Below are 115343 nucleotides of genomic sequence, written 5' to 3'. Positions count from 1 at the left end.
AATATAGCCTTGTTGACAGTTGGCAAAGAAGCTTTGAAAAATGCTGACTGGACAGACTATGCTAACTATTGTTTTGACAGAGAAAAAGGATTACGAAAAGAAGCATTCAAGCACCTTGACAAATTCCTTAAATCAACAGAAGCCTGGACTCTTGACAAGAAAATTGACTTTGTGAAATTTCTGTTTCCGTTTTTTGAGAATGTTCAGGATGCAGACTACGGACCTTTTCCTCAACCACTAAGTGATAAACTTGTAAAACCTACTTTGACAACTTGGTGCGACAAGGAGCAAATTGACAATAATCCATTTCGTTGGTTTGGTAAATATTATCGAAGTGAAGAACATTTATTCAAAGCATTAGAAATTAATCCAGCGGACGATTTAGCAAGACAGACAATATTGAGTTGGTGGACTTATAACATTTATTATTCGGTTCATCATTTACCAGAAGGCTACATTGGTGAACCACTTGACGACATCAAGCTTGGAGAGAAGATAAAGGAAGAAATACAAAAATTAACGAGACCTGAACTAAGAGAGCATTGGACGAAAGAACTTGAGGAAGATTTAGAACTTGTTAGAAACTATATTGACTGGAAAGCTTCTGGACATCCTGACTTTGAAAGGTGGGGACAGGAAAATAAAAAACAAACAGGTTATGGACTGACAAGAACATACTACTATGAAAAATAGAAGAAGCACTGGCTATAACAGCACCTACCCAAAAGTGGCGGTTCAGTGGTTAAATCAAGCTTTGTGCTTCTATCAAAGTTTGTGCTTGGTTGACAGTGAAGTGCTCCGAAATCGCCACCTTCGGGTAGCTGCGAAACGTTAGCAATTATTATTCATGAGTTTAACCATTGTACTTATAACCTCAATTGCATTAGTCTTTCAATACTTTGTTGACTTTCTTAAGATCAAAGAAAAGAAATATAAAAAATTATTAGGCTTAAGTATATTGATATTGGGTTTGATAGGCATTTGGATATCTTTCAAAATTCAAAACGATGAACTGACGAAAACCGATGAGTCAAACAGATTAGAAAAGGCCAATCTTGAAAAACGTTTTAACAAAATTGATAGTACAAATGTGGTTTTAAGAACAGAATTAAATCTTAGAAATCAGGATCTTACCAATATTAGTAAGCAAAACGATTCTTTGCGCAGCCGGATCGATGAACTGCTTGGTAAACAGCAAGAATTTCTTGTCGTTTCTCAAAAGTCTTATGAAGAGGTTTCAAAAAGTCGTACGGCTTTAGAAAATATGGGATTAAAGGAAATATCAAGAGGGATTTCAGCTGTTGACAGAATTAAAATTACAAATGTTCTTAGTAAATATCCAAATCAAAAAATTACTCTTTCTTATCCCATGGGCGATCAAGAAGCATTTCAATTTGCCGATCAACTATTTGATGTGTTAAATAGTGCGGGATGGATAGTTAAAGGTCCTCACCCAACAATATCAGATAGACCATTTAAAGGAATGAAAATTTGGGTGAAAGAAAAAAATAATTTCCCTAATGGTGTTTATGGAATCTTCAAATCTTTAAAGATCCTAAATTTAGAAGCGAAAGGATATCCAAGACCCCAATTGAGTGTTGACGAAATAGAACTCGTTATAGGCCAAAAAAAATAACAATTGCTAACAACGGTAACCGTGGCACAAGCCCCTGAACAGCCGAAAAGAAACCTGTTTTAAGCCCTTTTCATTGTCCCATTCCTATGGGACATCATATTTTGAGCGTGTGAATAATTAATTTCCCAAAATTGACTTCTCGCTTATTGAATTCCGGTCTTGATCTCTTGTTCTGTCTTCTTGGAATAAATCCGCATCACCTTCTGCATGTCCTCCCCTATTTTCTCCTGTAATACCCTAGCATAGATTTGGGTAGTTGAGAGTTTACTATGTCCCAACATTTTTGATACCGTTTCAATTGGAACACCATTTGACAGTGTAACGGTTGTCGCAAATGTATGTCGGGCCATGTGAAAGGATACGTTCTTGTATATCCCGCAAGCCTTTGCTATTTCCTTTAAATAGGCATTGGTTTTTTGGTTGCTATATACGGGCAGCAGGCCATTATCCTCAATTGGTGCCCCTTCATATTTCTTCATGATCTCCACGGCTCTGGGAAGCATAGGGATCTTTACAGGCTCATTGGTCTTTATCCGTTTGGTATATATCCAATAGTTACGGTCAATTCCTTTGCTGATATTGTCCTTGGTGAGAAGCTTGATGTCCATAAAGGTAAGTCCCGTATAGCAACTAAAAAGAAAGACATCCTTTACCCTCTCCCTACCTATGCTCGTGAAAGTGGTATCGTCGATAAGATCAATCTCCCTTTGTGTAAGATAGTTTCGGTCAAATTTGTTGAAACGCAGTTTAAAGTTTCGAAACGGGTCTTTGTCCAGCCATTCCAACCTGACCCCCAATCGGACAACCTTCATCAAACGTTCCAAGTGCTTCATCGTGCCATTGTTGGTACAGGTCTTCCTGTTCTTCTTTGGTTTGAAAGTCCTGATATAGTTTTCGAAATCTAAAATGAACTTGTGCTTCAGATCCCTGAGCGGCACATCACTTGTTTTGAGTTTGGTAATTATATAGTTCTTCAAATATTTCTCGGTGGAGTAATAATTCTTCATGGTCCCTGGCTTCAGGGTGTTGACCATGTTTGTATTGTGATATTCGAAAAGTTCCAAAAGGGTATGGTTCACTTCATCCTCCCCGACATACCTCGCCTTGATCAATTTTGCCGTTATCAATGCCCTTTCCATGTGCAACTCCCTATGAACATTGAGAATTTCTCCATAAACGGTATCGAGATATGCATTCAAATCTTCCATGGTTCTGCTGATTGGGAACGCTTTTCCACGTATTTTGTCCCAATTGCACACCGGAATGTCCCGTTTGATACTGATTTCTGCACGCTCCTTTTTGACCGTTATACGAACATATATATCGTATATGTTCGGGTCATTGCGCTTTTTCCTGACGAAGAAATTGATTCCTAAAGTACTGTCTGTCCGCATGTTGTAATCATTTTAATTGAACAATTGTCATTGGTCGGACTGCCCTTTAACCTCAATTGTTCATACCTAAAATTACAACAATCAGTGTACCAGTGTGCACACCTTATTGCACACCAAAAACATGGTTTTAAATGATATCAGATGGATTCATAAAAAATGAAAAGCACTGATAATCATACAATTAACAGTGCTTTATTTCTGCCTATATGGCGGTTCGTCGGGATGACTGCATTTAATCCAATTCATTTGGAAGACTTGTTTAGATCAACCGTTGCACCTATCAAATTGGCATTAAAAACCAGCTATATACACATAAACCATTATTTAAAAGTTAAAGCAACCAAGCGCGAAGTACCTTCTTCAGTAAGATTGGCCCGAAGCTTCTCTCCTTTGTCCAAATGAAATTTCGGGAAGACATAGAACAATCGGGACTTCTGTCCATGCATAATGCTTGTGGGCACATTATGCCTGTAGCGGGGCTGCAGTTCCAATTCCTGATAGGAACTCCTCCTCCCCCTTTTACCACTGACCTTGAAAAGCTCTAGATCCCCAAAATCAAATCGGACACCGGAATGGTTGTCGATCTCAAATTGGACATACACTTCATTGTCCATGTAGACCATATTGGTCACGGCCAATGAGAGGCCCTGCTCTTTCTTAACGGAGTGCTTTCGTTCGGGCAGTTGCAAGAGTGATTCACAAGAGGCCTGAAACCTGCGATCACTGATTGTAGGAACCTCCGAGGAATCCGCAACCAAAGTCTGGGCAACCCTTTCCTGCTGAACATCTTCCCCTACCCCTTGGTCTTCGCTCCCGATCCGTTCCTCCAACCCAATAAATCGATTCGGATACGAAATTTCCCTAGCATAGCGGACCAAATAGGAATAGACACTTCCGTCCTCCGTGATTACCAGTAGATTGCTATCCTTACCGGGAACGGCCTTTAACAGACCCAAGGTCTGTCCTTTTTCCCGATTATAGGTAAAGGCAAAATTGTCGTTGCCCACGATGCCCTGTTTGATTTTGGAGGGAAAGAACAGGGCCATGTTCATATGTTCGTTGGCATAAATGGTGTCCAAGGTTGTACTATTGGCGGCTTGGGATGCGACAGCAAGAAGCATCCACAAGATGAAGATTGTATTTTTCATGATGATATGGTTTTAGAAGCCCCGGTTCGAACGAGGTATCAAGGTTTTATTTTTAAAAGGATTTTATAGTTTTTGTTTACGGTGGCCCTGACCTGACGGTTGGACCGTTTAAAGATGTTTTTCAGGCCCTTGACCTGGGGCACTCCCGGAACATTGATGTCGTCCACCACATCATCGACCACTTCCCTGGACAGTTCGGCCCTAAAGGAGTTCTTGATATAGAGACCTTCCCTTCCATCCCGATAGTCATAGGCCCTCAAGCTTACGGGAATATGCTCAATATTCCCGATATCCAGCACCATCCTATTGGGCCGAAAGCCCACGATGCCGAAAAGGATGGTATGCGCTGGCACGACCTTACCGTCAACGACCAACTCTTCCAGAAGTCGGAATTCCAATCGGTCGTTGGCCCTGACCGTCTGTGTTCGATGTACCATGGCCAAAATGACCATCTCATTCCGATCATCTTCATCGGATTGGGGATTGGAAGCAAAGAACAATTGCTGTTCCAAGGCCATTTCGGGTAAGGTAGGTGTTGTGCTTTCATTTTGTTCAGATCCATGCTCCAGCTCTTTTGGTTTCTTAGGAACATGGACCTTCGCCTTATTTTCCACAAGGGATTTCCGGTACGACCCTTGTGTATAATCGATACGCCCCAGCCGGTAGATGCTGTCCACCATTTTTGCCTTTTCCGCATCGATCAGGTCTGGGTCAAATACGCTTGTGGTATCCAAGTACTTCTCATCATACATACTTGGGGCATCGGTGGTCTTCACTTCCTTGAGATCATCGAGGGCCTCCAGTTTGGAGGCATATTCCTTTTGGGTCGTTTCCAGGGCAGGCACCAAGGGTTGTTCCAGTTGTGCCCCTGCATCACCCCCATCGGTCAGGAAGAGCATGGCATACACTACCATAAATACCAGGACCAACAAAATGACGATCCCAAAAACGATTTTCTTTTTATCCAGTTTCATAATAATGGTCTTTATAGGTCATTGACCTTTTTCAATTGATTTTCAAAATAGGCCGTGATCAACAGTCCATGGGGATTCTTGGGAAAATGCCGGTCCACGCTGATGAGCTGGCCAGAGGTCTGTAGTTCGTAGGTATCGGTCACCGAACCCCTGTCAATTTCAAAAACCACCCGGGACCTGAAGGAGAAGGCACCTGCCTCCCCAAAAAGATCGGTTTCCACGGACAGTACCTTTTGGACCAAGGAGTATTGCAGGAGCCGGTTATAGACCCCATCGGCCTTTTTTTGGCGGTAGACATTGTCCACCGAACTGTCCCCCAACCATAGGGCCTTTTCCAAATGCTTTTGATAGTTGCTGGCATCGATACCATAAAAGTACTTGTGGAACTGCTCGATATGGGCCAGGGCCTCCACTTCCCGATTTTCCTGTTGAAGCGTCCATTTCAATGGAATGATGGATCCATCCGTTCCAATGGCAAAGTTTCCCGTCCTCGTTTCCCTGTACATTTGATAGGCCACCAAAACGGAACCCAGCGTACAGAGGGTCGATGCAATGACCACGATCAGGACCACAAAACGATTGGTCCGAAGTATTGCAGTGATATTTTTATACATTGTTTTCATATTATTTTAGGTTTGATCCGGTACTAGGCACCGAAGAGTTTGAGTGAAAAGCTGGTCGCCCTTCGGTACAGTTTGAATTTCAAAAAGACGATAAACCCGATGGTGCCCAGTTCCACCAAAGGCGCAAACACGGAGCTTCCATAGTCCGTCCCGAAGAGGTTCACCCAAAAATTGTCGGTCAGTTCCCCATAGAGCGCATTGATAAAGATGTTCACCAGAAAAAAGGCGGGCACCAGCATATAGACGGCCACATAGAGCTTAAAAAAGCTGTAGGCCAAGGTTCTGAACTTCTCAAAAACGGCCAAGCTGATGACCAAGGGAAAAAAGGCCCGCATGATCCCCAATAGAAAAAAGCGTTCCGCCAAAAAGAGCGGATAGATGAACAGATCGAGCAGCCAGAGAAATACACTGATGATAAAGGCCAAGAGCCGCATCCCGAACAAGGGGCTGACCAGGGCCTCATAGAGCAGTGCCATCCCCTTTCGTGCAGCGTCCATGATCCCGGCATCCTCTTCAATGGAAATCTCCTGCAACTGCAAGGGCAACAGATCGGGTGCCGTGCTGCGGTATTGGGTCTCAATACCCACCAGGATGGTGTCAAAGGCATCCAACACCTGATCGGAAAACAACACCAACAGCACTACGGCAAAATTCTTTGCCAGTTCCGTTGGGGTCAGTCCCCAGGTATGTCCATCGCGAGATGCAATCCCCTCATGGTACTTTTTGATGATATTGATCAAAAAGAACAGCAGGGCCAGGGCCTTCATGCCCGTGATGGTGTACTGTGAAAAATCACTTCCGGTGATGGTGTCGTACACCGCATCCACATACTCCAATCCGATACTTAACGCTACGCCGACCATCATCAATAGGTTGTTGTACGGGTATTGATGGCCTGCTGCATTTCCCGAAAGGAAATAATGTCCCGGTATCGTTTGGCCTTTTGCTGGATCTCCCCGACCATTTCCTTCGATCGGACTTCCTTTTCCTTGAGGACGGCGATCCGCTCCGCATCGGTCATCTTCAAAAAATCACTGGAGAGTATGTCCTCCACAAATTCGAGGTCTTCCAAGGAATGCTCGATGATGGCATTGAAGGATTCCGAGATACGTTCCACCTCCTCTGGTCGGATATGGGGGGAGTCCAGGATGTCCCGCAGATCGTTCCGGACCATATCAAAAAGGCGCCCATTGTTCCGTGTCAGTTCACGGACGGCCTTCAATTGTTTGATGACATCGTTGACCTTTTCGATACGCTCTTTCTGTTCCCGTAAAAATTCCACGGTCTTTAAGAGTTCAGAGGTCTGTTTGGCCGATTCGATGATCTGTTTGCCCAATGTGATAAAGTTGGTATTGTCATATACCGGCATCCCCTGGGCCGTGGCACGCCCGGGCAGGGAAATGACCATTGACAGGGCTATACCCAAGGTCAAGGCTTTTTTTCGAATGGACATTTGGTTCGTTGTTTTCATATCGATTTCTTTTTGAGATTAATAAACTTTTTGATGGCTTGCTCCATATCGCCCATTTTTTCATACAGGGCCATAATGGTTTGATTGTCCCGGCCCTCGGTCAGATAGGCCGCATATACTTCCGGGGGGACCTCCAAACGGAAGATGTTGCTCTCCTTTCCGATCTTGATAAAAATTTCAGTGTATTTGCGTTGTCCCGAAAGATTGTTCCTGATGGATTTCAATTGGATCAGGTCATGTGCGGATAGCTGAAGTCTTTCCTTTAGGGCGGCATAACCCTTTTCATTGCGGAGGCTATAGATAACCTGGGTGTTCTCCAGGATACTGGCCGAGGTCGAGTTATGGGGCAGTTGGTTGATGGACTGTAAAATGATGCCAATGGCCCCTTCCTGTTTCCGGATGGCCTGATAATAAAATTCCACGCTTTCCAGCACATTGTCGAACTTGAGCTGTTTGGCAAACTCATCAAAGAGGATTATGCCCCGCTCCTCCCTGTTCCTCCAAACGGTCCGTTGAATGGCCGTTTTGATGAGCTTGAGCATCACGGAGAGGATCTCCTTATTGTCCTTCACTTCATCAAGTTCGAACACGATCAACCGTTTGTCTTCCAATCGATAGGACCGATCTTCACTGGCCCCAAAAAGAAAGCTGTAGAGTCCGTCCCCCACATATTCCGAAAGGATGTGCAGGAATCCCTTGACATCGAAGTATTCGGGATGGATCTGCAATCGGGACAGCAGTTCCTTTTGCTGTTTGCCGACAAATTGGTAAAAACTGTCCAACGTATGCGGGCAAACCTTGCTTTCCCTATAATAGGCCAGCAATATTTTCTTCAAGGCCACCGAGCTTTCCTTTTGGGGCTTGGTGCCCACCCCCATCAGCTCGAAGAGGAACAGGGAAAGATCTTCCAAGCGTTCCGGGGTCACGTCCTCGCTATTGGATATGTAAAAGGGATTGATACCAAGGCTCTTGCCGTTTTCATAGCGTAGCACGGTGCACTGCTCGGGATAGAGGCTTGCAAACTTGGTATAGGAACCGCCCAGATCGATAATGACCAGCCGCACGCCTTGCTCAAAATACTGCCTCAAAATATTATTGGCCAAGAAGGACTTCCCTTCCCCGGTCGGGGCAAAAATGGCAAAGTTCCTAGCCTTGATGCGCTTTTTCCCTTCGTCCCAGACATCCTTCAATACTGGAATGTTGAACTCCCGGTCATTGAACACGATCCCCGTGCTGTCCGTGCTGTAATTGGTGGTATGGATCCAAAGACAAAGCGCGTGCTTGAGATCGGTCACATAGAGATCCTCATTGGAGAAATTGGGGGCAAAACAAGGGAAACTGTTCAGGATATAGTTTTTGCGTTCCTTGCCACACGGGTAATAGGGCACCATATCCAGTTCCTTCAGTTCGGCCCTGATCTGTGCGTTGGTACGTTCCAATTGCTCCCCATCCCGGTTCCAATGGATGATATTGAGGTGTCCACGCACGATCCGTGCTTGATCATCCTTGTTGATCTGGTTGAGGATATGCTCGATTTTTTTGAGGACCACCTTGTTCTGTGTCCCAAAATTGGAACTCTTTTTCAGTTCCTCCACCTTTTTCTCCAGCTGCCTTCTCCAGTGCTGCCTATCATCCAGATAGACAATCTGGTTGATGATATGGTTTTCCTTGAGGGAAAGGCCAAGACCGTCGATGAATCCCTGGTGGAAGGTAAAATCATCCGAGGTAAAACGTTCATTGACCTTACTGGTCTGTACGCTGTCCCCAAAACAGGACTCGCTATTGATGGCCAGCACATCAAAGTGATGGTTGCCGATGGCCACTTTGGGGCCGTCCAGAACGATATCGGTATCACAATCCGGATTATGGCCATTGAGCTGGTTTTGGGTCAAGGCCAAAATTTCACTGTCCACCATAGGCTCCAAGCGAATTTTCTGTCCATTGTTGAGATAATTCACCGCATCGCTGACCGCATCCAAAAACTGTTTCACCCTATGATCCAACTCCCTGGGCAATGCCTTGGGCACACTTTTAAAGGGATTGACATATTTGGGATGGTTGAAACCCGTCCGCCTGGGACAGGTAAAGAACAGATAGCTCTGGTGCTCCATATATTCCCTTCCCTTGAAATGATCATGGGTCGCTTTGGAGAGAAAGGTGTCCTTGCGCAGCTGGTCCGAAGTGAAAGAGGATTTCAGGTATATGTCCTGTTTATGGACCACGGTCCCGACAGGAAGGGACTTAAAGGCCTGGGACCAATTGCCGTGCAACCCTTCAAAATCGGTTTCGGAAAGCGAATGGATCTCGGGGAGCAAAACCTTATAGCAGGCCAGTACATTACCATTATTGGCAAAGATGATATGGTCCCGTATGTCCACAATGGGATGGTGGGAGGCGATGTTAATCTTCGACATGGTTCAATAGGTTATCGGGTTTATTGCTGATACAACTGGGAAAGACCTTGCTGAAGTCCAATAAGTGCTTGTTGGAAGCTATCCGGGTCAGCCCTGCATACCAACAGCAGTTCCAGAGCATGGCCAAGATGATGGCCAAAAGACTGAAGGAAAAGATGATGATCAGCAGGGATCCCAGGATGGAGAGCATCATTAGGGCAAACAGGGATATGGGAAGCCCCCATATCCTTGCGCCTTTACGGATGTCCTTATAGATTTTGTACGTTCTCATAGGAATTACTCACTTTTGGCTTAAAAAATCAGACCACGATTCCGATGAGATAGGTGAAGATGCCGACCACGGCCCCTGCGATGAGCACGAACACCAATACGCGTGTGATGCCTTTTTTGAGGTCTGCGTTCTCTCCAAAAAAATGGCCTGCATTGAACAGGAAGCCGACCAAAAAGATGACCCCTAGGAGCAGGGGAAAGATGGTTCGGATGGTATCGGAGATGTCATTGACCGAATCTTCGATGCCCCCGATCTGTGCAAAAGCGGGAATGCCCATAAGGAGCATCGCCCAGATACTTAAGAATGTTTTTTTCATGATGTCAGTTTTTGTGGCCAAAAGGGCCTATTGATGAATAAACTTTTTCGAAAAGTATCGGGAACTCACAGAAAGGGTTCTAAATCACTAAAAATTAACGGACAGCAGCGTTAAATTTTAAGGAATCCCAAGGGATTTGAGGAAAGCGTTACAGATTGCACAAAACATCTTAAGATCGAAACGGCTATGGAACAGCAAAAAATTTTCCTCTTGTGTGCCCTGTTTGCCCTCTTCCTGAAGGCATGGGGACAAGGGGACACCGAACAAAAAATGGTGATTATTGTGGATCCCGGGCATGGCGGGATCGATCCAGGTGCCATTGGGATCAATGGTCTCAGCGAAAAAGAGCTGACCCTGAATTTGGCCGAGGCCATTTTACGGTACAATAAGACCGTATTGGACAATCCTTATGATATGTATCTTACGCGATATTCAGACACCCTGATATCCTTGGGCCATCGCACCCGACTGGCCAAAGCCCTGAAACCGGACCTTTTTATTTCCCTGCACTGCAACCATGCCGATAATCCCAAGGCTTCGGGACTTGAAATCTACCTATACAACAGGCCGATTCCCCAAAGCCATATCACCATGGCCAAGGCCATGGAAACCTACCTACAACAGCAGCTGGGCTATCGCAGCCGTGGGCTAAAGCGGGCCAACTTTCAAGTATTGCGCGACAATCGAGAGGTATGCCCCGCCCTACTGTTGGAACTGGGCTTTTTGTCCCATACGGACGAGTCACGGCACTTGGAACGGAAGGAAAGCATCAATGCATTGGGATTGGCGATCTTAATGGGAATCAAAAAAATACTGGAATGAAAAAGTTATTTGCAAGCCTGTTCAGGGTACTCAAAAAAATAACGGTCGAGGTAGCTAGGGAACTGTGGGATGTTTTTAAACATCGTCCCAAAGTTTAAAAAGCATCTGTTTTTTTATGTAATTTTCCCCCATTAACATCACAAAGGCAAAGTGTCAATTCATCAACCGTATTTGAAATGTTATACCTAACACCGACAAAAAAAGGAATAGGGGCCGAAATTTGGGGCACTTATGAAGATTTGGATGCTTTATATGAGGTGATCGGCACGTTCTGGAACCATGAGCAATACCAAAATGCAAAGGGATTTGAGAACAGGGACAAGCTCATCAGCGGGTTGTCCTACGAGATAAGGAAGGCTAAGGAGGGCAGCAGGGACCAAAGGGAGACCAGCCATTTTTCCCCGGAAAGGGCCACCCATTATGGCACCAAGATATCTTGGGTCCACTTGCTGTTTTCCCTATCGGCCATCAAGTACAACATGCAATTTTATCCTACCGACAAGTTAGCTATTTCCATGCTGCTACAACTCGAGTTTTGGATGGAGCGTGCCATAAACGAGTTTGATGAGATCGGGGCCAAGAATTTGGTGGGCTATATCGAGAATGGCCTCGACGGTGCCAATGCGTTCAGCTATCAGTACATGCGGAGTATCCATATAGATTATGTACAGCTTGGCGGAGGGAAAAGGGCCTTTGGAAAACTTCCAGAGCTTCTCAAGCGCGGTGTTTTCTTTACCGAAGAATACAGGGAATATCGTGATTTTCTGGAAAAGGAGGCCAAACGGCTACAATGTAACATATCGGACTTGGAGATGGATGACGACCATATCGATTACGAACATTTACAATGGTAAGAACATAGACCGATCATATAGGGATTTGACACCAGAGCAGCGGGTGTTCACTGGCGGCATCCCGTTCACTTTTGATGCTTCCGAGCATTTCCCATTGCGGGCGTTCCTTGAACCACATCCCTTTTCTGACCAAACCGCATTTTTCAAGCCCGTTAAAAAGACCATCGGACAACATGAGGTAATCCCGTTGTTTGGTGTTCACCCCCATTTTATAGGCCCCTAAGCTAAAGTAGCCCGCATCCTTACCCTTGTCCAGATTTCCCATAAAGCTGGGATGTCGCGTAATGTCGGTAAGCCCACTGTCCTTGATCAAGGGGGAAATGGCACTGCCATAGGCCGGGGCATTAAGGGTGCCCATGAGTATCGTTCCCATATCGGTACATTCCCCTTGGGCCAGCATTTCTGCAATATGTTTGGATTGTACCCATTGGCGTTCTGTAAACGCTTCCCCGTCAGCTTGACGATCTGGAAAATGGGTACAAAGAACGGTAAAGGTCCTGCCAGAAGCCGTCCTGAGCCTATACTCCTGTAAATCCGTATCAAATATGGGCCTTTCCGAAGCATCAAGTTCATTGGCCCTGGTTCGTATCGAAACCAAATCAATCCCTGCTTTGGCCAAGAGCCCCATACCGCGTCCGAAAGGGTCATTAGTTTCCATAAAGACAACTTCCCGATAGGGAGCGGTAGCTGCGGAACCCAGAAAATGTCGGTTGAATTCCACTAGGGAGGCACGGCTCTCTACCTCCGATACCACCAAGATATCCGGGTCCATCGCTTGAATGACCTTGGCCTTGTTCCCAATGGCCCGCTCATCGATGGGCAAAGAATCCACTTTGGCCCAACCCTCCCAATCGGTCAGATGGCTTGCCCTAGGTTTATCCTTTTCCAGCCCTCTTGAGACCAATAATTGGCCCATGGCATTTCGTAGGGTGTAATGGCTTGAAAAACCTTGGTCATCAAATCCCAGAAAATGGGAAAGTATGCGCATGCGGTCAAAGTCTTGCTGCGAACGTTGGCCTTGAAGCAATAGCCGCTCAAATTCCGTTATCCAACGGGCCCTGTTTTCCGCACGGAACCGATGGACCAGATCAATGGGACGATGAAAGATGTTCTGTAGGTTGTAAAAGGCAATTTTCATGATCGGTCGTTTAACATAAAGTTTTTGTTGTCCGTCAAAATCCGATGGATCTCCTCCTCATCATAATAGATGACCCCTCCAAGCTTTGTATAGGGTATGGTCCCATTGATGCGCAGGTTCCGGAGGGTCCCTGAGCTGATCTCCAATTTCCCCATGACACTGTTGGACTTGATCCATCGATCCAGGGTGATACGGTTATGTTGTAACAGGATGTCCTTGATCTCTTCCAGAAGGGATGCCTTGAACCCTTCCAGATCCTCTTGCGTTACGATATGTGCTGGCATAACTTTGGGTTTTTGTTAGACCCCAAATATGAAATAAGGGCAACAATTGAATTCACAAGTTGTGCCCAACTTGGGTCAAACTTTAACATAAATACCCCCTTTATCCGATATTTTGTACGATTTATAGTTACACCATTGTAGTAATTCAACTATATTTTATATTTAAAACCCTAGTTCCCTACCCTTTAGATGTACAGTACCTATGTTCATTTGTCCCACAAGGTCCATGACGAGGGAGATTGAGGGTACGTTTACCATAGGTCCAATATGAAAGAGATGTGGTTTGGAATACTATTGACAATATTGCCCTTGATCCCTGTATCCCTGATATCGAAGCGGGCTGGGTCTTTGCCAGCACATTGCAGGGAAAGAACGGATCGTTCGGGCATTAAACGGATAAATGACAGTTTTGCCCCATACAGGGCCACCTGTTACCCGCTGCTCCCATGGAGACCTGTAACACCGCACCCAGGGCACGACATGGGAACCAAGGCTAATCCCAAGCCCCTTCCCGCCAATCCCTATGCCACCCCGTCCAGATTTCAAAATAAAGCATTGCGCATTGCCATCCCCGTAAAAGCAAACATTCAGGAAAGGCATTTCAAACGTCCGAATGTACCATTGGATAGGGTCAGGCCACTTAATGTAACCTATACTTCGGTACAGTTCCATCAGCTGATGGAATCGGATACGGTTTCGGGCGGAGCTGCGGCGCTTAGCGATACGGAAGCCCTCACAGCTGAAATTTTGGCACGGGAAGATACCATCAAGGCTCAATTGGTCCTGGCCACCTTACTGGTAGCTTTATTGGCATTCTTCTATGTCAAATACCGAAAGATGCAAAGCAGACTGAACATCGTGCTTCAGGAAGGTGTGGAACCCACAATAAGCCAAGTACCCAATGCAAATATCATCCCCATGGACATAGCACCGGAAGTCGTGCAACGGATCCTTTTAGCATTGGACCAATGGGAAAGCCAAAAAGGATATCTCGATCAGGGAACCAGCTTAATTACTTTGGCCGAAATCCTTGGGACCAACACCAGCTACCTCTCGAAGATCATCAACGTTTATAAGGGACAAACATTCTCACAATACCTGAGGGATCTTCGAATCACCCATGCCATCAACCAAATTAAGGAACAGCCCGAGCTTTTAAAGACCCGCTCCACGATCCAACTGGCGGAACAATTTGGTTTCAATTCGGTCGATGTCTTTTCAAGGGCCATGAAATCCAAGATCGGGCTTACCCCTGGTCTGTTCTTTCGGAAAGTTCGCCAAAAACATCGCTAACAACAATGAAGTTGATTGGACACCCCTTCCACTAAGCTTTTCCATGCACAAAACACCTTATACGTTCCCTTTGTCCATATGGGCCTTAAGGGTGTAGGCCATCCCATCAAGGAAGCGGGTCCTATCCTTCTTCCGGGCACAGATTTCGGTATAGGTGCGGTAACAATCGCCAAGCTCACAATGGAACGCCGATGATAAAGTTTGGGCAATTTCCTTGACCTCGGCCTTTCCCCCATTGATGGCCCCGGTATGGTGGAGGGCATAGACCAATTCCGTCAGGGCCGCCTTGGTGGAGGACCATTGGAGCCTTGGGCGGAACGTCCCAGAACCCTGTGTATTCCGTTTGTCCCTAAGATAGCCAATGGCCCTCCGATAGGCGCGCAATTGTCCCAAGAGCATATCATGGGAGGTCGTAAAGATGGGGTCCATGGCGATATGGTGGGCATACGCCGGTTTGAGGGAATCCTTTTTCTTTCGGGTAAAATACTGCGGATCCCAATGGGTATGTCCCAATTGTATATACTTCCAGAACTGTGCATGCCCCGATAAAAAGGTAGACCATAGCTTCCATTTTGTCTTGATCCATTGCCTTCGGGCCTTTTTACCGCATACAGGGATTTTAAGCTCCAAATCCAGGAGTTCCGAATAGTAGATCAGATGCACCAAGGGCACTTGTTTGGTGTGCTTAAAAAAATGGATTTCCTCCGCCTCGTCCACAAATCCCTTGTGCACCACATGATCTCTGAGCTCCCAGAGCCGGGAGCGACATAAGTCAGTGATTTTTTTGGCGGCCTCAATGACGTTGGGCACTTGGGCCTCGATTTCCTGTATCTCGGTCTCAAGGGCCGAAGATGTCAACGAATGGTTCATATCCAAAAAATTTATGTACATCGGCAGGCAAGTGTCACGGATTTGGATATTGGGACAATCGATCGGGAACCCATCCAATATGGCCCATAATGCCTAGGCTACAAAAAATAAGTGACGGCACTTTATAAAAGCAGGCATTTTAAGCAACTGTCCGATTCCAACAAAAACATCCCCTGGTCAAGCGAAACCAAAGGTCAGCGGTACCCTAAAACACGGCAACAGCAAGGGAAGCATTTTATAAATCGTCGGGACATACCCCCAAAAAAAACAATCCTTACCTACCCCCTGCCCTGCCCTAAATACCCCCTTGTCCGACAAAGACCTTGGAAAAAAACCGCAAATAGACGGATTTTGACATCCGATTCCCGAATTATGCCATTTTCTATATCTCTGCTGTGCTATACTTTCGAAAAGACATTTTCCTGTGATGGGATGTTCCAGATTATTCAAAAAACAGGTCTCCAGAAAATAGTGATAATGATGAAACGATTGCCCCACTACAAGACAAATACTATTACTGTCATAGCCACACTTTATATTTTTTTATGGGTCTATGCAGCAAGTAGCAAGCTATGGGACTTTCATCAGTTTACGATTCAATTGGGCCAGTCTCCAGTGCTTACCGCCTACGCCAACGAGGTGGCTTGGGGAATTCCTATAGCGGAATACCTTCTTGCCATAATATTGGTGTTCCACGGATCCCGATTATGGGGGTTCTATGGCAGTTTTGCGTTGATGGTGATGTTCACCACCTATATTGTATTGGTCCTGAATTTTAGTGATTATATCCCTTGTTCCTGTGGAGGGGTACTGGAAGATATGGGTTGGACGGAACATATCGTGTTTAACATGTTCTTTGTGGCCTTGGCGGTCATCGCCATTATCGTTTTGGAATCTTCTGCCCCAATCCAAAAATCGAAAACCCTAAAACCATCTCCATGAGCACCAAACGTATCCTTGTCAAACTAATGGGGACGGCCTGCCTAAGTTTAGGGGCGGTAATGACCTTGTTCCTTTTTTCGGAGCAACAGGTTCACCGAAACAATGCCTTTACCCGTCGGTATCCGCCCCATCCCGTGGTCAAACAATATCATCTGGATCTTGGCCATAATTCCTATTATGTGGCCGGATGGGACGACAATGTTCTTTATCTCGGCAATAGGACAGCACCCTGGCACCTGTTACGGATACATCTGGGTACCCAAGATACTACCCATATCCGTATGGAACCGAGGAACAAGAATCTTAGGTACCGTTCCTTGGAAACCAGAGTACTCCCGCCCTACTTCTATGTCATGGACGGTACCATACCCTTTATCCTGCGGGGGCGGACCGGACCATGGATTGCAGAAGCTTGGATGGAAGGGACTGCCTTTTTCAACAGGGCCGTACCCATCGACAGCACTACCGTTTTCATCCGAACGATCAGTTCCCATACACAGCGATCCACCCTGGGCCTTATCCTAAAATCGGACCATTTCCAAGTCCGTTTGGACACCAGCCTTCTGGAAATTCAACTCGATGGTATCTTTGATGTGGATGGAATGCTGCTCAAAAGTGGGGACGGGCCATACTTGGGCTACCTGTATTATTACCGAAATGAATTCATGGTCTTCGATCCCAAACTGAAAAAAACCAACCGACAACGGACCATTGATACCGTTCAACGCTCCCAAATCAGGGTTGCGGAGCCCAACCGTCAAAACCAGGTCCAAATGCAGGCCCCTCCACTGATCATCAATAGATCTGGGTCCATGGATGGGAACGTTTTTTTGGTACAGTCGGACCGGTTGGGGCGTAATGAAAGCAGATCTATGTTGGAACAGGCCTCCATCATTGATGTGTACAATCACAAAAAGGGCACGTACGAGTTCAGTTTTTACCTATACCATATGGAGCACAAGAAGGTCAGGGAGTTTGCAATCCATGGAACACATGTAATTGCCCTTATCGGTGACCACTTATCCGTATACCGTACTGGGGAATCTTACTTTGACCAAACCACCAACACCAAAAAAACTACAGGCCTGTAGCTGGGGGAAGATCGAAAACCCATCAATAGAGTAGATCATCATTTTAATTTCTATGTATTATGAAAACAAAAGCAATTAAATTTATCATGCCGGCCTTGGCCATCGTTTTTGCCATTGCCGCTAGCGCCTTTACGGCCGCTCCAAATGAAACGGCCGAACAATCCATGATTACCCAAGGGTATGTTCAAATCGACCCACAGGAACCCTGTGAAGAGGTGAACGACTTGGATTGTTCCCTAACCGGGGCCTATTTGTGTACCTCTGGCGGAAACCAGGTGTACCGTTTTGAGAACGGTACTTCCTGTAGTGTTCAACTGAGGAAAACAACGCCCAATTAATCCTTAAAAAAAGGGGCCTTGATCGAGGCTCCTTTATTTTTAGTACCCCTCGCTTGGGACAAATCCATCCATCAATTGCAGACACAGCAACAGATGGGCCTTGACCTCGGCATTTTCATTTGTCCTTAACCCTTCATTGAGCCGCTCCCTGACCTGATAGATTTCAGAAAGCAGCACACTCTTGGCCCAATCACTGTACATATTGGCATCAATCCTAGGAATGGCAAAGCGGTAGACTTTTTCATGGGAGATCCATTTCCCGGATTGCACGATATAGGCCCGTTGCAGTTCCTGTTGTTGCCTATCGATTAACTTCACATTCGAGAAAAGGCCGGCACCCAAAAGGGACATCATTTTTTTTGTTATTCCCTTATGGGATTCCAAACGTTCCATAAATTCCAGTCGTTTCAACCGACGGCCATCCAGAAGATCGTTCAACAACTTGATTTGATACTCCAAAAATCGATCTCCATTGGTGGAATATTGAATCTTGGCCAAAAACAGCGGATCGGACAACCATGCTTGTTGGGCAAAGGCATGTTGCAGCAAGAACTGCATCGCTTCCTCTTGTTTTGCCATTGGAATGGGATAGTAAACCCCACCTTCTTGGGAGCCTATTTTATATTGGATGGAATACCCGCCTATCATGGATACGAGCTGGTGCATGTAATGGTACCACAATTCCAAGGACTTGTCATACAGTCGTGCCAACAGGGCATTGTCCCGCTGATCTTCGTTCAAACTGGGCAACAGATCCATGACCCGTTTCATATTTTTAAGGCTCAAGCGAACACTTTCCACGGGGTCATCGTTCCCCACCACCTCATTAACTGTGCCCGGTCCCAAAACTTCCATGACATTGTTGTTATATCGCAACCAAGGAACAGTGTCCTGTTTGCTGACCATGGCGTCGAGATAGGGCAATTCGTCCTCCGGAGATAGGGCCTCCGGGAAGGATCGGTATCCCCAATTGATTTGGAATTCATCCATGGGGCCCACCCGTTGGATCAATAGTGAAGGTGGTATCCCATCTTCCGGTTGCACTACGGTATTGTGCCTGCAATAATTCATAACACTGGGGGTATGTCCCATGGTCTCCAACCAGGACCGATTGCGCATCTTTTCCAAAGGATAGCCAAACTCCCCGAAATTGGCATCCTTTAAACCCAAGATATGCCCCATTTCATGAGCGGTAACGTATTGTATCAATGCCCCGTTCAGCTCATCGGATAAAGGATATTCCCGTGCCCTGCTATCTATGGGGGCACAACGGAGCAAATAATCCTCGGACAAGCCGGGCATCAACGTGGACAAAAGGATATCCCCTTTGAGGATTTCCCCACTGCGCTGGTCAATGATGATGGCCACGGAAGAACCGCCTGTAACTGTATCCCCATCTCTCACCTTGGAATGCCTGTTCCATCGGATCATGGAGTAGTTGATACTGTTTCCGATACGCCCATCCAATTCCTCGGGCAGTTCCCGAACCTCGATAGCATTGGAGAACCCGGCCTTTTCAAAGGCCTTGGACCATTCCAGCACTCCAGCCCTGAGATAGGGTTTCCATTTGTCGGGCGTTTCGGGATCTAGATGCAATACAATGGGCTCGACAGCTTCACCCAACCTTTTGGATTTCTTCCTTTTTTCCAAGCGCCAACGGGTAATACTGCCTTTTTCTGTAAGCAGTTGTTCTCCCAATAGAAGGTCCTTGTTTTCATAAAAATAGGCCATGCGGTGATCATATAGTCTAGGGGACATGGGCTTTGGCAATCGATAAAAGCTAAAATCCGCTTCCATCGTCCGACTGGCGTTCCTATAGGCTACGGTCCTTTGGGTGCGTACTATGGTCTCGTTGTCCAAATAGACCACCTCTTCAATATAGGACAGGTCGGACAGTACACTTTCGGGCGGCCCGGGATGCCATGGGATTTGAGACCGTAAAAACAAGTCGGTCGCATCGATATGAAGGGTCGCGCCATCGCCACGGTCCTTAAGTATGGGAAAACGTCCAATAACCCGTGAGGTAATGGCCCGGCTCCCGAACAAGGGGAGTTCAACATCCAACACGGACTTGACCCTGGGTATGGTCAAAAGTACATAGTCTTTCTGCCTTGTCCATAGCACTTGATGGTCCCCGGTACCATGACGGACAAACAGCATTGGTGCGCCAAGGGCCTCGGGGTCCAGGCCAAGGATCAGGCGTTCGTCCTCTAATGTTGCCGATACCCCTGAAAAAACCTGCCCCCAGAGGGGACAGGCGACTAACCAAACAATGCATGAAAACAAAAATTGACATTTCATGTGCTTTGCTAAAGGGGTATGGGATATGTCAATAACCTTCATTTTGTGGCTGTAGTTTAGGGTTCAACAAGAGTTCTGACTCGGGGATGGGCAGTAAGCGATCGGTACTTTCCCAACCAGATTTGAAAGCCCCCAGCACCGCATTGGCCCTAACGGTCCGTTTCAGATCAAAAAAACGGTGTCCCTGTTCCAAGAACAGCTCCACCCGTCGTTCCGTGAGCACGGCATCCAAAAGAGAAGCCTGATCCATTATGGATAATGGATCGAGATTGGCCCGAGCGCGAAGGGCATTGATATTGGCCAAGGCCTGTGTTGGATTTCCCAAACGGGCATGCGACTCTGCCCTGATCAGATAGAGTTCTGCCAAGCGAAACTGCACGGAACACTCCCGAGTGACCGCTGTCGGGGCAAATTCCTTGTACTTTTTGTTAAAGTACCAAACTTCTTCCCCTTCGGAAACGGATCCTACCCAGGCTGTGCTTCGGGCATCCCCTTCCTCAAAGCTATCCAACAGCCTTTGGGATAGGGCTGAATTCGGGGGCGGTCCCGATACGATGATATAGGTAAACCCTTCATTGGTGTTGTCCCCCGACAGGTTGGGGCCCAATTGCCATAGGGTCTCTGGACTTTCCTTCAAGAACACCCCGTTAAGATCCGGGGAAAGGGCAAAACCGCCATTGGCGATGACATAGGTGGCTTCGTCCAGTGCCTTTTCCCAATCTTCCATATAGAGGTGGACACGGGACAACAGGGCCGCTGCCGTCCAATGGTCCGGACGTAGTCGTTCCACACCACCATTGGAGAGAGGCAACAAGGCTTTGGCGGTATTCAGGTCTTCCAGAATGTTTTGATAGACCCTATCAGTATCCGTTCGGGATACCTCATTATTGGTATCATAGTCCGTGGTATTGACATAGGGCACCGGCCCAAAGAGATTGACCAAATGGAAGTGTAAAAAGCTCCTGATGAAATGGGCCTCTCCCAAAAAGCGGTCCTTTTCCATTTCCGACAAACCAGTGGAAGATTCGACACCTTCAAGTATACGGTTGGCCGCATAGATGATGTTATAACTGGAGTTCCAAAGGTTCCTAACGGTATTATCGCTGGGCAGCACACTGTTTTGTGCCACATTGTCCACATCGGGAAGGTTGAGACTATAGAGATCCAGTTCATCGGTATAATGTCCCATCATGTACCCCAGTCCATTGGATGTCCCCGCCACTAGTGAATTTTCCCGTAGTTCTGCATAGATATGTGCCAGGGCGGCATCCACGGTGGCGGCATCCTCAAATACCACGGTACCCGTCAATTGGTCGATCGGTGGGTCCACCTCCAAAAAGTCTTCGCAGGACAAAAGCGCGGTAAGCAGTAGTAAGCTACCGAAGAGGTGACCAAGGTTATAGGATTGTATATTTCGTATTTTCATAATATCCGTTTAAAAGGTTAATTTGGTTCCAAGGCTGACCATCCGCAATGGCGGTACGGCTTGATTGCTACGTGTTTCGGGATCTAAGCCCTCAAAGCGCGTGATCGTAAAGAGGTTCTGCCCCCTGAGGAACAGTTCACAGCCGAACCCGTTAAATTCCTCATCAGTCAATCGGTAAGAAAAGGAAAGGGTCCGCAAACGGAGGAAGGAGGCATCCGAGATGGAGGCATCGCTTCGCCCGTAGTGCCTAAAGGCTTGGGTGGTTTGTGCTGTGCCGGTGGAAAAACGCTGTACGGGGACCACATCCCCTTCTTCCTGCCATCGTTGCAGTACCGATTTGGGCTGATTGCCCAACCGGCCCACCAGTACCCCTCCAGATGCCCAAAAATTATACCCCTCCTGTTTGGAGAACTGCAGCAACAGGTCCATCGAAAACTTGCCTATGTTCAGGTTGCTGGTCAACCCTCCGTAATATGAAGGATCGAGTTCCCTTACCAATTGGCGATCATCCGAGCTCGCTATGGCGCCATCGCCATTAAAGTCCTCAAATTCATAGAGACCGGTCTGTGGATTTATCCCGTTCCATTGGTAGACCTTGGCAATATTCAAAGGCTTGCCGACCACGTACTGATTGACATAGGTGGACCCCTCCAAATTGGGAAATTCCAATAATTCGTTTTTGGGAACGGTCAGGTTCACCCCCAGGGTCCAACGGAGTCTTTCCTTACGGATCACATTGGCGAACAGTTCCAGTTCCCAGCCCCGGTTTTCGACCGTTGCGCCCAAATTGGCATTGACCGATGAAAATCCAGTAGTGGCCGGAAGGGGAATACCCACCAACTGATTGGTGGACCGGTTGCGGTAATAGTTTGTGTTGAGCATGATCCGATCCCGAAAGAAACCCAGCTCCAGGGCAAGTTCCAGTTTTTTATTTTCCTCCCAGCTAAAATCGGGATTGAACAATCGGGTGGGATACAGCCCAATGGTATTTTGGTATTGTTGGGCCCCAAAGGAATAGGTATCGAGGTATTGGTATTCCCCGATTTGATCGTTACCAGAGGTCCCATAACTGCCGCGCAGTTTCCCATGGCTCATAAAGGGCAACCCTTCCTTTACAAAGCCTTCATCCCCAAAGAGCCATGCCCCACCGATCGCCGCAAAATTCGCATATCGCTTATCCGGTCCAAACCGACTGGAACCGTCCCTTCTTCCGGTCAGGTTCAAGAAATAACGCCCATGCAGCGATAGGTTGATCCGTCCATAGAGGGCCTGATAGCGATATTGCTCTGTAATATCGGCAACTGGAAACAGGCTGGAGGCCGCGGAGAGGTTCTCGATAAGGCTATTGTTGGTGAAGCCAAAGGCGAACTGGGAACGCCTTCTCGTCTCTTGGTTTTGAAAGGTCAGTCCTCCCAATGCGGCTAGTCTCAGCCATCCAAATTCCTGTTCGTACTGCAATTGTGGCTCGATGATCCAAGAGCTGCGCTCCCCGGTATTGTGCACGGCATAGGAAGACTCGGGCCCGATGCCAAAGGCAGGATCAAAAATGGTCGAGGGAACGGTGTTCAGTTCACGCAAATGGTTTTCAGTATACCCCAGATTGGTGGTCAGGCTGAGCCTGTCCCATAGCTTATAGATCAATCGGGCATTGCTAATCAGGGTCGTACCCTTCGAACCATATGTACCGTTGAGGGCCGCCAAAGGGTTCGTCCATGTGGAACCCTCCCAGTTGAGCTCCCCATCTTCTGTGTATAGTTCGGGGGCATTGGGCGCCAATTGTAAGGCCCGCAGCACCAATAGGCCATCCCCGGGTAGGTCATTGGTATTGGAGGTAAAGCTGGTGGAAAACTGTACCGAGAAGCGATTGTCCTTGGTCCTATGGCCAAGATTGCTCAAGACCGACACCTTGTCATTGCTAAAATTCCCAGGGAACACACTGCTCTGGAAAAAATAATTGCCACTGATCAGAAACTGGGTCAACTCGTTGCCCCCGGATACGGAACCACGGATATCCGTCAGATAGGAGGTACGCCCAAAAAGGGTTTCCTGCCAATCCGTATTTCTGTTGGGATTCCAAGTCCCGTTGACATCATAGGCACTGAACGGAATAGGGTCTATCCCGTCATTGGCATAGGCCTCTTTGCGCATCATCAAATATTCGGAGGTATTCAACATATCCACTTTCCGGGTCACCGATCCCAGTCCCGTCTGAACGTTGAGCTCGACCCGGATATCCCCTGACCTCCCTTTCTTGGTTGTTATCAGCACCACCCCATTGGCCCCACGGGAACCGTAAATGGCCGTGGCATCGGCATCCTTCAAGATCTCGATGCTCTCGATATCGGAGGGATTGATATTGTTCAAGGGGCTGATGGCGCCCCCTGGCAAGGGAAGGGAAGCCTGCTCCTCCCCCAGACTGCCCGAAGCAAAGGGAACCCCGTCTATGACATAGAGCGGTTCATTGGTCCCGGGTCGGATACTGTTCCGACCCCGTATCTGAATATTGAAGTTGGAACCCGGCAATCCCGAGAACTGATTGATCTCGACACCGGCTACCCTGCCCTGTAATGCGGCCAAAGGATTGGACAAGGGTTGTTTTTCGATGTCCACGGAAGTCACCTTTTCGATACTGCCCGTGCGTTCCTTCTCGGAAACGGTATAATAGCCCGCATTGAGCACGATCTCGCCCAAAACCGTTACATCCTCTTCCAAGGAAACAAAGACCTCTTCCCTACCCGCAATGGGCACGGAAAGGCTCTTGAAACCCACCATGGAAAAGATCAGGACATCGGAAGGACCGGCAGCAATGGAAAAGGAACCGTCCATATCGGACATGGTCCCGATATTCTTGGATTCCACCACAAGGTTCACCCCGGCCAGGGGATTCCCAGACGTATCGGTCACGGTGCCGGAAACGGTGGCCTGTGGTGGTTCCAAGAAAGTGCCCGCTTGCAGACTAAATGAAAAAAGGGGCATTAGAAAGACATATAGGAGCACAGGCAGGATTCCCCTGCGCATGCATATTATTGAATGTTGCATAAATTGAGTTCTTTTAATTAAAGCGTTAGTTGTTCTATACACTGCCCCATAAGTCACGGAAAAGCCGTAACTTCCAACAAGGACATCAAGGTTCGGACAAAGGCCATCCTGCCCAAAGAGCAAAAGCTCTCGGAAATAGGATTCCTAAACCAAAAAACATGGTTTCGTGATTGGGCCGGCTGCCCTCAAAGTGTACGTGAATTGTGGGACTAAAGGATATCGTGAACCGGAATAGTGTTACGTGTTCCCACAATCAAAAACCAAAAAAGGTTATACGGGATTCTTCGGCTTTTTACTGAACAGGATATCGAACACCGAATGTGATGTGCCAAAAACAGGACAATAACAAGGTGTAAACCCTACAAAAAAAAGTTGCCATAAGTTTCCCATAACCCAAATGGTTGGGCGATGCTCCGAAAGGACTAAAGAAACCAAACGCTAAGAAAAAGTTGGGCGTGGAAACTCAACTTAACGGACGGAGGCACTGGTAAATGCCCTGCAAACGATAAGTGAGCCCACGCCCGGGTCGTGAGCCAATCTACTTATCATCTCGTTCGCATAAAAAATTACCAGTTTTCCATCCGAGAATCAAAGCGATTGCTTCAAATATGTTCTAAAAGAAGAATCGCAAATTTAAATAACTGAATGCAATATAGTAAAAATATCTCAATTTCGGTCGAACGACCGAGATATTGTATTTCTCATCCTTTTCCTTTGTCTTGATGTCAAATATTAATGCTGAAATATGTAGCTATATAACCAAGGAGTGGTTGCTCCCTTGGATTAATGAGGGAAAATCCCAGAGTTCTTTTGCTGCTAAACATAATATTGATGAAAGTACTGTAAGGAAAATAAAAGGTAGGAAAGAATATAGAATACCGGTAGAAACCTTACATAAAATCTGTGAAGCTAGAGACCTAAAGCTTAGTGATTTTTTTAATTTGGTTAGACTTTGAAATTGAAAAATTAAGGGTAATACTTTTCCTTAAAATCTCTGTTTTTAATTTCCTTACAGAATTCCACATTCTATAGTTTTAGAAAATTCTTACATTTCATTCAATCCCCGAAAAGATTTATTGAATATTAAAAAAACTCTGCTGAACAATAAAACACAAAACTTGGGCCTAGCCAACCTTTTTGGTGGCATATACCCTGCATAGTTCAGTATATAAACAAGTTGTGCGTAATTTTGAAAAAAATATTGCGCTGAAATTCAACAACTTATAACATAAATATAAGAATTTAGACTTTTTAAAGTTGGGAACAAGTCGAAAAACCAACACAAATTTGAAGTAGGCAAAAAACTAAATTAACTAAAAAATGAATTTAAAATTTACAAAAAAAGCTGCATCGGTTTTAACATTATTAATTGTTTTGACATCTTGTTCTTCCAATAAAAAGGAAATAGAAGGCAAATGGTGGTATGAAATTTCAAGTTATGGAGATGAGATAATTATGTTTACATCTGATGGAAAAGCAAAAAATATGAACGATGATAAATTATTAGATTATACAATCGAAAAAAATATGATTTATCTTGACGGGGACACATTAATAATTTCAAAAGTAAGTGAGAAAAATTTAACTCTTTCAAAGGGCAAGAAAACAATTGACTTTAGACTTGCAAATAAAAAAGATTACCTAATAGGCGATTGGGAAGGTTCATATGAAAACGAAAAATTTGAGATTGACTTGAAGAAGGATAATGATTATAAAAGTAGAATGCAAGGAAAAAGAAATAGTGGAAAATACATAATTAATGACAATACGCTAAAAGTGGACAATGAAGAATTTAATTATGAACTATCAGAGGATTTCAACAACTTAACTTTGACATCCACGAAAAACAAAGTTTTTAAAATTGAATTATATCGTAATTTATAAAATATAAATGGGCTTAAAAATATCCTTTGATAATAAGCAAAGAGACTTTTCTAGAATTAAGTTTATAATTGTTGGAGATAATCCTGGTTACGAAGAGTACCAAAAAGGACGATTTTTTGTAGGTCCATCTGGGAGTATTTTAAGAAACCATTTCACAAAACACCAATTTGTAGATGACTTTGACGAGGAATGTATTGTTATAAATAAAACATTTCTAAGTACAAAAAGCACCAAAGAACTAAGAGAGATTAAAAGAAAAATCGGAGAAAAAAACTTCAACAACATTTTGTTATACACTTCTTATGAAGTCGCAAATTATTCTAATAATTTAAAAATTCCTATTATCATTATTGGGAAAAGCGAACTTAAGAATGGTGGTTTATTCAATGTTTTTTGGAAAAATCTCAATAAAATTAGTGAGTTTAAAGGTAATATTTACGTTTTCAAACATACATCAAATGGTAATTTTTCTAAAGACTGGAAACAATTTGAAAGAGAATCTAATTTGCAAGGAATAGATTTACTTAAATTTATCGGAAAAAATAATTTAAAGACACTATCCCAATAAAAAGCTGGCTCAACAACTGTAACCGTTCCTCCTTCGGCGGACAGTTGCACAAGTACTTGAACAGCGGGAACTATGCATTGCATTAAAACACTTAAACCGGACAAAGTCAGCTTATTTGTTGGTATATGCAGAATCAAGTTCCGTATATAAATATGGTGTGGGCGGGTTTGACCCAAACCGCTTAATTTTATTAACGACCTAGAAAATTTGGTTATGAAAAAAAAGATTGGAATATTTTTTATGGCTTTAGCTTTTATAACTCTTATCCCATTAGTAATTGGACTTTTTCAAACGGATATTGATAAAGAAAATATTATGGGGAACTTAATTGCTTTTTTTATGTTTCTAACAATTGGAGTAATTCTATTTCTGGCCGTTCTTTCAGATAAGAAGTATGATGTTAAGATGCAAAAAAAGTATGAGCTTGAACGAAAAAGAAAATCGGAGGAGGAAAGAAATATTAAAATATCTCAAGAGAAAGCAGAAAAAGAAAGATTTGTTGAATTAACAAATAAGGTTAGTGAGACCCTTAACTCTTATGCAAAAAAAGAAGGTGACGAGATTTTGTTAAATGACTTTAAGGACTTCGATATTTTGCTGAAGAAAAACCAAGATGTAATTATTGAAATAAAAAGGGAATATATTCAAGACTTCATTAAGATCTCAAATTATTTGAAAGCAAAAAAGGACAATATTAAGTTGGTTTTCAATTCAATCAACAATTCAAAAAGCATTCAAGAAGTAATAGAACTTGACAGACTTTTAAAAAATAAAATTTATACATACAATATTGTACTATTCCATTCCATAAATATGATAACATCGCTCGTAAAAAACGACATGATTATATTTTATGAGATTTACGAAAAGTTTGATGGATTAGATATTTTTAACTCAAATTGGGAAAAAAATATTTCAGAAAAACTCGATTTAATCGGAGATAAACTTGATGACATAAGTAATGAAATTGGGGATTTAAATTATATGTCCGAAAATTTACTGGAAAGTCTAGGCAAGGAAGTTACCGCGCAACTGGAGAGCATTGACTCATCCATTAAATTTAATAATCTCCTCACTGGAATTCAAGCATATAAATTGAACAACAACACAAAGAAATTAATAAGATGAGCCAACTATTCAAATGTATTGCTGAACAATATGCTAACAAGCAATTAGATGAAACTTTAAAAGTTTCAGACGTTAGAGAATGTTTGGGTAAAAGTAAACCTTTTTTAGCCAAACATTCTTTAGACCCAAATAAAAAAAGAAAAAAGTTTATGGGAAACCATATTTCGTAAGAGTGCGGAGAGGAGAATACAAAATAAACCCTGAATTTAAACCTGCCCACAAGAACTAAGCGTTCGTATAGTTGGTATGGCCCAGCATTGTAATCTGCCAACGCAACTCACCATATCTGCGTGGTGTTGTGCCTCATTAAGATAAGGCCAGCGCACAAGCAAAGTGTTCTCCGTACACATAGCTTTTTTTACAAACGCTCAGAGAAAAGATAAATCTGTATGAATAAACAAGAAAACCAAATCATATTAAAAACCATTACCGAGTTGTTGGGGCTACATTTTTATATACCCGATTACCAACGTGGGTACAGATGGACTAACCACAATGTAAGCCAATTGCTCAATGATATTTGGGAGTATAGGCATGACCCAGCAAAGGTTAATACATTCTACTGCTTGCAACCCATAGTGGTAAGAAAAAAAACGTGGCTATCAGAAAGTGGAGACACCATTGATGGCTATGAGTTAATTGACGGTCAGCAGAGATTAACCACCATTCATAGAATCCTGACCTACCTGAGAATAGAACACTTACGAATAGATAAATTCAGTGATGAATACCAAGAGGACATCTACACAATAGAATATCAAACACGACCCGAAACACGACAGTTTTTAAATCAAACAGAAGGCAATCTCACCAAACCCGATTTGTATTACCTAAGCAAGGCTTATGATACAATTAAAGATTGGTTTGAAAATAGTGGCAAGATTGAAGGGCGTTCCGATAAAAACAACTTTTTAGATACCCTGCTACCAAGTGTAAAGAAAGATGAAGCTGGCAACACCATAATGCCAGAGTGGAGTACGCAAATTATTTGGTACGAAATTAACGGCAATACACAAAAAAGCGAGGAGCTATTTACCCGTCTTAACAGAGGTAAAATACCGCTGAATAGTGCAGAACTTATTAAGGCAAAGTTTGTAAATCAAGAAAGCTTTAAAGAGTTTGGTGCGCAAGAAAAGGTAAAAAGGCGTACCCAACTTATACAGCTATGGGATGAGATTGAAAACCACCTCAACAACCCAAAATTCTGGGCATTCATATCCAATAAAAAGATGGATAGCTATTCTTCCAAAATAGAGTACTTGTTCGATATAAATACCCAAAAAAAAGATAATAGCAAAGACAGCCTGTATAGCTTCATTCACTTCTTTGATGAAAAGGAGAATGCAGATTCCCTTTGGGAAAAGTGGTTGAGTATAGAAGAGATTTATCGTTCACTAAGTTACTGGCACACCCATAAAAACTATTACCACAAGGTAGGTTACCTCATTGCCATTGGCACTAATATTATGGACATTATTCAACTCAAAAAAGAGAATAACAAAGACCTTTTTGAGAAAGAGATAAACCTATTAATAGCAGAGAGTATTCCAAACGATTGGGACGATTTAAGCTATGATAACCGTAACGACCACAAAAAGCTGATAGAAATTCTGTTACTGGTGAATACGGAGCTTACGAGAAAAAATAATAATAACAACGATTTCTTCCCATTTGAAATATACAAGAACATCAACAAGAGCTTAGAGCATATTCACGCTCAAAATATCATCGGCATTAATGAGAACAAGAGAGAGCAATGGTTCTCTTGGTTAGATATGCACCTCAATGTACTTCTATCAATAACTACGAATTCCAAAAAGGCTAATGAAATAATTGAGAAAGCAAACGCCATTGATAGGGAAAAATATACCTATGCTCAGTTTCAGGATTTAAGTGCTTCCATTATTGAAATCCTTCCAAAAGATGATGAAGATGAAAACCTTTATCTGCACAACATTAAAAACTTGGCTCTTTTAGGGTTAACAGAAAATATCTCATTGAGTAATTCCATTTTCGAAATAAAGCGAAGGAAAATCATAGAGATGGATAAGCAAGGAGCATTTATTCCTATTGCTACCAAAAGAGTGTTTTTAAACTACTATCAAAAGGAGTCTTATTCTCGATCATCTATCTGGTCTAAAATAGAAAGAGAGAATCACTTAGAAGAAATTAGCGAGTGCTTAAACCATTATTTAAACAAAACACCAGTGCTCAATGAAGCTTAAATTTACAGACATACTTGCCGATAAAGTTGAAATACCTATCATTCAACGAGATTTTGCACAAGGCAGAACAGATAAAAACACCAGTAAAATCAGGAGAGATTTCCTAGACGTCATCTTTGATACGATTTTAAAAAACAAAGAAGAAGTTATCCATAAAAACTTAGAGTTAGACTTTATCTATGGGAACAAAACACAAGGCGAAAATCCAATTTTCTCACCTATCGATGGACAACAAAGGCTTACGGTATTATGGTTGCTTTATTGGTTCGTAGCATCAAAAGAAAATATTCCCACAGACCAAAAAGAATCACTTCAAAACTTTGTTTACGAAACAAGGCACAGCACCACCATATTTTGCAAAAAGCTCATAGGCTTTAATCCTCGTTTCACAGGTGGAACTATTTCAGAGGAAATAAAAAACCAGTCTTGGTACTTTGAAACTTGGGATTTTGACCCAAGCATCCGAGCAATGCTTGTCGTTTTAGACGATATAGAATTTCGCTATATCGATTATGATTTAGAAGATACTTGGCAAGTTTTAAAAGACGACAATTGCCCTTTTGAAATGTATCAGTTGGTATTAAGTGAGTTCAAATTATCAGATGATTTATATATCAAAATGAACTCAAGAGGTAAGCCACTTACCGAGTTTGAATACTTCAAAGCCAATTTTTCTGAGATTATCACGAATGAGGAACTAAAGCAAAAATTTGAAAAGCAAATTGACCAGGATTGGTTTGACTGCATTTGGAATCTACTGTTAGAAACTGAAGAAGCTCAAAACATAAAAGATATTGCCTTATTGGTGGACAATAGCTTTTTAAACCTCTTCAATTTTATCACCTACGTTATTGGTCTTAAAAATGACATACAATACACCGATACTGTAGAATCACCCAAAGAGCTTAAAAGTATTTACAGCAATGAAGACAACGTAAAAGAAATCTTTTCCATTTTAGACAATTTGGTACTCAGCAATGAGACGAACCCTAATTTTTGGAAGAATACCTTTTATTTTGAAAAAGCCAACTACCATAAGGATAAAACAAGATTATTCTTCCCTCATAAGGAGAACAACTTATTAGTTCGGTGTTTGCTGTACTTTGAAAAGGATAGAGGTTTTAGCTTACCAGAGCAACTTTTACTGCATAGCTATTTATTCCAAAACATACACCAAACGGAAGACTTTGAAAGGAAAGTAAGAATATTAAGAAACCTTGTTGCAAACTCAGAATTTGAATTACGTAGAGAAACCTTGGTGGAGAGCATCACAGAGTTAGAAGCCTTCCTATTGAGTTTTGATTTTGATACATTAAAGAGATTTAAAACCGACCAAATACAAGAGGAAAAAGAGAAAGAACTATTCTATCAAACCCAAGAAGCTGTTGATACTTTTTATCGTTTAGAGGATAGTGACTTTTTTAGAGGGAACATTTCCATATTTCAATTTGACGACCACACAGAGAACCGAGCCTCTCAGTTTTTGAAATACTTTGATGAAGATTTCCTAATTGAGGACTTCACTAATAGGTCTAATTTTTTACTCTGTTTCGGTGACTATACCCAACACGATAGCGGAAATGAAGAGAGAAAAGAAGGCTGGTACAATTTTCTTTCCTCAAATAAGAAGGTCATTCGAAAATTTTTCACTACACCTGGTTTCGGAAAGAAGAAAGATATTTTTTCGCATACTCGACCAGTGCTAATGAAGTGCTTGGACTTCTTAGTAAACAATCCTAACACAGTTATTAAAGAACACATTAGAACTGAGCTTGAAGCTTACCAAGAAAAGGCCAAGGATTGGAAATATTACTTTTTACAATATCCATCCTTCCGCAGCGAATGTTCCAGAGGTTATTACTATTCATTTGACGATTATGTATACAATAAGATGCGTCAGAAGCAATTCAATGGTTTTAACTGGTGTCCGTTTTTTTATGAAGTTAATCGGCAGATTAAGAGTAAAAAGCTAACTCTTGGTGACTACAACGATTTACTCTATCTGAAAATCAAGAAAAACACCATAAGTATCAATATAGATAGAAATCATTTCCTTTTTGAAAATCAAAATGCAGAAGGTGCTGAAAACCCAATTTATGATGATCTTATAACTAATGAAGTAATTGATGAGCAAGGCATTCTAAAAGTACAGCAAAACGCTGAAGGATTGGATACGGAAGACAGGGTTGAAAAATTGGTTGAGTGCATTAATTCAATACTTCAAAGGAAATAGTATTAGGAAAGGGTTGCTGGTGTAGTTGTGAATTGCTTTCAGTTCTTTAATTTTAAGGATGATTCACAGGACGAAAAGAATCGTCCTTGCGTGGTACAAGGTTGTGAATTGCTTTCAGTTCTTTAATTTTAAGGATGATTCACAGGGAACGGGCATCGTTCAACAACCGCTTACTGGTTGTGAATTGCTTTCAGTTCTTTAATTTTAAGGATGATTCACAGGAACATTGGAAGCTAAAAAAGAGGCCGAGCAGTTGTGAATTGCTTTCAGTTCTTTAATTTTAAGGATGATTCACAGGATATTAAAATCACAAATAAATAGAAATTATGTTGTGAATTGCTTTCAGTTCTTTAATTTTAAGGATGATTCACAGGAAGGCCAGTGTGCGCATCAATGCCATGCAAGTTGTGAATTGCTTTCAGTTCTTTAATTTTAAGGATGATTCACAGGAGGCACCTATACTGGACAAACTTTAAATTAGTTGTGAATTGCTTTCAGTTCTTTAATTTTAAGGATGATTCACAGGTGAAGTTCAAAAATGATATTCAGTCAAATGGTTGTGAATTGCTTTCAGTTCTTTAATTTTAAGGATGATTCACAGGATGGATAACCACCCACCGATGAAACGTCCGGTTGTGAATTGCTTTCAGTTCTTTAATTTTAAGGATGATTCACAGGACTTGAAAGGGTATTGTCGTCCTTGTCCTTGTTGTGAATTGCTTTCAGTTCTTTAATTTTAAGGATGATTCACAGGAATATCACCTTTATCCCCATCACCAACGCCGTTGTGAATTGCTTTCAGTTCTTTAATTTTAAGGATGATTCACAGGTGTCCTTTAGGCCGGTATATTGTTCAAATAGTTGTGAATTGCTTTCAGTTCTTTAATTTTAAGGATGATTCACAGGTAAAAATACTAGAACAATGAAATTACAAGTGTTGTGAATTGCTTTCAGTTCTTTAATTTTAAGGATGATTCACAGGACGTAAATATTTTTTATGTACATCATATTGTTGTGAATTGCTTTCAGTTCTTTAATTTTAAGGATGATTCACAGGATTTGAACAAAGACGAAAAACCAAATCCTTGTTGTGAATTGCTTTCAGTTCTTTAATTTTAAGGATGATTCACAGGGCAAGCGGTTCAGTATTTGAAGTGCATACTGTTGTGAATTGCTTTCAGTTCTTTAATTTTAAGGATGATTCACAGGTTTTTTCTCCCATATATAATTTTCCTCAACGTTGTGAATTGCTTTCAGTTCTTTAATTTTAAGGATGATTCACAGGGCAAGGAAGAAATTACAATAACCAAGGAGAGTTGTGAATTGCTTTCAGTTCTTTAATTTTAAGGATGATTCACAGGTAGGATTTAGATTTTTATGTAACCCTAATTGTTGTGAATTGCTTTCAGTTCTTTAATTTTAAGGATGATTCACAGGAAACGGCGCATATACTTGACGCCCGTTTTGGTTGTGAATTGCTTTCAGTTCTTTAATTTTAAGGATGATTCACAGGAGCACAAGTCTGAATATGTTGTACTAATCAGTTGTGAATTGCTTTCAGTTCTTTAATTTTAAGGATGATTCACAGGCCAAAGTCGACAGCGTTGAATCGCTTCGAAGTTGTGAATTGCTTTCAGTTCTTTAATTTTAAGGATGATTCACAGGGATCACCGGTGAAAGTATGGATGTCTTGCTGTTGTGAATTGCTTTCAGTTCTTTAATTTTAAGGATGATTCACAGGGATCACCGGTGAAAGTATGGATGTCTTGCTGTTGTGAATTGCTTTCAGTTCTTTAATTTTAAGGATGATTCACAGGATTCGATTTGGCTCGGTATATTTCTTTACTGTTGTGAATTGCTTTCAGTTCTTTAATTTTAAGGATGATTCACAGGGCTAAAGGAAGTTTCAATAAGACCGTTACCGTTGTGAATTGCTTTCAGTTCTTTAATTTTAAGGATGATTCACAGGATACTTTCCGTAATAGGCTGGTATCCTGTTTTTTACACAAGTATTAGAAGTGTGTTTTTATTAATACTTTGCTGGGTGTCGAATGCGCTCAACTATGCAATTTGATTGCTAAAACAACTCAAGTTGTTGGCTAGGTGGCTCTGGTGGTACCTCTTTTTGCCCATGAAACAGTTCCATCATGCCAAACTGTTTGTCCGTTATCTGCATAATGCACACCTTCCCTTTTTTTGGCAATGCCCTTTTTGTGCGCTTTATATGAACTGCGGCATTTTCCCTGCTGGGGCAGAATCTACTATAAATGCTAAATTGGAACATGCCAAAACCATCGTTCAAAAGGTCTTTACGGAATTTGGTCGCATGCTTGCGTTCCGTGAACGTTTCAGTTGGCAAATCAAAAAATACAATTACCCACATACAACGGTATTGGTTAAGACGAGTCAAATATGATTCCATGATTCTCCATTTAACTTTAATTGACTAATGTTTCCAAAGAGGTTTTAAACTCTGGATAAAGTATCTTTCGCCTACTCCCTTCAAAACATTCGACTAGACTGGCTGTGGTTCGGCTCATGGCATTCATTAACGGACTTTGCTTTTCATCGATGAGAACATCCATGGCAGGAATAGTTAGCAGGTGGGCCTTTATATTTTGGTTTAAATCTTCAAGTGAACATCCTGTTTGGACAATATCATAGACCAAGGTATCCACAAAAGGACGATAGGGCTCCATAACATCGTCCGCCAAACAAAAGGCATTGTACTTGTTGTGATGAAAGATTCCCAATGAGGGCAATAGACCACTGCTTACCAATGCCCTTGCCGCAACAGCCCTTAAGATGGCATAACCATAGTTCAACAAATTATTGGGTGGCACACCTTTTTGGTTACGGCTAAAACCTTCCAGTTCGAACAGGTTTTGAAAATAAAAGGCTGCCGCTAATGCTTCCTGATTATTCCAGTCCCCTGTTTTCACATCCTTTGCATACCGCTTTAACCGAAGTGCATTTTTTCCCCTTGCCAAAAAATGATTGGCCTGGTTCTCTATTTTGGCGGTAACCGTTTGCTGCCATAATTGTTTTTTTAAGGGTAGACTGGCATTAAGTTGGTGGCGCATACGCTCTGTCTGCTCGCTATGACCTACCAAAGGCTGGAAAAAAGAACAAGGCAGGTGTTGTTTGTCACAGGTGATAACAGCTGTTTTGTTTTGCACCAATTTCATTAACAATCCATTTGTGATTGTGATTTGGGGGTCTTCCAAAACTATATATCCCAAATCTTCAATGGGAATGGTCGCTTCCTTTTTACCTTCATCAGGAAAGTTGACCACCAACTGTTCGTTTTTGGTACTTAAATAAGCAGGATTGCTAAAAAAGAGCGTACGTTTTATCATACTTCTATGCTATGGTAATATTTCCTAGTCGATTTACTTTTAGTTTTACTACTACATTTTTCTCTTCAGTAAATTCGATTTTGTTAAGTTGTGTATATTCAACTTTATTATAGATTGCTTTTGCTACACTAAATGGAATAACATATAATCTGGTCTTAGTAAAACTTACAACTTTATAAATTCTATTATTTTGTTCAGTAGTTAAATACTTAAAATCGATAGCATCCAAGTTTTCTAACTCTTCATCTGTAGGTACATACACCAAGTCATTGGGAGATAGTACAAATAAAAATTTACCTTTTTTGGGTTTAGGCTGAATAGGTAAACGTTCATTTTTTGGTAAATGTGCTACTTGTTTTTGGTGTTCAATCACTTCATTTAACGGTACGGTTTCGTAATTTCTTTTTTGTTTTTTTTCATCCCAGTAAACCGCAAAAAAGAGGTTGGTGCCTTTTGCGGCTTCTACATATTTCTTGTTCTTAGCGGAGTTTTCATTTTCAGATATGGAAAATTTACTCCCCACTTCAAAAAATTTGACTTTATAAATAGGTTGGTGCTTTTTACCATTGTTCAAAGCGACAATATTTCTGTTTAAACCTTCGATTCCTTCATCACTAAAGGCTACATCATATTTAATTTTGCCCTTTTCATCTACATAGTTTTTTAAATGATTAGGCAATATCACTTCTCTTATTTGTGGGTCAGTTATTTTAGCTAAGTGTTTTTCATTTTTAATGTCTGCCAAAGAGCCTCTTACAGCTGTCGCTATTTTTCCTTTAGGCGTTTCAATATTATATTTTCCAGAAACGGTTTCTTTATGCATTGCCTTACGTATTGCCCAATTATCACCTTTTGTTTGCTTGCGTAACTTTTTAATAGGTTTACCACTTTTGTCTAAATTCAAATTGCCATTTTCATCTTTGTAGGACCAAAATTTGTTGTTGGCTTTATTGATAACACGTAAGTTTTGCTTATAACTAATCACTGTTTTTTCTAGTTGATTTTTAGCTTCGCCTGTAAAGCCTTGCCAGGGCATTTGAAAAGCTTTGGTATAATCGCCTTGTTCGTTTTTAATCAATAACTTATCTCTTAATCCATAATTTTTCTTTTCTGTATTTAAAGCACTCAAGTAATGACTATGATTACGCGTACAACAGGCCACAACCAAAGCGTCTAATGCGTGGTGACGATGGTCTATACGCTTTTTACTAAAGCCTTTTAGCAATTCATCGGGTACAGTTGGTATGATATTACCGCTGGTATTGATTGCGGTAAAATCGTTGGTTTGTGTTAATTGGTTCAAACGTTCAAATCGCGGTAAGATGAGTTCGTTCCATTTATCATTTAACCCCCAATCGTTTTTCAGTTTTGAGGTTACTGAACCTGTTACGGGAATTAAATTTTTAGAAGTTGCTTCTTGCTCTCCTTCTTCACGTACAATATTGCTCAACAAAGCCTTAACTAGTTTACTGATATATCGACTATCGTTCATTTGCCTGTTGATAAAACCTTCTGGGATATCTTCACTCAAAAGGTTTTTCAGTTTTTGGCGGTTATTTTTAAAGTATTGGTTAACGTGGGCTTCATATTCTGCAAGACCTAATAATTTATGCCCATTGATAACGTTTCCGCCCTTTGCGCTTAAATATTCAAATGCCGTTTTATTGTCTTTATCTTCATTTACAGCACTTTCACAAATAATTTTATTACTCAATGAGTTATCAAAATAGCGAGATTGTGGAATAATATGTTCTATTTGATATTCGTGTGAAAATAATTTTGACAAAGGAATGGGCTTGCCTGTATAAGGTGAAATATACCCTTGCTCCAGCCATAAACGATAACGCTGTATTTCCTTTAGTGTTGGACTGTTGCTGCGTCTAATTTTGGCTATTTCATCTTCGCTAACTTTTGAATAATCTGCTTTTGGGTTTTGATATATACCTTCTTCATAGATTTTTAATAAATCTTGTTGACTTGGTGAATAATCTCGTACATCAGCTTCAATAGAATCGTCATTCATCAGGTCCTTTAATACTTCTCTGATCCGAAGATTGGTATTTTCGTTTTCGGTATTTCGTTTTGAAATTTGTTCCCTTTTACTTGCCGGGTTTTTCATTTCACGACCTAGCTCAACGTGAATTTCATTGAAAAAACCAGGTTGGCTTTTGCCGTAGTGTTTCCAAATGTCTCTTACAACACGCAAGGTTTCGGTAACCGCTTGCTCTACAATAGGATTGCGTAGCGAATGTTGCTTGAAATTATCTAGATAGGTATCAATATCCTCAGGTGTTTTCCAATTTTGGATATCTCCAATTTCCGAATGTCTACCATAAACCAAATAAGTCGCTTGGTATGTATTCAAACCTATTAAAGGATTTTTATCTTTAAATGGAACAAAACTTTTTATAACTTGTTTTTTTACATCATCATCACTAACATTCGCTAAAGCTTCTGCCAATTGTTTAGCGTTGTAATCGTCTTTTAAGTGAAGCGCATTAACACGTTCCATAATTTCCGAAACACGTTGTTTTACTTTATCTGAAATGTCATTTTCGTTCCAATATTTACCTTTACGCATTAAAGGCAGCAATTTGTTTAAGGCTTTTTTAGAGTAGCCGCCATAATCGCTTTTAAATGGTGGGAATTTGATAAAACTATTGACAAAAGATCCTTCATCCAAATGGTGTTTTAGAGCAAATTTTACTAAAGCAGATTTATATTCATTGATATCTGAAACTGAATAAATAATATGCCATAATTGCTCAATTCTGGTTACAAAAGAGCTATTACTCTTAGTGCCGAGTTGTGTTTTTTCGTCTAAAAAGGTGTCGACATCATCAATTCCTTCCACTTTTGTTAAACGAGAAATAAATTGCGCTCTGGTTTCTGCAAAAGGATATTTTTTATCTTCCACATAATTCCATCGGTAATGGTCTTTTTTTGACTTTTCGATACGTTTTTTATCAATAAAATACTTTATAAGCTGCTTTTGTTCAAGTTCTCTTTTGCTTTGTAAAAAGTCGAATAAGGCTACCCAATCACCATCATTTTTCAATAGTTGTTTGGTTACATCTATCAATTCACCTTTATTGGTATCTACTTTATCATATATTTTTAAGTTTTGCAACCATTGCCAAATTCTAAATTCTTGAAATAATGGATGTGATTTTGGAATGCCTTTTATCGCTTGCCTAACTATTTCTTTTTTACCGGTTTCTTTATTCGTTTTATTGTACACACGCTGTTCTAATTGACAGCCCGAAATATTGGATTTTTGACTTTTGAGAGGACGCTGGTAAAAAATAATATCGTCAATCAATAAATACAGAAAGTCACGGTTTTTTATAGCATTTTGGTGTGCTTCATTTCGTGGGTACAATTCTTTAATACAAGCATTATAAAGCTTATTTGAAAACAGTTCAGGCTGAAGTTCTATTTGTTTGCTTAGTATTTTTTTTAATTCATCTTTATAATACTTACGCTCAATAGTTTTTACAAGCTTACCTCTTATTTTTTGTGTTGGTTTTTCAAGTAAGGTTTCATAAATGAATTCACCAACCGTTTTGTTTGAGCGTTCTATGTCTTGTTCCGTTTTAGCTTTTATGGCGGCCCAATCTTTTTCAGAATCTACGGCTTTATAAGTTCTTTTAATATCCCCATTTTTCAACATTTTAGTAGTAACAATAAATTCTTTTGTCCTACTAATCCAGTCTTCGGTTTTTACTATTTGTTTGTCATACTTCCAACCATTTTCAAAAATCACATCAAATAATGGTTTTCCTTTAACAGCTTCCCCGGAGTCAATAACTTCTTTTACTTTTAGTTGAACAAATTGCTTGTCCTTTTCATCATCAATTTCTTCGCCTCTTAACTGATAATACCCTCGTTTTTGGTTGAAATTTAAAATTACCCAAGCTAATTCTTGTTTTGTTAAAGGTTGTGATAGTGCTTTTTTACGTAAATAATAGAGTGTCCAATCGTAAGGAACCTTTGTTTCATTTCCGTTAGACTTTACATAAAACAAGTCGGGTTGAGCTACTTTAAACTGCTCAAGCATTTCATTAAAGGAAGGTTTAAAAATAAACTCGTATTTACCATCCGCATTGGGTCTATAATTTAGTTTTACTTCTTTCCCTTCTTTAAATTGACCTAAGCGTTTTTCAAAATCGATTTGTTGTGCATAATGTTCTGGTAAAAAGCCAAGTATATTCAACACGCGATGTAAACGTTCTCTTCGTAAATTATCTCGTTGATACAAGCGTCTTACTCCACGATAACCTGTTCTTTCAGCTGTTTGTGATATTGATTGACCTGCATCAAATTTCCCCAAAACATCTGCACTCATTGGAATAATCCGAACTCCTAAATCCTCGATTTCCCCTTCTTTCTTATTAAAGTTATTTTTAATAAGTGCCCACCCAATGGAGTTTGTTCCTAAGTCCAGTCCCAAAATTTTTTTCATGGTTAAGTTTTTATATAAACAATTTAAAATGATTTTCTTTCTATTTATTACGTTTTTCTGTAAAATCCATTATTAAATTTTACTATTTTAGCAAAACTGAAAGCAATTCACAATAAGGATTATTCCGTTGTGAAAACATTTAAAGCGGCATTAGTTTAATCTTATGTCGCTTTTTTTTGCTTGAATGTTACACAAGGGTATTTCCGAAGTACTCTCTGCTTGTTTTTACTGGGGGTGGGAATTTATCACATTGGCCATATCTCTTACACCGGTGATTTTTTAAATTTAGGAATTTAAATTTTATTAAGATTCTTTGAGTAGCACAGTCTTAATTTCCCCTTTAGGCCGTTGCCATAGATAGCGTAAGAGGGAATTGTACAACCCAAAACCTTAGCTTAGATAGGTTCTACATTTTCCATATATTTACTATATAGTTGCCACACCGCGGTCAAGAATGGGCCAGCACCTTGCGGGTGATGGGGGCACGGACGGCTGATAAAGACAGCGTGGTGTGGCAATGAACCCGTTTTTTTTTAATGAATCTACAACCATCGATATCACTAGACTTAATCTACGATAATTTCCATTATTTGATGGACTAACCAATGGATTTGCAATAAAAAATTGGACAATAGATTAAGCTACATTTTTAAGATTATATAAGTATTCAAATTCCTTTATGGCCTTAAAAAAAGGATTCCGCAACGACATTGTCCCAACAGTCTCCCTTTCGGCTCATACTCTTCTCTACACCCTTATAGCTCTTTCCAACAGGTCGACAAAATCATGACAGGCGTATTGAAAACCCCTGTCGGAATGGAATATCAATGTCTTTGAGAGGTCTGCTAATATTTGCCATTAGTTTTCCAACTCTTTTCTCTTCTCAATTAATTGAGTGTTCAAAGCCAACACTCGACCAAAAATTGATCAGAATACGTAAAACCGTAATAGAAGAAATAGAATGAGAATTATTTTTAGAAACTTAAAGCCAACCGAAAAAATATGGAGTTAATAAAAAATAACCCTTATCGGATTGCGGGTATTCTCTCAAACGCAACGACAAAGGAACTTGAAAAGCAAAAAGGAAAAATCAAAGCCTACACAAAGGTTGGTAAAGAAATCAAAACTGATTTTGACTTTCAAATTCTCGGGAGAATTGACAGAACGGAAGATTCTGTTATCAAAGCATTTTCAAATGTTGAGCAAAACCAAGACAAAGTAAACTATGCCCTGTTTTGGTTTTTAAATGCCAGTCCATTTGACAACACCGCAATTGAATATCTGAAAAATGGTGATGAAGATAAAGCACTTGAAATTTGGGAAAAGGTAACAACCGACAAGGATGTTAATTCCAAAAATTTCTCTGCCTTCAACAATTTGGGAACCTACAAACTTTTGAGCAGGAAAAAATCAGATATTAAGACAGGCATTGAAGCTAAAATCAAACTGATTGAATCGGACTATTTTGAAAGCTTCGTACATTCTGTTGCAGATGAAACTTATACAATTGACAATCAAAAACAATCTGAAAAATTGATTGATGAATTGCTGACGCAATTAAAAAATCAGTTTTCAAGTTCGGAAACATTGCAATTGTTTAGCGGATGCAACGGAACTACTCAAAAGTATCTTTCCAAAAAGTTTACAGAAGAACCATTACATAAAATCGAAAGACAAATTGAGAGTTGTAAAAAGAAAAGAAAGGCAGACAAGGGCAAGGCTTATGAATTCGGTTCAAGACTATTTACAAACACAAAAGACGATTTATCACTTCTCAAATCATTACTAGGCACTAGCGACTTAATATACATGGCAATTGCAGACCAATTGGGAAATGAAATAATGCAATGTGGTATTGACTATTTCAATGAAAGTCAAGAAAATGATTCGAGTGAAGATTTCTTAAAACAAGCCCAGGAATTAAATGAGACAGCGTTGTCAATTGCAGTTGGAAAGTTAACAAGGGATAGGGCAAAAGACAGTCTTGCCACTCTTGAAGAAATGAAAGACCGAGAGGTTGCACAAGCAATTGCCTTATTACAATCCGTGAAAGATGCTTATGAAACTAATGAGCAAAAAATAAGAGAACAAGTTAAAGAGCTTAAAGAAAGTGACCCTTTGATAAGACTTGGTCACAGAACTATTAACCAGTCTGCTGTTGAAGATAACATCAAGAATTCTATTGATTGGGATAAAGTAAATGATTTACTAAAAGAAATTTTACCCGATGAGAGTTTAGAAAGAATTAAAGCAAGTTCCAATAACGAACTTAAATCTGAATTTGTAGAATTAGCTTATTGGCTTAAAGAGTACTCTCAAAGTAACTCATTGATAAACAGAGTTATTGAAAATTACAAAGGAATACCACCTAAACTCTCTTTTAAAATAGTTTCTTCAAAGGTTCAAATAACAGATTCAAAGAATGTCTTAATTGATAAACCACTATATACCAAATTTATAAGATATATAGGTTTAAAATTAGATATAGAGGTAACAGAAAGTTCGTCCATTTCTTTATACGTTAAATATGTTAATCCAAGCGGAAAAACAAAGCTGAATAAGAATTTAACTCCCTTAAACTATACTATTCAAACCGACACAACTCTTAATATTCAAACAAAAACTCTAAATCTCCCAGGGTGGGGAAATTCAGAAAAATGCACTTACGAATTAGGAGAACACCGCATTGAGGTTTATGTAGATGAATATTTGATACACACTAAAAAGTACACAATCGATTTAGCACCATCTGAAAGGTTAGAGAAAGAAATAGCTAGTGCAGAAAAGAAACTAAGGGAGATAAATCAAACTGATTACTACGAATCCGAAATCAGGTCTGCCAAAAACGAAATGAGCGAAATTCAAAAATTTAAATTGTTTAGAGGAAGCTCTGAAAAGCAAAGTCAAATTCAAGCACAACAGACTAAAATTGACAAGCTAACTCAGCGATCAAAAGACGAGAAGAAAAAACATATCCAAACTCAGGAAGAAAAAATTTACAAACTAAAAATGGAGCTTTCAGCAGCAAAATATTAACTATGAAGAAAATTTTATTTATATCGCTCTTTTTTGGAGCCACTAATCTTTTTGCTCAACAGCAACAAGATTCAACTTTGGTTCAAGAAATACCAACCATAAAAGACAATGTATTTCAGCAACGGCAAGAGATAGATGCTTTGACTAAAAAGCTAAACGATCAAAATTATACAATTGGAAAGCAGAGCCAGACTATCTCAGCTTTGCAGGAGCAAAATACCAATCTCAATGCATCCATAGATAGTTTAAGCCAACTAATCCAAACCAACAGCCAAAACATTGTAACCAATTCGAAAGAGCTTGGAACTAAAATCCAAGAAACAGGACAAAAAGCGGACACTCAAATAGCCCAGTTGGATAGTAGTGTAGAGAAAAACCGCTTGTATTGGATTATTGCCACCTTGTTAACGCTTCTTTTAGGTGGTTTGGTTTATTGGTTATTAGGCAAGCGCATTAAGTCAAGCAAGACAGATGTCGAAACCCAAATCAGAAATACCAAAGCTTCACTTGAAGAAGAAAGTGTGAAATTGGATAACAAATTGGTAGAAGTTTTGGAAACACAACTAAAACTTCAACAAGAAGCGGCTAAATCACAGCCAGTTGCTTCCAACGAAAAAGCCGACCACTCCTTGGCTTTAAAAGTGGCAGATGAGATTATTAGAATTCAAAAGAATTTGGGCAGAATGAATGAAAGCACCAAGGGTCTTAAACAGTTAAATTCTTCTGTACAACGGATTCAAGACAATTTTGCATCCAATGGCTATGAACTAGTAGATATGCTAGGAAAAGAATACAATGACGGTATGAAAGTATCCGCAAACTTCGTCCCAAGCGAAGATTTAGAAACGGGAAAACAAATTATTACACGAATCATAAAACCACAAGTGAACTTTAAAGGAGCAATGATACAAGCTGCTCAAATTGAAGTTAGCGTAGGAGAACAAAAAACATTAAACAATGGCAAGAACTAAAATTGACTACGGAATTGATTTAGGAACAACGAATTCCGCTATTTCAAGAATGGAAAATGGAGAAGCAACCATTAAAAAAACGGATATGCAAGCAGACACAATGCCCTCTTGTGTTTATATCAACAAGAAAAAAGCAATCCAAATTGGGCAAACTGCTTATAATGCTCTGAAAAGACAGAAGCTGAATGCAATGAAGAGTTGGGATTCAGAAGATGATAATGCTTTCATTGAATTCAAAAGGACTATGGGAACTGATAAAAAGTACCCGAGTTCTAATTTTGAAAAGGATTTGACTTCAGAAGAATTGTCAGCAGAAGTTTTGAAAACCCTGAAGTCTTTCGTGAAAGATGAAAATGTCAATTCCATTGTTATCACTGTTCCAGCAGCCTTTAAAAACAACCAAAAAGAAGCAACGAGAGAAGCTGCAAAATTAGCAGGGTTCAATCATATTGAATTGTTGCAAGAGCCTGTTGCAGCTTCAATGGCTTACGGTTTAGATTCCAATAAAAAAGACGGTTTTTGGTTAGTATTCGATTTCGGAGGAGGAACTTTTGATGCAGCACTTTTAAAAGTTGAAGAAGGAATAATGAAAGTGATTGACACCGAAGGCGATAATTATCTTGGTGGTAAAAACTTAGACTTCGCAATTGTCGATGAAATTATCTTGCCTTACATTCAAGAAACCTTTGTGATTGATTCCATTTTGGCGGATGATACAAAAAAGCAAATTCTGCGTAATGCAATGAAATTTTATGCAGAAGAAACTAAAATCAAGCTTTCATTCAATGATACTCATAATATCTTGTCTGATTTGGGAGATATTCCCGGAGAAGACGATGAAGGCGAAGAATTTGAATTAGACATTACCGTAACTCAAAATGACATTGCCAGAGCGGTTTCGCCCGTTTTCCAAAAAGCAATTGATGTTAGTTTAAGTCTATTGGAAAGAAACAACCTTAAAGGTTCTTCATTAGATTCTTTAATTCTTGTTGGTGGCCCAACGTTTTCACCAGTTTTGAGAAAAATGTTGGAAGAACAAATCTGCAAACCAGACACAAGTGCCGATCCAATGACGGTGGTTTCAAAAGGTGCAGCCTTGTATGCATCAACGGTGGATGTTTCAGAAGAAGTAAGAGAGCAAACCAGAGACAAAACAAAGATTCAATTGGAAATAGCCAATGAATCATCAACGGTGGAAACCGAAGAATTTGTCCCTATCAAGATTTTGGCTGACAAAACAGAAGGAGAGATTCCTGAAAAAGTATTTGCAGAAGTTACCAGAGGGGACAAAGCTTGGTCAAGCGGAAAAGTTGAAATTAATACGATTGGTGAAGTTGTAGAAATTCAACTCAATGAAGGAAAAACTAACCTTTTTGAAGTGGTTCTGTTTGACGACAAAGGAAATATTTTAGAAAGTGAGCCATCAAGTTTCAGTGTGATTCAGGGTTCTAAAATTGGAAGTGCAACACTAGCATACAATATTGGGATTGAGATAAAAAGTAAGTCAACAGGGAAGATCATCTTTACTACCATCAAAAATTTAGAGAAAAATCAATCTATACCCGCAGTTGGAACAAAAAATGGATTGAAGACCCAAAAACAAATTCGTCCAGGAATGGATTCCGACTTCATTAAAATCCCAGTTTACGAAGGCGAGCATAAAGCAGAAGGCACAAGAGCGATTTACAACGAACACGTTACTGATATAATCATCAGTGGAGCTGATTTACCTTCGCTTTTGCCTGAAAATAGTGATGTTGATTTGACTGTCAATGTGGATAGATCAGAAAAAATCACTGTTACAGCCTTCTTTCCTTATTTAGATTTTACCTATGAAGCAACAGTCGAAAGAACAGTTTCATCCATTGAGACAACTTGGTTGGCAAATGAAATTAGAAAAGCAAAAGGAAGCATTGCAGAATTGAAAGAAGATGGTAATTCTGATAATGATCAATTAGCCAAAGTTGAAGCAGAATTGGAGCAAATAGAAAAGTCGTTTGAGAATAACAAAAATGATGTTGACGGCAAACTGGAAGTCTTAACCAATTTGAGAAAGTCTTTAAAAACAATTGATGAACTCAACGACACCACCGAATGGCCAAAATTAGAAGAAACTTTAAAAGAAGAGTTTTATCACCTAGAAAAAGTAAATAATGATTTAGGTAACGAAAAAACTACGCAAGTTGTCAATCAGTTCCGTTCACAATTGGATGAAGTAATTCGTGCTAAAGATGTAAAACTTGGAAATGTTCTATTAGAGGAAATCGAAGGTTTCTTTATTAAACTGACATTCATTTATCAGTTAATAGGATTTATAAGAAGCCATAACGAGAATTTCGGCTCATTCCATTGGAAAGATAGCGGTAGGGCAAGAACACTTTTAAACAAAGGATTACAAGTTATTGGAGAGAACCCAACTGTAGATGAACTACATCCAGTTGTCATTTCACTAATTGACTTATTACCAAATGATGAACGACCAAGTGGCGATGATGCTGTATTGGTTGGTTAAAAAGATAAGGATATGAGATTAAGAACTATATTACTTCTACCGCTCTTTTCTTTAACTATAATTATTTATTCTTGTGAAAGTGATGCAGAAAGAAAACAGCGTTTAGCAAGTGAAGAACAGCAAAGAATTGAATTGGAAGAAAAGCGAAAAGCAGAAGAAGCTGAACGTGCATTTCAATTAGAGCAAGAACGCATTGAGCAAGAAAAGCGTGAGGAAGAAGAGCGTATTGCCAGAGAAGAACGTCTTGAAAAGGAAAGGAAAGAAAAAGCCATCTATGATAAGTATATCAACAATTCTTTGAGTACAGGAGCTACGCCATATTCCCGTTATTATGGTGGAAATTCAACTTGTAATGATTACGGCTGTTCACAAATAAAAGTAAGAACGAGTAACTCTGATGTAATTGTTACCATAAAAAAGAATGATAAAGTTGTTAGACATGCCTACATTAATTCAGGGAGCAGTTTTACGTTCTCATTTCCAAATGGTACTTACCAAACATTTTTTTACTACGGTAAGGGTTGGAATCCTGAAAAAGAAATGAAAGGCGGTGAAATGAAAGGTGGTTTTATTACCAACGAAAGTTTTGGAAAGGATGACCCTCAATCTTTGAGCAATAATATTTTAGAATATGAGCTGATTTTACAAGAAAATGGAAATTTCAGCACTCGACCTAGTAACCCAAATGAAGCGTTCTAAATGAGTAAGCATAGTCCCATATTATCCAAAGGGCAATCAATTAACGAGCAGTTCAAAGTGACTTTCTTTCTTAAAACAGGAAGCTATGCCGAAACTTATCGTGTAAAAGACCAAGAAGGAAAGACCAAATTATTGAAGCTGTTTGCGTATTCAAAATTAGACAGAACTCAATTTGATGCAAATGGTGATGTTTTAGAGATTCAGGTTTTAAAAAGCATCAAGCATCCAAATTTGGTTAAATACTGTGATAGAGGTGAACTTCTTTTAGATGGTCAAAAATACACTTACGCAATTCTTGATTTCATCAGTGGTGAAACCTTGGCAGACAAATTAAAAAGAGAACAAACCATTAAGCCTTATGAAGCTAAAAACATCATTTCAGGCGTTTTAAACGGATTGAACTATTTACATTCTCTTCAAAATCCAATTATCCACAACGACATTACAAACTTGAATGTAATGTTGGATTTATCAGGCAGTGTTACGATTCCTAAAATCATTGACTTTGGATATGCTCGTTTTTTAAGCCAATCAAACAAGGACTTTTTAAAGGAAGGTTTAAATCCATTTTACCAAGCCAATGAAGCGTTCAACAAAGTATTTTCAGTTCAAAGTGATGTGTTTTCGGTTGGCGCATTATATTATCACTTGTTGGAAGGATTACCACCTTGGTTTGTTGAAATTTCAAAATACAAAGCAGATTCAATAAAGTTAGAGGATGCCGTTATCGAAGAAAGGAAAAAGCCTTTAAAGTTTTCGACAGTTACAGACCAACAAACCCAAAACATAATCACCAAAGCCTTACAGCCAAATGCTGAAGGTCGTTTTAATAGTGTCAAAAGCTTCATAAAAGCAATAAACGGAGAAATGGAAGTGCAACAGCTTTCATCACCGCAAGAAGTATCTAAACCGAAACTTAAGGAAATAAAGAAAGGAAAAGGATTTACAGCAATTGCAGGAATGCAAGAACTGAAAGACACTATCCAACTTGATGTAATTGATGCTTTAAACGAAAAGGAACATTATGCAGAGTATGGCTTGACCATTCCAAACGGAATTTTGCTTTATGGCCCACCAGGTTGTGGTAAAACGTTTTTTGCAGAACGAATGGCAGAAGAAATAGGTTTTAATTTCTATCAGTTAAAGCCATCTGATATTCAGAGTAAGTATGTAAACGAATCACAGGAAAAAATCAAGAACCTTTTTGATGAAGCTCGTGAAAATGCACCAAGTATCATTTTCATTGATGAATTAGATGCAGTTGTTCCTAATCGTGACAACTCGAATTTAAATCATATGAATACAAGTGCTGTAAATGAGTTTTTAGCACAAATGAATAATTGCGGAGATGATGGCATTTTTATTATCGGAGCAACCAACAGACCTAATTCAATTGACCCAGCTATTTTGAGAGCAGGAAGATTGGACAAAGTAATTTATTTGCCACCACCTGACCTTGAAGCTCGTGAGTTAATGTTTAAACTTTACTTGGAAAAAAGACCAAGAGAAGTTGGTTTAAACTATTCTGAACTTGCAAAAGCAACAGAAAACTACGTTTCAAGTGATATAAAATTCCTTTGTGATGAAGCTTCGAGAAAAGCACTTAAAATGAAATCAAGAATTTCCAAGGAAATTTTACTTGATACCATAAACAACAATAAGCCTTCAATTAAACTAGATGAATTGCACAGCTATATCGCTATAAGAGCGAAAATGGAAGGATTATCAGAAAATAATAATGACCGACCAAGAATCGGTTTTAAAAACAATTAGATATGGAAACATTACATTTCAATAAACTATTGCTAAAGACTGCTTTTTCGTGTATGGCTTGTGATGGCGATATTGACAAACGTGAGGTCAAACTTATTAAGCAATTACAAAAGGAACGTAAAACCTTTGGAGAAATTGACATCAATGCCGAATTAGACACTTTGTTACTTGCTATCAATAAAGACGGTCAACAATTTTTAAAAGATTATTTCAATGAGCTTACAACTACTGAATTAACAGAAGCAAATGAACTGAAACTTATCGAAGTTGCAATTGACACAATTAAAGCAGACGATAAAGTTGAATACAGCGAAATCAAGTTTTTTAAAGTTATTCGTTCAAAGCTGAAAATTGACAACGAGCCAATTCTTGAAAAACATCCAGATTTTGAAGACTATTTGGAACAAGATATTATTACTGATTCATACTTATCAAGGTTACAAGACGACTTTTTTGACACTCATATATCAAATGAATTTGAGTTGATAAGTGAAATTGATGATGACATTTTTGATAACCTTAAAGACAGAAATGAAGAATAGTGAAGTTTTGATAAAAATTGCTTTATCAATTCTGATGTTTTTGTGCCTGTTGGATATGCCCTACGGATTTTATCAATTTGTCCGTTTTGTTGCCCTAATTGGTTTCGGAATTTTAGCATACAAAGCAAATGAACAGAATCAGAAAACAGAAATGATTATTTACGGTGGACTTGCCCTACTCTTTCAAGCATTTTTTAAAATAGCACTTGGAAGAGAAATTTGGAACATCGTAGACGTCATTGTCGGGATTGGATTAATTGGAAGTTTGATAATGAAAAGAACGAAAAGCCAACGCTAAAGGCCATATGGATTTTCAATTCGCACCACTAATATTTTCTTTTAAAGCATACGATTGCAAAATAGTACGTTTTATACACATATACACTGTAGAATGTAACCCTGGAGATAGCATTACTGTTGTAACTACTGTAAGTGCTCCCATAACTCTTCGATTTCACAAAATCCATCATCTCTTCGCAGGACTGAGCCTCTATTCCCACGGAAAAAAGTACAGCGAGAACAACCAAAATAAATTTTCTCATAGTATATGGATCATGTTTTCTTCGTTATCACTGTGCGTTCAGGAAAAGCCGCCTGTCTTTCTTTAATCCAGGTAGGTGAAAGTCAATGACACCACCCCTTGGTCGGAATCCATTACAGAAACCGCAGTGATATCTGCGGAAGTTGGATAATTATCTTCGTCATAATCAAAGTTTGCATTAATGGAATACACTGTCTCCCCTTCTTCATTCTTATAAACTATCTGTGAAAGATTGTTTACCGGAAACAATAACCTGGCCTGTACAATTTCCGAGGACTGCGGTGTCATTGAAAAGTTGAGTTGCACATTGTCCAGCATATCTATCAATCCCCCAGATTTCATGGTATAATAAAAAGGATTGGGAGCATCATCGTACTCCAAGTTTGCCGTATACACTTTAGCGATATACTCCCCAAAGTCTTCATCCCATTCTTCTTCAAAAAACTCAATCACTTCTGGATTTCCATTATCATCGTAGGAAACCACCTGACCTATATCAAAGGCATCATAGGGAGACTGATATAGTTCTTCCGTATTAAGGTTATCATTGGAGCCGGTAATCGTTTTCAATTCACTGTTCTCATACAAAAAGATGCTCGTATCGGTCCCATCGGAGACCGTATTCAAACTACCATCATTATTGTAGGAGAAACCGATCGTTCTATTATCTTCCGGCTTTTCCGGAGAGATATACGAAACACTGCGGATCAACTTCTCCTCTACATTTCCATTGGCATTTTCAAATTCATCGGTAACAGATTCCTCACTACAAGCAACATTTGACAAGGAAACGATGGCACAAATAAGTGGTAGTTTAAAATTTTTCATGGGACTATGGTTTTATTTATTAATCTTTAGGTAGTCCGAAATTACATGGAACACCTTTTTCTACCTTACGTTTTTCCGTAATCGCCCTTTGTCCATTTATGCTTATTTTCCAATTCCAAAATCCAATCAACCTTATGTTACAAAAGATATCTTTCCTTGTATTGATATGCTTCCAATGTGTCGTTTTTGCCCAAACTGAAGAAATTCAACTAGTATCCTGGAACATCCAAGATTTTGGGCGAACCAAAAACACCGAAGAACTGAATGAAATTGCAGAAATCGTTAGGGATGTGGATATAGTTGCCATCCAAGAAGTAGTTGCAGGCTATGGAGGTGCCCAAGCTGTTGCCAAGCTTGCCGATATATTGAACCGAAAAGGAGCAAAATGGGACTATGTCATCAGTGACCCTACCAACAGTCCGAAATATGTTACCGAGCGTTATGCCATTGTTTGGAAGACCAAAAACATAAAAATAAAAAATCGAGGTTGGCTTATCTCAGAACTAGATTCGTTGGTAGACCGAGAGCCATTTTTATTGGATTTATATGTAGAAGGAAAAAAATTCACTCTGGTCAATTTTCATTCCAGGCCTTATAACAAAGACCCTGAAAGTGAAATCATCGCAATTTCCAATTTTGTCGTTGATTCACTAGAAACTCCATTGATCATTGCTGGCGATTTTAATGTTGAAGAAAAAATGCCTGTTTTTGATTCCTTAAAATATAATGGTTTTAAAGCAGCCGTATCCAATGCAAAGACCACTTTAAAAAGAAAATGTGATAACAATGATTACCTCAACTACCCTATCGACAATATTTTTTATTCCCAGGATATTTACAAGACGGAAGGAAAAGTTATTGATTTTGTGAGGTTTTGCGAAGAGTTAAAACGGGCCCGTAAATTATCCGATCATCTACCGGTCCTATTAAAATTCCGGATCAACTGGAAAGCACATTAATCTTCCCAGCCACACAAGGTCCTGCCCAAATCCTTGGCCTCTGACAAGCTCACTTCAAAAGTCTTGGTCGAGCAATTGGACAAACCCCTGCAATGTTTGTCATAATGATACCGTTTACTGCTCTTGCCTTTACAGATAAAGACTTTGGTCTCAACATTTGAAACAAGATTGAAACCAGTAATTACCCAAAAAAGTAATAGTAGAGACAAAATTTTAGTCATCCTCATAGAAATCCACTGTTTTCAACAATAGGTCTTCAAATTGATAGATGTCATCAACGGTTTCAATTGAATGTCTGGTCTCCCGTTTGTTATCGTCAAAAACACCTAAATATTTATTCCCACCGTTCAAATGAAGACGGCATAATGGCTTACGGTTGTTATCATCCAAGAGTATTCCAAAATAGGATTGTGTATCCCGATGTACAATACGATCGACCGAGAGTTTCCTGCGCAAAATGGCCACTACGATTCGGTACCCTTCCAGTTCCTCCTCCGTGGTGTCGACTTTACTCACCTTTTCCGGCTCCTTGTCCTCTTCCTGTTGTTTTTCCGCTTCCTTATGAAGCGCTGAATTCAAGCGATCGTTCACCTTTTCGCTAATGGTCTGGATAAAGGCCTTGCTTACCAAATCGGTGAATTCCCCCATTACCTTTTCAGTAAGCCGGCCAGTATAGATCCGTGATGCGAAGAGCCTGACAAAATCATAGCTTGGCGCTTGCAGTTCTTCGCCAATGAGTTTTTTGATTTCCTTGGTATATTTAAGGGAGCTCGCGTTGTCCACTATCTCATCCACGTTAAAGTTCGTTTTGTGGAACTTGGCAATCTCATTGACCACATTCTCCTTTAACTGGGTGATATCGAACTCTAAAAAGGGTTTTTCGTCCATTTTATTGGCCGATTCCAAATCGGTGAAAAATTGATATTCTATACCGTTGGTCAACAGGGCAAAACGAGTTTTCGTAGTATGGAAATAACGGAACAATTGAGAGTTGTGGGCGTTCAACTTTTCTTTCCAGTTCTTACACTCGATGATGATTATGGGTTCACCATGCTGAAAAATCGCATAATCTACCTTTTCCCCCTTTTTCAATCCCAGGTCTGCGGTAAATTCAGGTACTACCTCGGTAGGGTTGAAGGTGTCGTACCCCAATAAATTGATGAATGGCAACACAAAGGCATGTTTGGTGGATTCCTCGGTATCGATTTGCTCTTTGAGCTTGATTACTTTTTCCGCTAATACCTTAAGATGGTTCTGAAGTTCCATGTTCCTATATTTTTTTTGATAACAAATCGCTACAATCCTTATTAAGATTATATGAGGCTCCATGACGTTTTATTCCGACGACAAGGAGTTTATCATCTCCATTTAGATGTTTGGCAAGCCGCTCCTTCAGTAAACCAGAAGTTTCATTGGATTTCACAACCCACAACGAATCCAGACATTGCCAAGTGTTTCCAATTTTTTGAATTTCTTCGATCAAGGGCCGATGGTCATTATTCGCGGCCCCCAGGTCATATGAGATCAAAAAGCACCCCATGCTTCAAACGATTAGTTTTTACACCCATTTTTTTTACAGGTAATTGACTCAGTGGTATCTTCCCAATGATCGGGATTTGCACGCATATCAAATCCACATCCCGTAATGCTTACTTTATACCCCTTATGTACTTCTCCTGTAGGTATGTGTTTTACTGCCATATCGACCATTACTGATTTTATGATAAACCTAGCCCTATAAAACATCATTCCCTTACAGAAATCTGTAAGGGAATGTCAAGTTGTGCAATTCATGTACAGTAGGCTGAACTAACCTACATTACCATTGCAATGGTCAGTGTGTAATAGTATATCAATTCTCCTCATAAAAGAAATCATGGAGTTCTATTAGGCTACCTCTTTTTATTTGTACAAGGTCACGGGTATCTTTCAAGAAAATACCTAAGGACCTTTCATTATAAACAAATTTCATTTCGTTGGAATAATCCGTTACGACATACATATCTCCTTCCATTTTATAAAATGGAATCATACTCTTTCCTTTAACCCTGACGCCTCTATTGACAATCTTTCCATTCATAATATCGCTTTCCAAGTCGGAGGTTACTCCAGAGGCAACCTTTACGTAGGCCACCATCATTTTTGTCCATTCCGATCTGTTGATCATAAACCACTTGACCTTGTTAAAATCAATGCCATATTCATTGATCCATCCATGACTGGTGAACCCGAGAAGTACATATTTTTTACCGTTCAAAGCAGGATTGTCCTCCGGTTCAAATTCTTGAATCTTGAAAGTTATAACGGATGCAGGTGACATGTCCTTTACTTTTTTGCCATCAAAGTCAACTGTTTTTAAAGAAAAGCTGGACATTTCTGGATGGTTGGACAATACCCATTGTGTTGCGGTGAGCTCTGCTCTCTCCTTCATTTGTTCAACTGCTGCCACACCAGCTCCAACCAAAGCCAATGCTCCCACGGCACCTGCAATCGCTGCACCATCATTTTGGGCGTGTGTCTGTTTTGGTATCAAAAGACATAGAAAAACCGTAATCAGAACCAATATCCTGAATTTTAGGCCCACCTTGCTGATGCTTGAAGTTGTCGTAGATATATGTTGAGATGCTATGGTTGTGTATAAATTAAGTGAGGACTTCATCGGTATTGGTTTGATTGCTTCAATATTACAGCCTTATGAAAAAGTAACCTTACAGATATCTGCAAGGGAAATTCAAAGGCTTACCAATAAACTAAAAATCAGATTTTTTCCTCCCGGATCATTTTGGCGATCAAATGATTGGTGTTCTTGGCCCCGAATTCATCGAACATTTTACTGACCCTTTTGTCTATGGTACTTTCACTATTGGGGGTGATATCCTCCTTTTTGAACTTTTCCGAAATCTCCTTTTTGGTAAGCCCTTCCGCCAAGCTTTGAAGTATCATCAGGTCAAACTCTTCGAGTTCAAACACATTGTTGGAAACATTCAAATCGATGCCAGGGGACACATAGGTACGGTTATGATAGACTTCCCGAACAGCATTTACCAATTCGGTAAGTCCGTGACGTCCCTTGCATACATAACCATTGATCTTTTCTTCCTTGAAAAGTGAATTGACCGTGACCGGGTTGTCCTCCATGGAGTTCACGATGACCTTTAAGTTGGGCTGAAGGGCCCTAGCGGCCGCTATCAGTTGAAGTCCCGAAGTAAGTCTCCGCTGTACATGATCACCTTTAAAAAACAGATCTGTGATCAATAATTCAAAAGGTTCATTTTTGGTTGCAGCATATTTTAAACGGTTGTATGCCTTATCACAATAGAGTTCATCCTGTAGCACGGGAATATGCAAGGTATCCCGCAACATTTCAGAAATCCCCTGATTGGTGTCCTGAAAATCCTCGGCAATCAATACTTTTTTGAACATAGTAGTTTTTTTTAAAACGGAATCGTGATATGGGCAGTAAAGCCCTCACCCTTACCGGAATCAAAAATAACGGTTCCTCCAATGGCCTGAATACGCTTTTCCGTATTCCGAAGCCCATTTTTGGCATTCAGTTCCTCCTTGGATGCCCCTACACCGTTATCGGAATACTTCACCACCATGGTTTTTCCGGTATGTTTGAATCCAATGGTGACCATATTTGCCTTACTATGTTTGCCCATATTGATCATCAGTTCCTGTATGGCCTTGAAAAGGACTTTTTGCGACAATGGGGGCATTTCCCCCCAGTTGATATCCTTGACACCGGTAACAAACAGGTTCGCCTCACTTGGGGTCCGAAAACGAAGCATTTCCAAAAACTCGGCCTTAAATCGGCCTCCCGTGCTCACTTCATTGACTTCCCTGGAAAAATTCCTGCTTTGGTTATAGAGTCCATCCAAGCGATCCAAGATCTTAGACCGATCCATATCCCCCTGTACCATCAGCATGGTCTGGTTGAGGCCTGCCCCAAAATCATCATGGAGCCGTCGGGACATATCAGCTTCCGTTTCGAGGGTAGCCTCCAACTTGGCGAGTTTGTTTCGCTCTTTTAAACGTTTGGTACGTTGACCAAAAAAATAAATGGCAAAGCTCAGGCCCAACAACAGGACTATGGAACCCAAGTAGGACATGGTTTTCTTACTGCGTTCCTCGGCGGCCAACAAGGCTTGTTCCGCTTTTTCTTTTTCCAATCGCAGGATGGATTCTTGCTTCAGCTTGTCGTCGTATTTGTATTTGGCGAATTGGGTCTTGACCTTTAATTCTTGTTCATCAAGGCTATCTTGCAACAAAATGTAGCGGTCCCGGAGCTTGATATTTTCAGGGTTTATCTGTATGAGAAATTTCAATGCATCAATCTCTGCCCTTGGCACTTTGATTTTTTGTGCCACTTGGATAACGGTATCAAAGTAGGCCTTGGCCCTACTGGACCTATCTTCCATATGAAACTCACCTAGATGGGTAAAGCTTGCCAATTGCCCACGCCAATCCTTTTTCTCCTTTCTTATTTGGAGAGCCTTTTGGAAAGAAGGGGCAACATCCTTTTTTTCCAAAAGCCATTGGGCATAGGACAGATTGTCCAATATCCTTGCATAAACCACAGGAGTGGAATCCAAGGCTGTATTTCCCATAATCTTTTCTAAAAGCACTATGGCCTCTTCATATCTTCCATCATCAATATAGGTGGCGGCAAGATTGTTCTCAAACGCAATCCTGTGCTCCATTGATCCACTATTTTTAATGGCCTTGGTATAATAGAATATGGCATCCTCGAAGTTCAATAATTTCCTATGGTTGGTGGCCAAGAGCCCATAACATTGCACCATTTCATTACTGTCATGAGATTCCCTTAAAAATTGCAGGGCCTCGGTGATGGTTTCCTTGCTTCCAAAAAAATCATTTTGGTTCTTCTGTATCACCCCCATAAGCAACAAACACTTCCCTGTCCAGCTGCTATCCTTCGCCAATTCGAATTGGCTTTTGGCAGCACTGTAATTTTCAAATGCCTTGCTATAATCAGACCGGACCTGATCATAATAATATCCCATTAGATAATATTGGGACGCTTTTAGCTTCGGCCCATCGACTTGGGATTGCAATGTGAGGAAACTGTCATGGTGGGCCACCAAGCTATCGTAGTCCCCAGCTTGAAAGAGCAAGGAACTTTTTTTGTACATCAACTTGCCCAAGATGGAATCCGCTTCCAGATCTCTGGCCAAGAAAAGGGCCCTGTCTATACTTCTCTCCTTTTCTTCCAATGAAACATCCTTACCAATAGAGCGGGTATAGTAAATGTTTATACTGTCGTTTTTATCCGAAACATCTCTTTTCCCATCTTTATCGGACGGTGCACAGGAAACTAAAATCGTCAATATGACAAGGAATGGGTACCGTTTCAAAAATAAAGAAGTTGTGGTTCATTAAAAAAGCCATGCCCGATTTCCGGACATGGCTCAAATTAATGAAATTATTCTTATTGATCACCTTCTCCGGGGGGCGGTGGAGGTGGCGGCGGGGTCGGATCTTGGTCATCACCTTCGGTAGCGACCATATCATATTCGCTCGCTATCTCAGCCGTATCCGAAGTGGAACAAGAGAAAAGGAACATATTCAAAACAACGGCCATCAAGGCCAAAAACACTTTTTTCATTTTTATGAAATTTTAAATTGAACAAAGAGGTGGCCGTCCGGAATCTTCCGGAGCGCTGGTGCTTTTCAGCCACCCGTGAGTTTTGGAGTACTCCTTTGCTATTTTTGGAAAGTGGAAACTGTAAGCGACCCTTTAGGTTACTTTCCAATGGACCTTTCAGGCCGCATTACAGCATCCCATAAAAATGAACTTTCTAGAAAAGCCATGTTAGCAACACATAGCGGAATCCATTTTCTGCAACAAAGTAAATTGAAGTGTTCAATTGCATTGCAGACAGCGGTTGGACTTGTATTGGACATTTTTTAGACATCAATAAAACCAAGGGTTCGGAGGGGTTCAGTAGTATGATTTGCCTTTTAAAAATTTGTACTTTTAGTCCAATGGATGAAAAATATATAGCGGAGATTGTTCGGAAGGTTTTTGAAAAAGCGAAGACGGAGCATGCCTCCCACTCTAGGTTTGCATTGTCCAGTCACATCAGCGACCATAGTGATTTGAGTTCAAAAACCTTGGAGAGGGCCTATGACAGGTATATCAACAAAAAAAAGAAGTACGGTGCCCCACAAGCGGAGAGTGTGGATCTATGCTGTAAATATCTAGGCTATGACAATTATGCCGATTATATAAAAAAAAGAAAAACGGTCCCTGCCACAAAATGGACCATACCCATCCTCGTGGTCGTTTCCTTGGTTTTGGCAATCGTGATGGGGATACGATATGGGAACAATTCAAATCCCACAGGTGAAAAGGCTGAAAACCAATGCATGGCATGGGCCGACTCCCTATATGTGGAAGTCCCCTGTACTTCCAAACCTTATTCTTCGTTTGGAACCAAGGTGGAGCCCATGGATATAACAAAGCTGAAGCATTTTAAAAAAGTGGAAGTCAACATGGCAACGCAGTTCTTTTCGGAGGATGATAAACCCCTACTATGGTACCATAAGAACAAGGAGGGGGAAATTGAATATTTTACGGCTCCGGGGCTGCATCCGACCAATGACAAAACCTTGCGAAAGATTACCCCCTATATCATCCAGACCTATGTTCCTGTGCACTCCTATAAAAAAGACTCCTTCTTGGAATAACACCTACATTTCAAAATGTATAAAGTTTGAATAAAGCGTATGGATAATTCCACTCCTGTATATCAGGGTCTGAGATTCCCTCATATAAAAGGCGCCCCTTCCCAAGCAACATAATACGCTGCCCCCATAATCGATATCTCCGACCACTAAAGTCAAAGCACTTCATAAAACAAACAACCCCTTAAAAATCTCCGGTTTATGGGCACCGGAGCGGCCCTTTATGGCCTTTAGACCATCTCACAAACGGTTTCAAACAGTTGTTTGTCCAAACGTTCCTGTCGTGAAAAGCTCCGTCTGAGGCTACCGTGCAATACGGAGTTGAAGGCATTGTAACCCAACCAGAGGTTGGGAGTCGTACCCAATAACACGGCTTCACGATCTAAGATCTCGATGACCTCACGGGCCCTTTTGGAGGGATCGTCATTGGTATCACTGCACTCATAGCGAAAGAGTTTGGTCCGATCCAACACCTCTTTTACAAAGGCCTTGGTATCCAATAGCTCCACGGTCATCAATTGATGGAACCTATCGGAGATGGTATAGAATTCATTGTCCATGAATTTACGGAACAATCCTTCCAGCTCGGGCATGATCAGGTTCACGCAACGCTTGTGGTGCTTGATGGAAAAACCGATCTCCGTTTGGGCCACATGCAGTCCATTGGAACACACCTTGCGATAGCAACCAAAATGTCCCGAAGTGCGTTCGCTCCCATCGTAGGAATTGGTAAAGCGCAGCATGGGCAGTATGGTATCCTCCCGGTGTCCCACGGAAAACTGGGAACTGTCGGTAAGGATAAAATCCATACTGAAACTCCGATCGGATCGGTTGATGGTCTGCCTACGGTAGGCCAATCCCGTTTTGATGATCTGCCTCTCGGCCTTCCCAAAAAACAGTTCATTGGGGATATGCCCATAGCGTTTGGAGACCACGTTCACGATCTTGCCATTGCTCACAATGGCCCGTTCCATCCCTTTTCTGTTGGGCATTCCCGTCAATGCTTCCAAAGGTCTGAGCTGTACCGGCACAAAGACCTCGTCCTGTTGTAATCTGTTCAAATACATAATTTAATGATTTAAGGTTAAACAATATGTGCCGGATGCACCAAACGGAAGACAGGCTGTAGAGCGGCAAGGAAACGGAATATAAAGAGACGAAAGGAACGGCTATATGCCGTCCCTTGTCCGGCAACAGGCTGCGACGTTTAATTTGCGACACCTATTGATGGAAACCTTATTTCTGACTATGGGCATGGATGCTGGCCGATTTCCCAGAAGTTTGTATTATTGTCCCCCGAAAAAAAACAACGACACCAAACCAAATTACTTACCCTTGAAACGAAGCAAAGACCACCTTCCGTTTTATGTGATTACCGGCGGCCCTGGCGTGGGCAAGACCACCCTTTTGGAGGAACTACGGCAACGCGGCTTCAAGGTCGTGCCCGAAACGGCCCGTGAACTGATCAAAGCGCAACAGGCCATCGACGGGGAGGCCCTGCCCTGGAAAAACAGGAAGCAGTATATGGAGCTGATGTTCAAGGGTTGCAAAGCCCAATTTGAAAAGACCCTCCTAGACGTCAGGACCGATCAGCCCGTATTTTTCGACCGTGGCTTTGTGGACGCCCTCTGCTATGCGGCTTTGGAAGGCCTTCCCATAGACCGGGAAATGAAAAGCTTGGCCGAAACCCACAGGTACCGTCCCCAAGTCTTTATCCTGCCCCCTTGGAAGGATATCTACCATACCGATGCCCAGCGGACACAGGACTGGAACGAATCGGTGTTCACCTACAACAAAATGATCCAGACCTATCGGGGCTACCAATATGACCTAATTGAGGTTCCCAGGGTTGCTGTTCAGGAAAGAGCAGATTTTGTGTTGGAGTCGATCAATTCCAAGTGAACCATCGCCAGTTACCAATCCTTTCATTGAAGCATACCCCTTTTCTGGCAGGCAGCAACTGTTCGGTAACGTAATTTTCCCAACCTCCATCGCGTGAGGGATTGCAGTGAAAAGCCCTGAATCCTTGCCATCAGGCCTTGCAACGGAAAGCCCGGCCCCTAGGGACACGCCCAACAAAGACTCGTGTTGTGGTATTTGTATACCGCCCTTGGGTTTAGTCCCATGAATAGCTGGATATTATGCCCTCCTACCCGGTGTCCTGCTTTGCCCTTAGGCGCTCCATAAAGAACATCGGGGTGATGCCCACCCGGGATTTAAAGGCCTTGACAAAGGTGCGTTCACTGTTGAAGCCCGCCTCTTCGGCCAGGGAACGGTTGCTGTAAAGGGCCAGCTTTCGGTCCTGTTTCATTTGTGCAATGATATGGTCCACCCTTAGGTCATTGATATATTCCATCACGCGCTTTCCCTTGTAATGGGTGATGATCTGGGAGAGGTATTTCCCGTTCACCTCGGCCAGGACCGCCAATTTGCCCGCGGACATCTTTCGGTCCAGAAAGTCCCGACAGCCTTCAAAACGTTCCAGACGGGCCAACACCGCATCGATTTTCTCCTTGGAAATTTCCAAAGGGTGGGAAGGAACGGTATGGTTTTTTTGCATTTTCCGGACAGGCGGATTTTCCCCGGCAAGTATGGCCTCGAACCTTTTTTGGTACAGCTTTCGGGTACGCTGGTAGCGCCAGGCCAACCATAGCGACAAGATCGACAACAGCACCACTACTGCAATCCCGATGTTCTTCTGCCGCTCCCTGATCTTCAAAATTCCTTCGATCTGCTGTTTCTCCCGTTGGATACTTTTCAGGTCATAGCCATCCTTGACCGTATCGTCCAGATATTGGTGCTGTTCCCGCAAAAAATCAATGGCCTCGATATGCCGCTTCAGATAAGTCAACTGTAGGTCGGGCCTTTCCATGGCACCATAGTATTCGGCCAGGTAGCCATAGGCCCCCAGCAGTTCCGCTTTGATATAGTTCTGCCCCCTAAAATGGGCATCCACCTGTTTAAAATAACTCACGGCCCTTTCCTGTTCCCCCAATTCCCAATAACAGCGCCCAAGATAAAACCCGGTCAGCACCTCATTGGCAAAATCATTTCCTTTGTCCCCTATCAATTGCAGACTACTGTCCAGATGCACGATGGCCAAGGGATAGTTCCCCTGCAGGGCATAATTGATTCCCTCGGACTGTACAAAATACCTGCTCAAGCTGTGATACCCCAACCGTTGTCCCTCTTCCATGCCCAAGGTATTGACCTTACGGCTAAGGCCATAATTTTCCATTTGCTGGTGACAACGACCGAGCAACAATAGGGAATTCAGGTAACCGGGCACACTGTGCTCCTTAAAATACCCTAGACCCTTGTTGAGCAAAACGACCGCCTCATCATAATGTTCGGTGTAGTATTTGACCAGGGCGATATTGTATTGGAGCTTATGGTGCAGGTATGCATCATCGGTACGCCCCAGGAATCCATCGGCCACAAGGTAATTTTCCAGTGCCCGTTTGTATTTTTTTTCGCTATAGAACACGATCCCCTTGGTCAGATAGGCCGAACCGATCAGAGCGGTGTCCTTGGCAGCTCTGGCGCTAAGGACCATACTGTCCGCATAAGCCAGTCTAACCTTTCCCAAGGAACGATGCAGATAGTTTTTATAGCCTTGTATCCGTTGGGCATCATTGTTTTCTTTCACGGCCTTTTCCAGATAGGCCTTAAGGTATAGTTGCTGCTTGACACTATCCTGCCCAGCCTCCTTGATACGCCCAAAAAGCACCGGATATTCCAATGCCAGCAGGGAATCGGGATTGTCCAATGGCTGCTGCGCACATAGGCTGCCCAGGCCCATGAGGACCATCAAAAGTGTCAGTCTACCGATCATCGGATGTTGCATGGCTACTAAACTAAAGTGGGGAACTATAGTACCTCCATCTTTGGGGAACAGTTATGGCTAAGCACTTGTGTGCATGATGGAAGTGCGATTTCCTTCGAAGATAGTGCAAATTGTGGGGTTTCACTTACAAAAATTTAAAAAAGCAGCTAGGACGATTTCAGGAAAGCCACCCGTCCTTTTCGGGAAATCACCGAACAAGCCCTTGCACGGATGCTGGATTTGCCCCTAGTTTTACAGCGAATTCAAACCTTAACACCTCCGTACCATCGGCGGTCAGCAAGGTTCAGGTTGCCCGGGTGAGCATGGACCGATCTAATAATCGGTAACTTAAAAACTCATCAAAATATAAAAACTTGTTTGTATTACCAGTATCGCTCTATGGATGACCATGGGGTGTACACCCGATAATGTATATGACGATTATCCTAAATCAGATAATACAATAGCCTTCCCTTCAAAACAACAGCGGCCACTGCAACCCACGGCCCATGAAAATGACTCGGTCATCGAAGATGAGGACTGGGACCTGTCGATTCCCAACGCTGTTGGGAACCCACAGACCGTTTTGCGACACATGCCCGATCCCGATTTTGATTCCATCGTTCCCGTGCCCGAGACCGAACCCTTTAGCCTGGAAAACTGATGGAACCCCGTGACCGTGCACAACGAAAATGGCAGCTCCTTTGGCCCATTGCCCTAATGTCCGTCAATCTATGGGCCATTTGGATTGTCATTGAACTGTTCGGTTACGATCAACTGGTGGATCATTTCAATCCGGAAGGCATCACCAAACGTGTTCATCCCGGAAAACCGGCCCGGCTCTTGTTCATCAGTGTGCTGTGCAACCTTTTCCCAACGCTCAGCACATTGTTTTCGAAGCTCATGGATATCGGGGAACGCTGATTCTTTTGGAACGGTCCGATAGCCATGAAAAGCAACAGATAGCGGGGCTGGTTATCCTTTTTATCGAGGAGAGCGAGCAAGTAGGTACGGTACAAACCCATTTTGACAGGCTGCACGCCCTGCTGTTCCTAATCAAAAAAGGGCGGATCCAAATAGTAATCGAGCAAGTCGCACATAGGCTATATCCCGGCCGACTCCTTTTACTGCCCCGAGGGAGGAATTGGTTCCTCCGGCCATCCCTTTCCCCCATTGAAATGGGCATTGTTGGCCTTGATTCACAACAGATCCATGCAGATACCAACAGGGCATTGCCCATAAGGCTATTTCAGCATTGGGAGCGACAGCCCCAAACCCTGGACCTCAAAACCAAAGAACTGCATTGGTTGTTGAAACTACTCAAGATCCTCAAGGCCAAGATCTATCCGACCACTCCTTCCCCTGCCCATGGGATTGTCCTGCGGTACGGGCTTTACATGCTATTGTGGGAACTGGACCGTTTGGTCCAAAAAGAGAATCCTTTGACATCGATCATACCTACCACCGGACATTTTTTGGTATTGCAATTTATGGAATTGCTCACCCGCCATTATAGCTCGCAGCACCAGGTAGGTTTTTATGCCAAGCGTCTTCGGGTAACACCGGACCACCTCTCCAGGGTCATCAAAAAGAATACGGGCCGTACGGCCAAGGATCATATCCAGCAGCTCTTGATGGAAGATGCCAAAGTACTTTTGCACGGCCCGAGATCCATCAAGGAAATTGCCCATTTGCTCGGGTTCAACACCGCCTATGCCTTCAGTAAGTTCTTTAAGCGCAATGCATCCGTATCCCCGACTTCCTACCGTGAACAACAGCTGAAGCGCCCAAATGACCGAAGATAATAGCAAAAGAGGTGGGTCGATTAATTTCGGTAAAGCCTAGTTTTGGTCCCAATGATCAATCCACGTCCCCCAACTGCAAACATTGTGACAGTATGGGAAACTGTGCATTTAGGCGATCAGATCATCGAGAAAGGCGATATAGGCCTTCACCTTCACATAAAAATCCTCGACCCCGTAAATCCCGGTACAAAGATGTTGCTTTTCACGCTTGGCATACTCCACCATGGTGGCCCCATCACTGAACTTGATATAGTGCTGCATCAAGAGCAAATTGAAATCATCGGAAGCCTGGATCCGATGGGCGAATTTATAGGGAGATCCATACCGTGTACAAGGTTCTTCCTATTTCTAACAATTCATAATTACAGAAAGCCCAAAGCGTCCAGATAGATATCTTCCAAATACTTGTCCATTTTCTTTCCATGGACGAACACCCCCATGCTTAGGACAGACTCCTGTATCGGGCAGAGTTCCAATTCGATAAAAAACCGATCAATAGCGTACAACTGAAATTAACAATCAATGGACCTAAAGGAAGTCACATAGACTCCCTCGTCCCCCAGGGCCTCCCATTGTTCCTCCTTGGACAGTTCCAAATAATCGTATATCCGCATCAATAGGTCGTTTTAACATCGTCATAGGTCACAGGGGCCATTGTTGTCCACTGCATCCTTGCCCCTTAGTTTGCCAACGGTATGGGCCGCCAGTTCGGATTCGGGATACGGTCGGAGCAGTTCCTCCAATTGTTTTTGGTCCAGCTCGTCCCGGTAAGGTTCCAACCACGCATCCTCCAATCCATCGGGCAAGATCACCGGCATCCGTGGCCCTGCCATCTTGGGATTGTTATGGATCTCGGCCATCATGGGATTGCCTTCGGTGGTCACGATGGAAAAGGTATTGAGGATTTCCCCGGTTTCCGGGTCCGTCCATTCGTTCCAAAGTCCGGCCAGGGCCCATGGGCCGAAGGTCCTCACGGGAAATGTAATAGGGAACGGTCTCCTTGCCATGGTGGTGATGTTCGTAGAACCCATCGATATAGATAAGGCACCTTTTGCCCTTTGCCGATGACCTAAAGGAATTCTTCTCAAAAATGGTCTCACCGCGTGCATTGAGCGTCTTGTTCCAGATATCCTTTTTATCCTTTGCCCAAAAAGGCACCAGTCCCCATTGTGAGACTACTGTGAAGTTGGGACTTTCATTGGTATAAATGAACATCCTGGGATGCTGGAACCCGGTGACATGGAACAGTGGGAGATCGGTCTCCCTGGCCATTTTTTCACGGATTTCACGGATAGCATGTTCATCCGCATCCCGCATGGCTCGCTTTAGCTGGGTTTCCAGTTGGGCATTGACATCGTAGCACATAATCGAGGTTGTCTAAAACTGCTGACCTTAAAGTAGTGAATCCAGAGAAAAAGAACAAGTGGCTGTCTTGTTAAAGCTTTTAATATTCCAAGCAGGAGTTGCAGAGAGCGGATTCAATGACCATCACTTACAAAAAAGATATGACGAACTGGGTTGATTCAACAAAAAACCCTCCAGAAATAGGAGGGCTTTACTACATTAACTAAACTCAAAAATTAATTCTGATCGGAGGGTGATAAGTTGGGGTTGGCATCCAATTCCGCTTGAGGAATCTTAAAGATCCAATCTTCGTTCACCGATGGACGTTCCACTTGGTAGGCCTCTTGGTAAAGTACGGCCGAAGCTCCAGAACCACCATCAGCAGCATGGTCGATTCCCTCATCCCATCTAATCTTGTCGGTGTATCCAAAGCCTTCGCCCCACAACTCCAATCGTCTCTGGAACTTGATATGCTCCATCATGGACTCTTGGGTGTTGTAGATGGTGACGTCATAAGCGCTGTCACGCTCCTCTCCCAATGGTCTCAATGCTTCCTGTGCACCAGAAATGTCGTTCATCATGGCCTTTGCCTCAGCCTCGATGAGATACATTTCGGAAGTACGCATGTAAATGATATCATCGGGGTCAATGGATCCTGGGTTTGCATTCCTTAATTTAAATTGCATGTAAGGGTGCTGGTTAAAGGCATCATTAATACCAAAGGCCGCATTTACCTCTGCCCTTCTGGCGTTATACCCTTGCAAATCATTGGCATAATTGGGATCCCTTGGCAGACCGGTAGTGGGGTCAAGCCCTCCCTGGTTGTTGGATGCGGAACTGTTGGTGTTCGGTGCATCTATGATGAACATATCCTTCCTATAGTCCGTAGCCGGAGCGGCATCGATTATCCTTCTATCGGCAATCTTTGGATTGTTCCTGTTCTGGCTACCATTGAAGTTGTTACTGATCAAATAAAAGTAGGAACGGAAGAAGGTCGTCTCAGCAGCAATCACATTGCTTCCCCAGATCACCTCGGAAAGGTTATTCGTGTTAAAGCCTGATTTCCAATCGTCCTCGCCCATCAAAGGAAAGCCCTGACGTGCCATAACGGCGGCATCGGCAGCTGTTTGCCAATCCCCCTTGGATAACGCCGTACGGGCCAAAAGACCATAGGCAACGTTGATGTTCAACTGGGATTTGGTTTCGGCGCCTCCACTCGGTCTTCCTGAACCTTCCTCGAAACGGTCAATGGCAGCGGCTAGATCAGCCTCGATTTGGTCATAGATTTCCTGAACCGTAGATCTTGGCTCACTGGTAAAGGGAGATTCTGAAGAGAACAACAATGGTACACCTGGGTCGCTTGCCGGATTCCCGATCAAGTAACCCTTGGCATAATGCTGTACCAAGGAAAGGTAGGCATAGGCACGATAAGTGTAGGCCTGTCCCAAAATCTCGTTCAACTGTGGCGACTCCACCAAGGTACCGTCAGTTCCCCTGTTGATCAACAGGTTGGCCCCCAAGATGATGTTGTACCTATGGTACCACAACAACTCGCAGGTCAATGAAGTCTGGTCGGTGTGGGAGTTCCACTGCATCTCCGTTCTCCAACCCAAGTTATTGGCATTGGCGGAGTGGATCAAACCTCCAGAAAGGTTGTCTCCCAGTGGCACCCAGTAGTGGTTGTTTGCCCGTTGCGTGTCCCCGCCGGGGAATATGGTCTGTGATTGTGAGTACAGTCCACGGTGCAGCCCGTTCAAGATCAGCTGCATGTTGTCCTCGTTGGCCAACGCATCGGAGGCAGAAATGGCATCCGTGGGCGTTGTTTCCAAAAAGTCGTCGTCGCATGAAATTATGGCGATCCCTAGGAAAGCCAGTAACAGTATATTTATTTTTCTTAACATCATTTATTTTTTTAAAAAGTTACGTTCAGCCCCAATGAGATGATACGTGCAGGGTTAAAGTCGTTACCTGCGCCTGTACCCGCCAAGTTGAACTGTGGGTTGAGTCCTTTTCGTTCACTCTTTGTATAAAGGTTTTCACCGGTAAGGGAAACTCTCAACTGGTCAAGGCCGAGTTGGTTGGCAATCTTGCTGTCGAATGTGTAGCCCAAGTTCACGTTACGCAATGCCCAGAAAGAGGCATCCGTCAAGAAACGATCGGACTGTGTCCGTACCAGGTTAGGGTTACCGTTTTCCATACGGGGAACATCGGTGATGTCACCAGGTTGTCTCCATGCCCTTAAAATGTCAGGGTGCAAGGAGCTACCATAGTTTCCGCTGTGCATCATGGCCGAGTAGGCATTGTCCAATACGCTACCGCCGATACCGTAGTTGATCAAGAAATCAAAGGAAAATCCTTTGTAGCTGATGCTGTTGGCGATGGATCCCAATAGGTCGGGGATGGAGCTATCACCCGTGTAGGCACGCTCGGTGTCCTGCCAATCGTTGGTGGTGGCGATCTCACCATTGGCATCCAACACGGGAACACTGTTTCCGTTGTCGTCCAATTCATACTGAAGGAACAATTGGTCCCCGGTTTCCGAATCTACACCTGCAGTCCTCAAAATATAGAAATCAAACCTGGAACGTCCCACGTCCCAACGCTTGGAATCGTTGACAAAAGGATCGGGAAGACTGGTGATCTCGTTCTTGAAGGTCGATGCCTGCAAGGTTACGTTCCATCTAAAATCAGGCTTGTCGAACAAGTTGGCCGTCAATGCCATTTCCCAACCGGAGTTGTACATGTCACCCACGTTGACAGGGACTACGTTCAGACCATTACTTGGTGCAATGGGCAGCAGGTAGAGCAAATCAGAAGAGTTTCTTTTATAGTATTCCACAGAACCGTCCAAGAAGTTGTTGAAAAGCGTGAACTCCAGGGCCACATCAAAGTTCTCGATAGTCTCCCATTGTAAATCAGAATTACCTATATCGGTATAAATAATTGCTGGGTCCGCTGCATTGGAAGTGATGGAGAATCGTGGCTGGGACAGGAAGAAATCATCAAAGAAAACCCCACCGACGGTTTGTCCCAAAGCATCGTTCCCTACCTCACCATAAGAGGCCCTCAATTTCAATTGGTTGACCACTTCAGAGCCTTTTAAGAAGTTTTCTTGATCGATTCTCCAAGAGCCACCAACCGAATAGAAGGTACCCCAACGGGTATCTGCATCAAATACGGAGGAACCGTCACGTCGGACGGAACCGCTGATGTAGTATTTGTTCTTGTAGTTATAGTTGACCCTTGAGAAATAACCTTCGATACTCCTTCTGGTAGAAGCACCTGCCAAGTCCGTAATGTTCGAGAAATTGTCGAACTCAAAGATACCATTGGCCGCTTGGACCGTCTTAAAACCACTGTTTTCGGTATAGGTTCTATCAAAGCTTTCGTGACCTGCGGTAATGTCGAGGTTGTGGTCTCCAAAGCTCTTTACATAGGTAAGGATCTGGTTGAAGTTCTCTACCTGTCTCCTGCTTCGTTCCTCACTATACCTACCGTCAGGCTGTGCATCACCGATAACGGCATTTTCATACTCCTTTTCAAGACCTTCATTGATATCCCTACCATAGTTCAATCGTATACTAAGACCGTCAAGGATCTCTTGTTCCACAAAGAAACGGAAGCCATAGGTGTTGTCCCTATCACGCTCATCGTTCAGCAAAAGCTCCTGAAGTGCATGACGACCTTGATTCACCGGTCTAGAACCGATGTTATATTCCGGGAACCCTTCACCGCTATCGAAGACAGGGTTTCCTTGTACGTCCCTTACAATATTTCCTTGAAGGTCGTTGACGTAAACGGGATAGATGGAACCCATGCCTTTTGCAAAACCAAAGGGATTGGCAATATTTCCTGAACCTGCAGCACTAGGCGCCACCGCTTCGGTAATGGCTATGTTAGCACTACCTCCAATGGTAAGCTTGTCGTTCACATCAAACTCCGCGTTCAAACGGGTGGTCAAGCGATCAAAACTGGAATTTACCACATAACTTTCCTCATCCAGATAGGAAGCGGAGAAGAATACTTTGTGGTCGTCCCCACCACCGGAAACGTTGACATTGTAGTTCTGGCGTACGCCCGTCCTGGACAGTACATCGTACCAATTAAGGCTGTTGTAGATGACGCTTGCATTGGGATTCAATTGTCCGTCCGTACCCACAATCTGGTCATTGGGCACATTGAACGGGTTGTAGCCCAAGGCATTGTATATGTTGGCCGAGGCAAAAGCGGGGTCACCACCTCCGGCACTTGAATTCTTCAAAGCCTCCCACATGGTCTCATAATACTCGCCAGGGGAAAGTTCTGGATAAAAAGGAATGGACGTATCCACCAAACCGTACTGCATGGAGGCATTCACCTGGATGCCGCCTTTTCTACCGCTTTTGGTCGTGATGGTCACCACACCGTTCGCTGCACGGGAACCGTACAGGGAGGTGGAAGCGGCATCCTTTAGGATGGTGAAGGATTCGATATCCTCTTGGTTGATGGTGTTCAGCGCACCTTCGTACTGTACCCCGTCCACAATGAACAAGGGATCGGTGTCTCCGTTCAATGTACCCACACCGCGGATTACAATGCCGGGAGAGGAACCAGGACCGGTTGCAGAGGTAAACTGCACCCCCGTGGCTCGCCCTTCGATGGCGGCAATAGGAGAGGTCACATTCCTAATGGACAGCTCCTCCGCCCCAACGACACTGGCAGAACCCGTAAAAGCTTCTTTGGTACTGGTACCGTAAGCGGTAACGATTACCTCTTCCAGCGCCTGGGCATCCTCTTCCATTTGTACATTGATTGTGGAGGAAGCCCCTACCGTTCTTTCGACGGTCTGCTGCCCTAGATAACTAAAGCGCAATACATCACCCGTACTTACCGTAATGGAATAGTTACCGTCAAAATCGGTCTGTGTACCCGTGGTGGTCCCTACAACAACCACGGAAACCCCTGGCAGGGGCTGATTCGAGGTGTCGGTCACTTGACCGGACACTGTTTTTTCCTGTGCCTGTAAACCCAATGACAAGAAAAGGGCCATGATGGACACATAGCATCGAATTTTGAATTTCATGAATCTAGTTTTTTGTTAACATTAGTTTTGAATTAGTCCAATTGAAAAGGGTGGGCAAGAGATTTCGTCTTATGTGGCTAATTCAAAAAATCAATCAATGAGAACAAAGCTTTATGGTTTTATAATTATTGTTCGTTTAAGATTGAAGACTTACTCTCCGCCCAGCCCTAATGCAATTGCTGACAACGAATCTAAATGAAGCATCCCGGTAGCTCGACATAATGATTTGAACGTCTTTATTTTTGCATGGAACGGCTTTGTAAATGAAGCCTACAAAACCGTACTTCTTGAATTGGAGGCTATTTTTTGGAACAGCTAGGTATTTGATTGTTCCCGTGTAACAACCCTAGCATCCAACTTGATTACCCTTGACCCATCATGTGATGAAGGACAACTGTTTTCTATTGTATTCTAACCTGCTATGTTATAAGGGCTATCGATTCAAACAAAAGCTTTTTGGAAGTCTATAATGCTTAGTGCAGTTCAAAGCATAATGTTGTAGAGCCGACATATTTCCATAGCATCCTGCAAGCTTTCAAGTGCAGGCTCTTTTTAATTTGCTTGAAATGAAAGGGATTTCAGGTTTGGGCAAGGTCGATGCAAAGCAGGTTTCCCATGCGCTATCGGATCCCTCTCCATTATGGGCATCAACATCCATAGAGTATACAAATGCCCCATATTTCTCTATACGCTTCAGTTCCTAGCTGCCTTGAAAGTCCTTAAAGTGTTTTTTGTCCGTGACCCATTTCCAAACAGATTTTCGGAAATCACCAAGGTTCCAGCTCACGCGCATGGTGGTTTCATCAATAATCTCAATGACGATGAAACCATCCATTTGATTATGGCCTACCGGGATATCGGTCCAGGTCAAGTAAAGATTGGACCCTTTTATTCTACCATGCCCTATACGGCACCATTTTTCACCTAAGGAAATGTTTTGACCTCGTTTGTTCATACCCAACCAAAATACTTGGTTTTCCTGCACTTGAATCCAAAATGGGTTTTCTTGGTTCGAGGTCCATAAACCTGACCTTATATTTTTCCGCTCTGTTTGGTTCATGATTGTTTCGCTATTATCCATTAAAATGGGTTGTCACTATCTTGATATGCAAATGAGTGTTTCCATAGCGGCCATGTGTTATCGTTTTGGCTTCTCTTTGTTACGAATGGCCTGGAGCCTTCCATGCGAAAATCCTCAACTGGAATGATCCGTGAGAATGGCCCATTTTCCATTTTCTCTTTGCATCACCACCGAAAACCATCCCTGCACTGGTTTACCACGTTCCTTAAATTCCAAATTGAATCTTCCAGTGACAAAGCAGAGCTTCCTTGAAAGTTTTCTAAAGTTGAACTGATCAAAACGCAGCTGTCCCATACGATCTTTGGGAAAGTACCTTTGGTAATTGGATAGGATATGGTCATAGCCAAAAGTAACGCCTCCCGAAGAAATGGTCTGAATCCGATCAGTTTTGGAATACGCTTCCATATAACAGACCAAATCTTGATTGTTCCAGCATTCTTCCTGATATTTAAAATTCATCAGGATTTGCGCCTTTGCTTTTTGATCTATTGCATCATACTTTTTTTCCATTCCTTGTGCACCCAGATACTCAGTGAACAGCAGCAACAAACTAACTACAATTAATTTTCTCATCTTATTCCAAGTATTACCAAATTGTGATTAATTCGTTGCGACGCATCTGACTGCCCTCTGGGATATTAAAGGCTTTGATAAAAGGTCCAAAATTTGACAATGGACCATTGGTCCTATAGTATCCAGGGGAATGCGTATCTGTTTTCACCTGGTTTTCCAAGGTCTCGTCGCGATATTTAACCCTCCACATATTGGCATAGGCCACAAAAAAACGTTGTTCATCGCTTAAGCCGTCAATTTGCTTTGCGCCTATTTTAGCTTGGTTGATCTTCATCGCTTCAAAAGCAATGGCCAGACCTCCCAAATCCCCAATATTCTCGCCAAGGGTCAATGCCCCATTTACGGAAATGGAATCCAATACGATGTACGCATTGTACTGCTCCACAATTTTTTTTGCCCTGGCTTCAAACTTTTCCCTGTCTTCTGGCTCCCACCAAGAGGATAGGTTGCCATCAGCATCGTACAGGCTTCCGCGATCGTCAAAACCATGGGTAATCTCATGACCAATAATGACACCTATGGATCCATAATTGGAAGCATCATCCAGATTGGGATTAAAAAAAGGTGGGTTTAGAATTCCAGCAGGAAACACAATCTCATTATGCGATGAGGAATAATAGGCATTAACGGTGGGCGGCGTCATACTCCAATCGTTCGGGTTAACGGGTTTCCCGACCCTGTTCAAGAAACGAACATTATCATATTCATTGATTCGCATTACATTCCCAAAGTAGTCGTCTGCCCTAACATCAACTGCTGTATAATCCAGCCATTCATCGGGGTAGCCCACCTTTACGCCCATTTTATCCAATTTGTGGTGCGCCTGTACTTTGGTTTTATCCGACATCCAGGTATATCCTTTCATACGATGATGAAAGGCTTTTTTTAAATTACCGATCAAGCTTAGCATTTCATCTTTACTCTCTTGCGGAAAATATCGCTCTACATACAATTTACCCAAGGGTTGGCCGAGATGGTTGTCCACAGCCGTTTGGGCCACTCGCCATCGAGGCAATTGTTCTTTTGTTCCCTGCAATGTCATCCCATAAAAGGCAAAGCTTCTATCTCTCACTTGTTTATTTAAAAGGCTGGTGGTACCTCTAATCAATTTCCATTGCATATAGGTTTTCCAATCCGCTATGGAAAAATCCTTGAGCATTCTATCAAGCATGGCGAAGTATTCAGGCTGCGACACAATCACATACTCCATGTTTTCCGATAATCCCAATCCTTTAAAAAACCCGTTCCAATCGATATGAAAGGTCAACTGGTTCAATTCTTCCAAGGTCTTTTTATTGTAACGCCTTTCAGAGTCGCGTTGCTCTACCGGGTTCCGATGGATACGTGCCATTAAGGTCTCCATCTCCAAAATCATTTTTGCAGCTTTGCCTTCTTCTCCCGAGTGGAGCCCCACCAGCTGGAACATGTCTGCGATCAAGGACACGTATTGCTCCCTAAATTCCTGGTATTGTTTGTTGTCTTCAATATAATATGCCCTATTCCCCAAACTCAAACCTGATTGCCCCAAGTGTAGAATATACTTGGAACTATTTTTATCATCCAAGCCAGAATATACACTTAGAGGCGCCGGTATGCCATAGAGGTAAAATTGCGCTGTCAGGTTCATGTATCCCTCAATGGTCTTTACCGTATCGATTTGTTCCAAAAAGGGTTGTAAAGGTGCCAAACCCTTCTGTTCAATCTGTACGGTATCCATGCAGCTGGTATACAGATCGGCAACCAATTGCTCCGTACTTCCCTTTTTATGGTCTTCCCGTAATGATAGCTCTTGGAAAATCCCTTTAATTCGTTCCTGATTTTCAAAATAGACTTCGTGAAAACTACCCCAATACCCATATGCCGCTGGAATTTCGGTGGAATCAATCCATTGTTGGTTCACATAGGAATAGAAATCGTTGTATGGACTCCTTTCGTTTTGGGCCTTCATGTGCAATGAAAGACCCATCATTAGTATGGTGAATATCTTTATCTTCATCTCGAAACTATTTTAAAATTGATATCCTATCGTTATCCCGAGATTGGGGAAAAAATCAATGCCCCCAATATCCAATTTGACATCGCTTTCCACTCGAAGCGTTCCCAAGCCGAGACTTGCACCAAGAACAATACCATTGCCAAAAATGTGCTGGTAGCCTCCCACGGCCCCAATGGAGGATAGATTGGTGTTCAAATCACCCTCATTTTTGTCATCCACATTCAAGAAGGTGTAATAGGGGCCCAAATGAAAACCACGCATCAATCCATCCCTCTTGGAAAGGTAATAGCGAGCTTCGGCATAATAGCCTATCCCAGTGGATTTGGAGTCATTGCTCCCGACCCTAGTAGGGATACTGGAATAGCCTATCTGACCCACAAGGGAAATACGTTCCCCAAGGGCCCTCTCGTACTGGAGTCCGGAATTCCCTAAATAGAATCCGGCCTTTACCATGTTTTGCTGCGCATACAGCCCTGTTGAGAACAGGGCCAGCGCACTACCAGCAATCAATTTCTTCATGATGTTCGTTTTTTGGTGTTTGTTTTTTGATTTTGATTTTTGATTTTAATTGATGATTCTTCCCTCAGATACTTTGGATACAATCCACCAACGCCCATTTTCGAGCTTCAGTAGATTGATATGATCCAACCAGGCAACGATGCCCTCCAAGGTGACCGTCGCCCTACAATACGCGGAATTATTGAAAACTTGTATCTCGTTTATTTCTGAACTGATGGATAGCTTGGACCAGTTGGCATCAAAAAATGAAAAAAGTCCCGATCTATCCACATGGGTAAGTTGATTTCGCCAAGGATCTTTCCAACTTAAACGGAAATCCTGATGAAATACTTCCTTCAAAACGGTGGAATCTCCTATTGCATACCCTTCAAAATAGCGCTCTACAATCTTTTGGATATGGGATTGGACAGTATGGCTCTCCTGAGCCAAACCCCAAAAAGAAACTGCTACTGCCAATACTGTTGTGATAATCAACTTTGTCATATCTATGGTTTTTGGTTTATAAAGTCCTATGCCTTTTTATAGATAATGTTCAGTATAAGTATACCAATTATGGCATCTCCCCTTATGGCATCCAGTTTGAAATGTTCTTTTAGCTTTTACCATGTTTAATCCCAAACAAATTTCCAGTTTCCGTCCTGTTGCCTTTTCCAAACCGTATGGAACACACCTTTAACCTCTACCGAGGTTCCTGAGGAATCAGGATAGGCAAATGTGTAATACCCATAAGAATAGCCTAAATCGCCAGAATTGGATACATCGATATATTCTGGCTTCCAGGCCAATTCCTTTGAGTCTTGGTTTTGCATGAATTCGACAATGGCTTCCCTCCCACTTATAATTTGATTCCCACGCATTAGAACTGCATCATTAGCAGCATACGCTGCAAAGGCTTTGTTCATTCCATACTCGTTGGCCATTTTTGCAAAAGCGGCCTCTGCATCTACAATTTCTTGTTTCCATTTATCGATCTTCACTTCTTCGCTATTAGTACTTTTACAGGAGTGACCTATGGAAAGTAGCATCATGATAAGGTAGAATTGTTTTTTCATGGTCTCTATTTTGAACCTTTAATGGTAATTGCCTTGTTTTTACTATTGGGATTTGATCTGCGATAGTGTTATTTATTTTAAAAATTATTGCCCCTCAATTGGATGGTTTTGCATTAATCTGATTATTACCAAGAGGACGGCCAAATAATTCTTCAAACTTTTTTATTGCTTGATCTTTTATTTTTGTTGGCATTGTCTTATCTCCAACCCGTAATTCATATTTGTCAAGCTTAAAACCGCCTACCTTATTTACATCATTAAAACCAGAAACATTTTCTATATATTTTCTGAAAACTATAATAGGGTTATTAACATCAATAATATCATCTGTTGAAGATGTTTTGACCATTTGTAACTCTTTCAATACTTTTTCTCCATATTTCATGATTTCAACCTTTGATGCCTTCTTTCCGTCAATTTCTAAATAGTACGACCCATCCACTCTCTTTATTGAAACAATTTCTTTCCCATCCATATTTGTTTTATAGTAATCTTCTCCTTTAATTGTTGACTCAATCCAATCCGCAAAAAAACTAACATTGGGATAGTAATTTCTAGCCCCGTAACGTCCCTGATTCTGGCTATTTTCAATTAATTCGAAAGAACTTACACCTGCCAACACCAATACGTCATTTTCTTTTATATAAGCTGGACCTCCACTATCGCCAGGCCCAGGGATTCCCTCCAACTTGGTTGCCTTACCACTATCTGGTGGGTCAAACACAAAAGAGATGAAGTGGTCTTTTAAGCTATCCAAGGTATTTGTTGCTGCTCTAATTTTTTTATCCTGTAGTATAGGGCCGGTTTTTCCGTTCCCCATATCACCGTTTCCTGCCAAATACAATATGCTTCCAATTTTAGGTGACTTCTTGATACATTTAACAGGTGCAACGCCTTTTACTTTTTGATTGAGTTTAATCAGCCCAAGATCTTTCTTTTCAAAAAGATCGTCAGTTGGCTTTTGAGGGTATAATACTACTTCCTCCACCTTGAACTCGGCACCATTAATTGCGACAATGCTTCCAGGTTTTTGATTGTCCGCAATATGGCGGGCCGTAAGTACCCATTGTTCATCAATTAAAGTACCATTACCATCTTCAAATACGGCAAGTGACTCAAAACCTCTTCTACCGTAAACAATATACTCTTCATCCTTAGTATCGTGTCTTGTAACAATAAACGAACTACACATGATAACTAATGCCGCAATTAATAAACAATGTTTTGACTTCATTTAAAATGTCACATTTAAGTCCTTACCCCTTCCGCCAATGCTTTTTTATTCAAAATTTTTAAGTTGCTAAGGTTGTAATTGACAGGTTATCAATAAAAATTACTATCATACAATATTTCAACCTATTCCCTATCTTGGTCAATAATCAGACCTCTATAGCTATCTCTTAAATAGTGGGTATTGTGAAAACATGAATGTTATATAATGAAATATTTTTTCCATCGTACTTTTTTACTATCGTTTTACTAAGCTCTCTACATGTTTGAGAGTAATCGTTTACCACGGCAAACCATCAAAGTTTCGTAAAAGAATCTATTTCTTCACCTCTGACAATAGTTCTTATACCGGTTATTATATTTTCACTATTTCTTTCAAAATGAATTTGAAAATAACGTTCCCCATCAACAAAAAATGTATCGTTTTCCAATAACAAAAATTGTATTCGATTTTTTGGGGAGAACTCCATATGCAACCCATTATCATTTGCTCTAATTATAGCAATAATGTCTTCTCCCCTTTTTGTTTTTCTATTGCTCAGATACTTACCTTCATAAATTGCCAGTGTATTTTTATCGATTGCTTTTGCTACATTACTGTCCTTTTCCGATGCTTTGATTTTTTTAGCTTCGCTTTGGGCTTTCCCATCCTGTATAAATCTGAATCCAGTGATTACATCATTGCTTTTGGTGAATTTTAAATTAATATTTGGGTCAGAAAAATGATGGTACAGGCCATCCTTTATGGGAATAAACCTCAAATCATCGTTGACCCATATATCTTGGGCAAAACCTTTTTTAAATTCGATTTGCTGTCCCTTATTATTTCCAGAAGTAAATTCATAATCCCCTATAACCTCATTTACTTGATCGGCGGTTAAGGTTTTCGGCATTTCAGGAACTACATTGGCTAGGATATCACCTAAAATTCTTGAAATATAGCCTGCCCCAAATTCATAATTTGCCAAAACAATTAATGTGATATCCTTATCGGGATAGTATTGCATATACGAACTGAACCCAGGAAACAAACCGTCATGCCCGTAAGATTCCATATTGCCATAGTCGTACTTTTTGATTCCATAACCGTAATTACTGGAATCAGAGGGTAACATAGTTTTTAAACTTTTGGGCTTTATGAAATTACCACTGTGCAGGGCCCTTGAGAATTTGAACAAGTCTTTAGCAGTACCGTGATTTCCCCCTGCAGGATTGCCTTTAGTATGCAGCATAAGCATACTATTTATCAATTCACCATTGGGCGTTGGTTCATAATTATCTAATTGTGTATAACCCGAAGCCAAATTGTTTGTTAATTTATTTACCTCATAAAAGCCAGTATTAGACATCTCCAAGTGGTTAAATACTTCTTCTTGAATAAAATCATAATATGATTTATTGGCAACCACCTCTATTACCCGACCTAACAAAAAATATCCAACATTCGAATAGTTAAATTCGCCTGGAGGAAAACTGAGAGGCTCATTTTCATAGCCTTCATTAAACTCATTAACTAATTTATAATGTGAGATATCAGCAGTAGCATTTTCCAAGTCTCTCATAATGCCTGAAGTGTGTGTAAGCAACTGATGTATGGTTATCGACTTTGCCACTTCTTTATTAGGATAATCAGAAATAATATCTGCAATAGTGTTTTCATATTTTAATTTTCCCTGCTCGACCAGTTTAATTATCCCCACGGCAGTAAAAATTTTGGTGATGGATCCCAAATTGAACTTAGTGTCGATTGAATTTGGAGCCTTCCATTCTTTACTCGCATGTCCATAGGCTTGATTATAAACAATACTGTCACCCTTAGCCAATAATACAACACCACTGAAGTAGCCTGTATTTGAGTATGCCTCCACAATGGAATTGAATAGATTAATAGTATTGCCATTATTATTTTGTCCCTGACAAAATTGGTAGGCTAAAAGAAAAATGATGATTAATTTAAAAGATTTCATAGGTCTTATTTAATGAACAGGGTTCCAAATGGGTTCCACCTTCACACTTTCCTGATTATAGGCTTCGAACCCTTCCAATGCATCGCTACAATTATAGTCATACCTAAATTCAGCTACTCCTAGTTCCTCATTATTGACCATTTCCTTTTCGGAATCCATATAACGTAACGCTACCATTCTACCCTTTTCATCAAAAACCTTTTCTTCAATGGCATAGCCATACCATCCATTGACCAATTCACCCTCGAGGTTTCTGAAGGAGGTTCTTATAAGCTCCGACTTAGCATCACATTCTACTAAGATCCTATGTATCCGGTTTGCTCCAAATCCAATGGGTTGCTCCGTTTTATCATAATAAGCGGTCGCCTGGACATGCTTTCCATCAGGGGTATAGTGCGTTTTCTCTATGCCCAGACCATTTTTTGTATCTACAGGATTGTTGAACTCCCCCACAAACCTTCTGTCCACCACGTTTCCAAAGGCATCAAATTGATATAGGACACCGTGAACGCCCCAAGGGGTACTCATGGGATTATTTTTTTCATCGAAAAAGAAAGCCTTTTGTTCCGTAGCGTATGGCGAGGGTTCGTATCGGATTTTAGCGATACCGGTCATGCCCTTCACCAATTGGTCTTCTGTATCATAATTGGCCCATTCCACCAATCTCCCAAGACTGTCATATTTTACCTCAATATGGGCCGCCCCCGCATCATCGACCGTGATATGTTGCCCATCCAAACCTAAATGGGTCATTCGCTCAAGCATACCCGTATCATCAAACCTAAAACGCGTGACCATAAATTGAAATTCAGGGCGATTGCGCACCAAATTCCCTTCCAGATCAAATCGTGATTCCACAATCTGATTTGCACTTTCCACTTTCCAATGATAGGATGCTATGCCAAAATCATTTGCAACGGGTTCGTCGTTCAACCCTAAAAAGGTCAAGCTTTTTCGCCGGTTATGCGCATCCTTGACAATTAAAGTGCTATATACATTTCCAGCAACCAGGGTACGATGACCGTATTCGTTGAAAAAGGTCCGTATTTCCAAACTATCCTGATATGTAATAATGATCTTGGATGCACGGACAAAGCGATCTGCGTAGGGAAGCAATTGGTCATTCAGCATATACCTCACTTCTACCAATCTATTCTTAGAATCGTAATCAAGTTCAAAATGTTTCAAATTGTCCACATCCTTTCTATTCACGATTCCAGCGCCTCTCATATCCGCAAAGGGAGTTTCACGGAACACCATGCCCATAGCGTATATTGTAGTTTTGTCTTCCAATGGAATGCCCCCCAAATAACCAAAATGATAATTACCTTCCATAGCCATTGTGGCTTTTGCTCCCATCCATTGTACGGCTATCAAAGTCGCTATTATCGTAAGATGTTTCATAGGACATCGCTGAATTTATAGGTTAAATTAGCTCCTCCCCATTCAAAATTTTACTGTTTTGAAGTAATTGAATTCAGTTTTGATGTGAACTTACCTTTATCTGAATTCAATGGAAATATTGTAATTACCCGTCGTGGTAGTATAGCAATGGTGCTATTCTTGGGTCCAAACCGATACTTTTCCCAAATCGGTCAGCATCACAAGGTTGGGGCGTATGGTCGTTTTGGACCTGTCTTCGGTAAAGCCATTCTTGAAATCCATATACGAAGCAAAAAGCAATGGATTTCCATCGACAAAAGCGACCCAATGGGGTACCCAAGGGGGCGCCAATTGATCCAAAAGCCTTCTTTTACCAGTGTTATCAATCAAATCAAACGACCTATTGCCCCAATAAGCCAATAACAAAGTACCGTCCATGTAGGCCGCATCGAATATTTGGTTCCTGTTCAAGGGCATATTCTGCCTTACCTTTTGTAATAGCCCCTTCCACTCCTTCATTATACTTCCACTATGATCGGTTAACCAAATCATGTCATTTCCAATAAGCAATATGTTTTCACCCACCGGTCTCATTTTGACCAATTTCGAAGGAAATTCAAAATATGGGGTCGGCTTTCCTCCGGGTATAAGAACATATATCTTGGGATAGCTCACAAAGACCAATTTGGAGTCGGATAGCATCTGAAACCCTCCCTCCCCTATGCGCCATGTATCCACAAACCAGTCCCAAATAACCCTTGGGGATTCCAAGTCCAGGGAGGTCTTCCATACCCTGGCCATAAAAGTGTCCGTACTGTACTGATGCCTACGTTCCATAATATAAATGGACTCCTCTGTTGCATGCATAAAAAAATCGCTGGCTTCGAATTCGGATCGTAACCACAATTCCGGTTCCGATGACCCATCCCATAACATAATACTGGCATGGTGATCAATATCGCCCACTGGTGAAACATAGGACCAAAGCACACAATCGTTTTTGGTCACTATCATGTTCCCGTTAGGGTGTGCCGTCACTTGGACAGTGATCATACAATATAGTATACCTAAAAATATCGCTTTCATGCCTTTTGGCTTAAAGATTTGAATCAAGTTCACTACCCCTTACAGCCTGGGTTTTCTTTACCCCGAGAAGAAAGGGTATTATTTAGTCAGGACTGTATGGAGGGAAGGACCGTTACCAAAAAACCCTTTTCCCTTAATTGCGCTATCAACCCGCACTTAAATCGCAAATGGCTTAAGCCTACGGCTACAAAACAGTTTTTCCGCAACAAAAGTTCGGGTAGGGTTTCCATCCACCTACTGTTCCTATCGGTCAACATCACGGCGTTTTTGCAATCAGCTTCTAGCTGGAAGTCGAATTGTTGATTTTTGTATACATTGACCTCCTCACAGTTAACAGTAGCGGTTTCATTTCGTAATCGATAAACAATGGCGGCCAAGCGTCTTTTATGTATCCTTCGTGGCATCCCCGCTAAGTCCTTTGCCATAATATCCAACTGTTCCGCCACGCTTTCCAGTCCGATCAAGGCTTTTCCGTTCGTTTTGGCCAGAGCACCTACATACCCGTCCAAGCTTAGGTCGGGATCGACATCCGAACGGGTCTTACATTTTTTGATGTTATAAATTCTGTATAGGGTGGCATGGAGTTCTGCAGGAAGCATTTTCTCAAAGTCCACAGGACTTTTACTTAGCAAGTTCCTGACATAGGCGAGATCATCTTTATCCAAATAGCTTTTCCAACTGGTTCGCTTTGGACGAACATTGATAATATCCTCGGAATTCTTGCCTGGAATGTCTAGGCTTTCCAATACGACCGTTTCTGCCGTAAGCAACTTTGTTTTAGCCACAGAAAGTGTATCGAAAAAGGATTTACTAAAGGCATGGTGGGTCCCAAACAAATAAGACACCTTGTCACTATTGGGATGTTTGACCTCAAAAAGAAGGGTGCCAAATTCCTGTGCACGCAGCGGGTGCAACAGTCCTACTATCAAAACCATACCTATCCATATCCGTTTCATAGTTACCCCAAGTTAAGATTTATGGTTACAAATTAGGCAAACTTTCCTTTATCCATTGTTTTCAGTTTGCCTGGCCCTGTTCAGCTCATCCTGTATCTCTGATTGACGCCTTCGTTGTGGTTGTACGGTCTGCTTGCCAAAGCGCCATGTAAACGATAGGGTCGCATATCGTGTATCCCTATAACTGGTAAAGGAATCGTCCAGATTCCCAAATTGGGTCCGGCCTGTTGGATACTGATTCCAAAAAATATCATTAAAGTTAAAGCGGAGAGTAGCTTTGTCCTTTAAAATGTTCTTTTGAATTCCCAAGGAAAAGGCGGAAATTGTCTCTGCCCTGGTTATGGTCCCGTAATGGGGGAAAAGATAAAAGGCATTCACCTGCAATCGATACCCCTTTCCAAGGTCAAAATTATGATTGGTGTTCATGCTGACTATGGGATTATTGCGATTAAAATTAAATCCATTGATTTCCCCATCAAAATCCCGAATGGATGCGTTGACGTTCCAATTGCTCCTCCACCAATGGAAAAAGGTGACCGGAAAACTGGCCACTAACGAATAATCCCTTAATTTATCAATATTGATGGGCTTTACCACAACGACTTCCTCATCACCATTTCTAATAATGGCCATGTTCAAATTATCCGAGGTATATCCCATGTTCAACGCCACATAGTACCGTTGTGCGAAGGTATAGTTAAGCTCGGTAATCCACGTGAACTGTGGTTGCAAAAAGGGATTTCCCTCCCTGTAGGTATTGGTGTTTACAAAAGTCCTGAACGGATTGAGCTGTCCATAACTCGGTCTGTCGATACGTCGTCCAAAGGAAGCCCCCAAGGCATGTTTTTCATTAAAGGTATAATTGTACGAAGCCGTTGGAAAAAGGTTGACATAGTCATTTTCGAAAACGGTTTGTGTAGTAACTTGGTTCCCTTGTATAAAGGTGCTTTCGGCACGTAAGCCAATCTGGGCATTCCATTTCTCCTTGTTGGTGTTAAGACTGACATAAGCAGCATAAATGGCCTCATCATAAATAAAACGGTTGCTCAAATTCGTATTTGGAACCAGGACCCCATTGCGATCGTTCACATAGCGCAAATCGTTATCGGACTTGACCCAGGTGTTTTTCCATCCAGCTTCCAAACGATTGCCCTTATCCAAGGGCAATACATAATCCAAGGTGAGCCCTGTTAGGTTTAAAAAACCGTCCACATCACCCAAAAGAATTTCTTGGGCGGTGGTTCCCCTATCAAAAAACTCAAAATCGGAAACAAACCATTGGTCGGAACCATTGTTGTACCTGGCGTGGTCAAAATTAAAATCGATACTGGATTTGCCCTTAAACGTGTGCCGAGCATTGAAATTGGTCGTAAACTGGTTCCATTTCGATGTAATGTCGGTGGTCGTTAGCTCTTCGGAAATCGGTTGCCTGTCCACATCGTACCCGAGTACATGGCTGGTGGATTGATTTTCATTGACACTCGTCAAGCCAGAAAATAGGATACCAAAAGTAGTTCGGTCACCGGCATTGAAATCCATGCCCAATCTGGCGTTATGGTTCTTCATGGGGAGCTCAAAATCATTCTGTAGGTCATAATAGGCCATTGGTTCATCCCCTTCAAGAAATACCCTGTCAATTACAATTTCCTGATATCGGTTCATGGTGGCAAAGGAGTATTGTCCAAAAACATTGAAATTTTCGTTTCTATGGTTAAAATCCAAACTATTGCTCCAACGGACAAACCTACCGTGTCCGGGGCTAAGGGTGATGCTTCCGTTAGTGCCGTACAACTTTCCCTTCTTGGTCACGATGTTGATGATCCCAGCGTTACCTTGGGCCTCATATTTAACGGAAGGATTGCTGATAATCTCAATTTTTTCTATATTCGAAGAAGGAAGGCTTCGAAGCAAATTGGCCAATTGTTCGCCTTGCAAGCGCGTATCCTTATCATCTATATAGATCCTGACCCCGGAACGACCGCTCAGGGAAATATTATCGTCTTGGTCAACAATGATACCCGGTGATTTTTCGAGCACCTCCAAAGTGGTCCCCCCGGCACTGACAATACTGTTCTGTACATTTACGACCAGTTTGTCCTGTTCTCGCTGAACAAACGGTTTCTCTGCGACTACGGCCACTTCGTCCAACGCTTCGGCCTTGGCTTCCAGATAAATGGTCTCCAAATCCAATTTTTCAATAGTTGAAATCTGTTTGGTCTTGAAGCCTACATAGGAGATGGTTAAAAAACAGTCGCCGTGATTTGGCAATTCCAATTCAAAACGTCCCTCCATGTCCGTAATAGCACCCTTTACCAAGGTGGAATCCATTTTTAGCTGAGCAACAATATTTGCAAAAGCGATCGGATTATCCTCTAGGTCCACCACGATACCTTCGATAGGCTGTTGAGCATAACCAAAAATGGTACTGATAAGAAATAGGGGCATTACAATAGACCTGCACATAGTGTAAACGATTTTGATGAATTAGCCATAAAAGAGCACAGGGTACATTAGGACCCCAGATGTTGTGATTTTTTCGTTGAATCTGAACGAAGCTAAAAGAAGAATGACCGTTTTTTTGTACAATGATTTGAACGGATCCCTGATCGCATTGAACGCCTTTAATTGTGATGCCAATACCTTAATATTGATTTTTACTCCTTCCAAACAGTGTCCGACTTAACTTCTTATTTGCTAAATTCACCTAAAATCCATGCGGCATGGCCTTTAAAACAATTATAATAGACGATGAGTTGCTGGCCCGAAAACGAATTTTGGAACTCTTTGAGGATAGAGGTGAATTCACTATTATCGCAGAATGCCCCAATGGAGAGGATGCCATCAATAAAGTGAACCAACTGTCCCCTGATGTCATTTTTTTGGACATAGAACTCAAGGACATGACCGGGTTCGACGTACTCAAAAACATCCACCCAAAAAAAATGCCCATCGTTATTTTTGCCACCGCATATGATCGATATGCTGTGGATGCCTTTAATAATTATGCCTTGGATTTTTTGTTAAAACCATTTAAGAACAAACGCTTTCATGAGACCCTGGAACGCATCCTCGAACGAATGAAACATTTGGACTACGAGGAGCGGATGCGGGAATTTTTGAACGGTCTGGAGGTCAAACCAGGACTGAACAATACCTCCAATTCAGGAAAATTTCCAATCAAACAAAACAACAGGACCATCTTGCTCAACACAGGCCAAATCAAGTATGTTTGTGCCTCTAGCTATTACGCAGAGATTTACATTGGTGAAAAAAAATACGTGATTCGCGACTCCCTTAAAAACTTGCTCCCCCAATTGGGACAGCCCCAATTCTTAAGAATACACCGATCTACCATAATCAATATTGATTATATCATGGAATTGGTACACTCGGATTACAACGAAATTGATATCCGTATGAACGACCAGCGGCTTTTTAGAATCAGTAAATCCTACCGAAAGGAAACATTGACCAAATTAGGAGTATTGTAATGTTGAAATCACTGAAAAAATATATCGAACCACGTTTGCTAAAGTATTTGGTGCTGTTTTACACCTTTATTGCCTTGGTGGATTTTTCCAGAAGCTTTTACTATTTGTATCAAGGCCCGGGAAAGGTGGTGGACGACTTGCCCGGTTTAATGCTTGTCAGTGCCTTTGACTGGTTGCTGGTCCTGCTTTTTATGGGCAGTGTGGCCACACTCACCAAATACTTCCTTGTCAAGAACATGTCTTGGCGCACCATCATCCCCATACATGTCATGCTCTCCGCCGTACAAAGTTACTTAACGGGGTTTATATCGCCCCTGTTATTGGATTACGATTTGATCAATAGCGATTACAACTTTTTTGAAAAGGTCACCCACACTTTTTTCTTTAACGTGACCACCAATATATTGCTATACTGTGCGATGCTGCTGATTGTATATAGCTATTTTTATTTGCGTCAGATCAGAAGTCAGGAATTGGAAAAGAAGGTATTGGAAAACAATTTGATCAAGTTGAAACTAAAAACACTTGAAAACCAATTAAATCCTCATTTTCTGTTCAATACCCTCAATAGTATTTCGAGTTTGATCAAAAGGGAGCCGGATACGGCGCAAGACATGATTGCCGATGTCAGCTATCTATTGCGCAAGTTTTTGGAAATCGACAGTCAGAACCTGATATCGATTCAGGAGGAACTGGAAATTTTAGAGCATTATGTCAATATTTTAAAACAGCGTTTTCAAGAGGATTTGATCATTACCCAAAGGGTAGAAAAATCCACCCATCATATCAAAATCCCTAGACTATTGATCCAATCCATTATTGAAAACTCTATCAAACATGGGTTTTCTCCGAAAAATAAAAAGCTTTTAATTGACCTTACTATAGAAGAAAAAGAAAATACCTTGATCATCAGTGTCGAAAACAATGGTAAAAAACTTCCAAAATACCCTATCTATTCGGATAGTGGTATTGGTATTATCAACATGAAAGAACGTTTGCAAGCACTCTATCAGGATAGGTACAAATTCGATATTACCAACTCCAACCATGGCGTAAGAACAGAAATTTATATTGAACTCACCTAAGGAAATTCAAATAATCTGTACCCTCCAATAGCATTTTTGCCGCTCCATTTTTATGGAAAGAAAACAGTGGACCTTGCTCCATAAAACGATCGACCAAACTCGTTAGCTAGATTGGCTCACTTATTCCAGGAAGACCCGGTACAAGACTGGAAACACCGGACATGGTATACCACCTTCGCCGGATAGAATTGAGCACCCTCAAGACTAACGCAAAAGCCTGATCTTAAAATCACTAAATCCAAAAATTAGGTGGCTCTTATTTTCCGTTTTGGTGGTCTCAACCATCCGGCTCATCCAGGAAGTCTCGGGTGAAGTAACTGCCTATGAGTTCAAATGGAACCCAAAAGTAAAAGTAAAAATTCCAAAATCATTTACCGAAACCTATCGCTCAAATGTTAAAGTAATCAATAGTAGTAATTTCAGAGATTTTTTGATGTAGTTTCCTATTCAAATTTTTCTTGTACTCGTTTGTTATTGAAAGGTAAGTTGTATTTACTATTTGTACCATATTCCTTTATCGGACACCCCAATCTTGGACAGCGAAGTGTTCAAAGAACTGAGGACATCCTGCACATACAACTCTCCGATAACGTAAAGGCAGGTCACATCGATCCAGCGTCCAGCAATGACTATGTCAAAGGAGGTATGGGCGACAAAAAAGTCAGATCCCAATACGAGATCTATGATTACCTAAAATCAAGATCCGTACTTTAATGGGTGGAACGGGTATGGGAAATACCGAAAGCGAGTTAATTGAACCAACGCAATTCGACCTTGATCATACCTGAAATAGTCACCGTTTGTTTCGATCAAATAGTCCCTATTCTGGATTTAATCAACTTGATGTTCGTTTTTGTCACACCATGTTCGTCAGCCAAAGTTTCCCAATAACCAAGGGCATGCTTGGTTTGGTCTATGATTTCATTGACCTTGGATTCTTTTAAACTTGCTTCCTCCCCTAATTTCAATAAATGTCCAATGGAAGGCGATTGTCCCTCTCCCATGACCATGGTACTCTGTTGTCCCCGTGGACCTGATGAAAAGGTCAGGTCATAGGCGGGGGATAATTTCCACTCCCCGTTTTCACCCATAACAAAAGAAAAGTTCTTACCGTGGTCATCCCGGTTATGGGAGAGCACATTGAATACGGCAAGACGGAACATTTTCTCAATTTCCCGCACATCCTTGGTAAGGGCACCCGTAAGGGCAATCAAATCTTCATAGTCCAGGGATGGAGTCCTAAAGTTCGAATGCAATAGACCACTAGCTGTATGCATATGTAATCTTTTATCTCCCTCCCTATCAAAGCGTTGGGTAGCAAAATAGCCGGAACCTTTTGCCGCATTAAATAGATGTACGGGCATCATATCCACACCAGCTTCCTTGGCCATAAGGGCATATACATACTCGATTGCACCGGCATCGCTACCATCGCTACTGTTTGCAAATTTGACCAGCCAATGCTCATGGTCGGGCCCAAGGTCATGTTTTCCTGATATAATGTGGTTTTTTTTAGTATCCAAGCCAATAAGGGCTTTCGGACGGGCTCCCGCAGATGAACCATTCAGATTGATAAGTTCCTCCAGCACCTCATCGGCCGCTCCATCCAAAATCTCCTGAGTGTGCTGCGAAAGTATATCCAAATCTATCGTATCTTTTTCAGTATCCTTCATACTATAATCAGGCTCATACACCAAAGCCCCAAGTCCTGTTGCACCAACATGGGTCAACCGGTCCAAAGATGAAAAATCATCTGGCAACAAATTTTGACTTCGAATATACCGGTCGAACAGCAGCCTCCCCCAACCATCCGGCAAACTGTCATTAAAGACACCGGGCAACCCCTCGAAGGGTTGATAGTCGAACACCTGAAGTCCAGGACCAAGGGGAAGTTTGATCGGGGATATTTCCAATCCTGTTTTTATGAAATCCGTGTCGTATTCAAAATATGTTTTATAATCCCGAATGGCCAAGCGGCCCACTGGAATAGTATTTTTTCCAAAATCTATCCCTACCCTTAATTCATTTATAGAAATATAAGTGCTCATTCGTGCTTACCCCTTTTGGGCTTTTTATCATCTTTGGCCAATACATCATCGATGGATGAAAAATTGCTTTCCACAGGTTCGGTAACTGTTATAAGCTTATCCATAAACCCCAGCGTCAGGGCCAACTTTAAAAAAGATTCCAGGGAAATGCTTCCCTTTTGTTCGAATTTACGCAACGAGGATAAGCTTACTCCCGAGCGCTCCGCCAATCCTTTTTGGGTCAATTCCCTTCCAAGGCGCAGATCCCTCATGTTCTGAGCTATTCTTTTTTGAGCTCTTCTTTGAGTAATAAGTGACATTATAATGATAGTTATATACAAATATACATAATAATTACCACTATAATGATAGTTACATTAAAACACCCCTATTTTTATTAAAAATCATTTCATAAATCCCTTCGGGAAAAATCGGCCTAAACCCTCACCTAGAACGCTATCTGGTGGAAAGGACGTACATAGTATACAACCTCCGCCGGATTAATGTGAGCATAGCAATATTTATTGCAAACCCTTTATGGCGTAGTCTGAAACGCTTTCTTAATGGTTCAAAAATATCCGTTTTCAATGGTTATCTTTGACCGTTTTTTGCAGTATGATTTCCATTTGGACAAAAGTACTTTTTTAACCCGCTATTTTAGGAAAATTAAGATAAACAGATTAATAATTTTTTCCTAAAACTTCATTACAAATAACCAAATTGGAATCTCTTCTAGTCGAAAATCGTGTATGAGCATATGTTGTAGGTAAGCTCTCCTTAAAAACCGAACTGTTATAAAAGAAGCACAGAGTCGGAAGAAATCCGATAATACTTGATTTTTCACACTAGTATTTACAAATGACATAGATTCAAATAGCTTTGTGCTCGCGCCCACCTTTTATATGACCATCATGTTTGCACCTATTTTTATTGTGGCGCACTTATTTTAAAATAGCTTGCGCCAATATTTTATTAATAAGGATAAAAAGTACCCACTTTTCATTTATTGCACCCGTTTTTAACTGTATAGTTCTTCCTGAAGAAGGTATTATCTCCGGCTAAGCAGCCATTATACACAAGCCAAGGCTAGCTGTCCCATAAAAGAAAAATATAAACTGTAGCTGGTATAATTTTTTATTCCAAATTCTCTTTCAGCGTATTTATTCACCAAAAATATGTATTTATGGTGAATACGTTCACTAAAATGATAAAAAGACAACTTGAAGAAACTACAACCAAAAAAAGTAGATTAAGGTAAGGCTATTATCCTGGTAGGTTGGACTGGATTTAAATCAGTTCAGAAAACTCCCCTAAAATGGCCTTAGTAACATCCACGGGAATTTTTAAATCATTGGTAATTTCCTCCCAATCGCTACCTGCAAGTTGGACTTCTTCAATGATTCCTTTAGCATCGCGAATGGCATGGGTCTCGGCCAGGGACATTAAATCTTCCAACAGTATTTCAGAACGCTTACCATTAATTGAAAGGGCCCTGGACACATTGCTATAATTCAAATTTATGTTAAGGGGATAGGTTAGATCGTAGGCAGGAGCCAATTCCCACGAGTCATTCTCCTTTTGGTAGATGAAGCTATGGTTCTTCAGATGATCGTCAGTATTGGCATAGATGACATTAAATACCATTCTTCGAAACAACTGAACAATATCCCGATAAGGCACCTTTAGGTCGAGGGCCAGCTTGAAAAGGTTTTCATAACTTGAATCCTCTGGTTTTTTGAAATCCCATCCTGTCAGGCCACTTGCAGTCAGTACATGCTGCTTTGAGCCCGCTTGGCGGTCATATCTCAGGGTAGCAAAGTGCCTGCCCTGAATCAATTTGGAAGGCATCATATATATCTTGGCTTTTTTGGCCATTAAGTAGTAGGCATATTCCACTTTCTCCCGATTGTATTGTTTGGGACCATCTTCATCAAGGTTTAATTTGACCAGGTAATGATGGTAATCCTTACCATAATGAATATCTCCTGGAACGATGTTGCCTGTTTCCTTATGTTCCGATATCAAAATCTTGGGTCTTGCCCCTCCTGCGGATGTACCGATTTTAAAAATGTTCAAAAGTGATGTTTCATCAAGCGACTTTCCGGAAGTTCCCTTTTTCAATTCCAAAACCTCTTGGAGCACTTCAACAACCTCGGCTATATCGATGGTGGTTGAATCTGGAATTTCTGCAATGGGCTCATACTCCAAGGCCCCCATACCCCGGTTACCAACATAGGTAAGCTGCTCCAACGGTGTTATCTTTTGAAAATCCCGATTGGTGGATTCCAACCACTCTTTGAAAATGATGTTGCCGAACATATCCGGCAATGAATCCGCAATCATGGGAGGTAGTCCGCGAAAGGTTTCCCCTTGGTATTTGGTAAAGACTTGGACCGGTTTTATCCGTTTGAAGATGTATGGAAAAACTCTGGAAAACACATTGGTATCCAAGAATTTGGGACTGTATTGAAAAAAGGAAGCACGTTTGTCAACATCGTATCCCAATCTTCCGATTTCTGTATCAAAAAGGCAAACCCTTATAATATCGTTCTTTGCCATATCAATACATGGATTCCGGGTTATTGGTGTCAGCTATACCATGCAATGCCCTGTAAAAATCGTCCATCAGGTCAAAGTGCTTAGCAATTTTCAGGAAAGTATCCAAGGTGGCGTTTTTTCCATTTTCAAAATTTTGGATGGTATAACGGGATATGCCCAAAGCTTCTCCTAGTTCCGTCTGTGACATTTCATACCTTTGGCGTTGCTGCCTACAAAGACTTCCCAAGGTTTTTTTGACTTCCCCTATTGAAAGTGAATCAATCATTTTTAGTTTATTATATTAAACAAATATACGCATAAACGGCTGTAATGTTTAATATAACAGTCATAACCAATCTTCTAATAAAGAAATATTTCCCTTTTTATGTTCCAAATACCACGACATAACTGGAAACGCTGGTCAAACCATACCACCTCAACAGAAAAGAATTGAGCACACCCTAGTATAGTTGTCAAAAAAAGCATACATAATCGGAAAATATCCGATTATCTAGTCATATAGTTACAATATGGATTTTAAAACACTACTAAATGAATCGTTAAAACATTTTCAACCGATGCTCAAGTATTTTGGAATACTTTTCTTTCATGTCATCGGAAAGAAAAGAAACCGATATGAGCTCCTCCCATTTCTCCTTTGCCTGAAACATATCCTGAAGTATGGTTTCTACAGTTTTATCATTCAATTGCAATCTTTCCTTCGCATAGTAATCCATAAAGTCTGAGGCTTTCAAATTACTTTTCTTTCCTTTCAGGGTCAATGCGATTTCTTCTTCAGGATTGTTGATCGCAATGGAGGAGTTCAACAAATCGTAAGCAGGTGCCAACGTCGTTTTGCCATTCTTTGTAATTAGGGAAAAGTTTTTAAGGTGCATGTCCTCGTTGCCAGTCACAAAACAATAAACTATCCTTTTGAAAAATTCTACTTTCTCAACTACTGGAAACGTACAAAATTCTTCGATAACGGACACCAATTTCTCCATACTAAAACGATACTTGGTATCCCTGGTATTTCCTGTCAATTGGGCAAAATCTTCCGTTGCATATTTTTTTCCCTTGCCATATCTGTCAAAACGCTTGATAAAATAGGACAGACTACCGTCTTTGCCATAAACCATACCATGAAAAGGCACATTGATCCCAATGACTTTGGCCATTCGCATAGTGAGGTCTTCATTCTCGGGCAATTGGGGAAAAATATCATTTTGGGGTTTTATGATATAAGTCCCAAATTGGTCCACAACTTTAAATTCCTGGTCGACTACGGAAATACTCGCACTTAATTTAGGCTGCACGCCCTGTATGGATAATTTCTTTGCCCTGTTTGCCGCCTCTCTCCTTAATTCCGAAGCTGTATAGGGCAAATCATATAAACCGGTTAACTTGGCGGCAATCATTTTGAGCCCTTTCTCACTATACTTTGCCGTACCGCACTGTTCATATGTGATAGGACACCTATTCATCTTCCATAGGTTCTACAGTTACAGCACCTACCAAATCAGCACCGGTGGCCATTAATTGGGAGAAATAATCCTTTTGATCAATTTTGGAAATCCTAAGTAGACCTTCCAACATGATACCTTCGGGCAACAACCCTTCAAAAAAGGGAGGAAACCCATCAAAACTAAATCCCTTTTCGTTAACGGGCATGGTCAATGAAATCGCCTGACCACTGTAATCGTCATCATAATCAAACCTATATTTCGATTGGGACAATTCTGTTAAAACCCCTGCCCTTTTTCCATGGGCATATACCAATGCCTTTCTCATTTGTTATCAGTCAATGGGCTTTTAAATTCCACGGTTATGTTCAAGACACGGAGTACGGCTAGAATGTTGCTCCAACGAACAGTTTCCTTATTTTTTTCGATATCAAAGACGGTTGTCTTACCTATACCGGCCAAATTGGCCAATTCAAGCTGTGTCAGCCCGGCTCTATTGCGATGGTTTTTAACCAACAAACCTAAATCAACCATATATTACCGTTTTAGCGGTAAATATAAATATTTTATTTAAAAAAAGGTTTTTAAAAGCAATAATTTATATTTTTTTACCGCTATAACAGTAAATTTAACGATGCTTTATTATTTATCCATCTACACCAACATGTTATTCAAATATTACTGCTATAACAGTAATACAATCGAATATTTAGTTCTTCTTTTTTTGCACGGAAGCATTGATCAATAGCGATAAACTTTAAAATCTCTTTTCCCACCAAAGTGGAAAGGACGGATACTGAGAACCACTAAAAACGGAAAAATCATCTCACCTAATATTTCATTCTAAGATACAGTATAACTGTATGATATCACCTATTTAACTATGCTCATTTTTTCCGGCTAAGGTGGTATACAAGGCCTGTTTTTTCCACTACTTAATAACTTGATAAGAAACTGCTATTAAGTCTGCCTCTACTCTTATACAGACCGTTGGAGGACATTCAGCTAAACCTGAATTTCATGTCACCAAAACCAAATATTGGATGGCTTAAATTTTGTGTCTTAATTGGTCTAAACCATTCGGCACATACAATGCTGACAATTAACTAATAAAGAAACCCAAAAAGCCAAAGCGGTATTTTGTTTTGGGAGGCATACAATATATCATCAGCCACGACATAGGAGTTAGCCACTGTCTTTATCTGTTTATGGCCCTTCCCTTTGCCCCCAATCTCAAAGTTGAATTGACCATCAACCAAAAAGTCGCCTAAATCGGTATATCCAAGCGAATGCCGATAACTCAATTGATTGGAGAAAAAAGTTTCTCTTAGATTCCCAATATTAGCATTATTCCGTGCCAAGAGAAAGATTAAGTTGGTATTTTCCAGATAAACCTTGGAGGGTTTCTGGAGCTTGCTGATACCATGGGCATCTTTATAAAGGTTATGGGTCAGTCCGATTTCATCCAAATAATTTAGATAGGACAATAAGGTTGCTCTATTGATTCCAATCTTATCGCTCAACTTGCTTACATTCGGAACAAAGGGAACGGATTCGGCTATAATTACCAAAAGCTGTTTCACTTTGGTCACATAGGCCATATCAACGTTTCGCAATAATGGCAATTCAATTTCCAGAATCATGTTAACCACTTCCCCAAGGCGCATTTCGTATAGGTCGAGCTCTTCCTTATAAAAGGGATAATATCCATGTTTAATGTAGCTTTCGAAATATTGAAATGGCTTTATCTTGTCATTGATTTGTTGAGTCACTTCAATATGGTTTTCCAAGATTTGATCAAGGGACAATGGTTTAAGGAGAGTTCCCGATTCCACCCCGATATATTCCCGGAAAGAAAACCCTTGCATGGTATAAACCACAGCTCTTCGACTTAAGTCGGCACGAGCATTCAAAATTTCAAGGAGTGAAGATCCGGTAAAAACGATTTTTAGGTTCGGGTAACTATCATATATGTTCTTTAGTTCCTGCGCCCATCCTGAATATTTATGTACTTCATCCAAAAAAAGATATCGCCCTCCTTGACGTTCAAAATCGCGGACCAATTCAATAAGGGAATGGTGGTTGAACCAAATGTCATCCAAGCTAACATATAGTGTCTGTCCAAGGGAGCTTCTAAGGTGCAACTTGATATATTGTAGCAAAAGTGTGGTCTTTCCAATACCTCTTGCTCCTTTTATACCAATCAGCCTTGCTTCCCAATGGATTTCATCCATAATTGATCTGACAAAATCGGTTGAAGTATGCTTTAACTTTTGCTGAAATTGCTCAAATAAAAACTCCATTTTGCTTACTTTGATAAACAAAATTAGTCAATTATTGTATACTACAGTAAACAAATACGAATAACTTGGTTAGTAATACGATACTACAACTAGGTTCCCTTTACGACTTTCTTGTTTCTATGGCGTATTCTCAGTATTCGTCGGAGTTATTTATTCAAAAAAAAGCATTGTTGAATTGGTTCAACAATGCTTTTTTTTGAATAATTGTTTTTCAGTTCGTTAACACCTAATTAGTGAAAAGTGACCTATTCGGTGAGCATAAAATGTTGAAAAGCTCAAAACCCTAATAAACAAGGGCTTTCCAAAGGTAGGTTCTAGTCCCTCCGGCTCCACTAAAACACCATCAAAACAACATAACAAACCTGTAAATTACTGATTTACAGGTTTTCTTGTTTTATTTGGTTTTACTTGAACTCAAATAATAGCAATAAAAAAGGCACCAATTCGATACACAAAATAAGTCAAACTCATTTGCTGTACCTTATTTACTTTATTACTTAAAGGACAAGCGACTCTATAAATATAGAACCGCCAGATATAGTATACCACCCCTAGCCGACTAAAATTGAACATAGCAAAACATACACAAACAGTTGAACAACAAGCTTCCAAGACAAATCTTGCAATGGTTCAAAACATGCGTTTTTTGCGGTTCGCTGTATCCGTCCCATCCCCCTTTAGGCAAAAAAACAAAACAATTGTTTGATCTGGTAGCTTTCTTTTATAGAAAAGGTACAGTATCAAAACCATGCCTTTGAAACAACTTAAACTAATAAAATCTACTTGTTTTCTATAATTTCATGGGAATGCGATTTATCCCTTTGGGAAAAGGAATTCGCATATATTGTAGTATGGTAGGTGCAAGCTGATTGGAGTACAACTGCTCTTCCCTATCTATTTCCCCCTTGGGTTTAACGCCTTTTCCAAATACTATCACCCAAACTGCCCCTGCCCCCTTTATATTACTTCCGTGACTTCTCCAGGTATCCAATGGCTCTGTTCCCCTGCCATGGTCGGTTGTGATGATAAAAACGGTTTGGTCCTTGTAGAATTCATCTTGTTGGGTAAATTCCCAGATTTCTTTAATCAGGCCGTCCGTATTATTTGCAGATTTAAGATACGCTTGGTAATCGCCATCATGGGCAAAATCATCCGTTTCTCCGTAGGAGATATAGACCAGCTTTGGGTGCTCCTTTTTCATGTGTTCCAAGGCATAATGATGCGTGAACGCATCCAATCGCACCGATCCCCATGGACTTGGTATTTGCTCCTGAAGTTGGTTCAAGAACTTTTCCCTTTCGTTCAAATTTTCTGTGGCAGCTTCAAAACCTGCATTTACTGGAATCCCGGAACGTTCTTCGTTGATGATGAACGGAAACACGTCCCAACTACCAAAAGCGGCTACTTTGCCTTTTCCTTCGGGAGTGTTATTGTACCGTTCCAAAATGGTAATGTTGGGGTTTGGTATTTTATCGTTGCTCCGGATGTTGTCATCGTCGGCGGTTCCCGTTAAAATTTCGTTGTAACCTGGGTAAGAAAACCACATGGAGTTGGTCAAGTTTACCTTGCTCCCCAAGTTTCTGTTACCATGGATTTGACCCATTTTTTCCACCTGATTCCAGAAAAATGGCATCAAAGCGACTCTTCTTTCCTCTGGGGTGTCCCTCCAAAAGGCTTTTTTTAGCATTCCAGCATCATGGACATAGTCTTTGTTGTCTATCAAAAGTGAATCGGCCCCTGTGAACAATTCTTGCCAACGGAAACCGTCCAAAGTGATCAAAATCACCTTAGTATCTGCTTCATTTTGCGCATTGATATTGAATAATGCTGCAAAAGCAGCCATCAAAAATAAAATTCTATTTTTCATTTTCCTGTGGTGTTTTAAATGTAGCCGTTTCGGACCAATCGCTCCAATTTAGGTTCTGATCTCTATATCTGACTCTCCAATAATAGGTTGTACCTGGATTTAATCGTCTGGTTTTCTCGTCTGTTAAATCATCATCCTCTTGACGATTTTCTTTGTAGTACCAATTCTCGAACTGTTTCCAACTATCCAATGCCAATTTTTCAAAATCCTGGGTTTCGGAAACTTGCCAATGGGATGCTGCATGGAACGACCCATTATGTGAGCTGGAAAACTCTCCGGCTTTCAACATGGCAAACTCATCCTCTACAATTTGACCATTGATTGGAGAAACCACCTTGGGCGCATCAGGCTTTTTACTGAGCCTCCAAATAGTGATGCTATCCCGCAGTTCATTTTTTCTTGCCTTTATGTTGTTCCCTTGGCTAATTCGCTTAATCGTAAACTTAGGATCATTTCTATTGCCGTCCACCTCGACCATTACAAAACCATATTCGTCTTGGGTAACGGTAAACTCATCATAATCCCTGCCTTCAAATTCGCCCCAATTGTCAATGGCTCCACCTGCAGAGGCTACATTGACCCACAAGTGTTTATGATCACGGGACTGTCCTCTGGAATAACCGTGGGTGTGTCCAAAAAAATGAATGCTTGGCTTGCCAGTCTTAGTAGAAAATGCTTCCAACATCTTAACCACCTTTCCCGTTGATTCTTCCTCCCCTGGAATCCACAACTCGGATTTGTGCGGATGATGCAATTGGGCGAATACAAAATCAATGTCATTGTTCTTTTCGGTATCGGCCAACACTTGCTCCAACCATTCGTATTGTTCTCGAAGGTCACGGTAACCCTCGTTGGAATTCAATCCTATGATTCGGGTGTTGCCATAATCCTTGTACCACCAATGTTCGGCGTAGGCAGGTGTTCCGTTTTCCGGAAGGCTAAAATATTTGAAGTAAAAAACCGAATTTCTCTCATGGTTCCCCAAAACGGGATACACGGGAACCTCTGCAAAAAGTTTTTGGCCGGGATCAAAAAAATGTTCCTTCCATTGATAGTATTTGCTTCCTGTAGTCACTAAATCACCGGGAATCATAACCATGGCCAAATTGTTCGGTAATTTGCCCCCATGCTCTTTTTCCAGATATTTTAGCACCCCTTGATTCACGATCTCGGAAAATTTGTTTGGATGCTGACTATCATATTGCATATCGCTCATAGCGACTATATTGAAGGACTCTTCGTCACTTGAAAACGGGGGTGTCTTAAACTGGAAAATATCCGATCGTACCTTTCCTGTTTTTACACGATAATAGTACTCGGTGAATCGTTTGAGTCCTTCCAATTTAACGGTGTGGACCCTGGAATCGGAAAAATTGATATCCTCTGCCTTTCCAGAGGTTTTTTTGCCGAGCTTTTCGGTGGTTCCCCACTCCACAATACTTTCTTCCCCGCTAGAGGTTTCCCACATGACCACTATGGAATTGGGTTCGGCATCTTGCAAATAAGGTTGCACAAGAATTTCGGTTTTGGTCTGGGCAGCGATCTGCATTATTCCCAAACAAAAAACAATACATAAACAGTTGATTTTTTTCATTAGGCTATGGTGTTGGTTTTTAAAAAGGCACAATTAAGTATTTCGAATGCGGTTTCCAGTTCTTCTCTGGTAATGGTCAAGGGGGGCGAAAGTTGCAGAACGTTTCCTTTGGAAACTTTGAAACTCAATCCTTGCCTTAGGCATTCGTACATGATTTCCTCAGCTTCGGCCATTGCTTTTTCCTTAGTGGCTCTATCGGACACCAGTTCAATGCCCCATAAAAGTCCTACACCGCGAACGTCTCCGATCAAGGAATATTTACGGTACATTTTGTACAGGTTCTTCCGCATAAATTCTTGGTCCTCCTTTACTTTTTGAAGAATTTCTTCATCTTCCAACACTTCCATCAGGGTTAATCCTGCCATAGAACCCAATGGACTTTTCTCGTGGGTATAGTGGCCAAGTGAAATATCTCCGAACTTATTGTACTCCTCTCTGGTTACAATAGCTGCCTGTGGAAAAATTCCTCCACCCAGTCCTTTTCCCAAGCAGAGAATGTCCGGTTCAATGTCAAAAAGCTCATAGGCAAACATTTTGCCCGTGCGCCCAAAGGCGATCGGGATTTCGTCCAAGATTAAAAGTACATTATGCTTGGTACAAAGTTCCCTAGCCCCTTTCCAGAATTTTTTTGATGGAATCTGAACATCGGTATTACGGATGGTTTCTGCCAAAAATGCCCCTATCTGATGGTCTTTTTCCAAAACATATTGCAGATATTCCAAAGCTTTTTCTTCGTCCCCTTCAAAAATACCGCGATAGGTGATTGGGGGCGGAATACGCTCCACACCTGACATTAATGGCCCCATATGTTCCTGAAAAATGGACTCGCCCCCTACACTTATGGCATCCAGAGAAGCCCCGTGGAACGAATCCCAGAATGAGACTACTTTATGTTTTCCTGTTACGGCCCTTGCCAATTTTAGGGCAATTCCAATAGCAGAACTACCATTGGGAGTAAGCAAAATACGGTCAAGGCCTTTGGGAGTATATGAGGTTAGTTTTTCCGCAAACCGAATAGCCGTCTCATTGGCATATCTTCGGGTGGAGAAGGTAAGGCTTTGTAATTGCTGAGTTAAACGCGACACCATTTTTGGATGGGAAAACCCAATTTGATGTACGTTGTTCCCATGAAAATCGAGATACTTTTTTCCTGATACACTTTCAATATGCGAGCCTTCACAATTCTGGAGCACATCCAAACAAGGAGTGGACATAGATTGATGCATAAAGTACTTGGCATCTTTTTCCAATAGTTGTCTGGTTTCTTCGCTTACTTCGTTTTGCAACCATTCGTTCCGAGCGGAAGTTAGGTTGATGTCGCCTTCCACAACAGATTCCAAGTTGTGCTTATCGCGCTGTATATGGCCCATGTTCACTTATTATTTTTCTTTCTTCCGTGGTGTCGTCCAACACATATACCTTATAAGTGTCGCCATTGTTGTACACCCGAACAACTATATGCCCGTTCTGGCTTTTGTATAGATCCAACCTGCCGCCAATCACATCTTTTGTGCCTTGCAGCATAATGGTCGAAAAAATATCACGGTCACCAGGGTATAGTTTTTTTGATGTAATCCTTCTGAGGACCTCTTCCCCTGGGTGGTCGGCCGTCCAGTTTTGCTGAATCCATACCCTAGGGCGAATCGTCCGCACATAAAATGGGTTCTGTGAATCCCGATTGCCGTGATGATTCAATGTCGCCACATCCACAGCGCCGATAACGGGTGCCACATAAGACTCCAATGCATTCATATCGGCTTGCCCAAAACCATCTATTCCCGAGATATCTCCGCCCGTATAATAATTGAATTTACCATAATCTATTCGGATGGCATTGCTCAAAGGATTTTCCCCGGGATATTCCCCTTTTTTAAAAAGTGGGTAAAACGAATTGTCATATCCTGTCCAAATATTCCCGTTGGAGGCTATGTTTTGGACAGAAAAATTGGGATAATCGTTTGGATGGTGCTTTAATATAATCTGATGGTTACTTCCCACCTGCAGGGCTTCATTTTCAAGACCAACTTTTTCTGATTGATATGCAATGAATTTCCAATATTCCTTCAAGGTCGGAATCATTCCGTAGGCGTCCTTGGAAAATCGTTCTTGGGATTGGACTTCGGTATCTTTCAGGTTGATTGGAAAATCAAATCCACGGTCAATCATTTTTTTAATTGGGATCAAGGTGCCAACCTCCATAATTCCAGTCAATTGATAGCCTCCGTCTGCAATATTTCGCAAAGAGTCCATTTCTCCAAAATGATCATCGTGGTAATGGGTGATCAAGGCATAATCCAGCTTTCGTTCCTGGTTTTTGGGCAGGAATTGGTCAATATAATCCACAATCCATTCCGGAGCCGTTTTGGACCTGTTGGGAACAAGCTTCGCATTTCTGCTCGATGTTGTCCTTGGATGTGTTTCGGACATATCGCCGGCATCCACCAACATAGTTGTCCCATCAGGAAAAACCATAAAAGCCGCATCGCCCCTACCTGTGTTGATGTGGTGTATGTCCAAAAAACCGGGTTGCCACTCGGGCAATTGTTGTTTTTGCCCATGGGAAAGCTGCATCATTAAAATAATGAGCAGTAGATAAAGTTTTTTGAGATTGGAGTACATACTTATTTTGCTCTATACAACTGGTTTGCCGGAATAATTTGTTTTGGGATGTCAGGACCGGAATATTTCACATCCAAATGATAGCCTCCGCCTCCGTTGAAAAATTCCACTCGGACTAAATGTCTCCCTTTGGTTAGTTCCAAGGAACCGCTACGCTCCATTACGCCGTGGTCACCATCATTATTCACAATTTCAGTCCCGTTGACATATAATTTGCTGCCATCATCACTATTGGTGAAAAAACTATATTTCCCTGTTTCCTGTATTTCCAAATAACTTTCAAAGACCATGGCTACTTGTTCTTGTGGCATATCGTGGGTCAGTGCTTGCTTATGGGAAAATTCGATGACATCACCTTCATAAATTGGCTTCAATGATGTAAAATCAGGTAGCTTTACTATACCTTTTACCTGGTAAATTTCAAATTGAACGGGATCTTCCTTTGATTCCGTAACAATTCTAAAATTACCCTCGGTAACCGTACTCACCAATTGATCTTTCTGAAAGATGCCTGCTTTGATAATATTGGTCTGTTTCAAATAAAAAGTGTCTCGGTAGACTTGACTGTTTTCCAAGGTGGGCACGTTATTACCAATGGTGTATCTAATCTCCCCAAGATTGTTTGGGTTTTGCATCACCACTGCAACAGAATCCGCTTTAAAAACTCCCCCTGCTGGCTCAAAATAGCCAGCATCTGGAAGAATTTTTGGTTGGGTTATTTGCTCCTTTCGCTTATAGATAAGTTTTGGGGCTTCATTTCCGATAAAAGCGCCTTTTACAGGTCTGCCTATCCAAGCTTGAGGCGTTTGTAAGCTCATCGCATAGGCAACAGTCGCTGCATTATCGTACTGATACACGGTTTCTTCAATGTTGTAGCCTTTTTTGATACCTGCTCCGTACAAAATGAATGGTATTTCCATTTCGGCCAGACTTTCCCCTCCATGACCAAAGCCCAATCCTCCGTGATCTGCTGATACGATGAACATGGTTTTTTCGAAAATGCCTGCTTCTTTTGTGGCATCCACAATTTTAGCAATCAAGGAATCCGCTTTTTCCACGGACTTATAATAATCGAGAGTACCGTGTCCCTGGGCATGACCTGCGTGATCTACATGATCCAAATGCACAAAAGTGAACGTTGGCGTATTTTTTTTGATGTAGTTTACCGCTTCCACAGTGGTTTTGTCCTCATGGTCCCCATCAATATCAAAATCAACATCCTCTTTTTCGAACAAACGTCCAAAACCATCCCAATCGTAGATGGCTCCAACATGAGCTTCTGGTCGCTGGTCTTTAAAAAGGGTAAATATGGTTGGGAATGTCCCGTTTTCGGTAACGACTACGGGTGGCAACTGATGGTCGAACTTTTCCCAACCATTGGAGGTTACTCCGTGTTGTTCCGTATCGGCCCCCATGATCATACTGGCCCAATTGGAACTGGAACTGGATGGCAACACAGACCTTGCATGCATGGTTGCCGCACCATTTTGAATCATGGAATCCAACATTGGTGTATTTGCTTTATGAATTCCGTCGGGACTCATACCATCAATACCTACAACAACGATGTGTTCAATTCCTGCGGGAGCCTGCTCCCTTTTTGAAGAACAAGACCACAGGAGTAAAATTCCCGTGGTCATGATCATTACTTTATTAAGTTTCTTTTTAAACATTGGCAAACCTTAGTTTTCCCACCAAACCTTGGTGGTAATTTGATCTCCACCAATTCTGTTGGCAGCTTCGGTGTAGTTCGCGTTGTTCAAAGATTCTTCATTGCTCGGGTATTCGAACCTACTAGGGTATACATCATAGAAAGCATCCGGTCCTGGCTCAATTGTGGCAGGAAAACCGGTTCTTTTGTACTCAATAAATCCTTGGTAATCGGTATAGAACAAATTGATATACTTCTGGGTCATGATTGTTTCCAAGCTATTGTCAAAAGCGACTCCTGCACTTGATAGATAATCTGCTGGTAATTCTACACCCCAATATTCAAAGTTAGAGGCAACGCCTTCTTCATAAAATGTTTGGGCATCGGCATTGACCCATCCTCTTTGCGCCGCTTCGGCCAAAATAAACTGTACTTCGGAATACAGCATCAACCTTGCTTGGTTGGCATTTGGCTGAAAGTAGAAGTAATCAATATTGAATTTGGAAAGGAATGCATCCCCTCCTTGGTAGGTATATGCAGGACCATCCACTACCCCGTTCAACATCCCTACGATCTCGGGCGTACCTTGCTCAACGGAATTGGCAGTCGGGTCTGCAAAGAACTCCAGCCGTGGATCGTTCAACCCTTCCAACATCGTTACAAAATGCTCGGAGATCCTGTATTCGTTATAAGATCCCACACGATAAACGGACTCCTCGGTCACCGGATGTGCATCCGGGTTTGCAGCCAAAAATGTAAGGGTTGCGTTATCTTCATTGGATTCCATTATCGGGAATTGACCTGGATTGTTATAAATCTCGGAGATTACATTGGAAGCCACTGATGGCGAAACTTCACTTAAGCGAAGTGCCAAACGCATCCTCAATGAATTGGCAAACTTTCTCCACATTTCCAAATCACCATCAAAAAGCAAATCTCCCTTGATCTGGGTCAAATTAGAACCTGACAGAAGCGTGTTTGCCGTATCAAGTTCGGCAAGCATTGATGTATAAATGGCTTCTTGCTCATCATACATGGGCGTGTAGTTTTCCTCACTGGCTTGGTTTACCTCGGAGTAAGGAATATCTCCCCACATATCAGTCAATATACTGAAAGCCCAGGTCTGCATAATTTTGGAGACGGCCACATAACTCTTCAGGTCTGTTTCATTAGCCAATTCCTCCAATTCTTTGGCGTCTCTAATGGCATAGTAATAATCGTTCCATGCTCCGCCCTGATCGCCCCAATCGAACAAATCGAAAGAGGTAAATACGATTCGGGCCCCATATTGCCCCATAAGGTTTCCTTCGCTCCAAGACCCGCCTACGGCTTCACGGATTGATCTTCTTTGAAGGTTTGTCAAGAGAAGTTCGGGGTTTTGGTTAATGTTCAAGGCAACATCAGGGTTCTCGTTACTCACGTCAAACTTGTCGCAAGACCACAGGGTCATCGCAAGTACTGTCGCTATTAAAAATATCTTTTTCATGTTATTATTGTTAACCTGATTAAAATTCTACGTTGATTGCAAATCCTAAACTACGAGTAGTAGGTACGGTGGCATTTTCCACCCCTGGCACATAGCTTCCACCCCCGAAAGACAACAGTTCCGGGTCTCCGTGGTTAAAATCCTTGGCCCATAGCCAAAGATTGGTTCCTATTACAGAAAAGCTGAGTTTTTTGATATCGTCTCCCTTAAACAATTTAGTGGGAAAATCATAGGTAAGTCTAGCTTCTCTAAGTTTAATGAAGGTAGCGTCATAAATACCCTCAGTATCATTGTCCCTTCTGTATCTGTTGTTGTGGTAAGCATTGGCCGGTACAATTACATCATTGGGAACATAGGCGCCATCTTGCAGTTTTACGCCATCGCCAATAATACCATCGGTTTGAGTTACACCATCGTCATTCGTATAAGAAAGTCCTGAATCCGAGATACCCGGATGTGGCCCTCCATACTCCGGCGAACGCCCCCAAAGGGTTTCTACTACGTTCCCGGAGGTTGCAGCAATCAAACGTGTTCTGGAAAGCAGTTCACCCCCTTGTCTCCAATCAAACAAAAAGTTAAGAGAAAGATTTTTGAAGGTCACGGTGTTATTCCATCCCAAAGTAAAGTCAGGATTGAAATTTCCGAGTTTTCTCAAGGTATTGTCCTGTTGCACCAAACCTTCATTAAAGATGACTTCACCAAAGTAAGGACTGTTCTCATCCTCTACTTTTACCAATCCGGTTCCCCACATATCACCGAGGGATCCTCCTTCTTCCGCAATAAGTGAAATTCCATTGCCGCCATATTGGTATCTTTGCACGCCATCGGCCAATTCCAGAACCTTATTTCGGTTCAAACCAAAATTGAAAGAAGAATTCCAATTAAAGTCCTCGTTACGAATTGGATTAACCCCCAACATAACTTCCAAACCTTGATTGCGTATTTTACCTGCATTGATAGTTCTTGCAGTCTTACCTGAGGTAATTGGTAAATCAATATCCAAAATTTGGTTCTTGGAAACTGTATTATAGTAAGTAGCGTCCAAGGAGAGTTTATTGTTAAAGAACCTCAAATCGGTACCAAACTCATAGGATGTCTGAATCTCCGGTTTCAAATCAAAATTGGGCAAAATGTTGGATGGACCAGCCGTTGGATTGTCGCCCACCGGCGTTCCCAAGGCGTAAAAATCGGAAAGCCTGTAGGCGTCGGTATCACTACCAACTTGCGCCCAACCACCCCTTAGTTTGGCAAAACTAAGAACATCCTGGCTTCCAAAATCGAACAAATCGGAAAGCACCACACTCAGGGATGCAGATGGGTAGAAGTAAGAGTTGTTTTGTTCGGGTAAGGTGGAGGACCAGTCATTACGTGCCGTTAAATCCAAATAAATACTATTGTTCCAACCCAACTGTGCAAATGCGTATAAGGAATTGATCTGCTTTTCGGGACGGCTTGTGCGCTGAACCAAGGCTCCATCCACATTGGAAAAAGAATAGATACCAGGAATCAACAGTTTGTTGGCCATCAAGGAATTGAAATGGTTCTTCTGTACCATTCGGTTTCCACCAAAGTTGGCGTTTACATGGAATTTATCGGTAACATCCTTGTCATAGGTCAACAAGAAATCCAAGTTGGTTTCCTGAAAATTGATTTTATCTTCCCTGTACTGACCGTTTGGAAAACGCTGTGTAGAATACGCTCTTTTTATGAATCTGTATTCAGAGAAGAAATCACGCCCTCCTCTTACCATGAATTTAAAGTCATCGCTGATATCGTAGGTTGCAGAAAGGTTTCCTATAACCCTGTCCTTGGCCAAACCATTGGTATTCTCATACATGGTAAAGTAAGGGTTGTCGTGATAGTTATAGTTATAGTTGAACTGCTGGAAGCCTTCCAGACCATCTTGCCAGTAGTTTCTTAAACTATTTACATTGACCTGTTGCCCCCACCACATGAACAGATACATCACAGATTCGGTACCATATCCATTTACATGGCGGTTATCTGAATCTGAACGGATATAATTGATCTTGGATGATACCTTTAATTTATCGGTAATTTGATAATCTCCCGAAGCAGATATAGTATTCCTCTTGATATCCGTGTTTGGAACAATACCCTTGTTGTCCAAGTTGGTATAACTCACCCTGTAGTTACCATTGTCGTTGGACCCGTAGAAAGAAACGGTATTGATCAAAGTTCTGCCGGTTTCCATGAATTCTTCGGCTGGATTTCCACCATATACAAATGGTGTAGGTGTAATGGCACCTCTTCTATCTAAATCGACCCCAGAAGACCCAAGCACATAATCCAATCCGTGAACATCACCACCACGAAGACCGTTGGATGTTGGTGAATCGTGCTGCGCACGCAAAGTTCCATCCAACAATGGACCCCATGATTCGTCTACACCATCGTAAGTTCCGCTTCCGTAACCGTCCACAAATTGAAAATCAAAGTTTTTACCTTGACCGTATACCCCTTGATACTCTGGAGCCTTCAAAATACTTTCAAAAGTTGTCTTGGAGCTAAAGCTTATTCCGCCTTTGCGGCCTTTTCCAGATTTTGTTGTAATAATGACCGCACCGTTGGCAGCTCTGGAACCGTAAAGCGCTGTTGCATTTGCACCTTTAAGTACGGATATGGATTCCACATCATCCGGGTTGATTTCGGCTGCACCATTACCATAATCCAAGTTCATGTTGGAAGCACCGCCCAACGTGTTGGTCCTTGTGTCAGTATTGTTGTTAATCGGGATACCATCCACAATAAACAATGGTTGGTTGTCACCTTGCATTGAGGAATACCCTCTGATGACCACCGATGAGGATTGTCCAGGTCCCGTACCGTTGGTAACCACCTGAACACCTGCCGTTCTACCAGACAGGGTACTTACGGTGTTTGTACTTGTGGATTGTGAGATTTCCTCTCCTGCAACTTTTTGCACAGAATAGCCCAAGGATTCCTCATCTCTTGTAATGTTCAAAGCGGTCACTACCACTTCATCCAGCTGCTGGGAATCTTCTTGCAGCACTATGGTCGCAGTGCTTTTCCCTGTAGTGTCAAAATCCAAGGGAATGTATCCTATATAAGATACCACTAAAGTTTCACCGCCCTGGGGCATTGTGATCTCAAAGTTCCCGTCAAAGTCAGTAGCTACACCAACACTACTCCCTTTTACAACCACCGATGCCCCGGGCAAGGGCACGTTGTTCCCGTCTACTACCTGACCCGTAAAAGTAACTTGGGAGTAACCAATGATACTCACGGTAAAGGCAAGCAAAAACGTTAAGATTGATTTTTTCATTTGTTGAGTATTTGTAAAATTGGGTTAATTATTTATCAACAAATATCCAACACAAGAGTTAAGCCTAGCCTCAAAACAGATTAAAAAAATGATACGGAAAGGTTAAAAGAAATAGCTCAATGTTAGGTAAACATTATTTACAAATACTCAATTTTTATAACACCCTGTCAATTTAGAATTTACGAGTATATCCTAGTGTTGTGGTGGATTAGTCATTTTTTTTAAGCATATTTACATGACGTAAAAACATTATAAATACTAAAATTTATTTCCCACCAAAAATGGAGGATTACCTGATCGGCATTGGAAAACGAATCAAAGAAATACGCAAGAACAATAAAATGACCATTAATGATGTTGCAATCGGTGCAGGGGTTACTGCCGGACTCATATCCCGTATAGAAAATGGCCGCACTATTCCCTCTCTTCCCGTTTTTCTAAAAATAGTGGATGCTTTGAAAACCGAAATGATTGATTTTTTTGAGGGTATTCCCAAAGCCAATGGCCACAATTTTTTGGTAACCCGTAAAAACGAACTTTCCATCATCGAAAAAGAGGACGAAGCTGTTGGATTTACCTATAATTACATTTTTGGCAAACAATTGAATTCGGTAGGTTTTGAGAGCGTGCTTTTGGAAGTTGAACCAAATTCCAAAAGAGAGAAGGTAGTGACAGATGCCTTTGAGTTTAAATACATCTTGACTGGGGAATGCTATTATGAAATTGGTGACCAAGAAGTATTGCTAAAAGAGGGGGATTCCATTTTTTTTGATGGTAGAATCCCCCATGTACCTATCAACCGAGGGAAAGTTCCCTCAAAAATGTTGGTAGTCTATTTCTTTATCTGATCAAGGAAACAATACTTTGGCCAAATCAGCTAACGAATCCAATATTAAGGTGGGTTCTGCTGTTGCCAATTGTTCACGTGTTTGAGCACCTGTCAACACTCCAACTGTCCAACCACAATTGGCATTTTTTCCCTCCTCAATATCTATAATCGAGTCACCTGCCTTTAACACATTCGCTGAAGCGGTAATACCAAACATGGCCATGGCCTTATCTATCATTTCAGGGGAGGGCCTTCCGTGTACCACATCATCTGCTGTAATCAATCCATCAATTTGTTGTCCTGGAACCCAGCCCAATTTGTTTAAAAGTGATTGTGCCGTTTTTTGGTCGTAGCCAGTATTCAGCACAATTTTCACCGCTTTTGACTTTAATATTTTGAAGAGTTCCTCTACACCATCATAAGTGGTAACATCAAGATTGGCATATGCCTCTGCCAACATTTCTCTAAAATTTTCAAAAACTACATTGGCATCCACATTGTTGTTATTGCTCTCAGTTAAAATATCAGAGATGGCCTTGAATTTTTCCTTGCCGGCCCCAAACCTCAATACGGTTTCCAGAGAAACATCCACTCCATGTTTTGCCAAAGCAGCCCTAACTGTTTTGTATACCACATTATCCTCGTTCACAGTGGTTCCTGCCATATCAAAAACGGCCAGTTGTATTTTTTTCATAGATTAATTTTCTGCTTATTAAATATAGTAGCAATATGCTTCTTGGAGAATCCAGCGCTACCAGTCATTCCCTTTCCCCCGATTCCTGTTACAATATGGATATTGTCATCAATGGTTTTTTGAAAAAGATCGCTGCTCTTGCATTGTGAGTAGATTCCATACCATCTTTTCTGGATTTGGTAGGTGGGCAGGTCTATTATCTTTTTAGCCTCCTCGATCATAAAATTATCGATATCCATATCCAAGTCATACCCTAAATCCTCAATTTTGCCAGCATCGGCATATTGGTGGGAATCTCCCAAAATTATAGAGCCGTCAACTGCCTGTTTAAAGAGAATGTGCACGCCCCATTTTTTCTGGGGACTTCCCTTTGGTTCATTTTCCTTGATCTGTGGGTAGGATGGACATTCATGGAATGCTTCGTATCTGCGGATGGACCATCCTGTTAAGATGGATCCCTTTAATTTGAAATTCCCCTGCGATTTGGTTTGCATCATCTGCAATTTGGAAACTTCCATATCGCTAGACGCAAACACTTTGGGGTAGAGTGTTTTAAAATCACTTCCGTTACAGACAATAACCTTACTACCGGACACTGTTTCATCTTTTGTGCTTCGGACTGCAGCGTATTCCCCTATGGATTCACAGGAAACGACGGGAAAATCATACTTAATCTCCAAACCCTTCCGCGCCACCAAATATTCCTGAAGCCTATGGATCATTATCCTGGGCTCAACAGTAACTTCCTGAGGGAAAAAAAGTCCTGCTGCCACATAATCCCTTCGAAGTCCAGAATATTTCTCCAAACATTGATTTTTGGTAAGCAATTGTGATTCGTAACCATTGGTACTGTTTATGGCCCTGAGCTCTACCAACAATTGTTCTTCCTCTTCATTGGAGGCCAAATATACCGTTCCATTCTGACGGATACTGATATCGAACCTAGATTGAATCGCTTTATAGATTCGAAGGCTTTCACGACCGAATTGTTGCCATTTGGTATTCATGCCCGATGGAACCACTTGCCCAAAATTCTGCGTGGTCGCTCCTTTTGGATAGGCATCCTTTTCCACCAAACAAACTTTAAGGCCCAATTCTAGGGCATGATACGCATGAAAAGTCCCTAACACACCTCCACCTACAATGACGGCATCATATTTATTATCCATAATCCAATTCGTTGTTGAGTTGTTCAGCTTTGCGGCGAGAGGCAAAGTGAGCAAATAAGATCAGTGTACTACAAATACCTATAAAAGCCACGGCATACGTACCGTACACAAAAAAATTAAGCCACGACAAACTCGTCTGTCCAAAGTTTTTATAAAGCAGCACCAAAACGCTCCCCACATAACCAAAGGCATCGGCAATATAAATAAGGAAACCTGAATTCCCCTTTACCTTAAAGGTGGCAATAAAACGATCAAAAAATAGACAGTTGAACGGCACATAGCAAATATAGAGTCCAAAACCAGTACAAACCATCCATATAAAAGGGTCCAAAATCCCAACTTGGAACATTAGGGTGCTCACGGCCAAAACCACTGTTCCCAAAATAAGAAGCAAATGATAGGTAAGCAAGGCTTTAAAATTATCCTTGATGTAAAAAATGGCACCAATAATCAAGAGCACCACAAGGGCGATGATAATCTCTGAAGTTGAAAATACGGAAACGTCTCCACGGTACCCGATACTATCCCAAAGTTCACGGGCAAAGTTGTCCCTAAAATCCCGAAATGCCGTCAAAAAAGTGTAAAACACTATAATGAGAAGCAAGGGGAACAAAAATTTTTTCACCAAATCCTTTCTTTCCCGGGCGGTCATGGGGATACGCTCCGTTCGGTTGGCAATATCCTCTGTAGTCGGCGGGGGAACGCGTTGCAACATAAAAGAGCACAACAAAAGAGGAACAAAAAACAGGGCTCCTGTAACTGAAGGCATCCAAAATTCGCCAACACCCCAAAATTGCATCACATATAACCCTACGGATTTCACCACACCGCTGGACACAATAAAGCTGGCAGACAACACCACGCCCAAAATATCGGTAAACCGCCTGCCCTCAATATAAGAAAAAACAATCCCCCAGATCATTCCCAAAGGAAAACCGTTGAGGAACATAAGAGGAATATTGTATGGCGCGGGCACCCAGGCAAAAAGCACTAAAGATACCTCAGCAAAAAAGATCAGGGAAATCAAATATATTAACCTACGTTTGGGCGTAAGCTCCGAGATGACCTTGATTCCAACAAACTTGGAAAGAGCATAGCCCAACACTTGGGCAATGACCAGCAGTATTTTGTAATCGATCCCCATGAATGCCAGTCCATCAAAAGTGGCAACGGAGAAAGGCTTTCTAAAGGCGTACATACAAAAATAGGTGCCAAAGGCGGCCAAAGAGGCATGCAGGAGAAAGGTTACGTTGGATTGTTTTTTGGACATTGCAATGATGCATCAAAAAGTTTACAAATACTATATTTATTTTTCAAATAACTCACTTTTATTGAGAAAAACGGCTATTTCTAAGATTAAAAAAACGTTAGTTTAAATGTAAAATGTTAACCCATAACAAATTTGAACTTGATTAAAACCACTAATCAACAGATTTAAGCGCATCTTCACTCAGTAATGAATAGGATAATCCAAACTCCTAATTGAATTGTTGGATGGAAAAGCCTGACAAAGTATACTCCCTAGTAAAATTGAACATAGCAAAATATAAACAAACAGTTGTACAACAAGCTTCCAAGACAAATCTTGAGTTTTTATGGTTCACTGTATCCGTCATATCCAATCCAAGCCCTGTAGTTTTTCCTTTTGGAAAGGACTGCCATGCTTTGATTGCAATCCCCTCGGCCACATACCGTGTTGAACAGCCAACATAATTCCATCAAATTGTGCCAACAATAAAGTGCGTTTACACCCCAGAGCATGCTCGATTCTTCTTTTAAACTGATTTACAGAACTTTAAATAATCCATCCATTTGACCAAACAAACAAACAGCTGTGATTGCATTTAATTTTAACTATTTGGATACCTAACTTTGGGGCCCAATGGCACCTTATAATCCGTAAAAAGATAAAACGAACCTATAGAATCAGTAAATACATTTTTTACAAGGAGACGGTGGTAGATTACCGGGAAACCTTTTGGTCCTTTGTAAGCTCATTCCTTGGAATGGCCTTGATCGGTTATGTACAAAGCCTCTACTTATTGCCACTTGAAAATGTTTTCCTGATTGGTTCGTTCGGCGCTACCTGTGTATTGATTTACGGAACGGTCCATAGCCCTCTTGCCCAACCCAGGAATTTGATCGGCGGGCACCTAATATCGGCATTGATAGGGGTAACCGTATATAAAGTAGTGCCCGAGCCCATCTGGATCAGTGCTCCATTGGCCGTTTCCTTATCCATTATCGCAATGCAGTACACCAAGACCCTGCACCCTCCGGGAGGGGCCACTGCACTGATCGCTGTAATCGGAACGGAGCATATCAGGTCCCTCGGTTATCTCTATGCCTTGTTTCCCGTGCTGTCCGGAGTGCTTATTTTATTTGTCGTAGCTATTATCTGTAACAACATGACCCACCAAAGGAAATATCCATCGAACATCAATTTTTCAAACAGGGTCAAAGGTATTGGCCTGCCCCTAAAAAAAACCTTCAAAAAACTACAAAGAAACCTGTAACGCACTGTTATAGGGTGCCCAACCTATATTATTTCCAATGGGTTCCAAAGCTTCTCCCACCAATTGCCCACATTAAAACAATGCGATAAAAATATTATCAGCCTTTATGTTCATTTCTCGTATACTTTCCCTGATTAATCGAATGCCGTAATTTTTACCAGTGACCGGACCATGGCCAAAACTCGGGCCAATGCTCCCTTATCCTATCGTAGAAAGGGTCAACTCACCCCCAAGACCCTGTACTCCTTATATGCTTTTATACAATGGTAGCAGGCATCATATATTAAATCAGTACTCAGATTACTGGTATTCCCTTTAATTTTACTTATAGATAAATAGAAGTTTCCTTGAAAAAATCATTCTTGCACTAGTTGTCGTAGTAGGTTGTTGTCTAAAAAATGTTCTCCAAAACTAATGGTTCCTTCCAAAATCAAAACGGACAAAATACCTCTCGGATTCTATTGATTTCGCTTTGTCTTTATTGGAATGACTTAATTTAATCTTTCGATAATCTAGGAATTGAAACGTATTCCGATGGCTATGGAGGTAGCACAGAACGATACAATGACATATCAAGTTGAACCATGGGCCAAACCTGGCCGGGAAAGGTATAAATCGAACATTCATCAGCGATTTGTTTCATAACTTTTTTATCAGTTAATATACACTCCTATTTCCATGAATTTAAAATCAAAGAGGAGATTATAGTGTTTTGAGTTCTTTTACGGTAAAAAGCAAAAACTCTATTGAATTTAGGAGAAATAACGTGCATGTGTTTAATGCATGGTATGTACTCTTCTTATTGATGAATTATAAAAAAGCAGCCTCTATATTGGTTATGTCTTGGACATCAAATAAAGTTTCTTTATGCTAGGGCATTAAGGAGTATGTAAAATCAATTCTTGTTTGGACCACAGTTCCTGTCACCTCTGTTACAGTGTAAATTTCTGAAAAGGTGAATTGAGAGGAATCCTCATTAAATTCCAGGACAGTGGTTTGCAAACTACAGGAAGATACCAGACTAAGGTTTTGAGACGTCAATTCCCATGTTCCTGTTGATGCAGCAATGTACTCACAATCTTCTTCATATTTCCCCAGTTCGTAAGCATACGACCTATCTTCCCCAAATGTATAAGAAGCATCTTTTTTACATTCAGCGTATTGTGCAAACAGGTCAGTGGATGGGTTGTCCGTGTTATCATCGGTCAAATCCAATTCTTTGGCAGCTACAATTCCAGAAAGTACCCACTCCCCCACCAATGTTTGCTCATTGGCATTAAGGTCTCCCGTAAAATCTTCGGCACATTCCACCCCGTCATCCGAAGTACACGATAGAAGCATTACACCAATACACATCAAGATTCCAGCATTAAAAAGCTTTTCTTTCATTTCGATTTAAATTTTATTGTTTAATAAATGATGGGCAAGAGCGCAAATGGTTGTGTGTGGATTCCAAAAAATCCCTTGCCATAACTTCATCCAATTAAGACGGTCAATGTTCATAAACCGGTTTTAGGTCGAATTCACAAAATTGCCTTAGTTTTATAAACAAGTATGCCCGATCAAGTGCTGAACACTTTTTCAAGTACAGTGATTCAGGTTTTTGAAGATTCTCAAAATCTACAAACCAAGAATCGGCACCTAACAATTTTTTATATATTTAATTGTGGTAAATTTGGTTTCTTTGTTAGGATCAACACTTCACTCATAAATGGATATCAATCACCCCAACATTCTTACCCTTA

At 41.5% G+C, this 115343-nt stretch carries 96 protein-coding genes, 2 pseudogenes and 1 CRISPR repeat array (2 of these 99 running past the window's edge); of the genes and pseudogenes, 35 read left to right on the top strand and 63 right to left on the bottom strand.

From position 1 onward, the window contains the following. A protein-coding gene (locus AC13CS_RS11735; protein ID WP_293167303.1) for a hypothetical protein crosses the window boundary here: on the top strand, positions 1-693 show its 3' portion. 18 nt of this gene lie to the left of the window's left edge; the window shows 693 of its 711 coding nt (coding positions 19-711); its start codon lies beyond the left edge, outside the window; its stop codon occupies positions 691-693. A gap of 154 nt (positions 694-847) precedes the next feature. Continuing rightward, positions 848-1636 (top strand): hypothetical protein, encoded by a 789-nt coding sequence (locus AC13CS_RS11730; RefSeq protein ID WP_293167304.1) that lies wholly within the window; start codon positions 848-850, stop codon positions 1634-1636. A 143-nt stretch (positions 1637-1779) separates the two neighbouring features. Here AC13CS_RS11730 and AC13CS_RS11725 read toward each other — a convergent pair whose 3' ends face one another. The 9 genes from AC13CS_RS11725 to AC13CS_RS11685 form a co-directional block, all read right to left on the bottom strand. Then, positions 1780-3030, bottom strand: coding sequence for a site-specific integrase (locus AC13CS_RS11725; RefSeq protein WP_293167305.1), 1251 nt, complete (start codon positions 3028-3030; stop codon positions 1780-1782). 320 nt (positions 3031-3350) lie between these two features. After that, positions 3351-4178: a DUF4138 domain-containing protein gene (locus tag AC13CS_RS11720; protein ID WP_293167306.1), complete on the bottom strand. Its 828-nt coding sequence runs from the start codon at positions 4176-4178 to the stop codon at positions 3351-3353. Positions 4179-4216: 38 nt separating this feature from the next. After that, positions 4217-5152, bottom strand: a complete 936-nt coding sequence (traM, locus tag AC13CS_RS11715; RefSeq protein ID WP_293167307.1) for a conjugative transposon protein TraM — start codon at positions 5150-5152, stop codon at positions 4217-4219. An 11-nt stretch (positions 5153-5163) separates the two neighbouring features. Continuing rightward, on the bottom strand, positions 5164-5775 hold the full coding sequence (locus AC13CS_RS11710) for a conjugal transfer protein TraK (RefSeq protein ID WP_293167308.1): 612 nt from the start codon (positions 5773-5775) through the stop codon (positions 5164-5166). Between the two features lie 23 nt (positions 5776-5798). Further along, on the bottom strand, positions 5799-6641 hold the full coding sequence (locus AC13CS_RS11705; protein WP_293167309.1) for a hypothetical protein: 843 nt from the start codon (positions 6639-6641) through the stop codon (positions 5799-5801). Next, positions 6641-7228 (bottom strand): conjugal transfer protein, encoded by a 588-nt coding sequence (locus AC13CS_RS11700; RefSeq protein ID WP_482888760.1) that lies wholly within the window; start codon positions 7226-7228, stop codon positions 6641-6643. The genes AC13CS_RS11705 and AC13CS_RS11700 overlap by 1 nt, the downstream gene beginning before the upstream one ends. 14 nt (positions 7229-7242) lie before the next feature. After that, the gene (locus AC13CS_RS11695) at positions 7243-9660 is read right to left on the bottom strand and encodes a TraG family conjugative transposon ATPase (protein ID WP_293167311.1); all 2418 of its coding nucleotides are present in this window, start codon (positions 9658-9660) and stop codon (positions 7243-7245) included. Then, positions 9647-9931: a hypothetical protein gene (locus tag AC13CS_RS11690; RefSeq protein WP_293167312.1), complete on the bottom strand. Its 285-nt coding sequence runs from the start codon at positions 9929-9931 to the stop codon at positions 9647-9649. Before AC13CS_RS11690 ends, AC13CS_RS11695 begins: the two co-directional genes overlap by 14 nt. 28 nt (positions 9932-9959) lie before the next feature. Continuing rightward, positions 9960-10247, bottom strand: a complete 288-nt coding sequence (locus AC13CS_RS11685) for a hypothetical protein (RefSeq protein WP_293167313.1) — start codon at positions 10245-10247, stop codon at positions 9960-9962. A 186-nt stretch (positions 10248-10433) separates the two neighbouring features. On the opposite strand from AC13CS_RS11685, the gene AC13CS_RS11680 reads away from it, so the two are divergent. Both AC13CS_RS11680 and AC13CS_RS11675 read left to right on the top strand, forming a co-directional pair. Next, positions 10434-11069, top strand: a complete 636-nt coding sequence (locus AC13CS_RS11680; protein WP_293167314.1) for an N-acetylmuramoyl-L-alanine amidase — start codon at positions 10434-10436, stop codon at positions 11067-11069. A 176-nt stretch (positions 11070-11245) separates the two neighbouring features. Continuing rightward, on the top strand, positions 11246-11923 hold the full coding sequence (locus tag AC13CS_RS11675; RefSeq protein WP_293167315.1) for a DUF6904 family protein: 678 nt from the start codon (positions 11246-11248) through the stop codon (positions 11921-11923). A gap of 13 nt (positions 11924-11936) precedes the next feature. Here the strand turns inward: AC13CS_RS11675 and AC13CS_RS11670 are convergent, their stop codons facing one another. Further along, positions 11937-13061: an exonuclease/endonuclease/phosphatase family protein gene (locus tag AC13CS_RS11670; RefSeq protein ID WP_293167316.1), complete on the bottom strand. Its 1125-nt coding sequence runs from the start codon at positions 13059-13061 to the stop codon at positions 11937-11939. Beyond that, positions 13058-13345 (bottom strand): helix-turn-helix domain-containing protein, encoded by a 288-nt coding sequence (locus AC13CS_RS11665; protein WP_293167317.1) that lies wholly within the window; start codon positions 13343-13345, stop codon positions 13058-13060. The genes AC13CS_RS11670 and AC13CS_RS11665 overlap by 4 nt, the downstream gene beginning before the upstream one ends. A gap of 276 nt (positions 13346-13621) precedes the next feature. Here AC13CS_RS11665 and AC13CS_RS11660 point away from each other — a divergent pair, with 276 nt between their 5' ends. Further along, on the top strand, positions 13622-14638 hold the full coding sequence (locus tag AC13CS_RS11660; RefSeq protein ID WP_293167318.1) for a helix-turn-helix domain-containing protein: 1017 nt from the start codon (positions 13622-13624) through the stop codon (positions 14636-14638). Between the two features lie 57 nt (positions 14639-14695). Here the strand turns inward: AC13CS_RS11660 and AC13CS_RS11655 are convergent, their stop codons facing one another. Continuing rightward, the gene (locus AC13CS_RS11655) at positions 14696-15508 is read right to left on the bottom strand and encodes an RteC domain-containing protein (RefSeq protein WP_293167319.1); all 813 of its coding nucleotides are present in this window, start codon (positions 15506-15508) and stop codon (positions 14696-14698) included. Positions 15509-15985: 477 nt separating this feature from the next. Here AC13CS_RS11655 and AC13CS_RS11650 point away from each other — a divergent pair, with 477 nt between their 5' ends. Genes AC13CS_RS11650 through AC13CS_RS11640 form a run of 3 tightly spaced genes read left to right on the top strand, consistent with a single transcriptional unit; the run spans position 15986 to position 17879 of the window. After that, positions 15986-16450 (top strand): MauE/DoxX family redox-associated membrane protein, encoded by a 465-nt coding sequence (locus tag AC13CS_RS11650; RefSeq protein WP_293167320.1) that lies wholly within the window; start codon positions 15986-15988, stop codon positions 16448-16450. Further along, on the top strand, positions 16447-17541 hold the full coding sequence (locus AC13CS_RS11645) for a hypothetical protein (protein ID WP_293167321.1): 1095 nt from the start codon (positions 16447-16449) through the stop codon (positions 17539-17541). Before AC13CS_RS11650 ends, AC13CS_RS11645 begins: the two co-directional genes overlap by 4 nt. A gap of 59 nt (positions 17542-17600) precedes the next feature. Next, positions 17601-17879, top strand: coding sequence for a DUF6520 family protein (locus AC13CS_RS11640; RefSeq protein ID WP_293167322.1), 279 nt, complete (start codon positions 17601-17603; stop codon positions 17877-17879). A 39-nt stretch (positions 17880-17918) separates the two neighbouring features. On the opposite strand, the gene AC13CS_RS11635 is transcribed toward AC13CS_RS11640, so the two are convergent. Genes AC13CS_RS11635 through AC13CS_RS11625 form a run of 3 tightly spaced genes read right to left on the bottom strand, consistent with a single transcriptional unit; the run spans position 17919 to position 24645 of the window. After that, complete coding sequence (locus AC13CS_RS11635; protein WP_482888757.1) at positions 17919-20222, bottom strand: zinc-dependent metalloprotease; 2304 nt, start codon at positions 20220-20222, stop codon at positions 17919-17921. Beyond that, a complete protein-coding gene (locus AC13CS_RS11630) occupies positions 20209-21606 on the bottom strand; it encodes a RagB/SusD family nutrient uptake outer membrane protein (protein WP_293167324.1) in 1398 nt (465 codons plus the stop codon). The genes AC13CS_RS11635 and AC13CS_RS11630 overlap by 14 nt, the downstream gene beginning before the upstream one ends. Before the next feature lie 9 nt (positions 21607-21615). After that, the gene (locus AC13CS_RS11625; protein ID WP_293167325.1) at positions 21616-24645 is read right to left on the bottom strand and encodes a SusC/RagA family TonB-linked outer membrane protein; all 3030 of its coding nucleotides are present in this window, start codon (positions 24643-24645) and stop codon (positions 21616-21618) included. A gap of 722 nt (positions 24646-25367) precedes the next feature. Between AC13CS_RS11625 and AC13CS_RS11620 the strand changes: the two genes are divergently transcribed. From AC13CS_RS11620 to AC13CS_RS11590, 7 genes are all read left to right on the top strand, one after another. Then, entirely contained in the window at positions 25368-25601 is a 234-nt protein-coding gene (locus AC13CS_RS11620; protein ID WP_293167326.1) for a helix-turn-helix domain-containing protein, read from the top strand. A gap of 364 nt (positions 25602-25965) precedes the next feature. Beyond that, positions 25966-26529: a hypothetical protein gene (locus AC13CS_RS11615; RefSeq protein WP_293167327.1), complete on the top strand. Its 564-nt coding sequence runs from the start codon at positions 25966-25968 to the stop codon at positions 26527-26529. A gap of 7 nt (positions 26530-26536) precedes the next feature. Continuing rightward, positions 26537-27097 carry a uracil-DNA glycosylase family protein gene (locus AC13CS_RS11610; protein WP_293167328.1) on the top strand — a complete coding sequence of 187 codons (561 nt, stop codon included), beginning with the start codon at positions 26537-26539 and terminating at the stop codon, positions 27095-27097. A gap of 213 nt (positions 27098-27310) precedes the next feature. Beyond that, positions 27311-28225, top strand: a complete 915-nt coding sequence (locus tag AC13CS_RS11605; protein ID WP_293167329.1) for a hypothetical protein — start codon at positions 27311-27313, stop codon at positions 28223-28225. Continuing rightward, complete coding sequence (locus AC13CS_RS11600; RefSeq protein ID WP_293167330.1) at positions 28222-28395, top strand: hypothetical protein; 174 nt, start codon at positions 28222-28224, stop codon at positions 28393-28395. Before AC13CS_RS11605 ends, AC13CS_RS11600 begins: the two co-directional genes overlap by 4 nt. A gap of 219 nt (positions 28396-28614) precedes the next feature. Continuing rightward, positions 28615-30450 (top strand): GmrSD restriction endonuclease domain-containing protein, encoded by a 1836-nt coding sequence (locus tag AC13CS_RS11595; RefSeq protein ID WP_293167332.1) that lies wholly within the window; start codon positions 28615-28617, stop codon positions 30448-30450. Continuing rightward, complete coding sequence (locus AC13CS_RS11590; protein ID WP_293167334.1) at positions 30440-32683, top strand: GmrSD restriction endonuclease domain-containing protein; 2244 nt, start codon at positions 30440-30442, stop codon at positions 32681-32683. Before AC13CS_RS11595 ends, AC13CS_RS11590 begins: the two co-directional genes overlap by 11 nt. Before the next feature lie 24 nt (positions 32684-32707). Further along, positions 32708-34652: direct repeats of the CRISPR family, unit length 46 nt; unit sequence GTTGTGAATTGCTTTCAGTTCTTTAATTTTAAGGATGATTCACAGG. A gap of 108 nt (positions 34653-34760) precedes the next feature. Here AC13CS_RS11590 and cas2 read toward each other — a convergent pair. From cas2 to AC13CS_RS11570, 4 genes and pseudogenes are all read right to left on the bottom strand, one after another. Then, a complete protein-coding gene (gene cas2, locus AC13CS_RS11585; RefSeq protein ID WP_293167336.1) occupies positions 34761-35105 on the bottom strand; it encodes a CRISPR-associated endonuclease Cas2 in 345 nt (114 codons plus the stop codon). A 16-nt stretch (positions 35106-35121) separates the two neighbouring features. After that, positions 35122-36042 carry a type II CRISPR-associated endonuclease Cas1 gene (gene cas1, locus AC13CS_RS11580; RefSeq protein ID WP_293167338.1) on the bottom strand — a complete coding sequence of 307 codons (921 nt, stop codon included), beginning with the start codon at positions 36040-36042 and terminating at the stop codon, positions 35122-35124. Between the two features lie 4 nt (positions 36043-36046). Further along, on the bottom strand, positions 36047-40507 hold the full coding sequence (cas9, locus tag AC13CS_RS11575) for a type II CRISPR RNA-guided endonuclease Cas9 (RefSeq protein WP_293167340.1): 4461 nt from the start codon (positions 40505-40507) through the stop codon (positions 36047-36049). 688 nt (positions 40508-41195) lie between these two features. After that, positions 41196-41341, bottom strand: a pseudogene (locus AC13CS_RS11570) (IS3-like element ISHor1 family transposase); the annotation flags it as partial. Between the two features lie 168 nt (positions 41342-41509). Between AC13CS_RS11570 and AC13CS_RS11565 the strand changes: the two are divergent. The 7 genes from AC13CS_RS11565 to AC13CS_RS11535 are packed head-to-tail and all read left to right on the top strand — an operon-like array spanning position 41510 to position 50338. Beyond that, positions 41510-43543: a hypothetical protein gene (locus AC13CS_RS11565; RefSeq protein WP_293167342.1), complete on the top strand. Its 2034-nt coding sequence runs from the start codon at positions 41510-41512 to the stop codon at positions 43541-43543. Between the two features lie 2 nt (positions 43544-43545). Beyond that, the gene (locus AC13CS_RS11560) at positions 43546-44514 is read left to right on the top strand and encodes a hypothetical protein (protein WP_293167344.1); all 969 of its coding nucleotides are present in this window, start codon (positions 43546-43548) and stop codon (positions 44512-44514) included. Continuing rightward, positions 44501-47026: an Hsp70 family protein gene (locus AC13CS_RS11555; RefSeq protein WP_293167346.1), complete on the top strand. Its 2526-nt coding sequence runs from the start codon at positions 44501-44503 to the stop codon at positions 47024-47026. The genes AC13CS_RS11560 and AC13CS_RS11555 overlap by 14 nt, the downstream gene beginning before the upstream one ends. 12 nt (positions 47027-47038) lie before the next feature. Next, the gene (locus tag AC13CS_RS11550; RefSeq protein WP_293167348.1) at positions 47039-47725 is read left to right on the top strand and encodes a hypothetical protein; all 687 of its coding nucleotides are present in this window, start codon (positions 47039-47041) and stop codon (positions 47723-47725) included. Continuing rightward, the gene (locus AC13CS_RS11545; protein WP_293167350.1) at positions 47726-49498 is read left to right on the top strand and encodes an AAA family ATPase; all 1773 of its coding nucleotides are present in this window, start codon (positions 47726-47728) and stop codon (positions 49496-49498) included. Between the two features lie 2 nt (positions 49499-49500). Next, a complete protein-coding gene (locus AC13CS_RS11540) occupies positions 49501-50040 on the top strand; it encodes a hypothetical protein (protein ID WP_213521600.1) in 540 nt (179 codons plus the stop codon). Next, a complete protein-coding gene (locus tag AC13CS_RS11535; protein WP_293167353.1) occupies positions 50030-50338 on the top strand; it encodes a DUF6804 family protein in 309 nt (102 codons plus the stop codon). The genes AC13CS_RS11540 and AC13CS_RS11535 overlap by 11 nt, the downstream gene beginning before the upstream one ends. A gap of 306 nt (positions 50339-50644) precedes the next feature. Here AC13CS_RS11535 and AC13CS_RS11530 read toward each other — a convergent pair whose 3' ends face one another. After that, a complete protein-coding gene (locus AC13CS_RS11530; RefSeq protein WP_293167355.1) occupies positions 50645-51409 on the bottom strand; it encodes a hypothetical protein in 765 nt (254 codons plus the stop codon). A 134-nt stretch (positions 51410-51543) separates the two neighbouring features. Between AC13CS_RS11530 and AC13CS_RS11525 the strand changes: the two genes are divergently transcribed. Beyond that, positions 51544-52368, top strand: a complete 825-nt coding sequence (locus AC13CS_RS11525; RefSeq protein WP_293167357.1) for an endonuclease/exonuclease/phosphatase family protein — start codon at positions 51544-51546, stop codon at positions 52366-52368. A gap of 213 nt (positions 52369-52581) precedes the next feature. On the opposite strand, the gene AC13CS_RS11520 is transcribed toward AC13CS_RS11525, so the two are convergent. The 5 genes from AC13CS_RS11520 to AC13CS_RS11500 form a co-directional block, all read right to left on the bottom strand. Continuing rightward, complete coding sequence (locus tag AC13CS_RS11520; protein ID WP_293167359.1) at positions 52582-53634, bottom strand: type I restriction endonuclease; 1053 nt, start codon at positions 53632-53634, stop codon at positions 52582-52584. Positions 53635-54220: 586 nt separating this feature from the next. Further along, positions 54221-55027, bottom strand: a complete 807-nt coding sequence (locus AC13CS_RS11515; RefSeq protein WP_293167363.1) for a hypothetical protein — start codon at positions 55025-55027, stop codon at positions 54221-54223. 98 nt (positions 55028-55125) lie between these two features. Then, on the bottom strand, positions 55126-55791 hold the full coding sequence (locus AC13CS_RS11510; RefSeq protein WP_293167365.1) for a helix-turn-helix domain-containing protein: 666 nt from the start codon (positions 55789-55791) through the stop codon (positions 55126-55128). Between the two features lie 11 nt (positions 55792-55802). Continuing rightward, on the bottom strand, positions 55803-57746 hold the full coding sequence (locus AC13CS_RS11505) for a hypothetical protein (RefSeq protein WP_293167367.1): 1944 nt from the start codon (positions 57744-57746) through the stop codon (positions 55803-55805). Positions 57747-57820: 74 nt separating this feature from the next. Beyond that, a complete protein-coding gene (locus AC13CS_RS11500; RefSeq protein ID WP_293167369.1) occupies positions 57821-57997 on the bottom strand; it encodes a hypothetical protein in 177 nt (58 codons plus the stop codon). A 380-nt stretch (positions 57998-58377) separates the two neighbouring features. On the opposite strand from AC13CS_RS11500, the gene AC13CS_RS11495 reads away from it, so the two are divergent. Next, entirely contained in the window at positions 58378-59082 is a 705-nt protein-coding gene (locus AC13CS_RS11495; protein ID WP_293167371.1) for a hypothetical protein, read from the top strand. A 227-nt stretch (positions 59083-59309) separates the two neighbouring features. On the opposite strand, the gene AC13CS_RS11490 is transcribed toward AC13CS_RS11495, so the two are convergent. Continuing rightward, positions 59310-60146, bottom strand: coding sequence for a DUF932 domain-containing protein (locus AC13CS_RS11490; RefSeq protein ID WP_293167373.1), 837 nt, complete (start codon positions 60144-60146; stop codon positions 59310-59312). A 268-nt stretch (positions 60147-60414) separates the two neighbouring features. On the opposite strand from AC13CS_RS11490, the gene AC13CS_RS11485 reads away from it, so the two are divergent. After that, complete coding sequence (locus tag AC13CS_RS11485) at positions 60415-60981, top strand: AAA family ATPase (RefSeq protein WP_293167375.1); 567 nt, start codon at positions 60415-60417, stop codon at positions 60979-60981. 247 nt (positions 60982-61228) lie between these two features. Here the strand turns inward: AC13CS_RS11485 and AC13CS_RS11480 are convergent, their stop codons facing one another. After that, the gene (locus AC13CS_RS11480; RefSeq protein ID WP_293167377.1) at positions 61229-62914 is read right to left on the bottom strand and encodes an AraC family transcriptional regulator; all 1686 of its coding nucleotides are present in this window, start codon (positions 62912-62914) and stop codon (positions 61229-61231) included. Positions 62915-63314: 400 nt separating this feature from the next. Between AC13CS_RS11480 and AC13CS_RS11475 the strand changes: the two genes are divergently transcribed. From AC13CS_RS11475 to AC13CS_RS11465, 3 genes are read left to right on the top strand one after another with little or no spacing between them, the layout of a single operon-like run. Then, complete coding sequence (locus tag AC13CS_RS11475; RefSeq protein WP_482888755.1) at positions 63315-63569, top strand: hypothetical protein; 255 nt, start codon at positions 63315-63317, stop codon at positions 63567-63569. Then, positions 63569-63829, top strand: coding sequence for a hypothetical protein (locus AC13CS_RS11470; protein ID WP_293167381.1), 261 nt, complete (start codon positions 63569-63571; stop codon positions 63827-63829). Before AC13CS_RS11475 ends, AC13CS_RS11470 begins: the two co-directional genes overlap by 1 nt. After that, positions 63766-64710, top strand: a complete 945-nt coding sequence (locus AC13CS_RS11465; protein WP_293167383.1) for a helix-turn-helix transcriptional regulator — start codon at positions 63766-63768, stop codon at positions 64708-64710. Before AC13CS_RS11470 ends, AC13CS_RS11465 begins: the two co-directional genes overlap by 64 nt. A gap of 108 nt (positions 64711-64818) precedes the next feature. Here the strand turns inward: AC13CS_RS11465 and AC13CS_RS11460 are convergent, their stop codons facing one another. From AC13CS_RS11460 to AC13CS_RS11445, 4 genes and pseudogenes are all read right to left on the bottom strand, one after another. After that, positions 64819-64971: a hypothetical protein gene (locus AC13CS_RS11460; RefSeq protein ID WP_293167385.1), complete on the bottom strand. Its 153-nt coding sequence runs from the start codon at positions 64969-64971 to the stop codon at positions 64819-64821. A 374-nt stretch (positions 64972-65345) separates the two neighbouring features. Continuing rightward, a pseudogene (locus AC13CS_RS11455) lies at positions 65346-65925 on the bottom strand (SOS response-associated peptidase). Positions 65926-66290: 365 nt separating this feature from the next. Further along, positions 66291-67955: a RagB/SusD family nutrient uptake outer membrane protein gene (locus tag AC13CS_RS11450; RefSeq protein WP_293167958.1), complete on the bottom strand. Its 1665-nt coding sequence runs from the start codon at positions 67953-67955 to the stop codon at positions 66291-66293. Between the two features lie 11 nt (positions 67956-67966). Beyond that, positions 67967-71116 carry a SusC/RagA family TonB-linked outer membrane protein gene (locus AC13CS_RS11445; protein ID WP_482888754.1) on the bottom strand — a complete coding sequence of 1050 codons (3150 nt, stop codon included), beginning with the start codon at positions 71114-71116 and terminating at the stop codon, positions 67967-67969. A gap of 566 nt (positions 71117-71682) precedes the next feature. On the opposite strand from AC13CS_RS11445, the gene AC13CS_RS11440 reads away from it, so the two are divergent. Then, positions 71683-71820, top strand: a complete 138-nt coding sequence (locus AC13CS_RS11440; protein ID WP_293167391.1) for a hypothetical protein — start codon at positions 71683-71685, stop codon at positions 71818-71820. On the opposite strand, the gene AC13CS_RS11435 is transcribed toward AC13CS_RS11440, so the two are convergent. From AC13CS_RS11435 to AC13CS_RS11375, 13 genes are all read right to left on the bottom strand, one after another. Beyond that, positions 71817-72197, bottom strand: a complete 381-nt coding sequence (locus AC13CS_RS11435; protein WP_293167393.1) for a hypothetical protein — start codon at positions 72195-72197, stop codon at positions 71817-71819. The two genes, AC13CS_RS11440 and AC13CS_RS11435, sit on opposite strands and share 4 nt — an antisense overlap. A gap of 114 nt (positions 72198-72311) precedes the next feature. After that, positions 72312-72770, bottom strand: a complete 459-nt coding sequence (locus tag AC13CS_RS11430; RefSeq protein WP_293167395.1) for a nuclear transport factor 2 family protein — start codon at positions 72768-72770, stop codon at positions 72312-72314. A 13-nt stretch (positions 72771-72783) separates the two neighbouring features. After that, positions 72784-74766, bottom strand: a complete 1983-nt coding sequence (locus AC13CS_RS11425; protein ID WP_293167397.1) for a M13 family metallopeptidase — start codon at positions 74764-74766, stop codon at positions 72784-72786. A 12-nt stretch (positions 74767-74778) separates the two neighbouring features. After that, the gene (locus AC13CS_RS11420; protein WP_293167399.1) at positions 74779-75285 is read right to left on the bottom strand and encodes a DUF3575 domain-containing protein; all 507 of its coding nucleotides are present in this window, start codon (positions 75283-75285) and stop codon (positions 74779-74781) included. Between the two features lie 45 nt (positions 75286-75330). Continuing rightward, on the bottom strand, positions 75331-75768 hold the full coding sequence (locus AC13CS_RS11415; RefSeq protein ID WP_293167401.1) for a nuclear transport factor 2 family protein: 438 nt from the start codon (positions 75766-75768) through the stop codon (positions 75331-75333). A gap of 125 nt (positions 75769-75893) precedes the next feature. Beyond that, positions 75894-76337, bottom strand: coding sequence for a nuclear transport factor 2 family protein (locus tag AC13CS_RS11410; RefSeq protein WP_293167403.1), 444 nt, complete (start codon positions 76335-76337; stop codon positions 75894-75896). A 94-nt stretch (positions 76338-76431) separates the two neighbouring features. Next, positions 76432-77571, bottom strand: a complete 1140-nt coding sequence (locus AC13CS_RS11405; protein WP_293167405.1) for a trypsin-like serine protease — start codon at positions 77569-77571, stop codon at positions 76432-76434. Between the two features lie 292 nt (positions 77572-77863). Further along, on the bottom strand, positions 77864-79534 hold the full coding sequence (locus AC13CS_RS11400) for a serine hydrolase domain-containing protein (RefSeq protein WP_293167407.1): 1671 nt from the start codon (positions 79532-79534) through the stop codon (positions 77864-77866). A gap of 9 nt (positions 79535-79543) precedes the next feature. Next, a complete protein-coding gene (locus AC13CS_RS11395; protein WP_293167409.1) occupies positions 79544-80938 on the bottom strand; it encodes a hypothetical protein in 1395 nt (464 codons plus the stop codon). A 153-nt stretch (positions 80939-81091) separates the two neighbouring features. Beyond that, entirely contained in the window at positions 81092-81970 is an 879-nt protein-coding gene (locus tag AC13CS_RS11390; protein WP_293167411.1) for a hypothetical protein, read from the bottom strand. Between the two features lie 119 nt (positions 81971-82089). Continuing rightward, positions 82090-82959 carry a TraB/GumN family protein gene (locus AC13CS_RS11385; protein WP_293167413.1) on the bottom strand — a complete coding sequence of 290 codons (870 nt, stop codon included), beginning with the start codon at positions 82957-82959 and terminating at the stop codon, positions 82090-82092. A 48-nt stretch (positions 82960-83007) separates the two neighbouring features. Beyond that, the gene (locus AC13CS_RS11380; RefSeq protein ID WP_293167415.1) at positions 83008-85422 is read right to left on the bottom strand and encodes an outer membrane beta-barrel protein; all 2415 of its coding nucleotides are present in this window, start codon (positions 85420-85422) and stop codon (positions 83008-83010) included. A 21-nt stretch (positions 85423-85443) separates the two neighbouring features. After that, on the bottom strand, positions 85444-85626 hold the full coding sequence (locus AC13CS_RS11375; RefSeq protein WP_293167417.1) for a hypothetical protein: 183 nt from the start codon (positions 85624-85626) through the stop codon (positions 85444-85446). A 53-nt stretch (positions 85627-85679) separates the two neighbouring features. Between AC13CS_RS11375 and AC13CS_RS11370 the strand changes: the two genes are divergently transcribed. The 3 genes from AC13CS_RS11370 (at position 85680) to AC13CS_RS11360 (ending at position 88249) form a co-directional block, all read left to right on the top strand. Continuing rightward, positions 85680-86450, top strand: a complete 771-nt coding sequence (locus tag AC13CS_RS11370; RefSeq protein WP_293167419.1) for a LytR/AlgR family response regulator transcription factor — start codon at positions 85680-85682, stop codon at positions 86448-86450. Then, on the top strand, positions 86450-87535 hold the full coding sequence (locus tag AC13CS_RS11365; RefSeq protein WP_293167421.1) for a histidine kinase: 1086 nt from the start codon (positions 86450-86452) through the stop codon (positions 87533-87535). Before AC13CS_RS11370 ends, AC13CS_RS11365 begins: the two co-directional genes overlap by 1 nt. A gap of 486 nt (positions 87536-88021) precedes the next feature. Beyond that, positions 88022-88249, top strand: coding sequence for a hypothetical protein (locus AC13CS_RS11360; RefSeq protein ID WP_293167423.1), 228 nt, complete (start codon positions 88022-88024; stop codon positions 88247-88249). A 95-nt stretch (positions 88250-88344) separates the two neighbouring features. Here the strand turns inward: AC13CS_RS11360 and AC13CS_RS11355 are convergent, their stop codons facing one another. The 15 genes from AC13CS_RS11355 to AC13CS_RS11285 form a co-directional block, all read right to left on the bottom strand. After that, on the bottom strand, positions 88345-89583 hold the full coding sequence (locus AC13CS_RS11355) for a type II toxin-antitoxin system HipA family toxin (RefSeq protein ID WP_293167425.1): 1239 nt from the start codon (positions 89581-89583) through the stop codon (positions 88345-88347). Beyond that, a complete protein-coding gene (locus AC13CS_RS11350) occupies positions 89580-89882 on the bottom strand; it encodes a helix-turn-helix domain-containing protein (RefSeq protein WP_293167427.1) in 303 nt (100 codons plus the stop codon). The genes AC13CS_RS11355 and AC13CS_RS11350 overlap by 4 nt, the downstream gene beginning before the upstream one ends. A 967-nt stretch (positions 89883-90849) precedes the next feature. Continuing rightward, positions 90850-92121 (bottom strand): type II toxin-antitoxin system HipA family toxin, encoded by a 1272-nt coding sequence (locus tag AC13CS_RS11345; RefSeq protein WP_293167429.1) that lies wholly within the window; start codon positions 92119-92121, stop codon positions 90850-90852. Between the two features lies 1 nt (position 92122). Then, positions 92123-92386 carry a helix-turn-helix domain-containing protein gene (locus tag AC13CS_RS11340; protein WP_293167431.1) on the bottom strand — a complete coding sequence of 88 codons (264 nt, stop codon included), beginning with the start codon at positions 92384-92386 and terminating at the stop codon, positions 92123-92125. Positions 92387-92660: 274 nt separating this feature from the next. Beyond that, complete coding sequence (locus AC13CS_RS11335; protein ID WP_293167433.1) at positions 92661-93584, bottom strand: HipA domain-containing protein; 924 nt, start codon at positions 93582-93584, stop codon at positions 92661-92663. Beyond that, a complete protein-coding gene (locus AC13CS_RS11330) occupies positions 93577-93891 on the bottom strand; it encodes a HipA N-terminal domain-containing protein (protein ID WP_293167435.1) in 315 nt (104 codons plus the stop codon). The genes AC13CS_RS11335 and AC13CS_RS11330 overlap by 8 nt, the downstream gene beginning before the upstream one ends. Continuing rightward, a complete protein-coding gene (locus AC13CS_RS11325) occupies positions 93888-94097 on the bottom strand; it encodes a helix-turn-helix domain-containing protein (RefSeq protein WP_293167437.1) in 210 nt (69 codons plus the stop codon). The genes AC13CS_RS11330 and AC13CS_RS11325 overlap by 4 nt, the downstream gene beginning before the upstream one ends. Before the next feature lie 572 nt (positions 94098-94669). Then, positions 94670-95866 carry an ATP-binding protein gene (locus AC13CS_RS11320; RefSeq protein ID WP_293167439.1) on the bottom strand — a complete coding sequence of 399 codons (1197 nt, stop codon included), beginning with the start codon at positions 95864-95866 and terminating at the stop codon, positions 94670-94672. A gap of 790 nt (positions 95867-96656) precedes the next feature. Next, positions 96657-97733: a sulfatase-like hydrolase/transferase gene (locus AC13CS_RS11315; protein ID WP_293167441.1), complete on the bottom strand. Its 1077-nt coding sequence runs from the start codon at positions 97731-97733 to the stop codon at positions 96657-96659. Beyond that, positions 97723-99327, bottom strand: a complete 1605-nt coding sequence (locus tag AC13CS_RS11310; RefSeq protein WP_293167443.1) for a fibronectin type III domain-containing protein — start codon at positions 99325-99327, stop codon at positions 97723-97725. Before AC13CS_RS11310 ends, AC13CS_RS11315 begins: the two co-directional genes overlap by 11 nt. Then, a complete protein-coding gene (gene pbfA / locus AC13CS_RS11305) occupies positions 99327-100697 on the bottom strand; it encodes a (R)-1-hydroxy-2-aminoethylphosphonate ammonia-lyase (RefSeq protein WP_293167445.1) in 1371 nt (456 codons plus the stop codon). The genes AC13CS_RS11310 and pbfA overlap by 1 nt, the downstream gene beginning before the upstream one ends. Continuing rightward, a complete protein-coding gene (locus AC13CS_RS11300) occupies positions 100675-101946 on the bottom strand; it encodes an MBL fold metallo-hydrolase (protein WP_293167447.1) in 1272 nt (423 codons plus the stop codon). Before AC13CS_RS11300 ends, pbfA begins: the two co-directional genes overlap by 23 nt. A gap of 2 nt (positions 101947-101948) precedes the next feature. Then, positions 101949-103619 (bottom strand): alkaline phosphatase family protein, encoded by a 1671-nt coding sequence (locus AC13CS_RS11295; protein WP_293167449.1) that lies wholly within the window; start codon positions 103617-103619, stop codon positions 101949-101951. A 9-nt stretch (positions 103620-103628) separates the two neighbouring features. Then, complete coding sequence (locus AC13CS_RS11290; RefSeq protein ID WP_293167451.1) at positions 103629-105083, bottom strand: SusD/RagB family nutrient-binding outer membrane lipoprotein; 1455 nt, start codon at positions 105081-105083, stop codon at positions 103629-103631. Positions 105084-105102: 19 nt separating this feature from the next. Then, positions 105103-108390, bottom strand: a complete 3288-nt coding sequence (locus AC13CS_RS11285) for a SusC/RagA family TonB-linked outer membrane protein (protein ID WP_293167453.1) — start codon at positions 108388-108390, stop codon at positions 105103-105105. Between the two features lie 281 nt (positions 108391-108671). Between AC13CS_RS11285 and AC13CS_RS11280 the strand changes: the two genes are divergently transcribed. Further along, on the top strand, positions 108672-109238 hold the full coding sequence (locus tag AC13CS_RS11280) for an XRE family transcriptional regulator (RefSeq protein ID WP_293167455.1): 567 nt from the start codon (positions 108672-108674) through the stop codon (positions 109236-109238). Here AC13CS_RS11280 and AC13CS_RS11275 read toward each other — a convergent pair whose 3' ends face one another. Genes AC13CS_RS11275 through AC13CS_RS11265 form a run of 3 tightly spaced genes read right to left on the bottom strand, consistent with a single transcriptional unit; the run spans position 109239 to position 112352 of the window. Then, positions 109239-109913, bottom strand: a complete 675-nt coding sequence (locus AC13CS_RS11275) for a phosphonatase-like hydrolase (RefSeq protein ID WP_293167457.1) — start codon at positions 109911-109913, stop codon at positions 109239-109241. Continuing rightward, a complete protein-coding gene (locus AC13CS_RS11270; protein WP_293167459.1) occupies positions 109910-111082 on the bottom strand; it encodes a TIGR03364 family FAD-dependent oxidoreductase in 1173 nt (390 codons plus the stop codon). Before AC13CS_RS11270 ends, AC13CS_RS11275 begins: the two co-directional genes overlap by 4 nt. Beyond that, complete coding sequence (locus AC13CS_RS11265; RefSeq protein WP_293167461.1) at positions 111075-112352, bottom strand: DUF5690 family protein; 1278 nt, start codon at positions 112350-112352, stop codon at positions 111075-111077. Before AC13CS_RS11265 ends, AC13CS_RS11270 begins: the two co-directional genes overlap by 8 nt. A gap of 577 nt (positions 112353-112929) precedes the next feature. On the opposite strand from AC13CS_RS11265, the gene AC13CS_RS11260 reads away from it, so the two are divergent. Next, positions 112930-113598 (top strand): HPP family protein, encoded by a 669-nt coding sequence (locus AC13CS_RS11260; RefSeq protein WP_482888759.1) that lies wholly within the window; start codon positions 112930-112932, stop codon positions 113596-113598. 870 nt (positions 113599-114468) lie between these two features. On the opposite strand, the gene AC13CS_RS11255 is transcribed toward AC13CS_RS11260, so the two are convergent. Continuing rightward, complete coding sequence (locus AC13CS_RS11255) at positions 114469-114987, bottom strand: DUF5004 domain-containing protein (protein WP_293167465.1); 519 nt, start codon at positions 114985-114987, stop codon at positions 114469-114471. 322 nt (positions 114988-115309) lie between these two features. Here AC13CS_RS11255 and AC13CS_RS11250 point away from each other — a divergent pair, with 322 nt between their 5' ends. Then, positions 115310-115343 carry the 5' portion of a MarR family transcriptional regulator gene (locus AC13CS_RS11250; protein WP_293167467.1) on the top strand. The gene runs 455 nt beyond the window's last position, so only the first 34 of its 489 coding nucleotides appear in the window; its start codon is at positions 115310-115312; its stop codon lies off the right edge, out of view.

The sequence above is a fragment of the Flagellimonas sp. B-3 genome (assembly GCF_056857835.1).
The sequence above is the reverse complement of the archived record's forward strand: the minus strand, read 5'-3'. Positions and strand labels throughout refer to the sequence as shown.

Coding starts and splice junctions, on each gene's coding strand:
- AC13CS_RS11730 (WP_293167304.1), top strand. CDS start 848: ATGAGTTTAACCATTGTACTTATAACCTCAATTGCATTAGTCTTTCAA.
- AC13CS_RS11725 (WP_293167305.1), bottom strand. CDS start 3,030: ATGCGGACAGACAGTACTTTAGGAATCAATTTCTTCGTCAGGAAAAAG.
- AC13CS_RS11720 (WP_293167306.1), bottom strand. CDS start 4,178: ATGAAAAATACAATCTTCATCTTGTGGATGCTTCTTGCTGTCGCATCC.
- traM (WP_293167307.1), bottom strand. CDS start 5,152: ATGAAACTGGATAAAAAGAAAATCGTTTTTGGGATCGTCATTTTGTTG.
- AC13CS_RS11710 (WP_293167308.1), bottom strand. CDS start 5,775: ATGAAAACAATGTATAAAAATATCACTGCAATACTTCGGACCAATCGT.
- AC13CS_RS11705 (WP_293167309.1), bottom strand. CDS start 6,641: ATGATGGTCGGCGTAGCGTTAAGTATCGGATTGGAGTATGTGGATGCG.
- AC13CS_RS11700 (WP_482888760.1), bottom strand. CDS start 7,228: ATGTCCATTCGAAAAAAAGCCTTGACCTTGGGTATAGCCCTGTCAATG.
- AC13CS_RS11695 (WP_293167311.1), bottom strand. CDS start 9,660: ATGTCGAAGATTAACATCGCCTCCCACCATCCCATTGTGGACATACGG.
- AC13CS_RS11690 (WP_293167312.1), bottom strand. CDS start 9,931: ATGAGAACGTACAAAATCTATAAGGACATCCGTAAAGGCGCAAGGATA.
- AC13CS_RS11685 (WP_293167313.1), bottom strand. CDS start 10,247: ATGAAAAAAACATTCTTAAGTATCTGGGCGATGCTCCTTATGGGCATT.
- AC13CS_RS11680 (WP_293167314.1), top strand. CDS start 10,434: ATGGAACAGCAAAAAATTTTCCTCTTGTGTGCCCTGTTTGCCCTCTTC.
- AC13CS_RS11675 (WP_293167315.1), top strand. CDS start 11,246: ATGTTATACCTAACACCGACAAAAAAAGGAATAGGGGCCGAAATTTGG.
- AC13CS_RS11670 (WP_293167316.1), bottom strand. CDS start 13,061: ATGAAAATTGCCTTTTACAACCTACAGAACATCTTTCATCGTCCCATT.
- AC13CS_RS11665 (WP_293167317.1), bottom strand. CDS start 13,345: ATGCCAGCACATATCGTAACGCAAGAGGATCTGGAAGGGTTCAAGGCA.
- AC13CS_RS11660 (WP_293167318.1), top strand. CDS start 13,622: ATGTGGTTTGGAATACTATTGACAATATTGCCCTTGATCCCTGTATCC.
- AC13CS_RS11655 (WP_293167319.1), bottom strand. CDS start 15,508: ATGAACCATTCGTTGACATCTTCGGCCCTTGAGACCGAGATACAGGAA.
- AC13CS_RS11650 (WP_293167320.1), top strand. CDS start 15,986: ATGATGAAACGATTGCCCCACTACAAGACAAATACTATTACTGTCATA.
- AC13CS_RS11645 (WP_293167321.1), top strand. CDS start 16,447: ATGAGCACCAAACGTATCCTTGTCAAACTAATGGGGACGGCCTGCCTA.
- AC13CS_RS11640 (WP_293167322.1), top strand. CDS start 17,601: ATGAAAACAAAAGCAATTAAATTTATCATGCCGGCCTTGGCCATCGTT.
- AC13CS_RS11635 (WP_482888757.1), bottom strand. CDS start 20,222: ATGAAGGTTATTGACATATCCCATACCCCTTTAGCAAAGCACATGAAA.
- AC13CS_RS11630 (WP_293167324.1), bottom strand. CDS start 21,606: ATGAAAATACGAAATATACAATCCTATAACCTTGGTCACCTCTTCGGT.
- AC13CS_RS11625 (WP_293167325.1), bottom strand. CDS start 24,645: ATGCAACATTCAATAATATGCATGCGCAGGGGAATCCTGCCTGTGCTC.
- AC13CS_RS11620 (WP_293167326.1), top strand. CDS start 25,368: ATGTCAAATATTAATGCTGAAATATGTAGCTATATAACCAAGGAGTGG.
- AC13CS_RS11615 (WP_293167327.1), top strand. CDS start 25,966: ATGAATTTAAAATTTACAAAAAAAGCTGCATCGGTTTTAACATTATTA.
- AC13CS_RS11610 (WP_293167328.1), top strand. CDS start 26,537: ATGGGCTTAAAAATATCCTTTGATAATAAGCAAAGAGACTTTTCTAGA.
- AC13CS_RS11605 (WP_293167329.1), top strand. CDS start 27,311: ATGAAAAAAAAGATTGGAATATTTTTTATGGCTTTAGCTTTTATAACT.
- AC13CS_RS11600 (WP_293167330.1), top strand. CDS start 28,222: ATGAGCCAACTATTCAAATGTATTGCTGAACAATATGCTAACAAGCAA.
- AC13CS_RS11595 (WP_293167332.1), top strand. CDS start 28,615: ATGAATAAACAAGAAAACCAAATCATATTAAAAACCATTACCGAGTTG.
- AC13CS_RS11590 (WP_293167334.1), top strand. CDS start 30,440: ATGAAGCTTAAATTTACAGACATACTTGCCGATAAAGTTGAAATACCT.
- cas2 (WP_293167336.1), bottom strand. CDS start 35,105: ATGGAATCATATTTGACTCGTCTTAACCAATACCGTTGTATGTGGGTA.
- cas1 (WP_293167338.1), bottom strand. CDS start 36,042: ATGATAAAACGTACGCTCTTTTTTAGCAATCCTGCTTATTTAAGTACC.
- cas9 (WP_293167340.1), bottom strand. CDS start 40,507: ATGAAAAAAATTTTGGGACTGGACTTAGGAACAAACTCCATTGGGTGG.
- AC13CS_RS11565 (WP_293167342.1), top strand. CDS start 41,510: ATGGAGTTAATAAAAAATAACCCTTATCGGATTGCGGGTATTCTCTCA.
- AC13CS_RS11560 (WP_293167344.1), top strand. CDS start 43,546: ATGAAGAAAATTTTATTTATATCGCTCTTTTTTGGAGCCACTAATCTT.
- AC13CS_RS11555 (WP_293167346.1), top strand. CDS start 44,501: ATGGCAAGAACTAAAATTGACTACGGAATTGATTTAGGAACAACGAAT.
- AC13CS_RS11550 (WP_293167348.1), top strand. CDS start 47,039: ATGAGATTAAGAACTATATTACTTCTACCGCTCTTTTCTTTAACTATA.
- AC13CS_RS11545 (WP_293167350.1), top strand. CDS start 47,726: ATGAGTAAGCATAGTCCCATATTATCCAAAGGGCAATCAATTAACGAG.
- AC13CS_RS11540 (WP_213521600.1), top strand. CDS start 49,501: ATGGAAACATTACATTTCAATAAACTATTGCTAAAGACTGCTTTTTCG.
- AC13CS_RS11535 (WP_293167353.1), top strand. CDS start 50,030: ATGAAGAATAGTGAAGTTTTGATAAAAATTGCTTTATCAATTCTGATG.
- AC13CS_RS11530 (WP_293167355.1), bottom strand. CDS start 51,409: ATGAAAAATTTTAAACTACCACTTATTTGTGCCATCGTTTCCTTGTCA.
- AC13CS_RS11525 (WP_293167357.1), top strand. CDS start 51,544: ATGTTACAAAAGATATCTTTCCTTGTATTGATATGCTTCCAATGTGTC.
- AC13CS_RS11520 (WP_293167359.1), bottom strand. CDS start 53,634: ATGGAACTTCAGAACCATCTTAAGGTATTAGCGGAAAAAGTAATCAAG.
- AC13CS_RS11515 (WP_293167363.1), bottom strand. CDS start 55,027: ATGAAGTCCTCACTTAATTTATACACAACCATAGCATCTCAACATATA.
- AC13CS_RS11510 (WP_293167365.1), bottom strand. CDS start 55,791: ATGTTCAAAAAAGTATTGATTGCCGAGGATTTTCAGGACACCAATCAG.
- AC13CS_RS11500 (WP_293167369.1), bottom strand. CDS start 57,997: ATGAAAAAAGTGTTTTTGGCCTTGATGGCCGTTGTTTTGAATATGTTC.
- AC13CS_RS11495 (WP_293167371.1), top strand. CDS start 58,378: ATGGATGAAAAATATATAGCGGAGATTGTTCGGAAGGTTTTTGAAAAA.
- AC13CS_RS11490 (WP_293167373.1), bottom strand. CDS start 60,146: ATGTATTTGAACAGATTACAACAGGACGAGGTCTTTGTGCCGGTACAG.
- AC13CS_RS11480 (WP_293167377.1), bottom strand. CDS start 62,914: ATGATCGGTAGACTGACACTTTTGATGGTCCTCATGGGCCTGGGCAGC.
- AC13CS_RS11475 (WP_482888755.1), top strand. CDS start 63,315: ATGGGGTGTACACCCGATAATGTATATGACGATTATCCTAAATCAGAT.
- AC13CS_RS11470 (WP_293167381.1), top strand. CDS start 63,569: ATGGAACCCCGTGACCGTGCACAACGAAAATGGCAGCTCCTTTGGCCC.
- AC13CS_RS11460 (WP_293167385.1), bottom strand. CDS start 64,971: ATGCAGCACTATATCAAGTTCAGTGATGGGGCCACCATGGTGGAGTAT.
- AC13CS_RS11450 (WP_293167958.1), bottom strand. CDS start 67,955: ATGTTAAGAAAAATAAATATACTGTTACTGGCTTTCCTAGGGATCGCC.
- AC13CS_RS11445 (WP_482888754.1), bottom strand. CDS start 71,116: ATGAAATTCAAAATTCGATGCTATGTGTCCATCATGGCCCTTTTCTTG.
- AC13CS_RS11440 (WP_293167391.1), top strand. CDS start 71,683: ATGAAAGGGATTTCAGGTTTGGGCAAGGTCGATGCAAAGCAGGTTTCC.
- AC13CS_RS11435 (WP_293167393.1), bottom strand. CDS start 72,197: ATGGATAATAGCGAAACAATCATGAACCAAACAGAGCGGAAAAATATA.
- AC13CS_RS11430 (WP_293167395.1), bottom strand. CDS start 72,770: ATGAGAAAATTAATTGTAGTTAGTTTGTTGCTGCTGTTCACTGAGTAT.
- AC13CS_RS11425 (WP_293167397.1), bottom strand. CDS start 74,766: ATGAAGATAAAGATATTCACCATACTAATGATGGGTCTTTCATTGCAC.
- AC13CS_RS11420 (WP_293167399.1), bottom strand. CDS start 75,285: ATGAAGAAATTGATTGCTGGTAGTGCGCTGGCCCTGTTCTCAACAGGG.
- AC13CS_RS11415 (WP_293167401.1), bottom strand. CDS start 75,768: ATGACAAAGTTGATTATCACAACAGTATTGGCAGTAGCAGTTTCTTTT.
- AC13CS_RS11410 (WP_293167403.1), bottom strand. CDS start 76,337: ATGAAAAAACAATTCTACCTTATCATGATGCTACTTTCCATAGGTCAC.
- AC13CS_RS11405 (WP_293167405.1), bottom strand. CDS start 77,571: ATGAAGTCAAAACATTGTTTATTAATTGCGGCATTAGTTATCATGTGT.
- AC13CS_RS11400 (WP_293167407.1), bottom strand. CDS start 79,534: ATGAAATCTTTTAAATTAATCATCATTTTTCTTTTAGCCTACCAATTT.
- AC13CS_RS11395 (WP_293167409.1), bottom strand. CDS start 80,938: ATGAAACATCTTACGATAATAGCGACTTTGATAGCCGTACAATGGATG.
- AC13CS_RS11390 (WP_293167411.1), bottom strand. CDS start 81,970: ATGATCACTGTCCAAGTGACGGCACACCCTAACGGGAACATGATAGTG.
- AC13CS_RS11385 (WP_293167413.1), bottom strand. CDS start 82,959: ATGAAACGGATATGGATAGGTATGGTTTTGATAGTAGGACTGTTGCAC.
- AC13CS_RS11380 (WP_293167415.1), bottom strand. CDS start 85,422: ATGTGCAGGTCTATTGTAATGCCCCTATTTCTTATCAGTACCATTTTT.
- AC13CS_RS11370 (WP_293167419.1), top strand. CDS start 85,680: ATGGCCTTTAAAACAATTATAATAGACGATGAGTTGCTGGCCCGAAAA.
- AC13CS_RS11365 (WP_293167421.1), top strand. CDS start 86,450: ATGTTGAAATCACTGAAAAAATATATCGAACCACGTTTGCTAAAGTAT.
- AC13CS_RS11355 (WP_293167425.1), bottom strand. CDS start 89,583: ATGAGCACTTATATTTCTATAAATGAATTAAGGGTAGGGATAGATTTT.
- AC13CS_RS11350 (WP_293167427.1), bottom strand. CDS start 89,882: ATGTCACTTATTACTCAAAGAAGAGCTCAAAAAAGAATAGCTCAGAAC.
- AC13CS_RS11345 (WP_293167429.1), bottom strand. CDS start 92,121: ATGGCAAAGAACGATATTATAAGGGTTTGCCTTTTTGATACAGAAATC.
- AC13CS_RS11340 (WP_293167431.1), bottom strand. CDS start 92,386: ATGATTGATTCACTTTCAATAGGGGAAGTCAAAAAAACCTTGGGAAGT.
- AC13CS_RS11335 (WP_293167433.1), bottom strand. CDS start 93,584: ATGAATAGGTGTCCTATCACATATGAACAGTGCGGTACGGCAAAGTAT.
- AC13CS_RS11330 (WP_293167435.1), bottom strand. CDS start 93,891: ATGAGAAAGGCATTGGTATATGCCCATGGAAAAAGGGCAGGGGTTTTA.
- AC13CS_RS11325 (WP_293167437.1), bottom strand. CDS start 94,097: ATGGTTGATTTAGGTTTGTTGGTTAAAAACCATCGCAATAGAGCCGGG.
- AC13CS_RS11320 (WP_293167439.1), bottom strand. CDS start 95,866: ATGGAGTTTTTATTTGAGCAATTTCAGCAAAAGTTAAAGCATACTTCA.
- AC13CS_RS11315 (WP_293167441.1), bottom strand. CDS start 97,733: ATGAAAAATAGAATTTTATTTTTGATGGCTGCTTTTGCAGCATTATTC.
- AC13CS_RS11310 (WP_293167443.1), bottom strand. CDS start 99,327: ATGAAAAAAATCAACTGTTTATGTATTGTTTTTTGTTTGGGAATAATG.
- pbfA (WP_293167445.1), bottom strand. CDS start 100,697: ATGGGCCATATACAGCGCGATAAGCACAACTTGGAATCTGTTGTGGAA.
- AC13CS_RS11300 (WP_293167447.1), bottom strand. CDS start 101,946: ATGTACTCCAATCTCAAAAAACTTTATCTACTGCTCATTATTTTAATG.
- AC13CS_RS11295 (WP_293167449.1), bottom strand. CDS start 103,619: ATGTTTAAAAAGAAACTTAATAAAGTAATGATCATGACCACGGGAATT.
- AC13CS_RS11290 (WP_293167451.1), bottom strand. CDS start 105,083: ATGAAAAAGATATTTTTAATAGCGACAGTACTTGCGATGACCCTGTGG.
- AC13CS_RS11285 (WP_293167453.1), bottom strand. CDS start 108,390: ATGAAAAAATCAATCTTAACGTTTTTGCTTGCCTTTACCGTGAGTATC.
- AC13CS_RS11280 (WP_293167455.1), top strand. CDS start 108,672: ATGGAGGATTACCTGATCGGCATTGGAAAACGAATCAAAGAAATACGC.
- AC13CS_RS11275 (WP_293167457.1), bottom strand. CDS start 109,913: ATGAAAAAAATACAACTGGCCGTTTTTGATATGGCAGGAACCACTGTG.
- AC13CS_RS11270 (WP_293167459.1), bottom strand. CDS start 111,082: ATGGATAATAAATATGATGCCGTCATTGTAGGTGGAGGTGTGTTAGGG.
- AC13CS_RS11265 (WP_293167461.1), bottom strand. CDS start 112,352: ATGTCCAAAAAACAATCCAACGTAACCTTTCTCCTGCATGCCTCTTTG.
- AC13CS_RS11255 (WP_293167465.1), bottom strand. CDS start 114,987: ATGAAAGAAAAGCTTTTTAATGCTGGAATCTTGATGTGTATTGGTGTA.